The sequence below is a fragment of the Paragemmobacter amnigenus genome, from assembly GCF_009908265.2.
GTDB classification, from domain to species: Bacteria; Pseudomonadota; Alphaproteobacteria; order Rhodobacterales; family Rhodobacteraceae; genus Paragemmobacter; species Paragemmobacter amnigenus.
This window is the reverse complement of sequence record NZ_JAAATX020000009.1, coordinates 112,162-220,396: the sequence shown is the minus strand read 5'-3', so window position 1 is coordinate 220,396 and position 108,235 is coordinate 112,162. Positions and strand designations below refer to the sequence as shown.

The window sequence follows — 108,235 nt, the reverse complement described above, 5'->3', positions numbered from 1 at the left end:
CCGCGCCAAGCCCGCACCCTCCAGGTGATCCATGAAACGCGCCCCTCGCAGCCGTCAACGCCATGATTTATATGCGAAATATCACGATTACGACAGCGAAATCAGCGACTTACTTGGAGAATGTGGGTTGACGTCCTTACCTCCCGTTGAGTGTCTTATCGATCATCCTAATTCGTCGCGTTTCCGGGCGGTGCCTTTCTGCGCAGAGGCATGGATATTGGCCCCCATTTACTCTGCGGCATGCATTTGCGCTCTGCCGTCCGGGTCGGTGCGTCGCGCCACGTTGCAGAATGCGGCGCGACGGATTCGATTTCACTATTGACATCACCTCCATGCCAGTATTGCATACAGTGATTGCATCCAGTAAAGGGGGCGCGGCGTGCCTGTGTCAAGTGAGAAATCGGGTCGTTCAGCATCACAGTCCGAGGGACTGGTGGCTGCAGTCCACGGGACGATCCTGGATGCCATCTGCAGCGGCATGCTGCCGCCTGGTACCCGTCTGGGTCAGGAGTGGCTGGCGGAACGGTTTGGCGTCTCGCGCCAGCCCGTGGCGCAGGCGCTCGCCCTGATGAAGGCGCAAGGATTTGTGGTCGACGTCGGTCGGCGCGGGCTGATGGTCAATTCGCTCACCTCCGACTACGTCACCTCGATGTACGAGGTGCGCGGTGCGCTTGACGCGCTGGCAGCGAAACTGGCCGCTGCAAACTGCCAGACAACCAAACTAAAGGCGGCCGCGCGCGCGGAGTTTGATCGGCTTCTTGGTGCCGGCGAAGCGGCAATAGGCTCGAAATCCGTGACCGAGCTGATTGCAGCGGATGTGGCCTTTCACAGCTATATCTACACGCTTTCGAAGAACTCCGTAATCGGCGAGACGATGGAACTTTTGTGGAGTCGGATGCGCTGGGTGATGTCGGCCTATCTGCGCGAGCATGACTGGGCGAAAAGCACCTGGGGCGAGCATCGTCGAATCGTCGAGGCCATCCTCGCAGCCGACCCGCAGGCCGCCGCAACGGCAATGGACGCGCATCTCGTCCTCGCCATCGACCTGATCGAAGGGTCGATCGGCGACGGGATCGCGAAACCGGGTGCCACGCAATTTCACGCGCCGATCAGCCTGAAAAGCGGGCGCGAGATGTCGAGACAGAACGGGAATTAGGAGAAACACGATGAAAAATGCTGCAGCCCCGATCCGGGTAATGATGACGAAACTTGGGCTAGACGGCCATGACCGCGGCGTGAAGATCGTCGCTCGCGTCCTGCGGGATGCGGGTATCGACGTGATTTATGCTGGTCTACATCGGTCGCCCGAAGAGGTCGTCACCGCCGCCATTCAGGAAGATGTCGATGTCCTCGGGGTCAGCCTGCTTTCGGGCGCGCATATGCCGTTGTTCGGGAGGGTTCTGGACCTGCTGAAGGAAAGGAATGCGCTTCACATCACCGTCGTTGGCGGAGGACTGATGCCCGACGAGGATGTCGCGAAGCTGAAGGAGATGGGGGTTGCCGACATTATGCGTCAGGATTCGACCCCCGAGCAGATCGTGGCAACCATCCGCCGTGTCGTCGCTGAACGCAGTGACGCGTAAGCGACCGAACAACGCGCCTTTGTAAGGATTAGAAAAATGGAAGACTGGTCTTTCCCGCCTGCCTACAATTCCAGCTACCTGCCGGACCCAAGCCAGCGTTTCTGGTATCCGAAACGTGAGACCATGGATCCCGGCGCGCGCGAGAAGGCCATTCTGGAGCGCATCCGCGAAGTGATGGCCTATGCCTATGCCAAAGCGCCATTCTACAAGAACAAGTGGGATGAGGCCGGCATACACCCGTCGCACATCCGGTCGCTCGAGGATTTCGAGAAGGTTCCGGTCGTCACCAAGCAGGAATTGCGCGCAGCACAGGAACGCGCCGAACCGTTCGGGGACTATCTGTGCATACCCGAGAACGAGGTGCACCGTGTCCACGGCACATCAGGCACCACCGGACGTCCGGTCATCTTCTCGATCGGCAAGAACGACTGGGACGCAATCGGCAATGCTCATGCGCGCATCATGTGGAGTTTCGGCATTCGCCCCGGCGACATGGTGTTTATCGGCGCGCTCTTTTCGCTTTACATCGGCTCTTGGGGCATTCTTGCGGGGTCCGAACGGATGCGCGCCAAGTCTTTCCCGTTCGGCGCGGGTGCTGCGGGCCAAACCGCGATCGCCGCGCGCTGGCTGAAACTTGCCAAGCCCAAGGCCATCTACAACACGCCGTCCTATGCGCTGCATCTTGCCGAAGTCGCCCGCGAGGAAAAGATCGATCCGCGCGAGTTTGGCATCAAGATCATGATGTGCTCGGGCGAACCGGGTGGATCAATCCCGGCGATCCGCAACAAGCTTGAGGAAATCTACGGTGCGAAGGTGATCGATTGCGGCACCATGGCGGAAATGACGCCGTGGATGTCCTCGGCGGGCAACAGCGAAACCGATCTCGGCATGGTGCTGTGGCAGGACATCGTCTATCACGAGGTCTGCGATCCGAAGACCTTCATGCGGGTGCCCTACGGCAGCCAAGGGACGCCGGTCTACACCCATCTGGAACGTACGTCGCAGCCGATGATCCGGCTTGCTTCGGGCGATCTGACGATGTGGGAATCGGGGCCTGCCCCCTGTGGCCGGACCTATCCATATCTGCCAAAGGGGCTTTATGGCCGGATCGACGACATGTTCCAGATCCGCGCAGAGAATGTCTATCCCAGTGACATTGAGGCGATTGTAGCAGGCATGCCCGAATACGGTGGTGAACACCGGGTGATCATCACTCGCGCCGGGCAGATGGATGAACTCTTCGTGCAGATCGAGGCCTCGCCAGGGATCTATCAGGCGGGCGACGCTGCGATCGCGGACTTGCGTGCGAAAGCGGCGACGCTGCTGCAACGCGGCATCGGTGTTCGCGCCAAGGTCGAGGTGCTGGCGCCCAATACCCTTGAGCGAGCGCAGCACAAGGCGCGCCGGGTCATCGATGACCGCAATCTCTTTGCCTCACTCCAGCAAGACAGGACCTGAACCAACCATGTCCAGAGTTTCACCAATGGATCTGGTTCCCGGCGTTCTAAGGGGCGAGACGGTTCCGATCGCACGGCTGCTCTCCTGCGCCGAGGCCGCTGATGATGCAAGCCGACCGGCACTGGCGCGCATCTTCGAACACACTGGCAAGGCCCATGTTGTCGGCATTACCGGGGTTCCGGGCAGTGGAAAATCGACCCTGACCGCAGTTCTCGCCGAGGAGTTTGCCAACAGCGGGCGCAAGGTAGGGATCATCGCGGTCGATCCATCAAGCCCATTTTCAGGCGGCTCGATTCTGGGCGACCGAATCCGGATGGCTGATATCGCCATGAATCCGAATGTCTTCATCCGTTCGATGGCGACGCGTGGCGCGATGGGCGGGCTGTCGCGCGGCTGTCTCGACGCGGTCGATATCCTGGACGCCGCTGGTTTCGACATCATCCTGATCGAGACGGTCGGCGTCGGGCAGGACGAGATCGAGATCGTACAGGCCGCGCATACTGTGATCGTGGCGTCCGCGCCCGGTCTTGGCGACGAGATCCAGGCGATTAAGGCCGGAATTCTGGAAATTGCCGATATCCACATCGTGACCAAATGCGACCGGTCGGATTCCAACCGGACCATCCTCGAGCTCAAAGGCATGCTCAAGATGGGCGATCTCACCAAGTTCGTGGAAGGCTGGGAACCCAAAGTGATCGGCACAAGCTCGTTGCGCCGTGAGGGCTTCGAGGAGCTTGCCGCCACGATTGACAGGCATCGCAGCTATCTCGAGACCTCGGGCGAGATCGTCAAGCGGCGCCGCAAGATTTCCGAGACGCGGATGCTCAAGATCGCGGAATCGCTCGTTCGGAAGCGATTCTACGAGGAGCGCCTCGGCTCCATTTCCGAACTTTGCGGTCAGATGGAACGCAAGAAGATCGCCCCGGATGCCGCCGCACGCCAACTGCTGGCCAGAATAAACGGAGAATGACTCAATGACGAAGCATGACATCTTTCAGCCAGCCACACTGAAAAAGCTCGAGAAGCAGTTCGCCGACTGGGAAGCCAATGAACTTGCCGAGTCGCTTGGACGCCGCGGGGAAAGCAAGGACGAGTTCCGGACCGAGGCGGGCATCGAGATCAAGCGCGTCTACACCCAGCTCGACATTGCGGACATTCCGCCCGAGGACATCGGGCTTCCTGGGCAATACCCCTTCACCCGTGGCCCCTACCCGACCATGTATCGCGCGCGGCCCTGGACGATCCGGCAGGTGTCCGGCTACGGCAATGCCGAGGACACCAACGCGCGCTACAAATATCTGATCGCGGCGGGTCAGACCGGAACGTCGACGGACTTCGACATGCCGACGCTCATGGGCTATGATTCCGACCATCCGATGGCCTTCGGCGAGGTCGGCCGCGAGGGCGTGGCGATCGACACGCTCGACGACATGGAGGCATTGTTCGACGGCATCGACCTGAACGTGATCTCAGCCTCGCTGACGATCAACCCCACGGCGTTCATCATCTATGCGATGTGGGTGGCTGCGGCAAAGAAGCGCGGTTACGACCCGCAGCGCCTGATGGGCACGATCCAGGCCGACATCCTCAAGGAATATGTCGCGCAAAAGGAATGGATCTTTCCGGTGCGCCCCTCGGTCCGGTTGGTGCGCGATACCATTCTTTACAGCGCAGAGCACACCAAGCGGTTCAACCCGATCAGCATCTCGGGATACCATGTGTCCGAGGTCGGCGGGAACGCGGTTCACGAGGTGGCATTCACCATCTCCTTCGCGATCTCCTATATCGAAGAATGCAGAAAGCTCGGCATGTCGGTGGACGAATTCGCGCCGCGCCTTTCGTTCTTCTACGTCTGCCAGGCGGATTTCTTCGAGGAGATCGCAAAATTCCGCGCCGCACGCCGGGTCTATGCAAAGGTGATCAAGGAGCGCTTCGGTGCGGAACTGGCCGAGTCGATGCGCATGCGCATGCATGTCCAGACGGCGGCGATGACTCTTACCAAGCCGCAATACCGGATCAACCTGATGCGTACTGCGGTTCAGGCGCTGGCTGCCGTGCTTGGTGGTGCGCAGAGCATGCACACCAATGGTTTCGACGAAGCTTTCACCATTCCGACTGCGGAGGCGATGAAGCTTGCGATCCGGACCCAGCAGATCCTTGCCGAAGAGACCAACGTTACGTCGATCGTAGATCCGCTCGGCGGTTCCTATGCTGTAGAGGCGCTGACTTCGGAGTTCGAAGCCAAAGTCTTCGATATGCTGAAACAGATCGACGATCTGGGCGGCGCGATCAAGGCGGTCGAAGCCGGGTGGATGCAGCGCATCTGTGCTGACACTGCCTATGAATACGAACTTCGCAAGGCGCGCGGAGAGCGCACCGTGATCGGTGTCAACAAATACGTCGAAGAGGACGAGGAACCGGCCGACTTCGCGCCCCATCCCTATGACGAGGGCACGCTGGAACGCCAGTTGGCGCGACTGAACCGCGTCCGCGCCGAGCGGGACACGGCCAAGGTACATGCGATTCTGGAGCGGATGAAGGTCATCGCGACCGACGAGAAGCAGAACCTTCTGCCGGTGACCATGGAGGCCGTGGAAGCCAAGGCAACACTCGGGGAAATCTGCGATGCGCTGCGCTCTGTTTGGGGTGTCTACCGCGAAGAACCAATCTTCTGATAAATATCTTAGCAGGGAAAGAAAGACCAAATGGTAGATAACATACTTATCGAAAGCCTGGACGGCGGCATCCGGCGCGTCACCTTCAACCGTCCGCATTGCCTGAATGCAGTAAACTTGGCGCTGATGGACGATCTGATGAAAGTGATCGCCGACCTACAGAAGGATGACGATGCGCGCGTTGTCATCCTGCGCGGTGCAGGAAGGGCTTTCAGCACTGGTGACGATCTGAAGGATTTCGAGAACCAGATCGAGACCGAGGCGCAGATACGCCGTTTCATCGGCCAGTATCAGATCGTCAGCAAGGCCATCGTCGACTCGCCGAAGATCTTTATCGCCGAAGTGCATGGCTGGGCGGTCGGCGGGGCGCTGGAATGGGTGATCAACTGTGACTTCAGCGTGTTCTCAAGCGAAACGCGCTGCTTCTTTCCGGAGGTCACGTTCGGGCTTTTCGTCACCGGCGGGATCGCTTCGCTGCTAACCAAGCAACTCGGGCCGCAGCGCACCAAGGAACTGATCCTCTTCGGCGAAAAATTTGACGCGCAGCGCGCGCTTGAACTCGGAATCGCCGGCCGTGTGGTCGCGCCCGAGAAACTGGAGGAAACGACACTAGACATGGCGCGGCGCATCTGCGAGCGGCCCCGCAAGGCGGTGATCGATCTCAAGCGAGTGATCAACGCAGGCTATCACCTTGATGTTGCCGCGGCGATGGAGCTGGAAACCGAGGCCGCCGTGCGCGGATTCCTCGATCCGGATACCGCCGCACGTGTGGGCAAGGCCGCCGGCTGAGTGAGCGGGGGATGAGATGACTGGAATAACACGACGCGATTTGGGGGATGAGGACATGAGGTTCACGGATACTGTCACGGTGATCACCGGCGCTGGCGCCGGCATGGGGCGGGCGACGGCGCTGAGACTTGCTGCAGAAGGCGGCAAGATCATGTGTCTCGACCTGTCTGCCGAGAGCGCTGCGGAAACAGCCGAACTGGTGCGTGCTGCCGGCGGAGCTGCGGAATCGTTCAGGTGCGACGTGCGCGACCGCGCCGCCATCGAAGCGGCCCGCGACTATGCGATCAAAAGCTTCGGCGCCGTGCACAATCTGGTCAACAGCGCCGGTGCGCTGACCATGCAGGGCCTCGCCGATACCGATGATGCTGGCTGGAATCTGGTGATGGATGTCAACGTCAAGGGCGTCTTCCTGATGCTGCAAGCGTTTGTTCCCGAAATCGAACGCGCGGGAGGTGGTTCCATCGTCAACATCACCTCGATCGAGGCCGAGGTCGTGGTGGCGAGCGGTGAAAACACACAGCCGCATTACGCCTGCTCCAAAGGTGCCGTAAAGACGATGACGCGCACACTCGCGCATGATCTCGGGCGCAAGAACATCCGCATCAATGCGATCGCGCCGGGCCTGATCGCCACCGGTTTCGGGGGGTCAAACCCCGGATCCGAGCGCTATCAGCAGTACGTCCACGAGCACAGCGCGCTCAGGCGGGCGGGTCAGGCCGACGAAATTGCTGGTGCAATCGCCTTCCTTTTGTCGAAAGACGCAAGCTACGTCACCGGCGCGCAACTGCCCGTGGATGGCGGCTGGCTCATTTATTGATGCGCGGGCCGCTGATCGCCGGAGACACCGCCGAATTCGACGCCCTTCGGGAGCCAAGGTTCGTCGGGGCCGCCGACGAGGCAATTCCGTGCGGCACCCATGAAGGGAGGCAGAATGATGGAAGACATCTTTGACGTAGTGATCGTCGGCGCCGGTCCGGTGGGACTTTATGCTGCGTACTATGCCGGATACCGATCACTCAAGGTGGCGGTCATCGACGCCCTGCCGCAGATCGGCGGCCAAGTCTCGGCCATGTATCCCGAAAAGGAGATCCGCGATATCGCCGGTTTTCCCACGATCCTCGGCAAGGATCTGATCCATAACCTGCACGAGCAGGCCAGTCGCTACCCCTTTGAACTCGTGCTGGGGGAAACGGTCAATGCGGTCAGGGCGGGTTCGGATGATCGGCTCGTGCTAACGACCGAGACGGGGCGTCAAATCGAGACGCGGTCACTTCTGATCGCCGCAGGTCTGGGTCGGTTCACACCCAAGTCGTTGCCGAGCCTTCAGCCGCCCTATCCCGGCGGAGTCTTGCATTTCGTCCCCGACGTGTCGGAGCTTGACGGACGGCGCGTGGTGATCGTGGGCGGTGGCGACAGCGCGGTCGACTGGACCCTGGCGGCCTTGCCTCGCGCGAAATCGGTGACGGTGATCCATCGGCGCGCGCGTTTCCGCGCCCATGAAGCCAGCGTCGAGGAAATCCGTGCCGGAGGGGCACGCATTATCGCGCCCGGCGAGATTGGCGAATTGCGCGGCACGTCCACCATCGAGGGGGTCGTGGTCCAGCAGCCCGGAGCCGAGGCCGAGATGATCGTCTGTGACCGGCTGATCATGGCGCTTGGTTTCACCTCCGATCTGGGCGCCTTCGCGGATTGGGGATTGGAATCGGCAGGCATCCATTTCAAGGTCGGCGCGGACATGCAGACCTCGCGCAAGCGGATCTTCGCAATCGGCGACGTCAGCGAATATCCGGGCAAGGTGCGGTTGATCGCGGTCGGGTTCGGAGAGGCCGCCATCGCCGTCAATCACATCGCCGCGACGCTCAACCCCGATCAGCAAATCTTTCCCGGCCACAGCACACACGCAGAGTAAGACCAATGCCCTATGTTATTTCTGATCCATGCATCACCAGCCGTGACCGCGCTTGTGTTGATGTTTGCCCGGTGGACTGCATTTACGAAGGATCGGGTCGACTGTGGATTCACCCGACCGAATGTATCGATTGCGGTGCCTGCGAAGCCGTCTGTCCGGTCAGCGCGATCTACTACGTCGATGCGGATCACCCGACGGACGATCTCACCGAAGCGCATGAATTCTTTGACACCGTGCTGCCCGGACGCGAGGCCCCACTGGGCTCACCGCGCGGTGCCGCGAAGGTTGGTCCTCTGGCAACCGATCTGCCGCGCCTGCTGGCGGCAGGGGCGGCAGCCGCGAGAGAGGATTAGTTTGACCAGGAAAACGCGCAGTTGACTTGGCTCTGATCTACAAAAGGGAGAATGAGAATGAAAAGTATCAAGGACATCGAGCGCACCATGGATTTCCATGGCGAGGCGCTGGACAACATCTTCGAGACCTATCGGCTGATGCGGGAAAACTGCCCGGTCGGCAGGAGCGAGAAATACGGCGGCTTCTGGTTCCTCAGCAAGAGCGAAGATATCTTCAAGGTTGAGCAAGATGCGGACACCTATTCGGTCAAGCCGACCATGCTGGTGCCGCCGGTGGCCGATTTTCCGATGATCCCGATCGATACGGATCTGCCTGAATTGATGGATTACCGGCGCATCCTGCTGCCGCTCTTTACACCGCAGGCCCTTGCCAAGATGGAAAAGCCGGTGCGCGACATCGCTCAGGATCTGGCGCGAGAATTCGCCGATTCCGGAACGACTGACGCCACCGCAGGCTTCGCCCGGGCCCTGCCGACGATCTTCTTCAGCCGCCTCGCCGGTTTTCCCGAAAAGGACTGGCCGAAGTTCGATGCCTGGGTCGATGATATCCTTTATGAGCGCACCTTGGATCCGGAGCGGGCCAAGAAGGCACAGGATGCCGTCATGGCCTATTTCGATGACCTGATCGAAAAATATCGCGGCCGCACCATCGACGAGGCCGATACCGGCACGATCATGGACTACCTGCTCGAGGCAAAGATCAAGGGCGAACCGCTGAGCCGCCAGGAACTGCTGTCCTATTGCTACCTGATGTTTCTCGGCGGGCTGGACACCACCGCATGGGCCATTCGCGCCAGCCTGTGGCACCTTGCACAGGACCTCGACGCGCAGCGCAAGCTTCGCGAGAACCCCGACCTGATCCCGATGGCAGCAGAAGAGATCCTTCGGACCCTGTCGCCTGTGCAGGCCATGGGGCGCACATGCAAGAAAGATACCGTGATCCGCGGACAGGAAATCAAGGCCGGCGACCGGGTGGTGCTGCTGTTCGGCGCGGGCAACCGCGATCCGGATATCTACGACGAACCCGAGAAGATCAAGATTGACCGCGAGGACAATCGTCACCTTGCCTTCGGCGCCGGGCATCACCGCTGCCTCGGTTCTAACCTCGGGCGGCGCGAACTGGTCATCGGTCTTGAGGAGTTCCTCAAGGTCGTCCCCGAGTTCACCCTCGGGGACCCGTCGGAGAAATGGTATGGTGTCGGTCGCCTGACGCTCAACTTCAAGAAGTGAGGGGAGACACAAGTTGAAAGTCCTGCTTGATTCCCATCGCTGTCAGGGTCACGCCAGATGCGCGGCCTTTGCCCCCGAAACCTTCGTTTTCGACGATGACGGCTTCTCGCGTGTGCGCGAAGGCATGGAAGACGTCAAACCCGAGAACGCTCCCGGGGTCAGGAAGGCCTGCGCCAACTGTCCCGAACTCGCCATTTCCATCATCGAAGACTGAACCTTGGACCGGGAAATGATGACAAAGGACAATTCCGAGGATCAGCGCGGCACTCGCAGTGTCGTGATCATCGGCGCATCCCTTGCCGGAGGCGCGTGCGTAGCGCGCCTCCGTGCTCTTGGTTACGACGGGCAGATCACCGTGATCGACCCGGACCCATTGGCACCCTATGATCGACCGCCACTGTCCAAAGGGGTTCTGACCAGAGCAGCACCCATCGAGAAGCCGCGCTGGTGGTGCGACGACTGCACGCTCTTGCGCGGCCGGGCGGTCGCACTCGATCCTCGGGCGCGCCGTATCGAGATCCGCGGGTCCGACGGCCATCGCCGGTTCGTTTCTGCCGACGCCATCGTGATTGCCACCGGGGCCAGGCCGCGCAGGTTGCCTACGGAGCCTGCGGGCGTGCTGGCACTGCGCACTGCGGCGGATGCGAAGGCCCTGAGCGATGCCATTGATCGCGGGGCGAAGAGTGCGACCATCATCGGCGCCGGGGTTCTTGGCTGCGAGCTTGCCTCTTCCCTGCGCGAACGCGGCGTCGAGGTTGCAATGGCAGACCTAGCGCCGCTGCCGCTCGTGCGGATCTTCGGCGCGGAAATCGGCAAGATGGCGGTTGGCTGGATGACAGAGGCCGGCGTCACTCTGCACCTCGGCGTGGGGATCGCCGCAATCCGCGCCGAGCCCGCCGGATTTTCGGTGGACCTGTCCGGCGGCACGGAATTGCATAGCGATCTCGTGATCATTGCCATCGGCGCAGAACCCGAAACAGAGTGGCTGACCGGCAGCGGGATCGGGATCGCCAATGGCGTGCTTTGCGACGGGTCCGGCGCCGTGCTTGATCTCGAGGGGGCGATCTTGCCGAATGTCTTTGCCGCCGGGGATGTCGCGGCTTTGCGCGACCAGAATGGCAGCCATCGGCGCCACGAGGCATGGACCGCCGCCCGTCGGCAGGGCACCGAGGTCGCGGAGCGGATCTTGACTGGATCGCAGGCGTCGGCGCCCGATGCAGAAGACTATTTCTGGACCGACCAGTTCAGCCGCAAGATCCAGGTCCTCGGAAGCGTGCCTGCCAATGGCACGCTGAACTGCGTCAGAACGACTGCCCGGCGGCACGGCACTCTGTTCGAGGTTCGTGACGGCGAAAGGCATGCTGGCTGGATCGCCATGAACTGCCCAGAGCTTCTTGCGCAGGTTCAGGCCGGATTGCTCGCGGCAGAATGATGAAAGGATCGTCGACCAGCCCGCGGCAAAATCGAACGACCGGCACCCGCCGACAATCGGTCGTGCTGCAGCGATCAGGAATATCAACCTCGATAACTCCGGGATGATCCATGGGACAGTTGCGCAAACAGGCCAAGGCATTGTCACTGCAGGCCCGGCGAGGCGATGTATCGGCCGCGCGACAACTTCTGTCGCACAGCGTCCGGATGGGGCACCGGAATCTGGCCGTGCGGCGCCTGTTTCTTGCGCTTGCCATGGGGGCGAGGAACGTGGAGCATGAAGCACGCTACTGCGCCGAGATCATCTCAGTGCTACCCGACGAGACCATCCGGAAAATGATGGCCGAAGCTCGGTGCAACGCAGACATCTACACAGCGAGGGGAAACCATGATGACTGAGCCATTCGGCGCTGTTTCCGCCCCCTACATGGGCATTTCCCCGAGTTTTCTGGGGACTCCCATCTTTGTCGGCGCTGGCGCTTCGGTTTTGGGCCGGGCAACGATAGGACGGCGCGCGTGGCTGGGCAGCTATTCCGTAATCCGAGCAGACGGTCACCATGTCACGATCGGCGATGAATTTCAACTGGGCGAACACGCCACGGTTCATATCGCCCATGAGGTCTATCCGACCGTGATTGGAAGCCGAGTGGTCGCGGGTAGGCATGCCGTGGTTCACGCCTGCGAAATTGGTGATGACTGCATCATCGAAGCAGGGGCAGTCGTCCTCGACGGCTCAAAGGTTGGTGCCGGTGCCGTGATTTCGGCGGGGTCCATCGTTTTCCCCCGATCCGATCTTGCGGGCGGCTGGCTCTATTCAGGCAGCCCGGCACGACCGGTCATGCCCATCACGCAGCAAGACCTTGACGCGCGCCGCCAGGCGCTCGGCAATGATGCGACCGGGAAGGTCGACGGGCCGATCACGTCCCATGCGACAAGCCCGGCACAGTTCGACTGCTTCGTGGCACCGACTGCGCGCCTTGCCGGTGATATCCGCCTCGGACCATCGGTCGGCATCTGGTATGGATGCGTTCTGGACGGCGGCAGCCATGGCATCACGATCGGTGTCGGCACGAACGTTCAGGACAACACCCGGATCCTGTGCCAGCACGACGCCGTTGAAATCGCGGCAGATGTCACGATCGGTCACAACGTGACGCTCTTCGATTGCCGCGTCGACAGCGACAGTCTGGTCGGCATAGGTTCGGTCATTTCTCGCGGGACCGTGGTGGAACGCGACGTTCTCGTTGCCGCCGGAACCGAAACGACGATCGGGCAACGTCTGAAAAGCGGACAGGTATGGGCCGGAAGGCCAGCCCGGCCCATCGGCAAGATGGATGACCGCAGGCGCGCAATGCTGGCCGGAACGCTGCCGACCTATCAAGGTTACGCCGAACAATTCCGGCAAACTCAACACAAAGCGCTGTTAGCGGAAGGAGGATGATGAATGGGAAATGTGCCGTCGAAATCCGCTAATCTAATTGGGAATGTCGGCTCGACTTTCCTGCCGGATGGGTCGGTCGTGGACAAAGACATCCCGCGGCTGGAGGCTACCGGAACGATTGAAGAACTGAATAGCGTTATTGGGTTTGCCCGTAGCCAGATATTAATTCATGAACCTCTCAGTGGACTGATTGAGGCCCTTAGGCTAATCCAGCAGGATTTGCTCGAACTCGGCGGAGCATTGTCAAATCCCGGCGAGGATTTACTTTCGCAAACGAAGGTATCAAGACTCAAAGCAACGATCGAGGAATGGAGCCCTCATCTTCTGGCGCACAGTATTTCGAGCAATAAGGAAGATCCTCCCGCTGTCGGTGCGCTTCTTATTGCGCGCAGTATCTGTCGGCGGTCCGAGCGGCGCCTTGTCACGGCGCTGGTTGTGGATCCTCAGCCGGGGAAATTTGGACTCGCTTACCTGAACCTTCTTTCCGACTTCTTGCTCTTGGCGTCCAGATTGATGAAAAAGGAGTGAATAGCCCCTTTAGATTCATAGCCGCCCTGCTCGGTAGCTTTGGACGCAACGAGAGACGCAAGATGAGCAAGCAAGATCGACTTTAGGACGAGTTCAAGCAAGTGGCTGTGGTGCAGATTGCCGAGCGGCTGGAGATCAATGCCAAGTCGCCTCTTTGCATGGAAGGAGCGTTGTTGCACAACTCTGATCACAGACGATTCACATAGTGAATCCATTTGGTTAGAAGCACTGTATGAACAAGCCGTCACCTGCCCGCTACTGCATCACGAACTGGTCCAGATATCGAGCCATTGAGGTGCCACTGATGGGGTTGATGAGGTGTCCCGCAAGGTTCTATGATCGCCTTATTGAAAAGCCGGTCTGTTTTTTCGAGGCATGAACGTTTAAAGGCGAAATCCATGACACTATTAATGATTCTCATATTTTGGTTCCGACAGGAGGTGTATACCTCTCCCGAAAATACTCTATGGATTAACGCAACTGAATGGGCGAGGCAGTAAATGGCAATAACTTCGGTCGGAATTGTGGGCGCAGGCCAGATGGGCAACGGTATCGCCCATGTCTTTGCGCTCGCGGGGTTTGACGTCCTGATGACCGATATCTCACAGGACGCCCTTGCCAAGACGGTTAGACTTGTCGATCAAAACCTCGACCGTCAGGTATCGCGCGGCAAGATCACCGACGAGGACAGGAAGGCTGCACTGGGCCGCATCCGGACGACGCCGAAGTTAACCGATCTCGGCCGCTGCGACCTTATAATTGAGGCGGCGACCGAGCGTGAATCGGTGAAACAGGCGATCTTCGACGAACTTTTGCCGCATCTGAGGCCTGAGACAATCCTGACTTCTAACACATCTTCGATCTCGATCACCCGGCTTGCCTCGCGAACCGACCGGCCTGAGAAGTTCATGGGTTTTCACTTCATGAACCCGGTGCCGGTGATGCAGCTTGTCGAACTGATCCGCGGCATCGCCACGGACGACGCCACCTATCAGACTTTGCTTAAAGTGGTCGACAAGCTTGGCAAGACCGCGGCGAGCGCGGAGGACTTTCCCGCCTTTATCGTCAACCGGATACTGATGCCGATGATCAACGAGGCGGTCTATACGCTCTACGAGGGTGTCGGCAACGTGACGTCGATCGACGAGTCGCTGAAACTCGGCGCCAATCATCCGATGGGGCCGCTGGAACTGGCGGATTTCATCGGGCTCGATACCTGCCTCGCAATCATGAACGTGCTGCATGAAGGGTTGGCAGACACCAAATACAGGCCCTGCCCGCTGCTGACGAAATATGTCGAGGCCGGCTGGCTCGGTCGCAAAACGCGGCGCGGCTTTTACGACTATCGTGGCGCAAAGCCGGTGCCGACGCGCTGAACCGGTTCGATCACCCAGACCAGGCGTTGTTTCCATGGGCCAAGCCAGCATCCCGCCCGGCCGCGAGCACCGTCTTGGCCGCTCGAATCGGTCGGTGTCGTATTGCCCTTAAGTCCGAAGCGCGGCGCCTGGGGCCTCCTTCCGCCGCGATCAGCCGGTTGTATCCGGCCCATCCATCGACTTGCAGGGTGCCGTGGCATGGGATTCGTCCCTGAGCAGCTTCTTGACCGCTTTGGATTGGCCATCAGCGCACAATAGGCGAACCGGAGTTCGAAGGCCGCGCGGTCGACCCAATCGGCCAAGGTGGACCGGTCAAGACCGGCTCCTTGGGGCTGTAGATCTCGGCCCGCCAATACAACGAAAGGTGATCTGCATACTTGCCGGCAAGAGCATGGGCAACCATCGCTTCGGTCGGCAGACCGTCCAGGATCATTCGCGCCAGAGCGGGAGCTTGCGACATGCCATCGGAGCAGGACCGGCAGGCGTATTTGGGCCGACGGCTGACGAGGAACTGGACGGGGATAATGTCCAGATGTCACGGCACGTCTTCCCCAATGCAATGCAGGCGCAGGCTAGGCCCTTGCGTTCACTCACCCTTCGATGCACGGCAGGTGTTCTGGCAGAGACCCGCAATTGGCGGCGCGCGGTTTGGAGGGGCGTTTAGCGGCCCAATCCTTGGCATCCTCTTCGTCATGGATTGGTGCAATGGCGGTTTCCAGATTTTCCAGCGCAAGTTCGAACTGCCCCGGATCGCTCTTCTCCGACCGACGCCCGAAGGCCGTCTGCCTGAGCTTGGCTGGATCCATTAAGGCACGTGCATAACGACGTCGTTAATGACGTGTCTTATGCGGGGCTGGCGATGCGGGGCGATACACTGGGATTGGAGCGGCGGCGGGGCGACGAGGAGAAGCGCGAGATTGTCTTGTCGGTCGGCATGGGCAGCGCGACAGTGACGCAGGTTGCGCAGCAACATGATGTGACGCGGCAGCAAATCTATGCCTGGCGGCACGAGCAGAAGAAGAAGGGGCTGCTTTCGGCCTTTCCGGAGGCGTTGTTTTTGCCGGCGGAGTCAGACCGGCAGGCGGCATTGTCGGTGCATGCGCCAATCACCGACACCGATATGCAGCGCCCTGCCGGGCGGAAACCGGCCAGTCTTGCGCCGGGCCAACCTGACTTCGGTGTGGCACCCACCTATCCAGTGTAACAGCTGAACAAATTCGTTCGTCTTCGCATCGATATCGGCACGACTTCTTCGATCAGCAGCCTGACCAGCCGTTGTCTGGCGCGGGCATCGGCGCCCGTCTTGTAGAACACCCGCATCATCCGGCCACAACGCGCGCTGCGGGCCATGCCTGACAGCAACGCCCGGATTTGCGGGCAGTCCGCTTCTGCATATGCGCGGTCTCCTCAAGCATACGGCTGTTCTCATCGTAGGCGCGCCAGTCGATATATCCCTCGTGGCTATCCTTGATGAGCACGTTCCAGCCCTCAATCGCCCTGTGGTGACTGCTGGCCTTGCGGGCCTGCCCATCCACCACCCGTGTCCGGTTCCCGGTTGGTCCAAAGGCATAGGCACCTGCATAGATCGGGCTGTGCAGCACCTGCACACGCTGTGATAGGCTGGCTTGCACCATGTCATCTTCCGCAATGCGCCGTTGCGCTGCACCACCGGAAGATGAATATCTGCTGCCCGCGGCCACAGAAAGACCGACCGCCCACTGCCGAGTTTGCCTAACTTGGCGAAGATCAGGTGGATAACCCGCTGAACACGCTGATCGGGGTCCATCTCGATCCGGGCATCCTCGCTCCAACAGTAGCCTGGCGGCAGGGTGAAGCGGAGTTCTCCCCGGCCTGCCTTGGCATCGCGGGCGGCCAGACCCCGCTGGCGCAAGAGGTTGAGCGCGTACTTCGACATTGTCCCCTTCAGCCCCAAGAGCAGCCGATCATTCATCAGGTGGGGGTCGTAAACGCCTTCGGGGTCAACCACCAAGGTCCCGGTCAGGGCGCAAAGATCGATCAGATAATGCCAATCACGGCCATTGCGGGCCAGTCGGGAAGCCTCAATGCGGTAGACAGCCCCTACTGATCCGGCACAGACTTCTGCAACCAGGCGCTGGAACCCTGGCTGGGCCACCTGGCCTGATCCGGAGCGGCCCAAGTCCTCATCAATCACCTCGGCGGTCGAAAAGCCCGTGTCGCGGGCGACTTCAGCCATCTGTATTGTCGTTTCTGGCTCTCTAGGTTGCCGAGGACCTGGCTCATTGTCGACTGCCGGACGTAGACGATGGCGCTGCGGGCAAAGAGTTCAGCGGTGATCTTCGCGTGCAGCATTCTCCCAGCCCTCCGTCTTCTGCGCCGCCATCAGTTGAAGCTCGGCCAGCGCCTCCAGAAGTGCCGGTGTTGATGGTGCCGCCGGAGGGCGGTTGCGGGGATCGTCCAGTGACAGGCAGAATTGATCCTGCTGCAGGTGGGTTGGGGCTCGATGGGGACATGCATGTCCTCCTCTGGAATCACTGTTCCAGAGGATGGCGCAACCTCAGCATAACGCATCAGCTCCAAGGTCAGGGCCAAAGTCTCAAGGGCAGCGAGCGCTACAGGCGGTAGTCCGCTGTCCAGCCGCTCACAATAGGTGGGATCGCCCATCCAGGGCGGCAAGGTTCGGAAGAAACCGGGCCGGTCCTCGACCAAGATCGAGCCAGCTCCTTACCGCCGACCACCATCGCGGGCGCGCAGCACCCGGCCAAAAAGCGGATGCCAGGATACTCGATCCGCAATTCCCGTACTTTGTATGCGGCATGGTTGTCGATTTGGCGACAGGGTGAAGCTTTTGCGCTCGGATGGGCAAGGCTTCTGCCTCTATTACAAGGTGCTGGGAGGTGGCCACTTTCCTTGGCTTGCGCGTGGCGATGGCGCTGTGCGTCTGACCTTGGCGCAGCTGACGATGCTGTGGGAGGGGATCGATTGGCGCAGGCCGGACTGGGGCGCACCACCGGCCCGGGTGGGCTGATTTATCCTGCTGAAACGTCTTGTTTTTATGGCAATTCCGCCTGCCTTGTGGTGGTCGGGCGCATGTCGAGCGTGACCGAAAACCTTCCCGATGATCCTGCGCTTTTGAAGGTGTTGATCGCGGCGTTGCAGGCAGAAAACGCGAAGATCTCGGCCACCTTGCGTGCCCATGATCAGCTGATCCAGACCCTGCGGCTGCGCATCGCCAAGCTGAAGAAGCAGGTCTTCGGGCAGTCCTCGGAAAAGATCGAGCACGAGATCGAACATCTCGAACTGGCGCTGGAGGACCTGCTGATTGCCTCGACCGAAAGCGAGACGGCGGTCCCGGACGGCGATCCGGAGGTAGCTGAGGCTGCCGAGGATACCGCCGCCCGCCCGTCTCGCCGTCGGCCGCAGGTCTCGGACGGCACGCTACGCGAGCGTCAGGAACTCGACCCCGGCAGTTGCTGCCCCGATTGCGGCGGCGATCTGCCCGTGGTGGGCGAGGATTTCAGCGAGATGCTGGATCTGATCGCTGCCCAGTTGAAAGTGGTCCAGATCGCCCGGCCCAAGAAATCCTGCCGCCGCAGCGAACGCATGATGCAGGTGCCCGCGCCCAGCCGCCCGATCCCGGGCAGCATGGCCGGGGCGAGCCTGCTGGCGCATATCCTCGCCTCGAAGTACGACGATCACCTTCCGCTTCTGTGATCGGGCGGGTCTGGTCAAGCATCCATCGAGCAGGCCCTTACTTCTGTCCGTGGTCGGCATGCTGAGCTATCGAACACGCTGGAAGCCGACTTCTGCGTCGAAGCGCTGAACGAGGCGATCCATCGGTTCGGCGCGCCCGAGATCATGAACACCGTCCAGAGCAGCCAGTTCACGTCCTTCGACTGGACCGATCGGCTGAAGCGGCCCAAGACCAATATCTCGATGGATGGCAAAGCCAGGTATCTGGACAACATCTTCACCGAACGCCTCTGGCGGTCCCTTAAGTATGAATGCGTCTACCTGCACGCCTGGGAATCCGGATCGCAGGCCAAAGCCGGAGTCGGGCGCTGGATCACCTTCTACAACCACCATCGCCCGCACACTGCCCATGGCGGACAGCCGCCCGCCGTGGTCTCCTTCAACCACATCGAAACCGATCAGCAGGTGCAGGCTGTAGTAAATCAGCCCAAAATCTGTCCAAAGATCGGGGAATAGCTCAACCTTGGCCCTACCCACCAAATGCCGTGACTGAACAGTTAGAAGAATAGGCCTCGTTTGACGGCCGATGAAGTCTTAACCTTTCGGGAAATCACTTTGGCGGGATTTGCGGCGCATCAGATAGATGTCCATGACCCAGCCATGCTCTGACCTGATCCTTGCCCGGGTTTCGCTGATTTGCCCTGCTACGGCCTCTAGCGGTCCCGAAACCAGCACTTGCCGATCCATTCCGACATAGGCCCCCCACCAGATGCTGACACCTTCGGGATCAATCGCGCCAAAGGCCCCGCCGTTGTCCAACATGACAACGACGGTTTCTGCCCCCGGTGGCCAGCCACTTTCGCGCAACTGGCGACCGGTGGTGATGGTGACCGGGGCCGCAAGGTCATTCAGCGGGATGGCGTGGGCGGCGCAAAGCGCCTGAATGGCGGTAATGCCGGGGATGACATGCAGGTGAAGTGCGCGCTGGCCAGAAAGCCTTTCGGCAATGCGCAACGTGCTGTCGTAAAGCGAGGGGTCGCCCCAGACCAGAAAGGCCACCTTCGGCCCACCGCCCTGCGCCAGATGGCGTTCAATCGCCGTATGCCAGACCGCCGCAATCTGGTCATGCCAGTCATTCACCCGCCGCAGGTAATCCGGCGTGCCCGGGTCACGCTCTGGCAGATCAAAGCTGTCAATGCGGGTGGCAGGATTGGTCACGCAGGTGCGGAAAATCTGTTGCCGCAGCCCCGCAAGATCGGATTTATCCTCGCCTTTCAAGGGGATCAGGATCAGATCGGCGGTATTCATCGCCTTGATGGCCTGCAGGGTGACATGATCGAGGTTGCCGGTTCCGATGCCGATCAGCGTAAGGTCGATCATGAGTCACTCTTCCGTCAGGGGGCCATAAAGGATCAGCGCTGGCGCGTTGCCCGCCTGGGCAGAGATGACATCGCCTAGCGCCGCAAGGGTTGACCGGGTGATCTGCTGTTCGGGGTGGCCGACGGCCTCGGCCATCATGGCCGGGGTGCCCGGTGGCAGCCCATGGGCCATCAACCCGGCGGCAAGCGTCGGGAAGGTGCGCTTGCCCATGAAAACCACCGTCGTCGCCTTGGGGTCTGCTAAAGCCGCCCAGTTCAGCCCCTCGGGCAGATCGCCCGTCATGTCGGCACCTGTGACGAATTGAACCCGCCGCGAGCTCAGTCGCCGTGTCAGCGGTATACCTGCCGCCGCCGCCGCCGCACAGGCCGAAGGCACGCCGGGCACAATCTCAAACCCGATGCCGGCGGCGCGCAGTGCTGCGATTTCCTCTTCCAGACGACCAAAGATGCCGCTGTCGCCCGACTTCAGCCGCACCACCTTTGCCCCGGTCAGCGCGTGATCGACCAGAAGACGACTGACATGGTCTTGCTTGGGCGAAGGGCGGCCTGCCCGCTTGCCCACGGCCACCAGATCGGCACCCGCCGCACAATGCGACAGGATCGGGCCCGCCGACAGGTCATCGAACAGCACCACCTCGGCCTCGGCCAGCAGGCGGGCTGCCTTCAGGGTCAGCAACTCGGGGTCGCCGGGACCGGAGGAGACGAAAGAGACAAATCCGCTCATGGCAAAGCCCCTTGGCTGGCTGGTGCGATCAGGTGAAAGAAGGTGCCGCTGACCTGCCCGCCGTCGGGGCATAGGCGGAACGATCCGGTTTCGGCAACGGCCTCGCCCGTGGCATCGGTGACCCTGGCCAGCGGCGCATCGGGTTGCGACAGGATGGTGGCATAGTGAAATTCGTGCCCGCGCAGGGCGGTGCCCGCGTCAAAGCCGGCAACCGGACGGGCGCTGCGGGCAAGGCGGTATCCCAGATGCATGCGCCGTTTGGCAAAGCTGGTCTCCAGCCCCAGAAGCCCCGCCATCCGGTGCCGGGTGCCATCAGCCGAAACCAGCCCCTGCCCCAGCGCCATGTAGCCACCGCATTCGCCATGCACGGGCCGGGTTCTGGCAAAATCCGTCAGCGCCGCGCGAAAACCGTCACAACCCGCCAGCCGGGCGGCGTGCAGTTCCGGGTAGCCGCCGGGCAGCCAGCAGACCGTGGCAGAAGCGTCCGGCCCCTGATCGGCCAAGGGCGAGAACGGCAGGATCGTTGCCCCCTGCGCCCGCCAATCGGCCAGCAGATGCGGGTAGACGAAGGAAAACGCCGCATCCCGTGCCATCGCGATTCGCTCGCCCGGAGGCGGAACCGGGAGGGTCGCGCCTTGCGGCACTGGTCCGGTGCGGGCCAGTGCGCGCAGGGCGGCAAGGTCGCAATGCGCGGCCACGAACGCGGCGGCTTGGGTCAGGATCTGCTGCAGGCGCGGCAGTTCCTCAGCCTGCACCAGCCCCAGATGCCGCTCGGGCAAAGCGATGGAGGCGCGGCGCGGCAAGGCCCCCAGCACCGGAAGACCGGCGGCCTCCATCCCGGCGCGCACCAGCGCCTCATGCCGGGGCGAGGCGACCTTGTTCAGAATCACCCCGCCAACCTTCACCCCCGGCCGGAACCCGGCCAGCCCGGCGGCCACCGCCGCCGCGGTCTGCGCCTGACCCGAGACATCCAGCACCAGAACCACCGGCCAGCCCATCAGCGCCGCCAGATCGGCACTGGCGCCCGAGCCGGTTTCCCCGGCGCGGGCGACGCCGTCGAAAAGTCCCATCGAGCCTTCGGCAAGGATCAGATCGGCGCCCCGCGCCTCGGCAGCCTGCGCCGCGAGGCGGGAGGGGGTCATCGCCCAGCTGTCGAGATTGACCGAAACCCGCCCCGCCGCCGCCGCATGAAACGCCGGGTCGATGTAATCCGGCCCGCTCTTGAACGGCTGGACGGCAAGGCCGGCGGCCCGGAACGCCGCCAGAAGCCCCAACGTCACCGTGGTCTTGCCGGTGCCCGAGGCCGGGGCGGAAATCATCAGGCCGGGCGGCAGGGTCATAGCACCTCCGGAAAGCGCGGAGCGGTGCCGAGCGGGCGATAGCGTCGGTCATAATCCCCGGCGTAAAGGCAGCTTTCGTCGAACTCGGTCGCGCCCAACGCCGGGCCGACAAGGATCAGCGCCGTGCGCTCGCCCGTGCCAATGCTGGCGTCCAGCGTGGCCAGCGTGGCGCGCACCACCTTCTGATCGGGCCACGAGGCGCGGAACACCACCGCCACCGGGCAGTCGGCGCCGTAATGGGGTGCCAGGCGCGCCTGCACATCGGCCAGCACATGCACCGACAGGTGAATGGCCAGCGTCGCGCCGGTGCGGGCGAAGTTCTCCAGCGTCTCGCCCTCGGGCATGCTGGAGGCGCGGCCCGAGGTCCGGGTCAGGATCAGCGATTGTGCCACGCCGGGCAGGGTCAACTCGGCCCCCAATGCCGCCGCAGCGGCGGCAAAGGCCGGCACGCCGGGGGTCACGTCATAGGGAATATCCAGCGCCCGCAGGCGGCGGAGTTGCTCGCCCATCGCCGACCAGACCGACAGATCGCCCGAATGCAGACGTGCAACGTCATGACCAGCGGCATGGGCGGCGGCGATTTCGGCGATGATCTCATCCAGACTGAGCGGCGCGGTGTTCACAATCCGCGCGCCGGGCGGGCAATGCGCCAAAAGCGCCTCGGGCACCAGCGATCCGGCGTAAAGGCAGACCGGCGCGGCGGCGATCAGGTCGCGCCCGCGCAGCGTGATGAGGTCGGCAGCGCCCGGTCCGGCGCCAATGAAATGGACGGTCATGGTTGGGTTCCTTTGTGTGTCGCCATGGCGCAGGTCGCCATGCCATCGGGCGCGGATATCCGCGCCACGGTCAGAATTGCGCCCGGTCCGGCAGCGGCCAGCGCGGCGGCCTCGGCCATCGAACCGGTGCCATGCAGCGCCATGACGCGGGCCGAATGGGTGGGGGTGGCGATGCCCCGCACCGGAACCGCCAGCACGGCAAGGCCGCGCTCCTCGGCCAGTTGCCGCAAGACGGCGACCTCGGCCTTGGCGGGCAGGGTGGCAAGGGCGGTGGCGGGGCCACCTGCGGCCTCGACCAGCCCCAGAGCAGCGCGCAGCGAAGGCAGCGTCGCGCTATCACGAAATCCCAGACCGGCGATTCTCATCGCGTCACGCTCCATTGCACGACGGGGCGGCTCGACTGCCAGCCGCGAAAGCCGCCCAAGGGGCTGGCCTCGGCAAGGTCGATGCGCAGCAGGCTGCCGCCGTGGCGGCCATGGCAGGCGGCCAGCACCACCTCGCCCTCCAGCGTCACGGCATTGGCGACAAGGCGGGTGCCGGGGGCGAGCCGCGCCCAAAGATCGGCATGCAGCGCCGCATCACCACCGCCGCCAACAAAGACCGCCTCCGGGGCGGGCAGATCGGCCAGCGCGGCGGGGGCCGCACCTTCGACCACCCGCAGCCGATGGGCGATGCCGAAATCTTCGGCGTTCCGGCGGATATTGGCGGCGCGTTCGGGCTTTGCTTCGATCGTGACCGCGCTGCCCCCCGCCAGACACCACTCGACCGAGATCGAGCCGGAGCCGCCGCCGATATCCCACAGCATTTCGCCGAGGCGCGGGGCAAGGGTGGAGAGCGTGATGGCGCGGACCGGGCGCTTTGTGATCTGGCCGTCATGGGCAAAACACCCATCCGGCAGACCCGAGGCGCGCGGAAGACCGGCGCCGGCGGGCAGGTCAATGCCGTCCAGCGCCACCGCAACGGGGGCGGTGATGTCGGGCCAGTCAGCGCCGTCGCGCAGCCGCTCCCGCGGCCCGCCCATGGCCTCGCAGACCGTCAGTTTGCAGGCGGCAAAGCCGTTTGCTTCCAGCCAGATGGCAAGCTCGCCAACCGCCGCCGCGTCGCGCAGGGTGCAGATCACCCGCACCCCGGCGGTCAGCACCGGGCGCAAGCGGGAGAAGGGGGCGGCATGCAGCCCAAGGCAGGTCACGCCCTCCAGCCGCCAGCCCAGACGGGCGGCGACAAGGGCGAAGGTGCCCGCCGCCGGATAGGCGCGAAACTCGGCCGGGGGCAGATGCGCGGCCACGGTGCCGCCCGCGCCGAACCAGAATGGGTCACCCGAAACCAACATGGCCACCTTTTGCCCGCGCAGCGCCAAAAGCGGCGAGAGGTCGAAAGGCACGGGCCAGTCCTGCCCCCTTGCGCCGATACCCGCCAAGGCCAGATGGCGCGGCGCACCGAACACCACTTCGGCACTGGCCAGCGCGGCGCGGCTTGCCTCGGACAGGCCCGCTGGTCCATCTTCGCCCAGACCGATGATCGACAGCCAAGGCTCAGCCATGACACGCATCCTTCTTCTGGGCGGCACCACCGAGGCCAGCCTGCTGGCCCGCGCCCTTGCCGGCTCGGGGATGGAAGCGGTCTATTCCTATGCAGGCCGTACCGCCGCGCCGGTGGCGCAGCCGCTGCCGGTCCGGATCGGCGGCTTTGGCGGGGTGGCGGGGCTGGTGGCCTATCTCAAGGCGGAAGGCATCAGCCATGTCGTTGACGCCACCCACCCTTTCGCCGCGCAGATGAGCCGCAATGCCGTTGCGGCCTGCGCCGAGGCGGATGTGCCGCTGGCGGTGCTGCAACGCTCTGCGTGGCAGGCTGAGGCCGGTGACAGCTGGACCCACGTTCCCGACATCGCGCCCGCGGTCGCCGCCCTGCCCGACAGCCCGGCGCGGGTGTTTCTGGCCATCGGCAAACAGACGCTTGCGCCCTTTGCCGCCAAGCCACAGCACCATTACCTGCTGCGCCTGGTTGATCCGCCCGAAGGCACCCTGCCCCTGCCCGATGCCGCCGCCGTCATCGCCCGTGGCCCCTTTGATCTGGCCAGCGATCTTGCCTTGCTGCGCGAACATCGCATCAGCCATATCGTCGCCAAGAACGCCGGTGGCGCAGGCGCCTCCGCCAAACTGGAAGCCGCGCGCATTTTGGGCCTGCCGGTCATCCTGATCGACCGGCCCGCCCTGCCGCCGCGCCGGATCTTTGCGGAGGTCGCCGATGTGATGGCCTGGCTTGGTCATGCCGGCACCGAGCGCGGGGTGTAAAGCCAAGGGCCGACCTGCCGGGTGGCCTCATTGCCGACGATCACCACCGTGCGCATGTCGGCCATGTCCGGCGTGGCGTCCGACAGGCTGACGGTGCACAGCCGCTCCTCCGGCGTTGACACCGCGCGGGCGAACAGCACCAGCCGCGCCGGTTCGCATTCCTCGCGCAGGATCTCCAGCACGCGGGCGAACTGGTGCGGGCGCAATTTCGAGCGGGGGTTGTAGAAGGCCATGGCAAAGCCGCCCCGCGCGGCGTGGCGCAGGCGGCGCTCCACCTCGGCAAAGGGTTTGAGATTGTCGGAAAGGTTGATGGCGCAGAAATCATGACCCAAGGGCGCCCCGGCCCGCGCGGCGGCGGCCAGCATGGCGGTGATGCCGGGCAGAATGCGGATATTGGCGCCATGGTCGGCAGGCCGTGCCTCCAACGCCTCGAACAGCGCCGAGGCCATGGCAAACACCCCCGGATCGCCCGATGAGACAATCACCACCCGCCGCCCCGTCGCAGCCATGTCCAAAGCCAGCGCGGCACGGTCCAGCTCGACCCGGTTGTCGGACGGGTGCAGTGTCAGGCCGCGGCGGGGCGCGACGCGGGCGACATAGGGAATATAGCCCACCACATCGGTGGCTTCGGCCAAGGCCGCTGTGACTTCGGGTGTCACCAGCGCGGCAGCTCCGGGGCCAAGCCCGACAACGGCAATCCAGCCTGTCATTCCTCGCCCCCCATCACCGGACGGCGGCCATGGCCATGAACAAGGACGATGGCGAAATACGGGCAATCCTCGGCCTCCACCTCGGCCAGCTTGACGATGCGCTGACCCGGCATGGTGCCGCGTTCGACCAGCCAGGCCTGATCCAGCCGCCCCGCAACCTCCAGCGCGCGGCGCACGCGCGGCAGATTGCGCCCGGTTTTCATGATCGCCAGGGCATCGGCGCCTTGCATGTGGCGGACCAGTTCGGCCTCGGGCAAGGTGCCCATCAGCACGGTCAGCACATCATCGCCCCAGGTCATCGGCACACCGCTGGCATTCCAGCAGCCCACCATGCCCGGAATGCCGGGGATCACCTCGACCGGGACATGATCCTTCAGCCGCAGATACAGGTGCATGAACGAGCCATAAAGGAAGGGGTCGCCTTCACAAAGCACCACAACCTCGGCCCCGGTGGCGACCAGCGCTTTCAGCCGGTCGGCCCAGTCGTCGTAGAATTGCGCCAGACAGTGAATGTAATCCGGGCTGTCAAACGGGAGTTCCGTCGTCACCGGATATTCCATCGCATGTTCCCGCACGCCTGCGGCCAGCATGCCGTCAACGATGCGCCGCGCCTGTCCCTGCCGCCCGGCCTTGCGGAAATAGGCGACATGCGACGCCTGGCGAATGGCCCGATCCGAGCGGATCGAGATCAGGTCGGGGTCGCCCGGCCCAAGGCCGGTGCAGATGATGCGTCCCATGGTCATTCCTTGCGGCTGGCGAGTGCGTTGACGGCGGCGACGGTGATGGCAGAGCCGCCAAGACGGCCCTTGATGATGACCGACGGCGCGGGCGGCGCGGCGATCAGCGCGTCTTTCGATTCCGCCGCGCCAATGAAACCCACCGGGCAGCCGATGATGGCGGCGGGGCGCGGGCAGGACGGGTCTTCCAGCATATTCAGAAGGTGAAAGAGCGCGGTCGGCGCATTGCCGATGGCCACCACGGCCCCGGCCAGATGCGGCCGCCACAGCTCCACCGCCGCCGCTGACCGGGTGTTGCCAATCTGGGCGGCCAAGGCGGGAACCGAAGGGTCGTGCAGGGTGCAGATCACCTCATTCGCCGCCGGAAGCCGGCCGCGGGTAATGCCCTCGCTGACCATGCGGGCATCACAGAGGATCGGGGCCCCCGCCTCCAGCGCGGCGCGGGCGGCAATCGCCATGCCGGGGGTGAAGCGGACAAATTCCTCCAGCCCGACCATCCCGGCGGCGTGGATCATGCGCACCACGACGATTTCTTCTTCGGGCGTAAAGCGGGCAAGGTCGGCCTCGGCGCGGATGGTGGCAAAGGATTGCAGATAAATCGCGGCGCCATCGGTCTGATAGGCATGGGGCATCAGAACAGTCCTTTCAGGTCGATGTCCGGGTCGGCAAGATTTGCGGTCAGCGGGGTGCCTTGGGCAGAGGCCTGACGGATCAGGTCAAAGCCCTGCGGCGTGGCGACAAGCGTGATGTCGGCGGGGCCGGGCCGCGCGCAGCCCTTGGCACAGCCCGAAACATGCAGCAGCTTTCCCGAAGGAACCTGCGCAGCAAGACGACGGGCCAGCGGGCGCACCGGCTGGTGAGCTTGCAAGCAGCCCGGCGCGCCGGTACAGGCCGCCACCCGCAGCAGCGGGTCGGTGGGATCAAGGATCAGGCCGGGAACCGAAGGAAGATGATCCAGCCCTTCGATCAGCAACATCCGCCACGGCGTGACGCGCAGATTGCCAAGCCCCGCCAATGCGGCAAGGGTTTCCGCCGTCATCTGGCCAAACTCGAACCCGACCAGTGCACCTTGCGGACACAGGCCCGGCCCCGGTGCCGGGGCGGAGGGGGCCGGAGTTATGCGGGGTGCAAGCCGGCCCTTTGGCCGCGCGCCCCTTGCAATCAGCGCCGCCATGCGGCCCCGACCCGCGGTGATCCCACCGGCATCAACGAACCACTGCGCCAAGGCAACTGCCGCCGGGGCAGCGTCCGCCGCCGTCACCGGCGCACCTGCCGCAAGCCCGTCGCAGCGCAGGATCAACCCGCCCGTAGCGTCGCGCTCCAGCCGGATGTCGGCGGCAATGCCCTGCAAGATCGGGGCAGGCCCGCAGTCGATGGCAAAACCGAACTTGCCCGGAAGCTCCGGGGCCGCGCAAAGGGCGGCGGCCAGCGCCTGCGCCAGCGCATCAGTGGCAGCATCGGCAAAGGGCGTGACCAGAATGTTGCGCCGTGCCTCATCGCGCGCGGTGGCGTCGATCAGCCCCAGCGAGCTGAGGTCCGCGATCAGGGCCGGGTGGCTGGCCCCGGTCGCGCCGCGCAGTTGCACATTGCCGCGCGCCGAAAGGTCGATCAGCCCGTTGCCATGGGTACGGGCCGCGGCCGCGATGCCCTGCGCCTGCACGGCGCTCAGCCGTCCGGCGTCGGGGCGCACCCGCACCACCAACCCATCGCCCGACAGCATCGGCCGCAAGGCGCCGGGACACCAGCCTTGCACGGCAAAGCCGGTCATGGCCGCTCTCCCAGCGTTGCGGCGATGGAGTTGCGCCGGGTGGTCCACAGCCCCGCCTCATGCAAGCGGCGGAACAGGTCGCGCACCGCGTCTAGGGCCGCAGGGTTCTCTGCGGCCATGAACTCCACCACATCGGCGCGGCCCAGCGTTGCCTGATGGTAAAGGTCAAAAAGATGCGGTGGCACAACGCCCGCGAGATGGGCAAAGGCCGCCATATGGTCGAGCGTCGCCGCAATTTCCGCCGCGCCACGAAAGCCATGCGCCATCATGCCATCGGCCCAAGCCGGGTTGGCGGCCCGGGCGCGCACGACACGGGCGATTTCCTCGGCCAAGGTTCGGGCGCGGGGGCGATCTGGTTGCGTGGCGTCCAGATGATAAAGCGCGGGCTGCGCTACGCCCAGTCGGGTCAGCGCGGCGGCAAAACCAGCCTCATGGGCCGCATAATCGGCGGCCAAGAGCACATCGCTTTCCGGCAGATCTTGCGCGTGGACAAAGGCGTTGGCTTGCCGCAGTCGCGACTCAAGCCCGGCGCGGTCGTCACGGCTGATGCCATCGGCCCCGAGCGCCCAGGCCGAAGCGGCCAGCCAGGCCTCCCCCGCCGCCGCCCGCGCCTCGGGCGTGAAATCATCCATCGCTTGACCCATGCCAAGGCCGTAATGCCCCGGCCTTGGCCCAAAGACCCGCGCGGCGCGCTGCAGATAGGGATTATCCTCCGCCGCCTCGTTCCGGGCAGCCAGCGCCGTGGCCCCGGTTTCAAAGAGCGTGGCAAGGCCCGGGAACACATCGCGGAACAGACCCGAGACGCGCAGCGTCACGTCGATGCGCGGGCGGCCCAGCAGGGTCAGCGGCAGCACCTCGACCCCGGTCACCCGGCTTGACGCGGCATCCCAGACCGGGGCAAGCCCGGCCAGATGCAGCGCCATGGCAAAGTCTTCGCCCGCCGTGCGCATCGTGGCGCTGCCCCAAAGATCCACCACCAGCCCGCGCGGCCAGTCGCCATGGTCTTGCAGATGCTTGCGCAAAAGCTCCTCGGCCAGCTTCACCCCTTGGGCATGGGCCGACCGGCTAGGCACCGAACGCGGATCGACCGAGTAAAGGTTCCGCCCCGTCGGCAGCACATCGCCCCTGCCCCGCGCGGGCGAGCCAGAGGGACCGGGCGCCACGCGGCGGCCCGATAGCGCGCGCAAGATGCCTTCCCGCTCCGCGTCTGCGCATTGCCCACGGCCAAAGACGTGAAGCCCCGCGCCGAACTGGCTTTCCTTGATGTCGCAGACAAAGCGGTCAATCCGGGTGATCGCCTCGGCCATGCTGGCCCCCACGGGCAGCCCCAGATCTTCCTCAACCCCGGTGGCGCGGGCCTCGGCGCGGATGTCGCCAATCAGCCGGCCGCGGCGAAAGGGGTCCAGCCCGTCGGCGGTGGAGTATTCGTCCAACAGCCGCTCCAGCCGCTGCATCGCCTCGGGAACCGAGGAGGCGACCAAGGGCGGCGGCAGGTGGCCAAGGGTCAGCGCCCCGATGCGCCGCTTGGCCTGCGCTGCCTCGCCGGGGTCATTGACGATGAAGGGGTAGATCACAGGAAGATCGGCGGTCAGCGCCTCGGGCCAGCAGGTGGCCGACAGCGCCACCGATTTGCCCGGCAGCCATTCCAGCGTGCCATGCGCACCCATATGAACCAGCGCCTGCAAGCCCCGCGCCTGAAGCCAGAGGTAGAAGGCCACATAGCCATGGCGCGGCGTGCGGCTCAGATCGTGGTATTCGGCATCGCGGGTCGCCCCGTCGCCCCGTTCGGGTTGCAGCGCAATCAGGGCGTTGCCCCGGATCACGACGGCAAAGCGAAACGCGCCGTTCTGGCAGGCCGGGTCATCCTGCGGCGCGCCCCATACCCGGGTCAGATCGTCCCGCAGCGATGCAGGCAGGCGGCTCAGCGCGGCGAGATAGTCCGCCAGCGGCCAGCTTTGACGGGTTTCGGTCAGGGCCTGACCCAAGCTTTCTCCGGGCTGGGTGGCATAGCCTTCGGCCTGAAGATCGGCCAGCAACGCCTCAGTCGAGGTAAGCGCATCAAGGCCGACCGCATGGGCAAGCTGATGCGCGCGGCCCGGATAGGTCGACAGGACAACCGCCAGCCGCCGATCCGCTGCCGTCGTCACCGCCAGCCGATGCCAGCCCAGAACCCGCGCCACGATGCGGCCCACCTGCGCCGGGTCCGCCCGATGCGCAAAGCGCGAGAATTGCAGATCGGCGTCGCGCTGGCCCGGTGATTTGAACGAGGTGACACCGGCAAAGAGGCGGCCATCAACCTCGGGCAGCACCACATGCATCGCCAGATCGGCGGGCGACAGCCCGCGATCCGACTGCGCCCAGTCCCGCCTGCGCGCGGTGGAAAGCGCCACTTGAAACACCGGACAGTCGCAGACGTCAAACGGCGTAGCGCCCGCGTCATCGCGCGCCGAAAAGGCCGTGGCGTTGACAATGGCGACGGGCGGGCGGGCGGCCAGATGCGGGCGCAGCCAATCGCCAAACCCGGGCGCTTTCAGCGAGGGCGCAAAGACGCCGCAGGCGGCCAGACCGGCAGCGCGGAAACCACGGATCAGCGCGTCAATCGGTGCGGTATCAGCGGCGGTCAGGTAGCTGCGATAGAAGCTGACCAAGACCAGCGGGGCATCCGGCACCGCCGCGATCACACCTTGATCGGGATCGTAGAAACCAAACTCCGGCACATGCTTGTCGCCGCCAACCGGGCCGGCATAAAGCCCGGCGGCAAGGCAAAGCTGCGCCAGTGCCGCCTGTGCCGCCACCACGCCCCCGGCATCGCACAGCGCTTGCAAGCGCCGCAGCGTTGACAGCGGCAGGGTCGAGGCCGCGTCCAGCGCCGGGTCAACCCGGCCATCGGCGGGCAGAACCGCCAGCGCAATGCCCTTGCGCCGCGCCAGATCCTGTACTGATGCAAGGCCATAGGGCCAATAGGCCGCGCCACCGATCAGGCGGATCAGAATGGCCTTGGCCCCGGCAAGCGTGCGCTCGACATAGGTATCGACCGACACCGGATGCTTCAGCGCCACGAGGTTTTGCAGCCGCAGCGACGGCAGCTTGCGACCACTGCGATGCCAGCCCGCCGCGAAAGCCCCAAGGTCACTGTCGGAGAACGACAGCACCACCAGATCGGCCGGGTCTTGCCCGGGATCGAACGGCAGCTCGGCCTCCTCCAGACCATGGGATTCGCGGAACACGACATGCATGGCGCGCTCAGCCCCCCAGCACGGTGCGGATCGCGGCGGGGTCGATGTCGTGATACTCGGCAATCACCACCAGCCGCGACTGGCGCGGCATCGCGGCCCAAGGCCGGTCAAACTGATGGCGCACCCGCTCGCCCACCGCCTGCACCAGAAGGCGCATCGGCTTGCCCTGAACGGCGACATAGCCCTTGACGCGCAGGATGTGCCGGTCACGCGCGAGGCGCTGGATGCGGGCCACAAGCTCCTCGACGTCGACCACTTCGGGCAGGTCGATCACGACCGAGGCAAAGTCGTCATGCTCGTGGTCGTCATGGCCATCATGGTGGCTCGGGCGCGCCGCCAGATCGTCTTCGGCGGCGGCTTGCAGGCCAAGGATCACCCGCGGGTCGATCACCCCGTCAGTCATGGCCAGAATGGGCACCCGGCGCGGCATTTCGGCCTCGATCGCCGCGCGGGCGGCGGCAAGACCGGCGTCCCCGGCCAGATCGGCCTTGGACAAAAGCACTATATCGGCGCAGGAAATCTGGTCCTCGAAGACCTCGGACAGCGGCGTTTCGTGATCGATCGAGGCATCGGCAGCCCGCTGGGCATCCACCGCCGCCACATCGGGGGCAAAGCGACCCGCCGCCACCGCCTCGGCATCGGCCAGCGCCACCACACCATCAACCGTGATCTTCGAGCGGATCGCGGGCCAGTCGAAGGCTTTCAGCAAAGGCTTGGGCAAGGCCAGACCCGAAGTTTCGATCAGAATGTGATCGGGCCGCTGTGGCAGGGCCATCAGCGCTTCGATGGTGGGGATGAAATCATCTGCCACCGTGCAGCAGATGCAGCCGTTCGCCAGTTCGACGATGTTTTCCGCCGGGCAGCTCTCGTCAGCACAAGATTTCAGGATGTCGCCATCCACCCCCATGGTGCCAAACTCGTTGACCAGAATCGCCAGCCGCTTGCCCTGCGGGTTCTGCATCAGATGGCGGATCAGCGTGGTCTTGCCGGCACCCAGAAAGCCCGTGATCACGGTAACGGGAATTTTGGTCAGGTCGGTCATGTCAGATCTCCATCGGGGGCATAATCGGGGGAATACGGGCCAGGCTTTGCTTGCGGAAAATCACCGGGCGGTCACGCCAGGGCACCAGGCCGTCGGCATTGGCGGCATAAAGCGCGGCCCCGCGCAGGATTTCGGGCGCATCGGCGGTCGTCATGCGGCCATAGACATAGGACCAGCCGCCGGGGCGGGTCAGCGCCACCGTGCAGCCATGATCGCAGGCCGAAAGGCATTCCACGGCGCGGAGCGTCACGCCCTGCGGCAGGGCTTCGGCCGCAAGCACCTTGTGCAGCGTGGTTCCGGGACAATCCTGTCCCTCGGGCACCGGCTGACCGGCGCGGCAGGTGGTGCAAACGTGAAGAACAGCGGCCATGGCCCCTCCCATAAGTGCAAACGGGAATGGCCGACGGATTGGGTTGTGAAATCCCAACACCCGAAGGTCACGGAACACCCCGTCCGCGCGATTCAGATCAGGATCTGGCAGGTCTCCCGGCTTGCGGATATCGGGACGCGGCAAAGCCTTGCCCCAGCGCTCTGCCCGCCTTCCCGAACCTTGCGGCCAGTGGCATTGAGCAGACCTTTCCGGTCACGGTCGCGGGGGCGGCTGCGCTTCGGCGAGGCGACGAAAGACGTCACAAAACCTGTCGCATTCCCTTTTGGCCTGCCCTAAGACAGGCACCAGCGCCTATGTCTCCCTCCTGAGACAGATTGGCCGCGCTGTCAAGCAAAAGGAACGCCGCCAATGCCAGAGACTGATGAAAGCGCCGCCGTGGACCAAGGCGAAGACCTTGCCCGCCATGCCACCAAAATGGCCAAGAAGAAGGCCGCCCGTGACAAGATCATGGCAGGAAAATCCGGAGAAAAAGGGCTGGTGATTGTCCATACGGGCGCAGGCAAGGGCAAATCCTCTTCAGGATTCGGCATGATCCTGCGCTGCATCGCCCATGACATGCCCTGCGCCGTGGTGCAGTTCATCAAGGGCGCCTGGGACACCGGCGAACGCCGCCTGATCGAAGGCAACTTTGCCAACCTCTGCCAGTTTCACGCCATGGGCGAAGGCTTTACCTGGGAAACCCAGGACAAGGCCCGCGATATCGCCGCCGCCCGCAAGGGCTGGGAAAGGGCCAAGGAGCTGATCCGCAACCCCGAGATCCGCTTTGTCTTGCTCGACGAAATCAACATCGCCCTGCGCTATGATTATCTTGACCTCGACGAAGTTCTTACCTTCCTGCGCGACGAAAAGCCCCTATTGACCCATGTCTGCCTGACCGGGCGCAACGCGAAAGAGGCGCTGATCGAGGCGGCCGATCTGGTCACCGAGATGGCCCTGATCAAGCATCCTTTCCGCGCGGGAATCAAGGGCCAGCCCGGGGTTGAATTCTGATGCGGCGACGCGGGCGCATTTACAGGGGTCTTCGTTGTGCTGGGGGCCGTCCATGAAGGCGGTGATGCTTCAGGGGTGCGGGTCAAACGTCGGCAAGTCGATGTTGGTGGCAGGGCTTTGTCGGGCGGCGCGGCGGCGGGGGCTTTCGGTGGCACCTTTCAAGCCGCAGAATATGTCGAACAACGCCGCAGTGACGGCCGATGGCGGCGAGATCGGGCGGGCGCAGGCCCTGCAGGCTTTGGCTTGCGGGTTGGAGCCTTTGATTGACATGAACCCGGTTCTTCTGAAGCCCGAATCCGAAACTGGCGCGCAGGTCATCGTGCAGGGCAAGCGTCTGGTCACGGCACGCGCGTGGGAATATGCGGCACTGAAGCCGCAGTTGATGGAGGCGGTTCTTGAAAGTTTCAGACGGCTCAAATCCGCGCATGACCTTGTCATCGTCGAGGGCGCAGGCAGCCCGGCAGAGGTGAACCTGCGGGCGGGCGACATTGCTAACATGGGATTTGCCCGGGCCGCCAATGTGCCTGTGGTTCTGGCCGGTGACATTGACCGGGGAGGCGTGATTGCTCAGATTGTCGGGACCAAAGCAGTTCTTGACCCAGCCGATGCCGAGATGGTGGCTGGGTTTCTCATCAACAAATTTCGCGGCGATCCGCGGCTTTTCGACGATGGCTATCGGCTGATTGCGGCGCACACTGGCTGGCGCGGATTTGGCGTGGTGCCGTGGTTTTCGCAGGCGCATCTCTTGCCTGCCGAGGATGCGCTGGACATTGCCTCGGCCCCAAGGCGCGAAGGCATCACGATCGCCTGCCTTACTTTCTCGCGCATTGCCAATTTCGATGATCTTGATCCGTTGAAGGCCGAACCCTGTGTCAACCTTGTCATGGTGCGCGCGGGCGAAGCCATTCCGGGGGATGCGCGGTTGGTGATTCTGCCGGGATCCAAATCCACGCGCTGCGATCTGGCTTATCTGCGGGCGCAAGGCTGGGACATTGATCTTGCCGCCCATATCCGGCGCGGCGGGCATGTTTTGGGCATTTGTGGGGGGTACCAGATGCTGGGCCGGAAGGTTTGTGATCCAGATGGCATTGAAGGACCGGCGGGCGAGACGGCGGGCCTGGGTCTTCTTGACGTCGAAACCGTGATGACGCCGGACAAGCGGCTGTCGCGGGTCAAGGCCAGTCATGCCGGCACCGGCCTGCCGGTTGAGGGCTATGAAATCCACATTGGTCGAAGCCATGGTCCCGATTGCGCCCGCCCCTTTGCACGGATCAAGGGCCGCGATGAGGGGGCCATCAGCGCAGGTGGGCGTATTTGCGGCAGCTATCTGCATGGGCTGTTTCACGAAGATGCCTTCCGCAGGGCCTATCTTGGCCAACTGGGGATCCACGCCGCGGCGCGCAACCACGCGGCCGGAGTCGAGACGGTTCTGGACGCCCTGGCCGACCATGTCGAGGCCCATCTGGATGTGCCGGGCCTGTTGGCGCTGGCTCGCTAACAGCCTGAAAGCGCCGTTTGCAGGCGGTCCCATTCCGGCTCTGGCCCCGGCAGGCCAAGGCGCAGCAGGGTTTCGGACCATGGGAAAATACGACTCCAGATTTGATGCTTGGCCAGCCGGTCCTGGGCCAGTGCGGCATTTGCGGTGTCATAGAGCCGGAACAGCGTCGAACCGCCAGCGACCTGCCAACCTGCCATAAGGGCAAGGGCATCGGCCCATGCAGCATCTGTGGCAAGCTGGGCGCGCATCGCCGATGCCCAGGCCGAGTCGGCCAAGGCACGCCCTCCGATTTCGATCGCGGGGCCAGAGACGGGCCAAGGCCCGCTCATCCGGGTCAGCGCGGCAATCTCGGCCCCGGCACCGAAAGCAAAGCCAAGGCGCAGCCCCGCCAGCCCGTAGAACTTGCCAAAAGAGCGCAGCACCAAGAGGTTGCGCTGCCCGAGCCGGGGCAGAAGCGACAGCTCTGGCGTCACATCGCCGAAGCTTTCATCCACGACGAGCAGGCCGATGCTTTCGGCCAGCGCCAGAAGCGTTTCAGGTCGGAAGCTGCGGCCATCGGGGTTGTTGGGGTTGACGATGACCGCCAGATCGGCCCCGCGCAAATCATCGGGATGGGTGCAGTTGCGCACCTGCCATCCCTCGGCCAGAAGGCAAGCGGCGTGTTCGTTGTAGGTCGGGCCAAGAACGGCAGCCTTGCCCGCAGGGCGCAAGCGCGGCACCAACTGGATCGCAGCTTGCGCACCGCCAAGGGCCACGCCCTCCGCCGCCGCAGACAAGCCCCAGCTTGCCACAGCCTGAGCAATCAACCCGGCTTGCGCCGCCCGTGTCGGCAGATTGCGCCAAGCGGCGGCGGGCACATCGGGCAGCGGCCAAGGGCGGCGATTGATGCCGGTGGACAGGTCAATCCAGTCGCCGGCACCATAGGCTGCCATCGCCTGATCGAGATTGCCCCCATGGTCATTTCCGTGATCGCGCATCCTGATGTCTCCCGTTCAGCCGCCGCAGGTAACCAGCTGATGCACGCCACGCAACCCCGCTTCGCGCAGGGCCGAAATGCCGTGGGGCGGAAGGTGACCAGGCGCAAAGATCAACGCCCGCGCCGCGCCGGAATGTGAGATTGTCCAGCCAAGCGCGCCAAGATCGCGAGCAAGACTTTCCGTCGGGTCGCCCAAGGGGCCGCGCCGGGCGATGCAGCGCCGGGCGCTTTCACTGGCAAGCGCGGCGCGGGTCGCCAAAGGGCCGCCAGCCTGCCAGCGCGCCACCAGATCAGAGACGTCGTCATAGTTCTGATCCGCCGCTTGCGTGGGACGTGGCGGCCCCCAGAAACCGGCCAGCAAATGCGCGCGGGGTTGCGGTGGAAGCGCGGCCAGCTCGCGACCCAGACGCGGGGCCCACAACAACCGCCCCGGGTTCCTGAACATCAGCGGGTCACTGGCCCCCTCCGCCGCGACACATGCGCGGGCAAGAGCCAAAGGGCTTTGCGCCCCCGCAGTCAGGCGGGCTATCGCCAAAAGCCCTGCTGTGGACATGCCGGTGCCAAGACCCGGCGGGTAGGGCAGGCGCAACTGAACCCTGCCGCCCAAACTGCGCCCAAGCGCGTGGGCAAAGCGGGCCAGCACGGCAGGAGGCAAGTTGCCATGGCCGATGGTGTGACAGAAAAGGCCCCGGTCGAGACGTCGCCAAGCGGCAACGCTAACCCCTTTCGGGGTAAGCGTCACCAAGGCCAGCGGACCATCCGCCCCAAGCCTACCCTGCAACCATTCGCCAAAATGGCACGGCAGGTGAACTGGTCCCGAAGCGGGGCCGTCAGCTGCCATGCTGCCCCCAACCTTCGTGATAAATCAGATCCTCCAGTGGCAGGCGGGTGGCCCAGCCTTTGGCCTGCAACTCTGGTTCGGCGTAAAGCGTATCAACATGGCCCAGACACAGCCAGGCGACCGGCGAGACGTGATCGGGCAACCCCAGGATCCCGCGCAGATCATCCTTGTGAAAGATGCTGACCCAGCCCACGCCAATGCCCTCGGCCCTTGCCGCCAGCCAAAGATTCTGCACGGCGCAGACGGTTGAGAAAAGGTCCATTTCAGGCTGATGCGTGCGGCCCAGCACAACAGGTCCGCCCCGGCTGTGGTCACAGGTGATGCACAGATTGACCGGGGCTTGCAGGATGCCCTCCAGCTTCAGCGCCGAATAAAGCGGGCGCTGATGATCGGGAAACATCGCGCAGGCCTCGGCATTGGCGCGGACAAACGCGGCCTGTGCCTGGGCTTTCACCCCGGTCGAGCGGATGACAATGAAGTTCCATGGCTGCGATAATCCGACCGAAGGCGCGTGATGCGCGGCCAGCAACAGGCGGCGCAGCGTTACCTCGTCGATCTCGCGCGCCGTGAACTGGCTGCGCACATCGCGGCGGGTGTGGATCGCACGGTAAACTGCCGCCAGTTCGGCGGGCGCAAATGGCCCGGACGGCAAAAGCGCGTTCTCAGCGGGTGCAAGATCAGACATGGTATTCCCCTTGGCGAAAAACAGGGGTGCCGCTGGCCTTCGGCATCTCTGGTCCTGTCTGGCCGGTCTTCTGACTTGGCTTCATCCAGGACCGCGCCTTCCCGAGCCTTGCGGCCAGTGGCATCTGCGACCCCATCCACCTTACAGCGTTGGGCACGTTGTGGAGTTGCACCACATTCCCGATTCTCCCCGCTTGCGCAGGGCACCAGACACCTATTTGATACCCCAAGCGGGTGATGCGGGCAAGGATCTTCACGACGACCTGGAGATCATCCGGCGACGCTCAACGGAGCAGCGGACAGCAGCGCCAACAGGTCGTCTGCTGACTGCGGCGTCCGCGTACCGGGCGGGCAAAGTCCACGTTTCGTGGCACCCAGCCAGAGTTCGATCAGAACCGGAGGGCGCAGGCCTGCCGTGGCCAGCAATTCTGGGTCGGACAAAAGCGCCCCGGCCTCACCTTGCACCAGCACCGTGCCGTTCTGGAACAAAGCCACGTCATCGGCCAGAGCAAGCGCGAGTTCGATGTCATGGGTCGAGAATACCAGTGTCATGCCGCGCTGACCAAGTCGGCGCAAAAGCGCAATCAGTTGATCTGCACCTTCCCGGTCAAGACCTGCGGTCGGCTCATCAAGCAGCAAAATCTCTGGCTCCATCGCCACTGCTCCGGCAATGGCCACACGCTTTTTCTGCCCACCCGACAGCATATGTGTCGAACGTGTCGCCAGATCTTCGATCCCCAAAGCCACCAGCGCCGCCTGCACCCGCAAGGCAGCGGCGGCCTCGGACAGACCCTGATTGAGCGGACCGAAGGACACATCCTCGGCCACGGTAGCGGCGAAGATCTGGTCGTCCGGGTCCTGCAATACCAAAGCCACCCGGCTGCGCCAGTGGACCAACCCCCGGCGGGAATACACGCCCGGCTGGCCCGCCAGGCGAACCTCGCCCCGATCCGGCCGGAGTGAGCCGTTCAGATGCAAGAGCAGCGTTGATTTGCCCGCCCCGTTTGGCCCCAGAATGGCCATCTTGCGCCCTGGTGCAATGTCAAGCGACAGCTGTCGCAAGGCCGACACCTCGCCCGGATAGGCGTAATGCAGGTCATGGGCCGACAAAACCGCGGTCATAGAAGCGTCCCCGCCAGAAGGATTGCTGCCTGCAAGATCAATACCAGCGCCACCATGCCGAGTGATACCGGGTTGCGCTGTGACAGAACCCGCAACTCACCCTGCCAGCCCCGCGCCGCCAGCCCGGTTTCCATCCGCCGCGCCCGCGCCATTGCCCGCGGCAATAGGTTGGCGATCACCATCGCCGTCGAGCGCAGCCAGCCGCTGCGGGTAGAGTGGCCTTGCCGTGCACGTTGGGCCGCCGTCATTGCCATGGCCTCATCGGCAATGATGAAGACGAATCGATAGGTCAAGAGCGCCAGTTCCACGATCTCGGCCGGAACCCACAGCCGCCGAAGACCGCCGATCAACTCCGCGGCCGGAGTGGTGAAGGCAAGGAACATCAGGCAAAACGTCGCCGCCATCGCCCGCAGGCACAGCAGGGCCGCCCGCTCGGTCCCGCCAAGGGCCAGCCCGATGCCGTCGCCGCCTACCTGCACCAAGAGCAAAACGGCGCCCGCGGCGAGAAACCCCAAGGGCAGCGCCACGGTTGCCAGCCAAAGCCTCCATGGAACCCGCGCCCCAGGGAAAGTGAAACCCAACATGGCTAGGCTGACCAAAGCCGCCCCCGGCCAAGGCGGCAGCGTCACGGCAAGGGCCAGAAAACCCAAACCGATCAGGGCTTTTTCACCCAAGGCCCGATGCCGCCAGCGATTCAGGCTGGCGGCGCGGTCAAGCGTTCCAACTGACATCTCAGGACTGGCCGTCCTTGTTCGCTGCGCCGTCCTTGCGCCCATGGGATCGCCCTATGACATAGCCGATCACCAAGGCGCCCAAGGCAGCCTGCAATGAGAAGAACAAGCTCGCGACCTCGCTACTCGGTGGTTCCCAGATCGGGCGGAACCATGGGGTGAACCCCTTTTTCGTCTCGATCAGCGCGGCAGCCTCGCCATCGGCACCGCCAAACTCACCGCCAATGAAAAGTGGGATGATGACGATCAACGCCACGCCGAGCAGCATCCAGACAGAGCGGGTCGATATCATTTGAACTTTCCTGCCAGCGCGGCAATCCGGTCCTGATCGCGTGTCTTGCCAGAAAGCGCTTCGATCACAACGACTGTGAGCAGACCTTCGGCAATCGCCAGCGGCACTTGGGTAAGGGCGAAGATGCCACCAAATTTCAGCGCGGCACCGGTGAACCCGGAAACCGGATCTGGATAGGCCAGCGCCAGCTGCAGAGAAGTGAAAACATAAGTGACAAGGTCACCTAAAGCGGCGGCCAGAAACACTGATGCGGAAAAGGACAGGCCCGCGCGACCGGCCAGTTTCCAGACCCCATAAGCCACCCAAGGCCCGACAATCGCCATGGAAAAAGCATTGGCTCCCAGCGTGGTCAACCCGCCATGCGCCAAAAGAAGGGCCTGAAACAATAGAACGATGACACCCAGCACCGCCATCACCGAAGGACCAAAGACAATCGCCCCCAGCCCGGTGCCGGTAGGGTGCGAACAAGACCCAGTGACCGACGGGATTTTCAGTGCCGACAGCACAAAGGCAAACGCCCCCGCGGCAGCCAAAGTCAGCCGCACCTCGGGCTTTTCGCGAACTATTCTGCGGATGCGCGCGGCCCCTGCCAAGACAAAGGGTGCCGAAACGGCATACCATCCCAACGCATGGGATGCGGGCAAGAAGCCCTCCATGATGTGCATGTACAATCCTTCCACATCGGACGCGCTGCTATCGAAAGACCCAAGGACACCCCGCCCCGGACGGCTTGCAGCAATAGAGCGATGGCAGGTCTCCTGACTTGCGGGTCGTTGCGCCCCGGTCGCCTTCCCGGCTCTTGTCCCCGTGGAAAGGGGGGAGCCAGTGGCATTCGACCGGGACCTCGCCGCTTACAGTTGCGGGGGCAGTCACGGGTTCGGCCCCTGATGGGTAATCCTCACCGTGTTCCCTTTTGATCCCATGGCACTGGGAACCATCCCAGCCAGCTAACCGTCTGGGGCGGGTCTTGTCAATCGTTGGATACATCCTCCGGCGCTCTTGAACTCGCAGCAATAGGAGGGCCTCGTCTTCCGGTATGTAGTTTCGGCATAATATCCAAGATCAAGAATATGTCATGCTCGTCGGCCAAGGCCGCACAGGAATAGACCCGAGTAGTGCGTGGTCGATGTGCAGCAGATTTCCTCCTCCATATTCAGGATAGAATCCCGCTTAAGCCACTGCGGCAGGCCACATTCAGCCGCAGCCGGTCATTTCGTCCGGGGAATCTTATTGCTGCTCGGTCGTCATCGGGGTTCAGATCAGACCGGGCGACACTCAGTTCCCCCAGATACGCGGTTCCAGATCCTGCGCGGCGGCGCGCGTCAGAGCAAGGATTCCTCCTTTTAAGGCGCCGTAGTGCGAAAAGCCGATGGTGCCACCCTTTTGCGCCGCAACCGATGCCTGGGTGACAGCAGACCCCCGTCGCGCAGCGCCTTTGCCGCGCTGCGGATCAGGTCGAAGGCGACATCAAGGTTGGTCGAAATCGTTCAACGCCGTTGTTTGTCGGTTATCTCTGGCCACGGTGCCTGCTGATTGATGCCTGCGCAAGCGCCAGATGGTCCAGCCCACCAAAGCGGTCCACACCGGTCGTCGCGCGCTCGACGCCGCTTGCCGCGCCGGCGATGAGCGCTGTTTTTCACCAGAGTCGAACATGGCCGTATTCCTTGCGATTTTCCAATTTTGCGCAACTTGCAGCGGTGGGTTGCACGCTTGGACATCCAGCCACTGCCGCGCCTGCGCCGTCCGCTCCATCGCGTCGTTTACGCGATGGAGCGGACGACGTTATCGAAAGTTGGCGCGCTCAGGGTGCCGTTGCGAATCTCGTCGCCCATCCGGACATAGAGCCGCGCCACTTTCGACGATAGATGTGATCGGGCCAATCGCCTACCGTGCATTCGGGCGGTACTTGGCTCCGCTCAATCAGATCAACCACTCCACGCGCGCCCTCGATCGTCAATTGAACTTGATGCGTGCCGCCATGCAGCCCTGTCACGCGTAGATCTCGCCCAGCGTTCCGTTGATCTGCCATTCAAAGTCGCTGCCGCCGCGCGGCATGCCACCCTGGTTATGCATGACGATGGGACATCCCGCCTGATCCGCCCCCAGACCGCGATATGGTCGGGCGTATCGAATAGCACGATGCGGCCGGTCTCGGGCAGAAGGATTTCCATGCGACGGCTCTCCATGAACGCCGTCCAGCGCAAAGCCAACCTGCAAGAACCGCAGCACCGGGAACACGGTATCGCCAACCGACACATGCAGCTTTGACTGCTTTCGCCGTTCGCGTTTGCGCGCGGCCTCCAGCCCTTCACGCACTTCGGGCGGCAGAAATTCCAACCTGGCCGCGCCCTCCTGACCTTCAGTCTCGGTTGGAAATGGCCAAAATCACGGTAAGTCCTTGATGGCGCAGGCCTGTTGCAAAATTATGAGGGTAGCATGACGGTTTTGCCGGAGCGCGCAACAGGCAGTGGCTAAACAGGACAGACGGCACCCCTTGCACTTGCCCCCCGAACCGGGATGTCTCGTAGCCATGACAGCCCCGATTCTCGTCCTCGCCCTTCTCCTCGATGCCCTAATGGGAGAGCCGGACTGGCTCTGGCACCGCCTGCCGCATCCGGCGACGTTGATGGGCCGCCTGATCGCCGCACTTGACCGGTGGCTCAACCGGCCGCCTGTTGCCAAGCTGGCCGGGATTGTGATGGCAGTGGCGCTGGTCGGGTTTGCTGCGACACTGGGCTGGCTGATCCACCTGATCCCGGATTGGGGCGTTCTGGAATGCCTTACTGTGGCGATCCTGCTGGCGCAACGCAGCCTTGTTGATCACGTCCGCGCCGTTGCCGACGGTCTGCGCAGCAGCCTTGACCATGGCAAGCAGGCCGTCGCGATGATCGTCGGCCGCGACATCGTCTCGATGCACGAACCCGACGTGGCCCGTGGCGCCATCGAATCCGCGGCCGAGAATCTGTCGGATGGCGCCATCGCCCCGGCATTCTGGTATCTGATCGGCGGTTTGCCCGGCCTTCTGGTCTACAAGATGGCCAACACCGCCGATAGCGTGGTGGGCCACATGACGCCCCGGCACCGCGACTTCGGCTGGGCCTCGGCCCGTTGGGACGACCTTCTGAACCTGATCCCTGCGCGGCTGACTGCGCTGCTGATCGCGCTCACCAGCGGCTGGACCGACCCGCGCCCGGTGCTGCGCGACGCGCCGAGACACCGCAGCCCCAATGCGGGCTGGCCCGAGTCGGCGCTGGCACCGGTGCTGAACGTCTCGCTTGCCGGGCCGCGCAGCTATGGCGGTGTGATGACCGACTATCCCTGGGTCTGGCCCGAAGGGCGGCGCGACCCCGGTCCGGACGACATCGACGCGGCTTGCCGCGCGTTGTGGCGGGCCTGGGCCGGGATGCTTGCTCTGGTGGCCCTGATCGCCCTAACTTGACGCTAGAGATGCCGTAATGGGCGAGTCGGTCTCCAACGGTGAAGTTTGGTGTCGTTGCCCTCGTCACATATCGTGACACGGGGCCTTGCTGGATGGCGTGCCCCTGGCTTTTGCAAAGGAGGACAACGACATGGAATACTTTATCGGCATCGACGTTTCGTTGGAAGCATCGTCGGTTTGCGTGATGGATCAGGGCGGCGCGGTTGTGAAGGAAACGAAGGTTCTCAGCGAACCCGATGCCTTGATCACCTTCGTGCATGGATTGGACCATGAGGTGAGCTGCATCGGCATGGAGGCCGGTCCATTGTCGCAATGGCTGTACAAGCATCTGACCGAGGCTGGCCTGACGATCGTTCTGATGGAAACGCGGCAGGTGAAGGGGGCCTTGAAGGCAATGCCGATCAAGACAGACCGTCGCGACGCACTTGGCATAGCACAGCTCCTGCGCATGGGGTGGTTCCGCCCGGTGCATTGCAAATCGGTGTCTTCCCAGGAGATCCGGGCTTTGCTGGCAACGCGCAAGACGCTGCAGGGCGGTGCCATTGCCATCGAACTTTCGATGCGCGGCCTTTTGCGCGGTTTTGGTCTGAAGGTCGGTCTGGTCAGCAAGGGTCTGCTGGACGCGCGTGCCCGGGAACTTGCTGAGGGCAACAGCACTCTCAAGGCCTCGGTCACATCGATGTTGCGGGGTCGGGCCGCTTTGCGTGCCGAGTTGATTCGCATCGACAAGCGGCTTCGCGATGTTGCGCGCACCGACGATGTTTGCCGCTTGATGATGACCGTGCCGGGTGTCGGACCGCTTGTCGCACTGACCGTGAAAGCCGGAATTGATGATCCGGGGCGGTTTCGGTCGTCGAAGATGGTCGGGCCGCATTTCGGTCTGACACCGCGGCGTGATCAATCCGGTGAACGCGATGTGGTCGGTGGCATCAGCCGGGCGGGCGATGCGGGGGGCCGAACGGCACTGTATCAGGCGGCCACCTCTATGCTCTACCACAGTGCAAAGAACTCCTGGTTGCGCGCCTGGGGCATGCGGGTTGCGCAACGGCGCGGAATGAAGCGCGCCGTCGTTGCGGTCGCCCGCAGGCTTGGCGTCGTGCTGCACCGGATGTGGGCGGACAGTACGGTGTTCCGCTTCAGTCTGACTGACCATCCCGCCAAGAGTGTCTGAATAACAAAAAACCCCAGAACAGAACGGGAGCACAAGATCGGGTCAAGCATAGACGCAGAGAACTCCGATGTCCCTTCGCCGGGACGTGGATTCCGATGACGCCGCAGAATCGCTCGTACCTGCCGCAAGGCAAGAGCACGCCAAAGAGATCGGCGCGCGGGATCCATCTGACAAGGCATATAGTGGCGGCCAAGCGCCGACTACGGACGGAAGCATGAATCCGGCGAAGCGACCAGGTTCGGACGGACGGAGCGGAAAGCCTGCACGCCGAAGAGACGACGAATACGATAGTCCGTCACTGGTTCGGTTCCAGTGGCCATCGCGTTGCATCCCACGGCAAGCGCCGTTTATTCTCATGTTTTCAAGATACTTGACTTCACTTCGCCCATTACGGAAGCGATTCTCTTCCAATCAGGTTCACGTGATTTGAGGAGATACGCAACATAACCAACAGCTTGCCGGTCTTGGATTGGGTTCAATCTGAACCAGCTTGAACCCAATCCACTCCAAGCGCAACCTTGCCCTGATCGTCCTGCTTGCCCGTGGATGCGGTGAAAAGCCTTTTGACCGGCGCGCGGGTGGACCAGAAAGTGCTGAAAGCACACTACAGCCAGGGTATCTTCCGCAAGACATTTCTCGATTTCTCGCAATAGCTGATCTCGAAAAGCCGTCTTTCCACCGCCCTCGTCGAGGCCGGCTACTCACCCCGCGTGGCTTCCTACTTGCCTTCTGGGCCTTCGAGACCGACTTCGGCCAGACCCAGGGCGATTTCAAGACCCGCAACGCCCTTCCGACCCTTGCCCAAGATTGCCGCTGGTCCGGGGTGCTCCGGCCGCAGATCTTTACCTCCATCGCGCTGCAGGCCGCTGTTGAGCTCCCTCTGGACACCACCGTCGTCTGGGCGAGCGAGATCGGGATGGTCTAGGCGCTGCACGCCGACATTCTGGCGCGCGGCGTCGATTGCGAAAGTGACGGGCATGTAACGTTGAATATCTCGGTTCCCGACGCCATCCTGTCGCGCGTCAACCTTCTGCGCCACAACAGCCGACGTGACGGAGAGCCCTGACTGACCGAAGTCACCGTGCCCGAGAGGTTTGAATGGTCGCTTTCGGATCTGCACACCAAACAGCCTGCCGAGGCTTGGTCGTCCTAGGCATTGCCCCGCGCAAAGACAGCTTGCCGCAGGGCCGCAAGGGCCCGGCTTTCCTGATCTACCAGAACTTCCGAGCCCTGTTCTACTGGAGCCAGAGCTTAGCTATGTCCTGCCCACAGCCAATTTAGCCACGCAGATTCAAGATGCCCTGCCCTATGCCGCAGGCACTCCCGATCCAGCGCTGACGCCAGAACAGATGACAGCCCAGAAGCAGAAACTGAGGGCTTTGGGCCATGATGCCGGCTAGATCAACGGCATCCTTGGCGCGGGCACCCACGATGCGGAGCAGAAGGAACAGCATCGCCTTGCTCTGCCCGCCGACGCCTGGCCGACGGTCGATCTGCTGAACACACTCTGACAGCAGACTGGGGCCTCGTTTCCATCGTCAAGGCACCGCAGGAAAAGGTGGCTGCCTTCACAGCCCACCAGCTTTCGCTTGGTCGTGCCCGCATCTGGCAGTACTTCGACGACCCCGAAGACGCCGCCTTTGACTCACTGTCCCGCGTCCCGCAGGTCACCGCCGCCCGCTGCGACGACACCCGCTGGGCCATCGCAGGCACCCGCCCCGAGCGGCACCAGAACCGCCTATCGAGCCTGCCGCCTGCCTGGACAGAGCCATATCGACGTTGATGAATTCCTCCACCCATCTCGGAAATCCTCGGCGCCCTCCCCCCCGACCAGCTGGAGCCGTTCGAGGCGATGCGCGACCCCGCCCTGCCCGACGACACCTTCACCGCCCGCGCCATTCGCTGCTCGCTGCAACCCCGCTTTGCCCATCTGCGCGGCCATGTGCTGGGCGCCAATGCCAGCATCCTGCCAAAATCCATCTGCCGCACACCAATGGCAAGAGTTTCGTCCACACCGGAGTCCCCGGCCTGTCACCCGCCTGCACAGCGTCTTCCTGAACAAGCAACGCCTACCCGGCCTCCCTTTGGACCGCCACCTGTCTCTGCAGCGTTTCCATGCCCAGGACCGCGACGCCAATCAGCTTCACCCCGAATTGCAAGCCTACCTAAAGACCGGGTAGCCCTAGGAAATCTCGCTCTTCTAAGACCGCACTCAGTACCTGACGCCCGACATCAGGGCACTGTTGCATAACGAAGGCCGCCTGATCGAGGCCGACCTGAGCCTGCGCCAGAAGTTTGCCCTCCACTCCTGCTGACCCCAGCGAAGAGCGCCCGCACAGCGATGGGAATCAAGCTCCTAGGCCAAACCATTGCCAAGCCGCCATTCGCAATAGACATGCTTGCCCGCATCGTCCGCACTCTTGAACACGCCGGACAGTTTGCGCAAGGCATGAATATGCGCGCGCGGTCCAGCTTATTTCAGCCTTCAAACCGACGATCCCGACCTTGATCTTGTCGGCAATCACTTTACCCGTTCCAAAATGGAGACATAGTTTGCCACGGCCACCCCTCCCATGTTGAAGATGCCGCCGAATTGCGCGTCTTTCGCTTGGATCGCGCCCGCCTCATCGCAAAGCTGCATGGCGGTCAACACATGCATCGACACACCAGTTGCCCCGACAGGATGGCCCTTGGCCTTTAGCCCGCCTGACAGGTTCACCGGCAGTCTGCCATCAGGCTGGGTCCAACCTTCCTTGATCGCCCGGGCGCCCTGCCCCGCCGGTGTCAGGCCCATCGCCTCATACTCGATCAACTCGGCGATGGTAAAGCAATCGTGGGTTTCAACAAAGGACAGATCACCCAATGTCAGCTCCGCCCGGCTCAGCGCTTGCCGCCAGGCCTCGGTGCAGCCTTCGAAACGGATGATGTCGCGTTTGGAAATTGGCAGGAAATCCTGCACATGCGCGGTCGCACGAAAGCGGACAGCACGGCGCATCTCGGTGGCGGCGTCACCGTCCATCAGCACGACAGCCGCTGCACCATCAGATACCAACGAGCAATCGGTGCGCTTCAACGGCCCGGCAACAAGGGGGTTCTTGTCGCTTTCCGTGCGGCAGAAGTCATAGCCCAGATCCTTGCGGATCTGGGCATAAGGGTTGCCCACACCGTTCTTGTGGTTCTTGGCCGCGATCAGGGCCAGTGCTTCGGACTGGTCACCATGACGCTGATAGTAGGAATCGGCGATCCGCCCGAACACCCCGGCAAAGCCACCGGGAGTATCGCCATCCTCGGGCAGGTAGGACGCTTTCAGCAGATTCTGACCGATCTCGAAAGCGGGGGTCGTGGTCATCTGCTCGACCCCCACAACCAGCACGCTGCGCGCCCGTTTTGCCTCGATCGACTTGATGCCCTGATGCACGGCGGCCGATCCCGTGGCGCAGGCGTTTTCCACCCGCGTCGCCGGCTTGAAGCGGAAGCCGTCGCTGGCCTGAAACACCAGTGAGGCGGTAAAGTCCTGCTTTGAGAACCCGGCGTTGAAATGGCCCAGATAAACTTCGTCAATGTCCTCGGCGGCCAGCCCGGCATGGTCTAGCGCCTCGCGCACGACGCGAACCACCAGGCTCTCCACAGTTTCTTCGGAATGTTTCCCAAATGGCGTGTGCGCCCAACCAACGATGCTGACACTCATGGCTTTCCTGTCCTAACTATATGCAACGGCCCTGCGGCCGTCGACATCGACCTTGTCGCCGCCCTTAAGCGCGAACATCTCACGTTCCCCGTCCGTAGTGGCGACGTCAAGCCCTGGTCTTTCGATGATCGGGCGTGTTAGCCGAACCTGTTAGGCACTGGTCTCGGCTAGCACGCCCCACCCGGCCATTGCCGCCCATGTATTGGCCTATATGGACCCCGCCTGATAGCAACGGTCTGGTAGGTACTGGTTCGGCAATCACCATTGCTGGCGAATATCCGGCTTGCTTGAGCGGCCCTATCTGTCATCGCAGCGAGCCACAATGGATTTCCGCGCGTGTCTTCCTCAATGCCCCGGGAGGCACAGGCGTTTGCCTTGCCGGTCCACACTTCAGGTTCAAGAAGCAATTGGAGTGACCCTTTCACCATCTCGTGCCTGTTGTCGCAATGTTTCGGGGAGCGCACTTCCATAGGTTCGGATTTAGGTTGGTCCCATATCCCGACAGCGGTATGTGCCGGACGATATTCCTCGTTTCGCGCAAGAATCGACTAGGTGTCTGATCCCACCGTTTAATGGTGCGATCCTTTCTAAGGAATGGAAGGAAGCAACATGGGACAGGTTCGTCGCGGGAGAGCCACGACCACGTTCGCCGTCAGAGCTGCAATACAGCGATCGCAAGCTTCGCTCACGCGGCTGAGCCGTGAGTCGGGCATCAATCCGAAGGCGGTTGCAAAGTGGCGGAAGCGCGCGACGGTGGAGGACCTCAAGACAGTGCCGAAGGAGCCACGCTCCTCCCGGATCAGCGCGGGCAGGTCGGAGGTCTCATCGTTCACAAGCGACGCCATGCGATCAAGATAGCGCAGTCCTATGGGAAATACGTAACCGTGCTCATACAGCAGTCCCGTGCGGCGGTGTTCCCCGGCCGTGTGACTGAATCATGTCTTGTAGACTCTCCCCGTGAGCTTCAGCGTTCGGGCGAGGGTCGTCAGATCGTGATACAGGGCGGCTGAGCCGGGGCGCCACTGAGCGAGTACGGCCTCCTCCTGACGGATCACCTCTTCCTCGTTCCGCGCGGCCGGACCAGTGAGCGCCACTTGGGGGCCATCCCGCACCACATTTGCGGCCGTGCCAGTCAAAAGCGCTGCCGAAAGCTGGGTCGCCACTTCCTCGGACACACCCGCCTCTTTCCACGCCGCAAGGGCGATCGCCTGAAGCACGACGGTGAAATTGCTGCTAAAGACAGCCGCCGCGTGGTAAAGTGCCTTTCGGTCAGGCTCGATCGAGAAGCCTTTGCCGCCGAGCGATTCGACCAAAAGGGAAATCTCGTCCGGCGCATCGCCTTCGATGCCACACAACGTGCCAGGGAACCGGGCGGCGGCGGCTTCGGGGTCAGAGAAACTCATCACGGGATGGAAACTCGCTGTCCGCCACCCCCGCGATTTGAGTGGGGAGAGGACATCGAGTGAATGAAACCCGCTGCAATGACAGACGACTGGACAGCCCCATGACGGAAGACGCGGACTTTGGGCCAGAGCGAGGGCGACAGCATAGATATCACGGTCGGGGACGGCTAGGATCCAGATTTCGGCCGACTCCATCCTGTCAAGCGCAGCCACGGCAATGCCGACACCGGTCGAGACTACGGCCCGGACGGCGCTCTCTACATGCCCGCTTGCCACTTCTCCAACCGTGCAACCGCGGCTCAGCTTGATGCGCCGCATCAGCGTCTCTCCAACTTTCCCCGTCCCGATGAAGTTGATGCGCTGGACCTGACCTGCACTCATATCTACCTCCTGCGTGATTCTGACCGGCAACATATCTTCTTCCCGGCATCGGCGATCAGCGCAAGCTCGATGGGCATTCTTGAATGCCTGCGAGCGCCGTGCATAGCATTCCGAAATGAGCGCATTCGCAGAACGATTGCGCAGCGCCAGCTATGTCCAAACGCGACATCATCAGTTTTGAGGGCTGCACAGTGGCATGGCGGCAGGCCCTGGATCGGGCAGGGCTGACGCTGGGCGATCTGTCCTTTGTTGAAACGCACGATTGTTTCACCATCGCCGAGCTGATCGAGTATGAGGCCATGGGTCTGACCCCGGCAGGTCAGGGTGCCCGCGCCATCAAGGAAGGCTGGACCCAGCCTGACGGCAGGCTGCCGGTGAACCTGTCGGGCGGGCTGAAGGCCAAGGGCCATCCGATCGGGGCGACAGGTGTGTCGATGCATGTGCTGACCACCATGCAGCTGTGCGATGAGGCGGGCGCAATCCAAGCGAAAGACCCACAATTCGGCGGCATCTTCAACATGGGCGGGGCGGCTGTGGCAAACTATGTCTCCATCTTGGAACGGGTGAAGTGATGGCCGAAAAGATCAGGTGCGGGGTCGTCGGCTTGAAGCCCGAAATCACACTTAGGTGTTTGATCCCATGGTTGGGCGAGCGTGTCACGTTTGGGGCATGAGACGCGATGACATCTGCCTTTACCTGTCCCCCGCCGCATGACCTGCGCGCCGACCGAGCGCTTGATGCCGACTGGCTGCGGTCCGCTCTCGATGACCGGAGAATTACCCCTGTCATCCCTTCGAAATCGAACCGGCGTTTCCCCGCGACATTCGACAAAGAGACCTACAAATGGCGGCACCTGATCGAGAACTTCTTCCGAAAGCTCAAGGAAAACACAGGTATCGCAATGCGGTCATTCAAAACAATTCAGAGCTTCGCCTCCTTCATCTCTCTCGCAGCAACCCTCATTCAAATCAGGTGAATGTCAACAGACCTTAAATTTAGCGCTTAAAATCTTCACTTTACATTTACGTCTGCCCTCCCTGACTGGTTACGGAACCACGGCCGTCGCCTCGATTTCGACCTTGGCACGGTCCTCGACCAGCGTCACCACCTGCACCAACGCCATCGCCGGGAAATGCCGCCCGATGATCTGGCGATAGGCTAGGCCGATGTCTTTCAGCGCGCCCAGATATTCCCGCTTGTCGGTGACATACCAGGTTAGCCGCACCAGATGCTCGGGCCGCGCGCCCGCTTCGGCCAGCACCTCGACGATGCTGCGCAGGGTCTGCGCCACCTGGCCAACGAAATCGTCGGTCTCGAATTCGCGTTGCGCGTTCCAGCCGATGATGCCGCCGGTGAATACCATCCGTCCCTCGGCCGCCATGCCGCTGGCATAGCCGCTGGCCGGTTTCCAATTCGAAGGGTGCAGGGTCTGATGTGGGCTGTCGTCGGTCATGTGGCCTCCTGATGGTCGGCTAGGCGGGGTCGGATACTGTCGGGCCAGGGCGCGGACCTGCCTTCCGGCGTCAGCCTGACCAGAATCGGGCAGGCCGTCATCCGCTGCTGAGCGCCGCTATGCGCGGTGATGCTAAAGGTGACGGAACTGAGCCCCAGGCGGACGAAGGAATAGTCCAGCGCCTCGCGGAAGAAATTCTCGATGACCGAATTCATCATCTCGAAATAGCGCGGATAGAACACGATCCCCGCTGGGTCGCAGCGGTTGAATTCCATAGGGATAGAATGGGCAAGCTCATGCCAGAAGGCTCCGGGCGAGGATCACGCGCTGTACGTCGATGGCGCCATCATAGATGCGCAGGGCACGAATGTCGCGGGAAAGCGTCTCGACCGCAAAGCCATGGCGCACGCCGTTGCCGCCATGCAACTGCACCGCCAGGCTGATCACCCGCTGCGCCACCTCGGTGGCTTACAACTTGGCCATCGCCGCCTCTCGCGCGATGCGGGAGGCGGCGCGGTCCTTAGCCCAGGCGGCTCGATAGATCAACAGCGCCGCAGCGTCGATTTCCAGCGCCATGTCCGCCAGATTGTCCTGCACCATTTGCAGCGAAGACAGCGGCTCGGCTCCGACCGGCATCTGCCGGAGGCGGTTCGTCGCTTGCTGCTCGACCATACGGCGATCTGCCCTGAAGAGATCGACGGTCTTTGTCTGGCCAACAGTCCACTCTCGACCCTGCGCTTGCTGCTGCGGACCCGGCCGCAACATGCAGGGGCATCGACGGCGCAGTCTACATGGCTGCAATACTGTCCTACGTGCCTGCGGGAAGACGAGGTGCCCTATTTCCGGCGCAGCTGGACCTTGGCAACCCGCGTGTCCTGCTTTCGCCATGGCTGCCGATTGCGTGACCGCTGCCCGTCTTGTGGTCAGCGCCTTGCGCCATTTCGCCAGGCTCGCCTCGTGCCACAGCAGAACTGCGCCTTCTGCGACACCCCTCTCGCGAAACCGACCGGCCCGGCAAACATAGGCGCCCGACGCCTCGAGCGCCTGATCGACGATGTGCTGCGCCTTGATTCCACTGGGCGCGCGCAGGACGACCGAAAGCCTCTCGCTGCGCGGCTTTCGAGATACTCAGTACCTGTTGGTCCGGGGACATCAAAGCTCCCGCATCTGTCGCAACGGGTTCGCTACAATTTTTTCCGGCGGCTTTCGGAAGGGCCAAGCGGAACAGCTGGCCTCAAAGGCGATGGCCCACCGATCCTGTGGGTCCAACTTGCTAATGCCGCTGGAAATCACAATGGGCTGGTCAATGCACTGACGGGACGGCTTGCCGAAACCGCCGGGTTACAGCGGGCTACTTTAACCAGAATGCCCAATCTTGCCGACTTGCTGGAAGCAAAGTCACGTCTCTCGCGAAAGCAGCAAGAGACGCCGTTACAGTCGGTCAGGGAAGATTGAAACCACTTCACCACCGTTTTCGCTCTCGCGCCAGCGAACGCCATAAACAAAACCGGAGCGTCCATAAATCGACTGTGTCACCAGGATGAACCGCTCGTCGCCGGTTGCCATGATCAGGTCGAAATCCACGGACTGCTCGGGTGGATTTTTCCCATCAAGCAGAGACAGCCGGCATCTTTCCTGATCGGTGCAGGTGATTTCGCCGTCTGTGAAAGTGACCAACGTCTGGGACCAGTCTTCATCCTCAGCCGCAAGCATTTCAGCATTTGCCATGATTCCTTGGATCAGCTCCGTCGTTATCTCGGCGCCAAGCCCAGGGGCCGATACTTGCGCGGCGGGGTCAGTTTGCGCAATCGCCCAGCACCAAACACGGATCGACTGGATAATGGTCGACGTGTCGCGCAGCGGATCGCGTGGCTTTCCCGCGTCCAACGGCCCTTCGACGATTGCCGGACAGCCTGAGAAGCCAGTTACGAACTGCTGCATGTCCGCATTCAACTGATCCTGAATCTCCGACACCGAGCGAAGACTTTGGTATCGATGCTCGGATGTGGGGAAAAAATGCGCACCTATGCGCACGGTCCCGGTTTCGGCCAGGGCAAACGACGTCAAGCAGGCGGCGGCAGCAAAGGTGCCAATCAACCAGTCACGGTTCTTCCGCCGCATCGATAAATAGATCGAAGACATACTGGTTTCTCGCCTCACTTGGCCCGTTCCGATTCGACTGCTCTGCTGCTTCCTCCCAATCCCCGTCCAAGATAGCTTGCCGCAGCATCCGGAACTGCGCCAGTCCCCTCGGACCAAGATTGTAAATCATGTCCCATAGCGCAATCTGCGCCGACAGGGGCAGGGTTCCGAAACCCGGATACTGTCGGAGCAAGGCTTCAAAATCCTGCCGCACGTGATTTTGTACGAGTTCATCAATGTCGGCCTGCGGCAGGTAGAGGGAAGTGAACTGTTCATAGAACGCCGCGCCGCGCGTCTGCGAAGCCTCCATCCCGGCGATCAGATCATACTCCGCACGGATGTCATTATCAGATGCAAGTGCATCCGTTGCGCGCACACGAAACGGCAGCGCAGAAGCGCTTGCCGAATCCGGCAGCAACTTGCCCTTTCCAACGGTCACAAATCCGCGGGTGTCCAATTACATATGGTCGACATTGCCTTCCCACTCCTCAATGTCTGCCACGAACCCTTCGACGGACGGTTGAACACGCGCCCAATAGCCTTCGATGCCCAACGCCCGAGCATAACACCTGCATCCGAAATCCTCCGTCGGATGACCACCTTCGGGTGGTGTGTCCCATCGGAAGATCATGTCATCCCGCTCAGCATGACCCTCACGAACGCGACTGTCCTGTCGTGTTGACCAGACATAGAATTCGATCTGCATTGCCAATTGCTGGGCTTGGTTCAGAAATCCTGACAGTACCGCCAGAGCCCGCTGCTCCCCGTCTGCGCTGACTATATCAAGACCCTCGCTTTCGATGGCCGCCTGAACCGTCAACAGCGCATCAGCACGCAGCGATTCAATGTCGAGGTCGGACAGACCAGCCGACGAAAACTCGAATGGCTTGGTCTTCAGGATCGCCTGCGCCGTTGCTCCGAAAGTCTGGCTCCACACTTCATCCAGCCATTGGCGGACGACGTCCTGTTGGGAAGGACCATCCTGCTTCAGTTCCAGAACAGGGCTGCTGGCAAGGTTCAGAACGAACGTCTTCGTTCCGCCAAACCTGATGAAGCTCTCAAAGCATGTCCGGCACATGATACCCCCTTTTGCTCCAAGAAGCCCAAAAATCGTTACAGAAGGTGAAAGGCGGCGTGCGCTGGACAACGGCGCAAGACGACGTGGCCTGACCACAATCAAGGCACGGACAAACCCGCATCGTCCAGTTGCTCGGGGTCCGGCAGATCGCGCAGGGAGGCCAGCCCGAAGGCGGCAAGGAAGGTTCCGGTCGTGACGAAGGTATAAGGCGCGCCACGGCGGGGTTCGCGAGGGCCGGTGCCGATCAGGTCCCGCTCGGCAAGTCGGCCGATCAGGTCACGGCTGATCTCTTTCCCGAAGATGTCCTTTAACCCGTCGCGGCTGATCGGCTGGTGAAACGCAATCGCCGCCAGCACGGCCAGATCGAACTCCGCCAGGTTCAGGGCCTGCCCCCCCACATCCGCCGCCGCCCGGATCGCCGGGGCATAGGCGGGCCTCGTGCGCAGCATCCATCCCGCGCCCGCCTGTGCCACCTCATAGGGTCGGCCTTCCAGATCGACGGTGAGATCCTCGATCAACAGATCGACCGAGGCCCCCTGCCCCACGATCCGCGCCAGATCATCCCGCGCCACAGGGGTCGCACTGGCAAACAGCACCGCCTCGATCCGGCGCATCCATTCCCGCCAGCGCAGCTCAGGGGGAAGAGCGGCCAGTTCGCGGTCAAGTTCTGTGTCATCGCGCCGCCCCATGCTCAGACCCCGTACAGGCGGAACGTGTCCCGCCCAGTCAGTTCGCGCACGGCGCCGAGCGCAACCAGTCGGTCGCAGAGCCGTCGCGCGGCCCGATCCGACATGAAGGCCAATGCCCCTGGCGCCAGTACATCGCGCGACAGGAACAGATCGACCGCCCGGCCCGCCGCCTTGGCTCGCAGCTTCGGGGCCACTGCCCGAAGGCGGGCCGCCGCTCGGGCCAGATCGCCGGCCAGCGGCAGCGCCTGCCCGACGGCCGAGACCACAGCGCGGTGACAGGCCAGCCGCAGATGATCGCCCCGCAGGCGCAGATCACGGGGCTTGAGCGTCAGCGCCAGAAGTGGAAGCACATGCGTTGCCCCCAGCGACCTTGCCAACGCCGCATCGGCCAGGATCAGGGCGGCGACCTCCATCTGCGGATGATCGGTCAAAACCGCCTCGACGACCTGCGCCGCGCGGTCCACCGGCGTCGGTCCGGTGGCATCAAGGCAAAGTGCGATCCGCTCTGCTGCTATCCCTTCCAACGCATTGACCAGATGCGCGACCGAAATCGGCCGCGCCACTGCCCGCGACCACTGCCGCAGGACCCGCCCCGCCGGACCGGGATCATCACCAGCCTTGGTCAGATGCAGGGCATCGCGCAGGGCCCCGGCCCCCTCACGACGCCCTGCAAGGCCCACGCAGACCTCGGCCGCTTCCAGCGCCAGTCGGTCGCGCCAAAGGGCAAATGGCATATCCGGTGCGGCGGTTACCAAAGAGAGGTGCGCCAGTGCAGCCCCGGACCGGAACGCTGCGGCCTCAAGGGTCTCAGTAGGTGCCGCGCTGATCCAACCCGGCAGCGGGGGCAGCATCGGCAGGAGTTCAAAGGGCCTTGCCTGCGGTTTTCTCATGCACGCAGGATATTCCGTCGCGGCGGTTTTGGCTAGTCTAATGCGCAAATAGCGCCGCATCTTTCAGATCGCCACTGTGTCCAATAAGATTGCATTATCGGACGTAAAGGAGATATGCTCATCGGCATGACCGAAACGCCCGAGAAATCGCTTTCAGAATCCCCGGAGCGTCCCAATCGCCATGAAGGGGACGACAGCGCAGATATGGAGCGCGACACGATCGCCCTGCCCTCCCATGTCGCCGGCTCGGGCACGCTCGACCGCCTGGTCGAGACAGCGCGGGACTATGCGCGCCAAGCTGCGTCAGAGAACACGTTGAAGGCCTACGCCAAGGATTGGGCACAGTTCGCCCGCTGGTGCCGGATGCGCGGCGTGCACCCTCTCCCGTCGTCGTCCCAGCTGATCGGGCTCTACATCGCCGATCTGGCAGCGCCGGGCGGCAAGGCCCCGTCGCAGTCGGCGTCCCGACCCCTCTCGGTCTCCTCAATTGAACGGCGGCTGTCCGGCCTGGCCTGGGGCTATGCGCAACGCGGCGACAGGCTGGACCGCAAGGACCGCCACATCGCCTCTGTGCTGGCCGGCATCCGCCGCAAACACGCGCGGCCGCCGGTGCAGAAGGAGGCGATCCTGCCGGAAGACCTGCGCGACATGCTGGCCACCCTGCCCCATGATCTGCGGGGCCTGCGCGATCGGGCGATGCTGCTGATCGGCTTTGCCGGTGGCCTGCGCCGGTCAGAGATCGTGTCTTTGGATCACGGCAAAGACGACACGCCCGATAGCGGCGGATGGGCCGAGATCCTGGACGACGGCGCCCTTCTCACTCTTCGCGGCAAGACCGGGTGGCGGGAGGTGGAGATCGCCCGTGGCTCATCCGATCAGACCTGTCCGGTCCATGCCCTGACCCAGTGGCTGCACTATGCCCGCATCGATTTCGGCCCGATCTTCGTGGCGGTCAGTCGCAACGGGTTGAAGGCCACCGGAGCGCGGCTCTCCGACAAACACGTCGCCCGACTGATCAAGCAGACCGTCGAAGACGCCGGTCTGCGCCCCGAGCTGTCAAAGGCAGAGCGGCTGGCCCTCTTCTCCGGCCATTCCTTGCGCGCAGGCCTTGCCAGCAGCGCCGAGGTCGATGAGCGCTATGTTCAGAAGCAGCTTGGCCACGCCTCAGCCGAGATGACGCGGCGCTATCAGCGTCGCCGGGACAGGTTCCGGGTGAACCTGACCAAGGCGGCAGGGCTGTAGCCCCCTGCCCTATCCAAATCTGTAGGACGTCTAGAACGGGTTCTCGATCGCAGCCCCGGTCGGTGCGAAGTCACTGACGTTCCCGGTCACGACGACAGCGCCATGGCGTAGCGCTGATGCCGCGATCATCAGATCAGCGCCGTCATGGCCGATCTCGGCCGACAGCCGCCCCCAGATGCGCGCATCCTCGGCCTCAAAAGCGAGAAGACGGTCCGAAAACAATAAGACGGTCCTATCAAGCCAGTTGCGAAGGTCGTTTGCAAACGCGGGGTCTCGTATCTCCTGCTGCCGAATGCCGCGCTCGACTTCGCCCAAGGTGATGACACTCAAGAAAAGGTCCTGTTCAGCCTTGCCACGTAGCCAGGCTGCCACTTGGGGCGCGCGGTCTGGACGACGCACGGCTGAGATGACGTTGGTGTCGAGAATGTACATCAGAAGCTTACGTCACGCGGGACGGCCGTGGCGCGCGGGACGTCCCCGCCGGGAAAGGACATCAGATGCTCTGCAAAGCTCTCTCGCGCCCTTACGGCACCTTCAACCAGCCTGCGATACTCATCCGCAGACAGGATGACCACTGCAGGCTTGCCACGTCGCGTGACCGCTTGCGGCGTTCCCGCCAACGCCGCGTCGACGACTGCGCTAAACTTGTTTTTTGCATCCTGAACAGTCCACATGGCATATCACCTAGCTAGCTATCTGGCTAGATAAATGGCGCCTTGGGTTGAACATGTCAAGGCGCACCTATGTCGCAAGATTCAGATGGTTAAGTTCGGATGAGAAAACTCATCCGCAGCCACTGTCTTCGCCAATCGGTCGTTTACTCCTGACATCCGTAATTGCAAAAAGACCCCCTGCCCCGTGCCACTCATCGGATACGCGCGTATTTCCACCGAAGATCAAACCGCCCTGCCCCAAGTTCAGGAGCTGCGCTCCGCAGGCTGCGTGGAAATCGTGGAGGAACAAGCATCTGGCGGCAGTCGCACGCGGCCAGTTCTGGCGCGCGTGCTGGATCAGCTGCGCATCGGCGATACGCTCGTCGTGGTTCGGATCGACCGCCTTGCCCGTTCACTTTCTCACCTCTTGGAAATCATCGAGCGGCTGGAGGCGAAAGGTGCCCATTTCCGGTCGCTGCAAGATCCGATCGACACTGCGTCGCCGCAGGGCAAGTTTACCCTGCAGGTTCTGGGCGCAGCCGCGGAGTTTGAACGGGCCTTGATACGCGAGCGCACCAAGGCCGGGCTGCGATCTGCAAAGGCAGAAGGGCGGATTGGTGGCAATCCGGGGCTAAAGGCGGGCGATCCCGTGGCAATCCGCAAGGCAAGGGCCGCGCGAGTGGAAAGCCATTTCCAGAAACTGAACGCCAATGCCGACCAATGGGTGCCCGAGGTCCGCCGTCTGAGACCGGGCCTGCCTTGGGAAGACGTGCTGCGCATCGTCAATTCAGGTCTGCCAAGCGAGGCGCAGCCTTGGTCCCTGCCCCGCCTGATCCGTGCTACCAAAACCTTCGTCCGCGAAGGCCTTCTGCCGGACACCATCCTTTCCCGCGCCACCGCATCCGACAAGGATGACCGCCTGCCCGCCATCGTCGCGGGCATCAAAGGCGCAGATCCCAAGATGACTCTTCAAGGCATCTGCGACCGGCTAGAGACCATGCGCGAACGGACACCTAGGGGCCGCAGCAAGTGGGAGCCGTCATCGGTCAAGATGATCTTGGAGCGGGCGAAGAAGTTGGGACTGTTGTAGTAGGTAACGCTTTTCGGTGCCCATGAGGCCAAAAGGCATTCTACCGACGGGCTCAGACGAAGAATCGTTTGCGATGCTCACGCGAACACGATTGCCGTGGTCAGGTCTGCTACAGCGTTACTGAGCCTGGTCAGAGATTTTCCAAGCATCACGCGTGGGTTCAAGGGCGTCGGGTCCTGTGGATAAGTCTCGCAACATTTTCTGTAATCTTTACAATATCCTACACTCAACCTTTAACAGGTTACTTTAGCCTTTTCGCATCATATGGTGCCATGGTCGGCAGAAAGCACAAGATAGCTGCGCAAGATTTGCCTTGAGTTTCTTCCCGACGGGCGTCATATCTGTAACGCGAAAACTAAGAAAACGACGTCCACTGCGTTCCTGCTGGCACCGATCGACTGTAGATCACGGGTAACGCTTAAGAGATGTCTCGAGACAGGCGAATGATGATGCACCAAGTGTTGCATGACAAGCTTAAGGCAGACGCAGAGCGGCTTTCTGAAGCCCTTGAACATATGTCGAAGCTTTTTCTGGCACCGAAGGAAGAAAAGACACTCCGCGCCTTCACAAGCGCAGAGGTCGGAGAGTTGTTGCGGGTGAGCGACGGCTATCTGCGCAAGGCGCATTTCGACGGCAGAATTCCAGAAGTCGAACAGGGACCGGGTAACAAGCGCCTTTATTCCGCCGAGAACATCCTCCAGATCCGCAACATTCTGGCTCAGAATGCAAAGGATCCGTTTCAGTTCCTTCCCGGTCGGCGACAAGGTGACAAGCTTCAAATCTGGTCAACCGTCAACTTCAAGGGCGGATCCAGCAAAACTACGACCACCGTGACTCTCGGGATGCGGCTCGCCCTGCGTGGATACCGTGTGTGTTTGGTGGATGCAGACCCTCAGGCCTCACTGACGACCTTCTTTGGATACCAGCCAGAGATCGACTTCCGCCACGGCGGCACGCTGTATGATGCAATTCGCTACAACGATGGCGAAACGTCCCGGGTGCCAATCGTGGACGTTTTGCGCAAGACCTACTTCCCGAACCTGGATCTAGTGCCCGGTGGGATCATGCTCTCGGAATTCGAAACCGAAACTCCAACCGCGCTGAGCCGTGGCGAACAACCCGTCTTCTTCAATCGGATCCGCGACTCGCTACGACAGGTTGAAGACGATTATGACATCGTTTTAATCGACTGCCCGCCTCAGCTTGGCTATCTGACGATGGCAGCGGTCTGTGCATCGACGTCGCTTCTCATGACCATCATCCCTGAGCGTGTCGACCTGGCCTCGGCCAGCCAGTTCCTGACGATGGCGTCGGGCGTGTTGGAAGTCCTGTACTCGAACGGTGGCATCGGCGCGTATGACAATTTCGCCTACCTCCTGACGCGCTTCGACACCGCTATCAGCACGCAGCAGGACTTGTCTGAATGGCTCAGGCAATTGCTAGGCGAGAGTGTGATCAAGACGCCCTTCGTGAAGTCTTCGGCGGTTAGCGAGGCCGGCCTTTCGCAGAAGACAATCTTCGAAGTGGACCTCGCTACGACCAAGAACCGAAAGACTTATGAGCGAGCCCTAGAGTCGGTGATGAGCTTTTCAAATGACATTGAGAAGATGATCCAGTCAGCATGGGGTCGAGGGGGCACAAATGAAGCGTGATCTTCTTGCCAAGAGCCTAGCACAAATGGGCTCAAAGCCTTTGATTGCTGCCGAGGCCGGGTCGAAGGTGGACGAAAGCTCGCCTCGTTCCCTGAAGAGCATGTCAGACGTCCTTTCTCAGGTCTCGGCACAGGCGGCCCAGGACGTGGATGTCAATGAGATCGGCGATTCTGAAATCGCGGATCGTTTTGACGTATCAGAAGGGCTCGATGATCTGATCGAGTCCATCAGGACATCAGGACAACAGCTCCCTGCTCTGCTCCGCTATCGCCGCGGCCCTGGCCCTCGCTATGAGGTGGTTTACGGACGCCGCAGAATTGCCGCGTGCCGAGTGCTTGGGATCAAGGTCAAGGCTTATGTCAAGGAAATGGACCACCGCGAGGCTCTTGTCTCGCAGGCCCTGGAAAACTCTGCGCGCCTAGAGCGCAGCTTCATCGAACAAGCCATTTTTGCCACCAAGCTGGAGGACCAGGGCTTCACCCGGGCCGAGATCGGCGATGTGCTAGCTGTCGACAAGGGAACGCTAAGCAAGCTGATTGGCGTTGCCCGAGACGTGCCCGACGCAGTGATCTACAAAATTGGCGCCGCGCATGAAGCAGGCCGTCGCCCATGGCTGGAACTGCGTCGTCTGGTCAAAACGGAACACGCACCTTCCGACAGTTCTGTCCTCTTGCTTGTTCCTGAAGAAGGCACTGCGGCCGAGAAGCTCAGCGCTGTCATCGATGCGCTGCAGAAGGTCGCGGATGCAGAGCAGAACGCAGCGGAGTCTGCCGCTAAGGGCCCCTCTCCTGCCCCGCTCAACAAGATGCCCGCAACTTCGGTGGCTTTCAGGTCCAAAGGCCAGCGTCTTTTGATCGAGGTTTCCGACAAAAAGGAGCGCGGGTTCATCAACTTCGTGGAGGCACAGCTTGAGCGCCTCTACAAGGAGTGGAAAGAAAAATCATGAAGCCGAAACGGTTAAGTGATTGATCTTTATAGGGTTGGCCATGGTCAACCCTGATCAAACAGACAAGAAACAATCAAAAAGGAGGCAGACGTAGCGCAAAAAGAAACCCCCCGAAGGCGGTGAAGCACTCCAGAGGGTCCCGATTTACTCGCAATCTATTGGTACCCAAAAAATCGAATCACTGCAACACCGATTTCGGTGACCGGTATCCTTTTGCTGTCTGAAAACAGATGGAACAAGAAGCAGTCACGACCATCGAGGTCGAGGCACAGCTGAGTTGTGCGCCTTCAATCTTCGATTCTTTCGCCGGTATTGGCACGATCGAACAGCAGCCAAACTTCGCACCTGTAACGCGGCGCGCGCTCATGGCGGCCGTCAACACCACAAGTCGCGCACTCGGCTTGCGACCGTCTTCAGTCGTTGTGCTTGACGCACTCTTGAGCTGCCTTCCCTGCAACGACCCGAAAACCGGGAATGACAGCCCAATCACGCCACTCACCCTGCTGACCGTGTTCGCTTGCAACGACACTTTATGTTTTCGCGCGAAAGGCATAACGGACAGACAACTTCGGCGGCACCTTGAGAAACTTGAAACTGCAAATCTGATCCAACGGCGTGACAGCTCCAACGGCAAACGATTCCCAATTATGCGCAACGGTAAAGTCATCGGCGCGTTTGGCATCGACCTGTCGCCCCTGCTCGTACGGTCTGGCGAAATCCTTGCACTGTCTCAGAAACATCGTCAGGAAGCCGACGAACTTCGAGGCATGAAAGCCTACATCCAAAAACTGCGCGGTGAATGCCTCTCCCTTTGCCTGCAAGGCGAGGCCTTAGAGTTCGTCGAAGCTGCCCGCAACTTTATGCGTCGAACCGGAGTAACTGTACTTCAAGCAAGCAGCGTCATCAGCAGACTTAAATGCATCCTGCAGAGTAAGGTAGTCGCTCCAAGCGTACCGCATTTTGAAGAGTTGGCCACGGCCAACGATCCGGAACACGAACAACGCCAAGAACAAGCACCGTCTTCTAACTCGAACAAAACGACCGCCTCAGACGGACAAAATGTCCGGCACAAAGAGACTCAAAAATCATATACAAAAAAAGCCTTACCGCGCTCGATGACAGAGCTGTGGGCTTGCTTGACCGAAATCCCGGCCTTTTATCCAGACCACCCCACCACAGAACACGGCCTCCTACAGCTGCTATTTGAATTTGGTAAGATGCTGAGAATAGACAGCGCTCTGCTGGGTAGGGCGGTGTCTTTGCTTGGCCTGGCAGAGGCGATTCAGGTGGCAGATCAAATGGCCTGCAAGATCGGCCAAGTCAAAAACCCTGATAGCTACCTTTCGAGGATCCTAGCCGGTTGCACCAAGACAAGAGTTGGCCATGGCCAACTTCGCGTTGGTACATAGATTGCCAACCTAAAACGCGCCGCTCTGCCGGTCTGGCGCGCTGTCATTGCCACCTATGTCCAGTAGGAAAGTGAGAGAATGGTTGGTTTGAGGGTGACGGGAAGTGAGATCGGGAGAGTGGCTCCCGGCGCCCGTCGTGGAGAAGACCTGATGGCCCAAGCTGCCCAGAAGATCACCCTGTCGTCCTCGCGGGACATCCCCTTTGATAAGCTGGTGCTAAGCCAGTCCAATGTCCGGCGCATCAAGGCCGGTGTGTCGGTTGAAGAGTTGGCCGAGGACATCGCCCGCCGTGGGTTGTTGCAAGGCCTTAGCGTGCGGCCTTTGTTGAGCGCAGATGGCGTCGAGACCGGCAAGTTCGAGATCCCGGCCGGTGGACGCCGCTTTCAGGCGCTGTCGTTGCTGGTAAAGCAGAGGCGATTGGCAAAGACAGCGCCTGTGCCTTGTGTGTTGCGTGATGTGACATCAGATATTCTGGCCGAGGACGACTCCTTGGCTGAGAACATGCAGCGCGTCGCCCTTCACCCACTCGATCAGTTCCGCGCCTTCGTTGCCTTGCGGGAGAAGGGCCAGGGTGAGGAAGCCATTGCGGCGGCCTTCTTTGTCACACCGCAGATCGTGAAGCAGCGGTTGAAACTTGCGTCCGTTGCCCCTGCCCTTCTGGACGTCTATGCCGAGGATGGCATGACGCTGGAACAGCTCATGGCCTTCACGGTGAACCCCGATCACGTGCGTCAGGTGCAGGTTTGGGAAGCGGTGAAGAATTCTTGGAACAAGGAGCCCTACTCGATCCGGCGCATGTTGACTGAGACCTCTGTGCGGGCCTCGGATCGGCGCGCGGTGTTCGTTGGTGTTGATGTATATGAGGCGGCAGGCGGCGTTATCCTGCGCGATCTCTTCCAGGGCGATGAAGGCGGTTGGTTGGAGGACCCTGCCCTGCTTGACCGTTTGGTCGCGGACAAGCTGCAAGCCGAGGCGCAGGCAATCGCCAATGAGGGTTGGAAGTGGATCGAGGTTTCAACCGACCTGCCCTATGGCTACAGCCACGGTCTGCGGCGTCTGATTGGCGATCCCTCACCGCTGAGTGCTGATGAAATCGCGGAGCACGCCAAGCTGCTCACGGAGTATCGCGCACTGGAAGAGGAATATTCTGGTCAGGACGAATACACCGAAGAGATCGACACTCGGCTCGGCGAGCTGGAAACTGCGATGGAAGCCTTTGAGCAGCGTCCGCTGATCTTTGATGCAGCCGAGATTGGTCGCGCCGGCGTGTTCGTGACGTTGGACCGGGACGGCGGGCTCGCTGTTTATCGCGGCTATGTGCGGCCGGAAGATGAGCCTCGGGAAGAGACCGTGGCCAACTTCGGCGACGAGCTGGGTGCGGAAGGGCAGGGGGCTGATGCTGACGTCTCGGCCCATCAGCTGTCCGCTGGTCCGTCTGCGGCCACCGTCATCACTTCCGGGGGCCAGCCGTTCAGTGCCGGTCTTCCAGACGACGAAGATGATGGCGCATTGAAGCCTTTGCCGGAGCGTCTGGTCATGGAGTTGACCGCGCATCGCACCCTTGCGTTGCGCGAGGCGATTGGGCGTTCGCCCGACGTCGCCCTGACGCTTTTGCTGATGAAGCTGGTCAATGACACCTTCCGCAGTTCCGGCGCTTCGGGCAGTTGCTTGGAAGCCTCCGTGCGCCCCGTCTACATGTCGGCTCAGGCCCCCGATCTTAAGGACAGTCCGGTGGCCAAGGCCGTGGACGATCGTCATGCTGCCTGGGAGGCCGATCTGCCGCTTGGCGACGATGCCGTGCTTTGGGACTATCTCTCGGCCCTCGATCAGGCCAGCCGATTGGCTCTGCTCGCGCACTGCATTAGCTTCGGGATCAACGCGCTCCATGAGAAGGTGAACCCTTATGGCGCGGGCATCTCGGCAAGCGGGCTGACCCGCCGTATGGCGCAGTCCGAGATCGTGGCTGAAGCCGTCGATCTCGACATGGTCGCTGCTGGTTGGGAGCCGACTGCGGACAACTTCCTGAACCGGGTGCCCAAGGCGCGTATCCTTGAAGCCGTGCGTGAGGCGAAGGGAGAAGGCACCGCCCAGCTGCTCGATCATCTGAAGAAGGGTGAGATGGCGACGGAAGCCGAGCGCTTGCTCAAGGGCAGCGGTTGGTTGCCGGAGGTTTTGCGGCGCAGTGATCTTGCCGCTCTGGACGGCGATGCCGCTGCAGAAGGGCAGGGGGCTTTGAGCGAAGAAGTCTTGGGCGCAGCTGGCATCGTCGAGGAAACCGACTTGCCCGCGTTCCTGATGGCCGATTTGCCCGTGGAAAGCACAGCAATGATGGCTGCGGAGTGATCTGAGCCCCCGAGGGCGGGGAAACCCGCCCTTAATCACAGCAAAATACAACAATATCAATATGATGATTGCGAATGCTCGCATTCAGGATGAGGAATCATGTCCGCAAACACCATAATCGACACAGCGCCCTTGGGCGCGCTCATTCGCTACACTGATGGCAGTCCCAAACCGCCCGCGCGCTTCACCAAAAAGTTGGCGGCCTGGGAAAGGTCCAACGGTGTTGGCCGTCTGGTGAAGAAGGAACCGCCGCGGCCTTATCCAACCTGGACGGCTCCGGCGTCCTTCACGCTGCATGAGGGGAACTTCTCCTCGGACGGGGTGATCCTCGTCACCATCATGCGCAGCCATTCGGCCGACAGCCGGCTCAGCTTTGAGGTGGTCGAGGAGCCCAAGGTGGGGCAGATCCGCGTGCTTCTGGATTTCGGGGGCAGCACCGAGCTTTTGCATCTGGCGGCGTCCGCCACAGCGGCAGAGCTTTGGATTGCCAAGGAGGGCTATCGCAACGCACGGCTGCAGGTCGTCGGCGCCGAAGGCGATAGGGCAGGGGAGGCGGGTATTGCCGCCTGAGCCTTCTCAGTGACCAAGGGGGCCCGCCGCACGCGGGCCTCTCATCCAGCACCACCCTGTCCCGCGCATCGGCGCGGGGCACCAAAAGCTCCATCCCCAATAAGGCCTCGGTCAACTAAGAGCATGTCTGCAAGGCTGGCAGGGTGAGCATCAGCGGGACAATTCGGCACCTGTCGTCAGAGCACTATCCCCCGCTTGCCAGTCCCTTCCTTGGCCCAAAGCCGGTCTTCGAGATCAACCCGCAAGGGGTCGGACTACGGGGCGAGCCCGTGCCGCCGGCCGGATTCGGGGCAAGCCCGAACGCACCCGGTGATGTCAGACCGTCTTTGGGCCTGCGGGTTCCTGTCAGCGCGGGGGATGGTCCCTCGCCTCCCAGCAGGAGCCAAAACAAATGTCCCGCAAAGATGCACACGCCTTCGCCGCCAGCCTTGCCGCCACGCTCATGGTTTCGATCGTCGTCTTTCAGGCAGGGGATGGAACCTTTGGTGCCGTCCCCGCCGATGAAATCGACGGTGACGAGGTTCAGGTGGTCGCTGAGGTCGACCCGTGGGCATAATGCCCACGGTCTTTGCCGAGGGCTCGGTATCGGGGCAGGAGCCCCGATCTGGGCCGTTCGGCTTTCGGACGTCTCGGTGGCCCGGAAATCTGAGCCGACACGGAGGTCGGCACGTCCGCCTAAGGAGCCGAACGCCCGGTGTCGAGCTTACGGTCCGCCCGACACGTCGAGGAAGAGTTTCACCAGGGCGACGTTGATGAAGTAGTTGTGCTTTCCAGAGCGGTGCTTTTCGACAAAGCCGTGCTCGGCCAACGTGTCGAGATACTTCGCGGCCGTTTGGCGACTGACATCCAGATCGTTCTGCAGATATTCAATCCGGGTGTAGGGATGGCGAAACAGGTTGTTCAGAAGTTCCTGGCTATACATCTTCGGCAAGTCATCCCGTAGCCGATGCTTAACGTCCGCCATTTGCTGTCGGATGCCGGTGACGATCTCGACGGTTGTGGCAGAAGTCTCTGCAACGGCCTCCAGCATGTAGATGACCCAGGATTCCCAATCGCCCGTGTCGCGCACCGCCTGAAGGTGCCTGTAGTAGTCCGCTTTGTTACGGGTGATAAACCGTGACAGGTAGAGTACTGGGATGTCGAGCAACCCCGTTCTGGTCAGATAAAGTACGTTCAGGATGCGCCCGATCCGTCCGTTCCCATCCGGAAACGGGTGGATGCTTTCGAACTGATGATGGATCAAAGCCATCTTGATGAGCGGATCGAGATCGCTGAGTTCATCGTCGTTGATGAACCGTTCGAGCGCCGTCATGTGGCGGACAATTTCGTGCATATCCTGGGGGGGAACGAAGACGATCTCCCCTGTTTGCTCGTTCTTCAGGGCCGTTCCCGGGGTCGCACGAAACCCGTCGCTACGGCCCTTCAGCAAGCGGAACATGTCGATCAGGGCCGAATTTGGGATGAGGCCGCCGGTTTCGCCCAAGCGTGCGTATCCAAGACGCAAGGCGTCGCGATAAAGAGCCACTTCTTTTGCCGCAGGGGACTGCGGATCGTCAGGAAAAACGTCCGCCTGAAACAGTTCGTCCTGGGTCGTGACGATGTTTTCGACTTCCGAAGAAGCCTTGGCTTCCTGAAGAGCCAGCGTGTCGATCAGGATCCCTTGGTTCGGAATGGTCTTGGCCTGACCCTTCAGGTCTGCAAGCGCGCGGCTGGCTCGAGCGAGCGCCTTCAGTACCGGAACGGTTTCGATCTCGGCCTCTGGAGGCAGGGCGGGAATGGCATAGGTCGGCTTTAACATGTTCCCTGCGTCGTGTTAAGAAAAACACGTTCTTCTAACATGATCAGGCAGTCATGTCAGCAGAAACCGGTTTCCTTAACTTGACGATGCTTCGCCCGGGCGGTTCACCCAAGTCCGTCAGACCGCCAGATCGTCGGCGGACTTGCCAGCGGCCAGCGCTTCCACGAACCACTGCGGTTTCCGGCCACGGCCCGACCAGGTGAGAGCGGCGTTCTCCGGGTGTCGGTATTTCGCCACGGCTGGCGCACGGGTGGTTTTCACTTCGACTCCGATCAGGTCGGCAAGGGAGTAGCCCATCTCTTTGGCGATGACCTCCAACTTGGCACGGGCATCTGCCTTGTGCCGGTCCTCGTAAGTGGAAATCGCCTTGGCGAGGTCCTTCTGCATTTGCCGCAGTTCCTTGAGCGACATCGCCTCGAGATTGAAATCAGCCATTGGGCCCTCGTGTCCTGAATGATGCATACGGGATAGCCGTCAGATCGCAACATCGCAACTCACACGGAGGTCACCGCGATAGGGCAGGGGGATGAGGTTAGCTTGAGCCGCATGGTCAATTCTTTCGCAAGAGCTTCAACCCCGTTGCCTTGGCCAGGAAGGCCGAGTTCTGCAAGAGCCCCACGTCGCTCCTATCCCAGGCGCCATCCCTTCGACTGACAATCCCCTAAGCCTGTTCGGCCTCCGGCGCGCAACCCCGCGTCAGTCCGGGCCGTGTTGCCCTTTCAGGGCTACCCGCTCCACCCCGGCCCTCTGGAGGTTTCCGTCTGGTCTGATGGCCCAGCCGTGCACGCCTCTCCCGACAGGCTTCTTTCGGGTCTTGTCGAAGGGACGGTCCCAGGGACAGGAAACACAGGAGCTTACCATGCAGAACATCGTCATCCTCGCCGGCAATATCGGTCAGAACCCCGAAGTGCGCTCGACCCAAAGCGGCACCAAGATCACCAACTTCACGCTCGCCACCTCGCGGCCGCGCCTCTCGGAAGGTCGCGTGATGCGCAACGAGAACGGCTACCGGGTCATGGACACCGAATGGCACCGCATCACCTGCTTCAACGGTCTCGGCAAGACGGTCGCCGAGCACTGCGAAAAAGGCATGAAGGTCCTCGTCCACGGCCGTATCCACTACACCAAGTGGACCGACGCAACCGGCACCGACCGCTACGGCTGCGAGATTATCGCTGAGAAGGTCGACTTCCTCAGCCGCCCGAAGGCGACCGAGAATGAAAACCCCGAGTTTGTCGACCGCGACGATGAGATCCCGTTCTGAAAAGAACGGGGTCTCCCCAGGGCCCGGCGGGGAAACCCGCCGGGCTAAAGCTTCGGACGGAAAACGGCCGCCGATCCAATCGCCAAACGGCCTTTTTGAATTTTCTGGCCCTGACCATGGCAGCGCGATAGCCTTCGCATATGAAGCAAGAGGACAAAGAGCGCATTGCTGCCAGTCTGGCCAAGCTTATGGCCATGATGTGCGTGCGCAATACAGGGTTGGAATCGCTGCATGCAGGTCTGGTTCCGGTCACTCGGACGGGCGATTATTCTGATGTCTTTGTCCTTGATGCTGATGGCCGGAAGTTCCCTTGGGCTGAGGTATCACGCTTCGACGATGATCAGATGCGCGCGCTCATGCGCGAAATCGTCAATCGGCTCTACACGTTTCACGTCAGCTGCGATGATCCGGATTTTCTTGCACAGACGGAGAAATGGATGGCCGTTGTAGGGAAGTGGGATGAGCCGGAACTTGATCGCAACTTTCTAGCGGCGATCAAATACGACCCCTGACTGACACAGCAGTATGTTGGTGCGGACAGGCTCACCGTTAGCCCTCGATCCTGTGGCCTTCGTACTTTCTCTGATCTTAACTGGACCTTTGCCGCCGGTTTGGCACAGGGTTAGCTGCTAAACGGCATGCCTGAAGGCAGCCATTCGAAAGCAACGCAGCGAGATTCCATCGACGCCGTTGGTGCGCTGTCCATGGTTGGCTGGCAATAGCGCAAAAGCGTCAATGTCAGCCTTCAGTGAGATTATGTTGACAATGTCAGATATCTTGTGCCATCCTCCTGACATGGAGGAAGCATGAGCGACGGACCCCACAAAAGCTTGCCACTGCCACGTCGATGGCAGGACCTTGCCGAACGCGCCGCAAACCGCGCTTTCTCGGATGCAGAAGTCTCCGAAGCCATGCTTGTGGCCATTCGCAAGGAGTTCGGCGGTTTGCCAATCGAAAAGCTGCGGGACGCCATGCGAGCCGGTGATGAGGCTGGCCTGTTCCATGATGCAGTTGAAGGCGATCTTGACGCCCTGCGTATTGCCCGTCCAGGCGATGCGAGCTGGAACGCCCTGATAGATTGCAGCATCGATGAAATCCGGCATGGTGGCAGTGGCGCAGAGGCAATGAGTGCAGCTTGCGAGGCAGCTGTGGACATTAAGCTCAGGGCCGCGTCCAGGCAGATCGAGGAGCACTACCTGCGCAAGCAGGGTGACCGTTCGGCAATTTCGATGCGCCAGCGCCTCTCCGGTTCCCGAAAGGCAGTCGATACCGCAACCATAGCCTGTGAAATCTGCAACACCGCAAGCCGCAGTCCGTCAAACGCCCGAATTCGCAAGCAGGACGGTCTTGATGACGGGGTTTCCTTGTGATGGCGCGGAACGCTTCCCCCAGTCAAACCCGTATCGAGGTGCTCGCCACCGGCGAAACCGCTTCCATTCCCGACTCTGTTCCCCTGAGACTTGACCACGAGCTTAAGTTCTCGATTGATGCTTTGAACTCTTATGCGGTTGCCGACTTTGATCCGCTCGTGTTCGACGCCATGGTACTGGCTGGCGGCATCGAGTTTGCGGACAGGTTCCGGAAGCGTTCATCGGAATCCTGGGCGCGCAATCTTGCGGTTTCGATACCAGTGCATGATCTCGCCCGCTGGGAGAAACCGGACGTTCGGTCCACGCTGGTAAGCGCGCTCAATTTCCTGACCGGAGACGACTGGCACATTTCATTTCGGCAACGTCGCACCCGCGAGACGCTGCCCCGCCAACAGCAACTTGATCTTCACCCCGGAGTGCGGGCGACGCTGGCTTACAGCGACGGCATGGATTCGCGGGCGGTAAACGGGCTAGTTAGGGCAACCTACAAAAGCAGCCTTGTCCTCGTGAGGCTGGGCTCAAAGAAGAAAGGGCGCCCTCAGCGCGGACAGCCCTTTACCGCGTTGCCCTACCGTTTTTCTCGACGAATCCACAGTGCCGAGACGAGTGCACGCAACCGGGGCTTCAAGTTCTCGCTGGTCAGCGGCCTTGCGGCGTACATTTGCGGCGCTGGTGAATGCATCGTTCCGGAAAGCGGTCAGGGTGCTCTGGGTCCCGTGCTTGCTTCGGTTGGTCAAATCTATCCTGACTACCGGAACCATCCCGCCTTCCTTCTGCGGATGTCAGACTTTCTGGAAGCCCTTCTAGGGAGAAGGATCGAATACGTGTTCCCCCGTCTGTGGAACACGAAGGCAGAAACTCTAGCGAGCTATATCTCACTCGGACCGGCGTCAGTTGACTGGAAAAATACGATCTCGTGCTGGAAAGGCTCGCAATGGAGCTCCATTGACGGAAAGTTCCGGCAATGCGGGGCATGTGCCGCATGCCTACTTCGGCGCATGAGCGTACATGCCGCCGGTCAGGCCGAACCGCCAGACACCTATATTGCATTTGATCTCGGTGCAGCCACGCTTGCCGATGCAGTTAATCCTCGTTTCGGCAAACTGAACAGAGCTTTCAGAGAGTACCTGATCGCTGCCGTCCTGCACATGGAACACCTTGCGGAATTGGCGCTCCCGGAGAATACACCCCACCTGCGGCGTCAGGCGAGAATCCTGTCGGGCGCGGTCGGGCTGCCGCCCGGGGAAGTGGAAACCAGGCTTGCAAGAATGCTGGGGAAGCATGCAGACGAATGGAATTCGTATGTGGACTCGCTCGGCGACCGCTCGCTCGTAAGACAGTGGGCACGGAGGAACTGATGAGTGAAAACAGCGAAATACTTGGTGACCGGGAAATTGGCGAAAGGTTGAGGATTGCGCGGGAGGGCGCACGTATCACTCAAGCGGCGGCGGCCCAAGCGATCAGCGCCGCCAGAACGACGATCGTCGCCCTGGAGCAGGGGCAGCGGCGGGTCCGCACCGATGAGCTTCAGAAACTTGCTGCGCTGTTTGGCACGTCTGCAAACGCACTGCTCCGGCGGGAGAGCGTTCACGTTGACATGATACCACGGTTTCGGAAGCTGACCATGACGGCCGACGAGGCCGCGCTCGATGCAGTTAGGCTCCTGAATGATCTCGTGCGCGCCGAAGTCGAACTGGAGAACGCACTCGGCGTCTCGCGCTCTCGAAACTATCCACCCGAAAGACCCGTTCTGCCTGGCAATATACGTCAGCAGGCTGAGCTGGATGCACAGGAATTACGCACCTGGCTTGGCCTTGGTTCGGGCCCGTGCCTCGACATCATTTCACTGCTTGAGTTGCAGCTTGGCATCAGGGTTTTCCTTCGCCCGCTACACGGTTCGATATCAGGTCTATTTGCCTTCGACGAGATTTCGGGCGCGAGTATTTTGCTCAACTCCAATCACCCACCATCACGATTGATCCAGACGGCTCTTCATGAGCTGGCGCATTTCATATCAGCGCGCCATCAGCCTGACGTAATGGCGGAAGGGGATCACCGCCAATCGCGCGAGGAAATTTACGCCGACGCTTTCGCCAGGTGTTTTCTGATGCCCGCAAGGCCGGTCCGGGAAAGATTCCTAGAGATTACGGCAGGACAATCCCATTTCACCCGCCGCCACATTATTCTCCTGGCCCATGCTTTTGGCGTTTCACGAGAGGCGCTGACCAGGCGGCTTGAAGAGCTTGAACTTGCTAAGAAAGGGACGTGGAACTGGTTTGTCTCTAATGGTGGAATTTCCGATGATCAGGTGCGTGCAGTATTGGGAGACACGGCCGATCTGACCGCATTCCGGAACGAGGCACGGCGCAAGGTGCCACTCAGGGTATCGTTGCTGGCGCGTGAAGCATGGAAGCGGGACATATACAGTGAAGGCCAGCTGGCAAGATTGCTCAGGCTGGACCGGTACGAGTTGCGCGCCCTTCTTGATGGCACGGACAACGAGGAAAGAGAGGCAAATGACCTTGTCAAGATTTCCTACTAGTCCGAGACACATCATCGTCGCTGACGCTAGTGTCCTGATCAACCTGAATGCAACCGGGCATTTCGAGGCGATAGTTAAGGCGTCAGTCTGCGCCATTCATGTCACCCAGAACGCGTTTGACGAGCTGCAAAGGGGTACCAAAAACGGACACCAGGATTCATCCGTGGTGGACGCATTGGCAGGACGGGGCCTTATTGCAATCGTTGATTTGGCTGAAAATGCCGAGCCTGTCTACCGCTCGCTAATCGAGGGTCCTGCTTCCGAAACCCTTGATGACGGAGAGGCAGCAACGATTGCGCAGGCTCATGCGATGGGAGCCATAGCGCTAATTGACGAGAAAAAGGCCAGCCGCATATGCAGTAGCCGGTTTCCTAATCTGTGCGTAGCATCTACGGCAGAGCTTTTGCTGGATGTACGAATTTCGCGGGCACTTGGCGCTTGTCATGCCGACGCCGTGTTGTCGGCACTGACCCTAGCTCGAATGAACGTACCCCCTGACCACCTTGATGCTATCAGGCGCCTAATAGGCGAAGACAATGCATCCCGTTGCAGGAGCCTTCCGCAGCGCCGTGGCCGCTCTGCGTGAGTGCTTTCGGAGCGGATAAGTTGTTGTGATTCAAGAAGCATTGCAGTTTTGGTAACGGTCGAACAGCACCTGACGATCCGTTCTCTTGCGAGTTTGTATGTCAACGTGAGAGGGTGTTACTTGGAAGATGCAGATTTCCGCGCCTGTGACGCGGCGCTGCCGCCAGCCAGTTCCCGCCAAAGCCAATTGAGAGTCAGAGCTGCGCTGGTTGCTTTCGCGACGGGTTTAGGCTCGGGAGAGTGGCTCCCGGCGCCTGTCGCGGGAGACTACCGATGGGTGTTGTGGAAGTTTTGGACCCGATGCAGACGACGCGGGCGGGTGGCTGGAAAGTGGATGTCAGCCGGGGCGAGCGGAACGGGCGGGTGTCGTCAGAATGGTTCAACCGGCCCGATGATGAGAGGTATTTGTCGCTCGACGATCTCTGGGCATCGGTGAAGGGTCGGTCTGAGCGTAGCCGTAGCCGGGTGGTGCAGACGGCGGACATTCGCGTCGAGGCATCGCGCGACAACCCCGAACGGCTGCACCTGGTCCTGCCGAAAGCGCATGAGCCGGTCACGCCCACGCATTGGGCCTTTGGCCAGCTTGCCAGCATCGTCGGCGCTCCGGCCTCCTATCTGCGACAGCTGCCTGCGCCGCTGGCGGGGATCAACCTGCAATACGGCCTGACCAACCACCGGGCCGAGCAGGTGAAGACCTTCGAGACCGAAGATGGCGGCACTGAACTGCGTGCGGTGACCGGCCCCGACTATGGCCGCATCCATGACCATGAGCTGGTCGAGGCCGTGCAGCGCATCGCGGGCAATGGGACGGGCGACACGCGCTGGAAGGTGCCGGGCGTGCTCGACTGGTCGACCGGGGTCTACAACCCCGATGTCGAGATCAGCCGCGACACGACCACGCTCTATGCCTCGGACCGCGATGTCTTCCTTTTCCTGGTCGACGATCACAACCCGATCGAGGCGGGCCGTCTGCCAGACGGCTCCCCCGATCTCTACTTCCGGGGCTTCTATTGCTGGAACTCCGAGGTCGGTGCCAAGACCCTCGGCATGGCGAGCTTCTACCTGCGGGCCGTGTGCCAGAACCGCAACCTCTGGGGCGTCGAGGATTTTCAGGAGATCACCATCCGCCACTCGAAATACGCGGCCTCGCGCTTTGCCCAAGAGGCGGCTCCGGCGCTGACACGGTTTGCCAATTCCTCGCCGCAGGGCTTCGTGAACGGCATCAAGGCCGCGCGCCAGCAGATCGTGGCGCGGACGGACGAGGACCGGGATGACTTCCTGAGAAAGCGCGGCTTCTCGAAGACCGAGTCCGGCAAGATCATCGAGAAGGTGCTGATGGAAGAGGGCCGCCCGCCCGAAAGCATCTTCGACTTCGTGCAGGGCATCACGCGACTTGCGCGCGACAAGACCCAGCAGGATGCCCGCCTAGACATGGAAGGGCGCGCCAAGAAGCTCCTCGACCGGGTTGGCTGACATATGGTGGGGCGCCTCGCTGGCGCCCCACCGAATTCGTCGAGAAGAGCCCAAAGGAGACGCTCTTTCAACTGGGCCAGGTGAAAGACTCTTCACGGTCTCAGCAACCCACCTAGGTCCAAAGCGGCCGGAAGGCCTCGGCCCACGCCGCTTGGCAGCATTTCTCATCAGCGACACTCGTACGTCTCGCAGCGAGGCCCGTCCGCTTGCGTTTGCTGCAAAGTGATCGGCCCTGAACAGACCATCACCACATCGTTGCGCGCTGTGGTGTGGCTTCATCCAAGCGGCCACACTTCTGCCGGGATTTCCGATCACATACGATGATTGCGAAACACGCAAGACCGATGCCTTTTGATCGGGATCCGGAGTAGAGTTCTAAATGCTCAGATTTCTTGACCCTCTTTTTGGCATTGGCCTCATCGCACTATCTCTGTCCGGGCTTCTGGCGATCCCATCGGATACTCCGGCAAGTGGCATTGCGCGTATCGCGTTCGCGGTCCTGGCACCTGTGACGATTGTTCTATTTGTGGTGCGCCGTCGTGAACGGGCCAAAGTCGGAATGGGGTTGATGAAGCCCGGCACCCCGGGCCTGGGCAAGAGGCAGCACACCGCGATGACCGCGGTGGTAGTCAATAACATGATGATGGTGAAGTCGCACCCGCATGCAAAGGGCACCGACCGATATGTGGTCGCAATGGAAATCAGTCGCCTGTCGGCGGAATGGTCAGCAAAACGCAAAGCCGGCAGGCAGACAGATGCGGAACTTCATAGCTTGTATCTCTTGCAAAGTTACGCCTTGGACACCGGACCGGAGGAGCGGCGCCAGTCGCTCTTGAACGATGTCGCTGACACCGCCCCCTTTCTCGCACTGCGCAAGAAGGTTGAGGACATTCGTGGCAAGGGCGCCTCAGACCGGCAAGCCCATGACGAATGGAAAGCGGCAGTGGGCAACACAAAGATGGGCCATCTGCTGAAAGACGGCTGGATTGCCTTTCTGCAAAGCCTGCCGCACCCGGACCCGTATTTGTGGCACGGCGTTGCAACCGACTTTCACGAAATCAATCATCGGGGGCGTCTTGATGCTGCTTTCTGGATCTTGGAACAGCCGGAATGCGATCGGGCCACCGCATCGGATTTCATTCGTGGCTTCGTTGCAACCGAGTTGTTCGAGATCGCAGCCAAAAGCAATGACGCACCGCGTCTGACGAAGTTTCACGAGGTCATCAAGCGATATAACTCCGGCTATTATGTCTGGTTCGGCATTGCGCCAGACGGAGGTGACATCACGCCGATCGCGGAGAGAATTGACGGGCCATTCGACGATAAAGCCGTTGCGGCGATGCTGAACAGGATTTCCCATGCGACGGGAATCTCCGCCCCCACCGCCCCGATTGGACTGCTGGCTATAGATGATACGCCAAACAAGCCAATGCCGGGCCTGGTGCGGTCACCCTATGACTTCTGGGATGATGCCGGATTGCATCTTAGATATCCGGGCCGAGTTTGGCGCAAGACTTCTGCGCTTCAGTAGGACGAATGGCCGCTTTCGCCATTGTCACTTCTTAGCTGCCGCGCCGCCCTGGGCAGCTTTTTCGCCCTTAACATCGGTATTGGCGCGACTGCCAGCGGAAACCCAGGACCTGCATCGAACGTCCGGAAGGTTCACATTGCTGAAGTAAGCTTCGATTATCCGCCACCCCTTCGAGGAAGAGGGCGGCGGTTTTGGTCTTTGACGCTTGAGGCGGGGAGAGAGGCTTCCTGCAACGTCGGAGATATTTCCCATGTTCGACCTTCCCTTTCCGGCCCTATCGACCCCGTTTCCGGCTGGCGTCGTGCCAGACATCGCGCAAGCCACTGCTGACCCTACGCTGCCCTTTGCCCTGACGACGCCTAATCGCAACACGCCGGCTGCGATGTCAGGAGAGGCCCATCCCTGGCTCATCAGCCATTTTGCGACGCTGGCCAAGGCCATGCGGGGCGCGATAAAAATGGCCGAAGAACTGGAGCCTGAGGACGCGCCGCGTATGGTGGCGATCCTTGACCGCGATGAGCGTCTTGTCCTTGCCGGCGCTGCAGCGAACGGCGCTGTCGCTTGGTGCGTTCCTGTCATGACCGCAACCGAGGCCCGGGCTGTGGTTATGGAAGCGAGCCAGCTTCGGGCGCAGGCAAGCCGCGCGGCGGACTGGCAAGAAAGCGATCTCGCAACCCGCCTGCGGCAGCGTGCCGATCTCTTGGAAGCCCGCCTCGTCGATCCACTCTGGCGCGCCTTTGCTGCACGCGCCCTGCAGATCGCGGCATGACCCCAGAGAGGCAGAGGAGGGGGGGGGCTTTTGTGAGCTTCTCCGGGGCTAGAGAGTGCCCGGCGGGCTCCGACCCTTCCCCCTTCTTCGGAGACCCCCATGACCCACGTTGAACCCACCCTCCCGGCGCCGATGCCGCCGTCCACGATCGACTTCGCCGCAGTGTTCGCGGTGCAGGCCGAACAAGCCGTCCGCGAGGCCGAACTGCGTCCGGCCAACAAAGATCGGCTGTTTGACGCCCTGACGGCCGCCGGCATTTCCCATGTCACTGTCACCTTCGATGGCGAGGGCGACAGCGGCCAGATCGAAAGCATTGCCGCATGGTCCGGGGAGACCGCCGTCGATTTCCCTGCCGTGGAAATTCCCTATGCCGCCATCACCTGGGACAGCCCCGAAGTCGAGATGCGGCAGCTTTCGCTCGAGGATGTCGTCGAACAGTTCGCCTATGATTTCCTCAGCGATACCCACGGCGGTTGGGAAAACAACGACGGGGCCTATGGCGAGTTCTGTTTCGACGCCAGCGCGCGCTGCATCCATCTCGAGTTCAACGAACGGTTCACATCGTCCGAACTCTTCACCCATGAATTCTGAGAGGGCGGCGATGGCACATCCGTATCACCATGCGCTTTCCTCGGTGAAAAAATGGGGCGGCACGGTCGACGACTTCATGGCAGTGCATTCGTGGTTTGACGCCAGCAAAATGCTGCATGCGGACTTTCGGCATCGGGCGCTGCGCCACCATGCCGAGGGAATATTCATGGCTGTTACATGGACAGGCAAGTGTAAAGGTGCAGGGGTATTGGGTAGGAACAGGCCGACCGCCGCGCTCCCCAAAAAGCTGGCGGTGGTCGGCCTGTTCCGTGTCCGGGGGCGTATTTCATTCCAATTCCTCGCCGAGGTCGGTCAAGAGTTGTTCGACTCTTCTTGCGACGGCGCAATGACGTTCGACTTCGCGCGACCAAGAGCGGGCGCGCGCGTCTTCGGCGAGAGACAGTTCCAATCGACGGCGTTCGCGCAGCCGCGGCGCGTAGCACGGCGTCGTTACAAAGCGAGAACAGCTCAGGTAAAGGTCGCATTCGCAAGGACCTTCCGAGGGCAACCTCAGACAATGTCCCAGTTCCAGCGCAGTCTTGAAGAAGTTGCTGCGAAGCCAGTCGACCGCGCTTTCGCCAAGATTTCCGGATCGGATCACTTCCGCTCCTGCACCCGCAATCATGGCGCCTGGTTCCAGAACGGACTGGTAGTCGCGCAGCACCTCTGCGTCGCCGATCCGCGCATATACCATAGTCATCTGAGGGCTTTCGTGGCCGAGGACGCTCATGATGGTGTGAAGCTTTGCACCGCGTTCTGCGAGTTCGGTTCCGAGCGTGTGGCGGAATCGGTGCATGGTCACGGTTGGCCTGCCTCGGGCGTCGACCAAGCCCGTGGCGGCACACACCCGCTTCAATGGCGCACCAAACAGATGGCGTCCGCTCATCAGTTTTCCGCGCCAGACGAACACGAACCGGACGAGATCGCCTGTCCGTTCGTCGGGCAGCATTCGGTCTGCGACCTTAGCGCGGAGACCCAGCACAACCCGAAGGGCCTCTGCGGCCTCATCATGCAGTGGGATTTGGCGCTCACGGGCGGTCTTACCGACAGGCAGCCGAAGGCGCGCCGTGCCATCGGCGTATTGGTCGAGGCAGTCCACAGATAGGCGCTGAATTTCGCTGCGGCGCGCACCTGACCACCTAGCGAGGAGCATAGCTGCGCGCTGGAACGGATCGGAAAGCGCCCGGATTTCCTCCATCAGCCGTTCGAGCTCAGCACGAGGGATGTATCGGGGAATTCGGTCGGGCACGCGCGGCAGATCGCGTTTTGCCACGAGCGGCCATCGCGGCACTTCAGTCCACGCCCAGTCCTCGGCATCCTTGAAGAATTGTGCCAGCCGGACAACGCGTCCCCTCTGAGAATTCGCAGTGAGTGGTCGCCCGGTCTTTGGCGACAACTCGGTCTTCATCGCGTTCATCCAGCTGACGATGTGCTCATGCTTTACCTGCCCAAAGGTGCGCACTTCTGGTGCCGTTTTGGCCAAATGCTGCAGAAATCGGCGGGCGGTAAGCGCGTGGTGGTACACGGTGACCGGTCGCAAGCTTGGTGCACGGCGTACAAGCCATTCATCGATCAATGCGCCCATTTCAGGCTGTGCCGCCTTCAAATCCGCCGATGGCATGATCTTTCGCGGCGGGTCGTCGACTTGCCCGCGGTGATAGAGTGCCAAGCGCAGCTGGCCGATCATCGTAATCCAAGCTTTGGAGACCAGACGATACCGGTCGCTCGAGGTCCAGTAGGCACCAAGATCTGATCTATCGCCGAACATCCGAACGGCGACGAGGAGCTCATTGATGTCGTTCTGACGCAAAGCGCTGACCAGTTGGGGTCCCTGGTGAAGGGCGAGACGCCCGAGCGTCCACCGCATTGCTCGATCAGCACCCGCATAGACGAGACCTAGGTCTGTCGCCTCGCGCGCAAGTCTCTCGACACCGAGATCGATATCCAACAGCCGTGCCACGTCGTGAACGCAAAGGTCGCCGACGGCGAGCAGCCACGGATAATCCAATCGTAGATGCCCTTTCAGCGCCAGATAGTAGAGATAGGCGCGCGCGAAATAGGAGGGTCGATCCTGAAGGGTAGCTCTGGTTTGCCCGTTGATCCGACCGACACGGACTGCGAGCGGCGCGGCCAGCCATTCTTCAATGTGTGGCCAGGCCTCGACGAATTGCTTGCGCTGACTTCGGCGTTGTTGGACGAACTGCTTCGTCGGATAGCAGCGTTGTAGAAACGCGTCGTATTCATCGGCCGAACAGTGGCTGCTGCGAAAGAGAGATGGGGCATTGATCGAACGTGCCTGCATCGCTGCCGCGGAGACTGGGCCCCGCATCACTTTGCGCCTTCCGCAGGGTCCTGCACCTTCTCGTCTGGAAGGCCGAGGGCACGGCGATATTCGGCGACAACAATCGGATCGGAAACCCGGGTGTAAACGCGGGTTGCTTCTGGCGATGCATGACCAAGCCTTCGCTGAAGCGTCAGCTCGCGCATCCCGGCCTCCCACATCTTTGTTGCATGTGTATGGCGCAGGGCATGTGGGGTCACCCATGGTTTACGTATGTTCGCACGATCGCACGCCCTCGCAAAAAGCTTGGCCAGCGCGGCGTAGGAAAGTGGCTCATGCCTGCGTGGGCCACTGCCACCGACTAGAAACAGGAAGGGACTGTCTGTATCCTGTGGTCGTTCGGTCATGACATATCCGCTGACTGACTGCAGCGTTGCAGTTTCATGCAAATCGACGACGCGCTCAGATCGTGACTTGCTCCGAACGCCGCGCGGGTGATCGAAACGCACCCTGACGGTCACCCGTCGCCTGCCATATGCGATGTCGGCGAGGTGCAAGCCAAGCACCTCACCTGGTCGCAGACCGCCGTCGAGCATCAAGCGAATGATTGCCAGATCGCGGCGCGTTCGCAGCTGCGCGATCAGCGCGTCGACCTGCTCATCCGCCATCGGGCGGGGCAAACGATGGATCTGCCGCAACCGCACCGGGCTCCGTAAGGCCGACTGCGAGGTGACGCCAGTCAGGAACGGTCGATGGCGTTCAGCGACATGTGCGGCAGCGCGATCATGAATTCGGGTGATCGGGTTTGGGCCAGCAAAACGATCAGTGAACCGCGCCCATTCGAAGAATGAAGAAACCGCTGCAAGCACCCGGTTGATCGTCGCCGTGCTGAGCCGAGCAGATCGTTCTCCATCGGTCGCGGCCAACGACGGGTACGGCCCGGTGCCGCGGCGACGGCTCGGCTTGCTGCGCAGATGGATCAGCAAGTCAACCGCGCGCGCCGGTGTCAGCGCACGCCAATCCCACCCCTGTTCATCAAGAAAGGAAAGAAGATGCGAAAGATCGTGCTGATAAGCGCGCGCGGTGTTGGGAGAACATCCCGACCCATTCAGGTACGTCACGAACGCGGCGATGGTTGCAGCGAACGAAGATGGATCAGGGCCGGCGCCTTCAAGCTTTGCATCCACCATGGCGCATCTCCGACTGAGTCTAAATCGCCTGCCACGATACGCCCGAAGTCGGTTTTGACCGACTCTGTCTATATAATGGCTGAGACGATCTTCGGGCCGACCCTCACCCTTTCGACCGGGCGCATCATCCCGATCCGATGGGTCGGCGAGCAGCATGTGAAGGAGGACCTCGGCTTCATCCCGAGTTTTGCTGACTGGGTGAAGGCGATCCGTCCCGAGCCCTGGATGGGCCGGACGGAACGGATCGAGGCTCTGGTCGATCCGCATCTCGCCTCGCCCGTGGTCGAGGTCACCTGACATGACCGATCCGGCCTATCAGGGCCTCGGCCTGCTCCCGACGGCCTCGCCCTACGCTGTCCTGCGGGCAGCGGTTCGGGCACCCCACCCCGACACGCGCGCCGTTCGCGGCTTCCGGGCAGCGCGCAAGCGCTTCTACCGGCAGATGCTCTGCGTACATGCCACGCGACAGGCGGCGGGCGACGATCCGACCAGCTGATCGCTCCCGACCACCCCCTCATCCCGACATAGCTCCCGGCCATTTGGCCGGGTCTTCCCCATTCAGGAGGTCCCCATGGCGGATTACTTCACCCATTTCTCGTGCCTGCTCGACGTCGGCACCCCCGAAAAGGCGGCCCGAGCACTCGCGCTGTTCCAAGAACTTCGCGCCGCAGATCAGGACGCCGATGACCCGGAGGTCGCAGGCTTCGACCTCGTGCGCCAGGACGCGCCCAATGGCAGCGCCCTCTGGATCCATGACGACGACCACGGCGATGTCGAGGCCGTCATCCGCTTCGTGCTGCGCCTTGCCGAAGAGCTCGACCTCACCGGCCTCTGGGGGTTCCAGTATGCCCAGACCTGCTCCCGGCCGCGCCTCGACGCCTTGGGCGGCGGCGCGCATGTCATCGATCTTGGCGCCCGCAAATCCATCGGCTGGACGAGCAGTCAGGAATGGCTGGCCGCCGCGCTGAACGGGGAGGACGCACATGCCTGAGGTCATCTGCACCACCGTCTACCAGTTCCCCGAACTCTCGGATGCCGCCAAGGAAAAGGCGCGCAGCTGGTATCGCGAGCTCGGCCCCCACGACGATTGGTGGGACGCGGTCTATGAGGATTTCGAGCGGGTCTGCGAGGTCCTCGGTATCCGCCTGAAGACCACGCCCGTGCGGCTGATGGGCGGCGGGACGCGGGCCAAGCGCTGTATCTGGTTCTCCGGGTTCTGGAGCCAGGGCGACGGGGCCTGCTTCGAGGGTTACTGGTCCCACGCCAAGGGCGCCGCCGCGCGCATCCGGGACTATGCGCCCCTTGATGCCACGCTGCACGGCATTGCCGACCGGCTGCAGGCCATCCAGCGGCGGAACTTCTATCAACTCGCTGCCGAGGTCAGCCATCGTGGCCGCTACTACCACGAGTACACCATGTCGGTCGATGTCAGGAGGGATAGCCCGAGGTGGCAACCGCCGACCGAGGACGCGGAGGAGATCGTGACCGAGGCGCTGCGCGATCTGGCCCGCTGGCTCTACCGCCAGCTTGAGGCGGAATACGACCACCTGACCTCGGACGAGGCCATCGAGGAGGGGATCTTTGTCAACGAGTACACGTTCACGGAAGCCGGGCGGCGGTTCGGGTGAGGCGCACCCTTCGAAGAACTTTCCCGACCGCACGCTTGAAACGTACGTCGATCTGGCGTACATGTCGACAAGACATTTCAGGAGGCGACCATGCTCGGTTTCCACGATACCACGCGCGCAATCGATGAGCGTAACGAGGCCCGGATGAATTTCCGGACGAAGCCGCGCATTAAGACTGCAATCCAGCAGGCCGCGGCACTGTCCGGCGTCGACGACTCCGTCTTCACGATGAACGCCGCCTATCAGGCCGCGCTGGCAACGATCGCGGCGCATGAACGCACCGTGCTGCAGCCGGTCGATCATGAGGCGTTTTTCGCGGCGCTCGATGCACCAGCTGCGCCGACCGATGCCCTGCGCGCGGCCTTCCGTCGACACAGCGACACGGTTGTGTCGAAGTAAATGGCCACGTCACAACCGGCCGCCTACACCATCGAGCCGTTCGATCCTTCGAAGCATGATCGGGCGGCTTTTTCTTGCGGGGTCGAGCAAGTCGACAACTATTTCCAGAAGACCGCGAACAAGCTCGCCAAGGCGGACAATGTCCGCCTCTATGTGATGGTCGACCCTGACGGGACGGTTATCGGCTTCTATGCCCTGAATGCGCACGCCGTTCAGTTCACGGATCTGCCTGCGAAGTTCGCGAGGACCCGGCCTTCGCATGGCAACATTCCTGCCGCCTATATCTCGATGATCGGGCGGGATCGGAAGTTCAGCGGTGCCGGGTTTGGCGGCGATCTTTTGGTCGACGCCCTACGGCGCATTGCCGTTGCGGCCGACGCCATTGGCGTCGCCGTCGTCATGCTCGATGTGCTCGACTGCGGCGATCCAGACCGCGTTGCGCGCCGCAAGGCGCTTTACGAGAGCTACGGGTTTGAGCCGTTGCCTTCGAACCCGCTCAAAATGTTCCTGTCCGTCAGCACGGTTCGCAAGCTGATCGCTGAAGAGGACGACTTGCAGAAAAAGGACGCAGCACTCGCGGATCTGGCGCGGCTCGGACAGGAGTTTGACCGAGGTTGAAGTCCTGAAGGTCGCACCTGCCAACCTATAGGTTGGCAATTGAGTTTCGGTTGCCAAGCCACGGTATGGCAGAAGCTCCGCAAGGCCGGAGCCAGCCGGTGTCGGGATCACTTGTTCCCGTCGATCCACTTCGACATGAGCCCCTTGTCGCGGAAACATTCCTCGGGCACGGCGCGGCGCTTGATCCGAGCGAGTTTCTCCGCGAAGGCCACCTGCTTGGACGTGGGCAGCCGATCCATGTCGGATACCGGCTTCAGCTGGGCCTGCGCATCGATCCAGGCACTCAACGACCGGCGATCCTGCTGAACCTCCCAGGGCAGGAGGGTCTGGTTGCGCAGGGCGAGCGACCGCGCATAGGCGATCTGCTTGGGCGTCGCGGGCAAGGCGTATGTGGTGCTGTCCATGGGGAAACTCCCTTGCTGGCTTGGCTATCAATATAGAACATAACAGGAACAAAATCAAGCTGAGCCTCTGGGACGCGTCGGTTCGAGAGGGAGAGGGGGGCTGGGAAAGATCAGGCCTGAGGGTGCCCAAGAGAGGGTGTCCGGGCCTGATCCTGTCCTTCATTCCGGAGTTTCCCGATGACCTATCTCGCGCCAGTTGCGCCTCCCGTTTCCATTTCATCTCGCGATCCTGCGCCCGCGACCCTCGCCGTGGCCGAGGCGCTGCAGCCCGATCTCGCCCAAGGCGTCCAGATCGACGCGCTGCGTCTGCGGCTAGAGATGGAGCGCGCCTTTGGCGGCCCCGATGCCGATGGCGCCTGGGATTGGAAGCTCGCCTATGAGGCGGGCGAGGCTGCGCTGGTCCTCTTCCTGCGGAAATTCGGCCGTGCGCTGCTGACCCGGGCGGGCTCGCCTGCCGCGCTGCTGCCGATCCTCGCCAAGGTGGCCGGCCTCTTGCCGACGCATACCCGGCGCTCCGAGGAGATGGAGCGGTTCCAGCAATTCTCGACTCCGCTGCCCATGGGGCTCGCGGCCTCGGCGGCTGCGCAGATCACCCCGCGTGACCTCGTCCTCGAGCCTTCCGCCGGGACCGGGCTTCTCGCGATCCTCGCCGAGATCGCTGGCGGCAGTCTCGCGCTGAACGAGCTGGCCGACACCCGCGCCGACCTCCTGCGCCTCCTCTTTCCGGAGCGACCCGTCACCAGTTTTGACGCCGCGCAAATCGACGACCATCTGGACGCGGGCGTTCGTCCGAGCGTCATCCTGATGAACCCGCCCTTCTCTGCCGTGGCCCATGTCGATGGCCGGACGACCGAGGCGACAGCCCGTCATCTGCGCTCTTCCCTTGCCCGCCTCGCGCCCGGCGGGCGTCTGGTGGCCATCACTGGCGCCGGTTTCGCGCCGGATGCGCCCGCCTGGGCGGAAACCTTCGGCCGATTGACCGAGACGGCGCATCTTGTCTTCACCGGCGCCGTCTCCGGTGCCGCATTCGCCAAACACGGCACCAGCTTTGAGACCCGGATCTCGGTCTTCGACAAATGCCGGGGCGGTGAGCGCGGTGGCATAACGGCGGATCTGGCCCGGCCGATGTCCGTCGATGCGCCGCAGCTCCTCGGCCGGATCGTAGCAGAGGTCCCGCCACGCCTCGAGATGGATGCGGGCGTGGGCGCTCAATCGCAGCCCGCTTCCCCTTTCCGGGGACTTCCTCCCCGTGCGTCCGGCCCTGCCGCTCGACCCTTGCGTTCGACGGCAGCGGCCAATGTGGACGTGCATGTCGCCACGCCGGATACGGAGGATCTGGCCTATACCTTGCGCAAGGCCGCGGACGATCTCGGCGCTGCGCGCCTGTCGGACGCGATCTACGAGACCTTCCGCCTGCAGGCGATCGACATCCCCGGCGCGGCCCCGCATCCGACCAAGCTGGTGCAGTCGGCGGCCATGGCCTCAGTTGCCCCCCCAAAACCTTCCCACCACCCGAAACTCCCCGTGGCCGTCCTGCGCGACGGCCTACTATCCGACGCGCAACTCGAGACCGTGATCTACGCGGGCGAAGCGCATGGCGCGTATCTCGCGGGATCGTGGTGCGTCGATGAGACCGGCGACATGGTCTCGGCCGCGCCCGACGATGCCGCGGACGTCGTCCGCTTTCGCCGCGGCTTCTTCCTTGGCGATGGCACCGGCGCGGGCAAGGGCCGCCAGTCGGCTGGGATCCTGCTCGACAACTGGTGCTGGGGCCGCCGCAAGGCGCTCTGGATTTCAAAGAGCGACAAGCTCCTCGAGGACGCGCAGCGCGACTGGTCGGCGCTCGGCCAGGAGCGGCTGTTGGTGACGCCGCTCTCGCGCTTTGCGCAAGGTCGCGACATCCCGCTCTCCGAGGGCATTCTGTTCACCACCTATGCGACGCTGCGCTCGGAGGAACGCGGAGCCAAGAAGTCCCGGGTCGACCAGATCGTCGATTGGCTGGGTGCGGATTTCGACGGGGTGATCGTGTTTGACGAAAGCCATGCCATGGCGAATGCCGCAGGGTCCAAGGGCGAGCGTGGCGATACGGAAGCCTCGCAGCAGGGCAGGGCGGGCCTGCGCCTGCAACACAAGCTGCCAAACGCCCGCGTGGTCTATGTCTCGGCCACAGGGGCAACAACCGTCCACAACCTCGCCTATGCGCAGCGTCTCGGGCTCTGGGGCGGCGAAGATTTCCCCTTCGCAACCCGTGCCGAGTTTGTGCAGGCCATTGAGGCCGGAGGCGTCGCCGCGATGGAGGTCCTCGCCCGCGATTTGCGGTCGCTCGGCCTCTACACCGCCCGGTCGCTTTCCTACGACGGCGTCGAATACGAAATGCTGGAACATGCGCTGACGCCCGAGCAGCGCGGCATCTACGATGCCTATGCCGGGGCCTTCGCCATCATCCACAACAACCTTGCCGCCGCGATGGAGGCGGCGAACATCACCGGAGATTCTGGCACGCTAAACCGCCAGGCCAAGTCCGCCGCACGCTCGGCCTTCGAGTCCGCCAAGCAGCGCTTCTTCGGCCATCTGCTGACGTCGATGAAAACCCCCACCCTGATCGCAAGCATCGAGGCCGATCTCGCCGCAGGCCATGCGGCCGTCATCCAGATCGTCTCGACTGGCGAGGCGCTGATGGAACGCCGCCTGTCAGAGATCCCGACCGAGGAGTGGAACGACATCCGCGTCGACATCACTCCCAGGGAGTATGTTCTCGATTACCTCGCCCATTCCTTCCCGGTGCAGCTCTATGAGCCCTTCACCGACAGCGAGGGCAATCTATCGTCGCGCCCCGTGGTGCGCGACGGCCAGCCCGTCGAATGCCGCGAGGCCGCCCGCAGGCGCGATGCGCTGATCGAGAGGCTCGCCTCGCTGCCACCCGTGCCGGGCGCGCTCGACCAGATCGTCCAGCGCTTCGGCACCGATCTTGTGGCCGAGGTAACGGGCCGCTCGCGCCGCATCGTGAGGAAAGGCGAGGGCCCTGCCGCGCGCCTCGTCGTCGAAAGCCGGGCTGGCTCGGCCAACCTCGCGGAAACTGCCGCCTTCATGGATGACCAGAAACGCATCCTGATCTTCTCCGATGCCGGTGGCACGGGGCGCAGCTATCACGCCGATCTTGGCGCGAAGAACCAGCGCCTGCGGGTCCACTACCTGCTGGAACCCGGCTGGAAGGCCGATGCGGCCATCCAGGGTCTGGGGCGCACCAACCGCACCAATCAGGCACAGCCGCCGCTGTTCCGCCCCGTCGCCACCGATGTAAAGGCGGAGAAGCGGTTCCTCTCCACCATCGCCCGCCGCCTCGACACGCTCGGGGCCATTACGCGCGGCCAGCGCCAGACGGGCGGGCAGGGACTGTTCCGCCCCGAGGATAACCTCGAGTCCCCCTATGCCCGCGACGCCCTGCGCCAACTCTACCGCCGCATCTATCGCGGCGACGTGGCAGGCTGCTCGCTCGGGGACTTCGAGGATGCGACGGGGCTTAGTCTGACCGATGACAACGGTCTGAAGGATGACCTGCCGCCGATCACGACCTTTCTCAATCGCCTGCTCGCGCTGACGATCGACATGCAGGCCGTGCTGTTCTCTGCCTTCGAGGATTTGCTCGATCAGCGTATCGAGGGGGCTATTGCAGCCGGGGTCTACGACCTCGGGCTCGAGACACTGCGCGCCGAGAGCTTCCGCGTCACGGATGCGCGGGTGATCTACACCCATCCCGGCTCCGGCGCGGAAACCAAACTCCTCACCATCTCGGAGAAGCGGCGCAACACGCCGACCTCGCTGGCGGATGCGCTCGACTGGCTCGACGACCCAAAAGCACGCCTGCTGGTCAACAGCCGCTCGGGCCGTGCCGCGGTGCAGGTGCCCGCCACCAGCTTGATGCTAGACGACGGCACGATCGAGTCGCGTCTGAGGCTGGTCCGTCCGACCGAGGCGAGCACGGTTCCGGCCAAGATCATGGAGGATACAAACTGGCTCGAGGCCGACCGCGCAGCCTTCGCTTCCGCGTGGACCGCGGAACTCGCCGAGGTGCCCGAGTTCTCCGAGGCCACGCTCCACATCGTAGCGGGTCTCTTGCTGCCGATCTGGAAGCAGCTTCCCCAGGATGAAACCCGCGTCTACCGGCTGCAGACCGATGACGGCCAGCGCATCATCGGCCGCCGGGTTTCGCCCGCATGGGTCGCGACCACGCTGGCAGACGATGCGCCGAAGCTTGCAGCCGCTGAGGTCCATGCCCTCGTTCTGGAGGGCAAGACCGTCGTGCGACTGGCCGAGGGGATGGAGTTGCACCGGTCCCGCGTCATGGGGGTGAACCGGATCGAACTCTCGGGGTTCACCGAAGCCCAGAAGGATCGCCTAAAGGCGGATGGCTTCTTTTCAGAGATCATCGCCTGGAAGCTCAGGCTATTCTGCCCGACCGATCCCTCCGGGGTCGCGGTCTTCGAGCGGCTGCTTGCGCGGTTTGCGGTCTCCGGTCTACATGCACGCAATGGTTGAATTGTGTGATCATGTCATTGGAAACAGAAGACCTCTTGCGTGAGCTTTCGTCCCGTGCCGAAAGTGTTTGTCGTCATTACCTTCCCGCCGGGCGGCGGGAAGGGTCCTACTGGATCGTGGGCGATCTGCAGAACAATCCCGGTCGGTCGCTGTTTGTGCGTCTGACCGGCCCTTCATCCGGGCCAGGGGCAGCCGGCAAGTTCACTGACGGTGCCACCGGCGAACATGGTGATCTCCTCGATATCATCCGCGAACGGATGGGGATCAGTCGCTTTCCCGACCTTCTCGCCGAGGCGCGTGCGCATCTCGGTCGTCCGGCGCCGGTTCTCCCGGAAGGCCCCGCACCGAGAAGATCAAAGTCCCATGGGGGCACGCCAGAAGCAGCGGCGCGCTTGTTTGCGGCCTCGATGCCGGTCGCAGGCACGCTTGCGGAAACCTATCTCCGCTCCCGGGGCATCACCCTTGGCGGCAAGACGAGCGTCCTTCGCTTTCACCCAAAGTGCTGGCATCGGGATGAGGGCCAGACCAAGAGCATTCCCCGACCGGCGCTGATCGGTGCGGTCACCGATGGGGAAGGGGCCTTGCAGGGTGTGCATCGCACCTGGCTTGCGCCTGACGGACAGGGCAAAGCGGCTGTCGAGACGCAGCGGCGTGCCATGGGTCACCTCCTCGGCAATGCCGTCAGGTTGACCCAGTGTGATGACATCCTCGTCATCGGCGAGGGCATCGAGACCATGCTCTCCGTTCGTGAAGCTGCCCCTGGTCTTCCCGTCTGGGCCGCTCTCTCATCGGGCCACCTCGGAGCCGTCCTGCTGCCCGAGGGGTTGCGGCGCCTCTACATCGCCATCGACCGCGATCCGGCGGGGCAACGCGCAGCGGAGAGGTTGACCGCCAGAGCCGCCGAGGTCGGAATTGCAGTGTGGGTGCTCGAGCCACGGCTCGGGGACTTCAATGACGATCTTCGGGCAGACGGGCCGGCGGTGCTGCGTCAGCATCTGGCAAGACAGATCGGTCCCAAGGATCAGCAGCGCCTGGAAATCTGAGCGTCTCCGCGCAAGGGGCGTTTCAGGACAGTGGGGCAGGGGGGATGGACCATCGCAGGTCTGAAACGTCACCTCCTGCCTCTTCTCGGGACAGCTCATCCACCCGTCCCCCGAGCGGCCTTCAAGAGATGGGCAGGCGGCCGTCAAAGGGGACGACCCTTCAAGGACGGGGGTCAAATGATTTCCGCCGCGGGGGACGAGCCCCCGCTTTGCATCGCGAAGCAAATCAGCCGCCCCCCGTCCTCCTCCACATGCGTTCCGGCCCCCGAAGGCGGGGGTGAAGGGTCCTCCCCCGTGACGGCTTTCGCAGCCCATGAAGGCCGCGCGGGATGACGCGCGGACCAGCCAGGCCCGGAGGCAAGAAGACGATGACGTTCCAAACCCGCGACGGCGCTTACGAACCCGCCCACACCGCATCCCAGACCGCCCATGCGCTGGAAGAGCTTCAGCTCTACGGCTACCGCCCCTTCGAAGACGAGCCCGATCCGCGCCCGATGCCCGACGCAGACCGCCTCCGGGGGGCCGTCGCTGACATCTTCGATGCCCTCGTCGCGAGCCTGGCCGACACCCGCATGGAACCCGACCTCGAAGAAGTACTCTGGAGCCAGGTCAACCTCTTCCACCGTGCCACCGCCCGGATCGAACGGTCGCTTGACGACAACGAGCAGGCGCAGCGCCGCCTCCAGCGGGAACAGGACGGCTCTGAGGTGAAATCGACCGAACTCGAGCGCCTGACGGCCGAGGGCCTGACCCTCACCGAACGGCGGAACTGCATGGACATGATGCGCGATCACGCCGCCTCCGAGTTCTGGCATCATACGGGCTCGACCTGGCGGCCGCGCACCGGCTCAAAGGTGAACCACCAGCACCTGACCGCCGCCCTGATCGACAGCCGCGACTTCCTGGCCGCCAAGCGCCGCGCGGAAACCGAAGTGATGCTGCCCGCAGGCCCCAAAGTCGCCCTCACTGGCGGGACCGACTTCAACGATCACCGCTTGATCTGGGGCAAGCTCGATCAGGTCCGGACCAAATATCCCGACATGGTCCTTCTCCACGGTGGCAGCGCAAAAGGCGCCGAACTCATCGCCGCCAAATGGGCTGAAGCCCGGGGTATCACCCAAGTCGCCTTCAAGCCCGACTGGACCAAGCACGCCAAGGCCGCACCCTTCAAGCGCAACGATGCCATGCTGGATGTGCTCCCCGTCGGCGTCCTCGTCTTCCCGGGCAATGGCATCCAGGAAAACCTCGCGGACAAGGCCAAGAAGCTCGGCATCCCAGTGGTGAAGTTCGAGAAGGGGGCGTGAGCCCCCTTCCACTATCGACCTAGCCTATCGCGCACAAAATCTAGCAGCAGACGCCACAATGACGCCGTTGGCTTTCGCGCTTCATAGTATGCAGTACGCTTGGCATGTTCCTTCTGTCGCCCGGCATGGATTTGTTTTTCGGTCCACTGATTGGACCATTGAACATTCCCGTTCGTGATCAAGTAATGCGATCTGCAGGGCAGTTGCCAGTTTCCAACAGAAGGACGCAGGGTTGGCCCTCGCACGTCTGCCCGAACGGTCCATTCAGTCGGACCAAGGGGCGTTCGAATCTTTTGCCCGCACCCACATGCACAAAGGTGAGCGGCGGTATGGAACTCCTCGGACACGTAAAGAATTCCTGCTTCCAGCACTTTGGGCATGTAATGCACAGATTGCAGCGCAAAATGTTCAGTCTTCACGGGTCGTTACTCCGACGCTCTTCAGGTCAGTCGTGTCAAACAGGAGGTTTTCCCAATCGGACACATCCTTATAGAACCCGCGCAGCTGCTTGTAGCGCGTCACGGCGAGAGCAGCGTTCAAGGCGTTCAGTTCGCCGATCTGAACCTTCGCACGGTACAAGTCTTCCGGATCATCTTGCAGCGGCGCGTGGGACTTGCGCATCACCTCTTCGCTATGTTCGGATGGAAAATATGTGACGCGGACCATGCCGCCCAAACCTTGGTCCTTCCTCTTCAGCCCCATCCCCACGTCAATGAACGGGATCTTCCGCTCCATTAGCGTTCGGAATATCTCTGCACGGGCCGCGCCGTTATCGACGCAAACGAAAGCAAATGTGACACCGCTAAGTTCGTCGTCCGACGAGCCGTCAATGTAAGTGGCTTTGGCCGAGAGCCCATGGCGGAAGTTGCCGTATCGGGCCAGGTAGACTTCGGCCTTCGTCTTGTCGAACTCCGAAGGGTCCAGATGTCCTGGTGATCGAAAGGCGTTATGAACATGGAATCGATCAGCATCGAACGCACGAACTTCTGCAACGGGAGTTTTCACCATGAAATCCAAGACGTAGCTGCCCGTTCCACCGAGGCCGATCACAGCAACAATCTCGCCGTCGAAACAGGTGGTCAGGTCGGCAATTTGCCCCCGGCTTGTCAGCGTGTCCCGAAACTTGAAGATTGGATCCTCTGCAACTTCGTCTGCAACCCGAAAAGTATAAGGTGACGCACCGTAGCGCTCCATCGCGGGACCAGCGATGATATTGGTGTAACTCTCAATCTTCTCGAAGAAGTCAGCAAACCGTTGGGCTACCAATGGTTTGTTCGAAAATCGGCGCTGCACGACAACATCAGAGGCGGCGGTGCTTAGGTGGAGAGAGCAGGGTCCACCGCCGAGGTTCGGGATCGGTGTGCCATCAAGTCCGTGAGGAACCCCGCCAGCAAACCAGACCTGGTGGTCATCCTGCTGAACTCTTAGTTCATCGACGGCGACCAGCGTTGCAACGAAGGCACCGGTCGCAAGTTCAAGATTTGCATCAAGGTATGGAATATCGCGGACAACCAGATAGTTGCTATCTTCGCTGACCGCGAACCCTTTCTCGATTAGGCGCCGGATATCGTCGTTATGACTGGCCAGTAGACGAGACATTGAAAATCATCCCCTCTTTGACTTTCACCGAGCCGCCAGCAACCAAGACACCCTCCGGTTTGTTGCCGTGCCCTTTGGTATACTTGATAGAGTAGGTCGTCTCTGGGTGTTGCGCGAAATCGGGAAACTCCAGCGCGACAACTTGGGTGTAGGTGATCTCGCTGTTCTTCGGCCACTCATGAGGAGTGCCTTCAACGACGATGGTGACCGTCTTAGTGTCCTTCATGGTATTCATCTCCTACTCCTAGCCTTTGGGGGGATACGGGTCATTCCCGTAGGAATTGGCATCCCGGATTTGCCCGTTGGGGCGATGGATGATCACCTCGCCGCGTTCGCGGATCGCGATGTTGCGTGCCTGCTGGGTTGCAGCGGTCTGCGTGGTGTGGACCGAGCTTACACGACCCGCCCCTTCGCGTCTGGTGGCCCAGCCCTGGCTGTGAGGCACGACGTGGATTCTCTTCGACATGTTGACTCCTTCGGGTTGTTTCCACGGGCCGACTTCTCAGATGTGCGAGCCTGTGTTAGAAGCACGATAGGGGAGGATCGCGCGCCGTGTCAAGGTGTGCGAAACGCACGGCCAGAACATGAAGACAGACAAAGCAGCGCTTGTCGCTGCACTCAAGAAAAAGCGGGAAACAGAAGGGCTTAGCATCCGGGCGCTCGCAGAGCGCATCGGCGTCAGTTTTTCATCCCTGGCGCGGATCGAACGCGGTGAGGGTGAACCCGACAATAACTCGTCGATTCGAATTATCGAGTGGTTGGGTGACGATGCTCGGGAAGCGGGCCTAAGTTTTGAGAATGTCGCGCTGGTCCATTTTCGTGCTGGAAAGAACGTACGGGCGAAAACGATCCATTGTCTCCTCAATGCCGCTAGCTGCATCAAAGCCAGCCATCGTACAAACGCTTCGGAACTTTTGAGTAGCCCGCCCTCTGACGCTGAGTTGGCGCCGTCGATTGCTCTTTCGAAACCTGAAATGGAGGAGATGGCCCAGCAACTGCGAAAGGACTTAGGAGTTGAGCCGGACGAGAGGATTGAATCGCTCGATATCAACATCGCCGGTGTCGACGTCTTCCGAGTCTCTGACGTTGAAGGGCTCACCAGGGAATGCGCCGAGTTTCTCTTGGGCGAGGGTGCCCAAGAGTGGTCGGCGATGAGCGTGCCGATGGACCTGTCCGAGGATACGTGGGCCATTCTTCGCAACGATAAACATACGGTGGAGCGCCAGCGTGTGACGTACCTTGAAGAATGCTGGCACATTCTGCTCGGGCATCGTTTGACCCGCATCGCCAAGATCGCCGACGCATATGGCCGGACCTACGATAGTTCTGAAGAACATGATGCCTTTTACCTCGCTGCGGCAACACTCCTTCCAGAAACTGCCGTTCGAACGGCAGTTGAAGCAGGTGAAAGTGCGGCCCAGATTGCAGAGCATTTTGGAGCGTCGGTCGAGTTGGTTGAGTATCGCATCAAACGTCTCGGCTTGTGGCGCGCCTACAAGGACAAAACGGTGAGCCTTAACAGCTGAAAACCGTTTATCTCGGGACTATTTTACATAATCAAAATTATGCGACTCAATTCAGGGCCTCGGCCCGAACGCGCATCTTCGCCGATCACAGCGCCGCGCGTTGTCCTTTCGTTTCGCTTCTGGTCCAGTCGTGCGGCACGAAGTTGATCTGAGGCGGCACCAAGATGAAGACCCCAAATGGCGACCTCGACCGTTGGCCGGATCCGGCCGGCGCTAACGCCCTCCGCAGCGTTTTCGCGCAGGACCTTGTCGTCGAAGGCGATGCCACCTCCAGTGGACCGATCGAGGTCCAAGGCAACGTAGTTGGCTCACTGCGGGCTCCAGAGATCACCGTGGCTGCTTCAGGTCGTGTTGAAGGTTCCATCTTCGCGCACGACCTCGTCGTGCTTGGGGCGGTTTCCGGCACGGTCTCAGCGCGCAACGTTCAGCTCGCGCCGAGTGCAGTCGTGCAGGCCGATGTCATCCATGAGCGGATCGCCATCGAGGCCGGAGCCGAGCTTGAAGGCAGGCTTCAGCGCAGGGCCTAACAGATCTCACTCTGCAAGGTCTGGCGGCAGCATCTGACCGGCCGGCAGATAGCCCCGCCGCATCTTCTGTCGGAGTGTGTGGGATGCCGCCCTCTCCGCTTCTTCAACGGAAGCACAGGTCTCGATGCTCGTCCGGCCGTGGGTCCCGATCCGGCCCCAGGTCCGCAAGACGGATACGTCCCCAAACAGCGTCGCCGCAACATCGATGCAGTAGAAGCGCGACATGTTGGCCTCAGGGTCGATGCGGTGCAGATGTGCCAGAGGCATGGCGGTCCTCCCCCGCTCAGACTCTGCTTTGCGGCTCGCCAAGTCCAATTGCTTTTCTGAATCGATCTGGGCGGTCCGATTCAGAAAGCTGATGGGTCATGGCGACGGATCTCCGGGTGTTTCATCGACAACCTCAACCCAGAGAACGCCGCGCAGGGTTTCTTCCGAGACCAGCCACACGGTCCTGAACCGACCGCTCACGGTGCGATGGCGCTCTGCGACAAGCTCCCGGTTCCCGCAGTCGATCCGCCACAGCCGACGATCGATGATCGACGGCTTGGTCCTGCTTTGGACGACGTCATCCATTCCTGCCCCCGATGAACCGTTGTCGCGCCGCAGTCATGGACATGCGGGCCGTCAGAACATATCTAACGCCATCAGAAGTGGTGCTTTGCTGTCGCCACGCGAACCACGAAAGGTGTTTCTGTCGATGCATGTTCTGTCCCCCGTTCTGGCTATTTCCGCGTTTGCGGCGATGTCTGTTCCCGTCCACGCGCTTGACGACTGGACGGTCGGTGTCGAGCGTGGCCTGCCGACCTACGCGCTCACCAGCGAGGCGGGTGAGGTGCGGCTTGTCTGCGATCCGGATCGCGTCTTCGGGCCGACGCCCAACGGCGCGCTCGTGGTCCGCTTCGACAAAGACGCCGGGCCAGACATGGTTGTCGTTCTCGCAAAGTCGGGCGAACAGGCACGCCTTCCGGTCAAGAACGGCATCTCTGCCCAAGCGACAGCTGACGCTGCGGAATGGGCGAAGATGGTTGCGACCTTCCGGACGGGTGGTGAGTTCGCCCTGGTCACGAGTGCTGACAGCCTGACCTTCGAGACAGCGCCGCTGCCCGAGCTTGCCTGCGAGTGACCTCAGGCAGTTCATCGAATTCTGTTGCATGGTCCGGGTCTATCTGACGCGTCGCGCCTCGATGAGCCGCGACGCTATGGCGGCGAGGAAGGCACCAACGATCGTCGCACGAGGCTCGATCTGCCAGGGATCACCAAGGGCTGCATGCATAGCCCGGATCGCAGAGCCTTGGGCGTAGACGGTCATCGCTTCGCCGACCGCCAGGTCTGTTGCCGCCATGGCGAAGATGCGCCTCGCCTCATCTGCATGCGGCATGATCTCTTCTTCCGCCAAGAGCCGCCGCAGTTCCGCGCGGGCTTCCTTGGCAAAGGCGCGTAGCATGTAGGCCGAGGTCACCTCACCTGCGCCCGGGATCTGCTCCAGACGCCTCTCGGTCGCCAGTGGAAGTCGAAACAGGACCACCAGCTTCTCTTTCCGGGGCTTCGCCAGCTCAGTTGCAGGACCGTCGGGCGACGAAGCGGAGGAATACGGTTGATCCCTCTCCCCTTCCCTCTTTCCGGCTATTCCCGCTTCCGCCAGGGGCGAAGTTGGCAAGTCAGGGAGTTGGGCCTCGATGTTCTCCGCTGGCAGTCCCGCCTCCGGCGCTCGCCGTTCGGCAAGAATGCGCGATTGAACTTCGCGCGAAGACCGCAGCCGCGCGGCGGAGTTCTGCAAGCCCGGCTCTTCGGCCGCCGGGGAGGGGGCGACACGTGCGGGAAGGCGGAAGCGGCTCATGCAGGGATCACCTCGTCGATCCCCGTCAGGACGAGTTCCGCAACTTCGAGCTGGCGGGTGATGGCGTCCGCCAGCAAGCGTCCGCCGGGGGCCTTGGCGTTGGCGCGGGCTGCCGGTCCGAGCGGACCGTGGTAGCCTAGCTGTTCGAGGATCCGCGAATGCGGGACGATCACGTCGAGATGGTCGAGACGCAGGATTTCCTGCAGCACGTCCTGGTCGCGTTTCGGCAGTTGAGCCATTCCCCCTTCCCGGGTTGCGGCGTCGATGATCTTCGGCCCCGCATCCATGACGAGGACGCGCACCGCCGGGAACCGCTCACCTTCGGCAATCGAAGCCCGGAGGTCGTCCATCCAGAGGACGGCGCGATGGGTCATTTCCCATTCGGCGTAGACGGGTCGGGCTGGGATCAGCACCAGATCGGAGATCAGGCAGAAATCCTCTGTGTCGGTATGGGTGCCCGGGCGCGTATCGATCACCACGAGATCAACACCCCGCGCTTCCTCGGCTTCGAGGAGCGACAGTAGCCCCTCCACGCTCTCGGGAGGTGAAAGGATGGCCAGGCTCTCCGGCCACTCGGGCTTTTGCGTGCCCTCCCAGGCGGCCAGTTCGAAACTGTCGCGCCAACGGCCGAGTTGGGCGTTGACGTCGCCATCGATCAGGGTGACGCGACGTCCGAGGTTCAGTGCTGCAGACGCGAGAAGCATGGCGGTCGTGGTCTTGCCCGAGCCGCCCTTGGTCTGCACGATGGTAATGACTTGCATGAAATGACGCCTCCACAAACGGTACTCACTACCCCTGGCACCGACGCCCGGCGCTCTTTCATGACGCTGCGGAGGCCGATGCACCGCAGGCAGGTCAAGACCGCGCGAAGCCTTTGTAAAGGCGTCACTAATCCGACCGGCATCCGGTGCGCCGTTTAGGCACAAGGTTGCAGAAACGTCAAATCGCATGTGCTGGAAGTTGTAACACGACCCGCGCGCCTTCATGTTTCTTAAGGATTCCCACAGCCGTAATGCTGCGGCGCGGCGCCCGAGCGGTTCTGAGGCCTGCCCGTAGTCGTGGCTATCTGCCTTCCGGCCCGTATGACGGTTTGCATGTCTGCATGCTTGCATAGGCGACAGGCTGCGCATCTGCCCTTGAACTCGTCCGCATGGCTGGTCCGAAGGCAAGGCGACAGCAGGCCTTCGTCGGGGAACGATCCCGAACTTGACCCGCCAACCGCCTGCACGCCGGACAATCTGCCTGCTTGCCTGTCGACATGCTTGCCGGTTTGCCCAGTGACGGGTTGACCATGCGCCGAGCCAGCCTGTGGCTTCACGCCCAAAGCAATCCATAGTCTACCATGGGCAGGCCTTGAACCATCGAGCGACCCATTCCCCGACCCCCCTTCCCTTCCCGGGCACCCTTTCCTTCGGATCGTCGAGCCTTTCCTGGCAGTTCCTCCTTTAGGGAACGCAAACCCTCGCAAAACCAAAGGTTACAAGGCGCTCGACCACTTTGGTCTCGCGTCAAACGGAGGCCTTACGGCCGGGGCGCAGGGATGCAGTCGGCGGGCCAGCCGCCGACCCCTGACGCCATAATGAGTCCTCACCGGCTGTCCGGTTTCCGCACGCGGGCTCCTCTTCGGAGGAGCGGAAACCGGCCGGTGAGGACGGTTGGCAGGAACGGTGGTGTGTGGTACATGATGCGCAACGACTTCAAAACACATGTAATGATGCAATGCCACGCTCACGCCTGACCTCTGCCGAGACTGCCGCCGTCAAGGCGCGGCTCCTCGCTGGCGAGAGCGTCGCGGCCGTGGCGAGGTCGATGGGCCGTTCCCGCCAGGCGCTGTCTCGGATCAAGGGCAGCTTTGATCGGAAGGAGGTGCGGCGGCTTTCGGTCAAGCTGAACATCCGCATCACGGAAGACGAGCATGCAGCCTTTCAGGCAGTTGCCGAGGCAAGCGGTCTGACGGTTTCCGAGGCAATCCGGCATCTGGTCAGACAGGCAAGCGATCGTCTGGCCATCCAGGCAGACGAGCTTGATGCCATCGCTGCAGCCAGGCGCGAATTGTCAGCCGTCGGCAACAACCTCAACCAGATCGCCCGTCTGGGGGCAGTCGGACGCCTGACCTGGAATGCCCGCGATGCCGCCCTCGTACGCAAGGTTGGCGCGCGGGTCGATGATCTGGTTGAAGACGTTGTCCACCTCCTGTCGGCGCTGAGGGCCAAGCAGGGACTTGGTGATCAAGCCTCCGCATTTGCCCATGCCGCCGACGCTTCTGCCGTGGCGCCCAAATGACCCGCTCGCCTTCCGTCGAAGATCTGGTTCTCGGTCATGTTCTCGACGATCGGCGTCGTGGGCGCGGCGGAGGAGGCGGCGCGTCGTCTCGGCTCGGCACGCGCAAGGAACGCCAGACCCGGGCACTTCTGCGCAACGCGAGCGGGCCGCGCGGCTGGCAGTCGGTTGTCAAACGTATTGCGGGCGGCAGCGCCCGAACGCCGCAGGAGTTGAATCGCCTTCTCGACTATGTGGCTCGGGAAGAGGGGGTGCAGAGCACCTGGTGTAATTTGGCGGGCTATGAGCGTGACTTCGATCCCGCGCGAACGGAACGAACGGCGGACATCTGGTCTTCGACTTGGACCGGCGCGCCGCGTCGGGGACACGCGGATCATATCGTATTGAGTTTTCCCCGAGGGGTGGACACCGAACGCGCCGAGGTCATCGCCCGGGAATGGGGTCAGGCAGTGTTCGGGTCCGGTGAATATGGGGATGTCTGGCGCTATGTCGCGGCGCTTCACAAGGACACTGACCATCTGCATGCGCATTTCGTGGTCGACAAGCATGGCATCGAGGATGGTCGGTTCCTTTCGATCTGCCGTCATGCCGCGCTGAACTTCGATGTGATGCGCGAACTTCACGCCGAGATCAGCCAGGCGCATGGGCTGAACATTCTCGCCTCGTCGCGCCTTTCCCGCGGCATCATCGAGAACCCGCCGCGCCAGTCCGAGCTGCGTGCATCGCAAGAGGGTGGGAAGTCCACGCCCCCTGCCCCGCCGCCGCTGTCCGATGGGGAGCGGAGCCGACGGCTTGCCGCGATGAAGGGCTTTGCCCGTGAGTACGAAGCCTTAGGCGATCTCGCCGGCCTTGCCGCCGCAACTGGCACTGAGGCGAACGCCTCTTCCTACCTTTCCCGGCTGGCCCGGGCGCTTGGCGCCTCTGCCGCCGCTCTCAGACAAGGAGTTCCCCTGATGCCCGATCACTCGCTTCATGCCGAAGGCGACCCCGCCGCGCGGGTTGAGGCTGCGCGCAGCGAGATGATCGCTTCTGCCACAGAGGCCTGGGAGGCGATCCGCGCCATGGAACCCTCGGCCGAGCGGGTTGACCTTGAACGGAGCTTTGCCGAGCAGGCGCGCGTCTCGCTGAAACTCGCGCCCGACAGTGTCCTCCTGGCAGAGCATGCTCAGGTCGCCGACCGGAATACGGATCCCTACTTCAACCCGACTCTCGCATCACTGGCGCGACTGGAGCAGGGCCAGACCGAGGGTGTTTCTCTCGATGAAGGTCTACGCGCGACCCTTGCACATGTTCGCGACGAGATCGGCGAACGGCTGACGGCGCTGTTCTCGATCCGGGAAGATGAGCTTCGCATAGCCGGCACGTCCGTCGAAGAAATGGTCGCCCGCTTCAGTTTGGCCGAGCGCAGTGAGAGCCAGCGAGCGAGCTGGATCACTGAGCAGCCGAACACAATGCAAAAGGTGTTCTGGATGGAAACGGAGCGCGCGCTTGGCCAAGAAGTTCGGGCAGAAGTCGCTGCTTTCAATTTAGCGCCGGAACTGACCGAGGCCGTCGCGCGCGACCAGTTGCTGAGCGCAGATCGCCATATGAAGCTCTCCGAGGTGCCGGCGCTGGAAGCCATCGTCGACCGCCTGCACGACACCCTGAAACCCGAGGATCTCGACCGCGTCCGGTCCGGAGATCTGGCCCCGCTCAACGAGCAGGTCAGAGATCCAGCACTCCGGGCCGCCGTCGCGCATGAGTTGAAAAACGAGGGCGACCTCGGTCAGTCGAGCGAGGTCGGACCCTGGGCCGACCTCGCACGGGCGCAGCATCGCGCTGCCGAACTGGGTCAGCGCGACCGCGCCGTCGAACGCGACACCGGGCACGAACTCTGAGGACAGACCCATGCTTTCGAATCTCGACACCGCCTGGCGGTATCCGCTGGCGCTGCTCCTTGGCCTGCTGACCGGTCTCTACATCGGCGGCATGCTGGCGACGATCTACGTGATTACTGCTTTCCGGGAGAGCCTCGATACGCTTAGCCCGATGGGCCCCTGGTTCCTTCGCTACGCCTGGGCCGACCTCGCTGCGCGGCCTTCGGTCCTGCAGGGCGCGCTGATCATCACGGGTGCTGTGACCGTCGCCTTGACGCTGGTCGGTCTTGCGGGGGTACATCGCGGCCGCCTCAACCAGTACGACGACGCACATTTCCAGTCGCGCCGTGAGTTGAAGCGCAACCACATGGTCGGAACCCTCGATCAGAACGGGTTCATCTTCGGCAAGCTCGGCCTCCCGAAATCCGACGCGCCCTTCGTGATGGCGCCACCCGACCGCTTCCCCCATGCGATGATGATCGCGCCCACGGGCCGGGGGAAGGGCGTCGGTTTCGTCATTCCGAACCTCCTCCACTTCTCAGGCTCGGCGATCATCCTCGACGTGAAGGGCGAGAACTTCGCCAAGACCTCCATCCACCGCAAGCACGGCCTGAAAAACAGTATCTGGTACTTCTCGCCCTTCGATGAGGACCGGGGCTCTCACCGCTTCAACCCGCTCGCCCGGATCGCCGCCCTGCCCTCGGCCGAGCGTCAGTACACCGCGCTGAACTCGATGGCCGATCTCTTCCTCATCCCGGAAGGCGAAAGCGCACAGAGCTTCTTCAATGCAGGCAAGCGGCTCTTCATCGCCTCCTGCCTCTACGCCATCGAACAGCGCCGCCCAACCTTGGGTTTTGCCGGCGAAATCATGGCTGGGGGTGGCGACAAGAAGAAGAGCTACACGGCCATCGCCGAGACCACAAACATCCCGATCGTCTCCCGCACCTTCCTCGAGATGGCCGACGTTCCGGAAAAGACCCTCGGGGCTTATGTGTCCGTCATCCAGGGATCCGGCCTCGAGCTTTGGAACGACCCGGCGGTCGACCGGGTGACTTCCGCCAGCGACTTCGACTTCTCGACGTTCCGCCGCGATCCCCAGAGCCTCTACATCGTCGTCCAGCCGGAACACCTGAAAACTCTCGCCCCGCTCGTCCGTCTTCTCTTCGCGGATGCCATCGCCTCTTTGCAGCGCCGTGAGCCTGGTCCGGACGAACCCCATGCGGTCATGTTCCTGATGGACGAGTTTGACCAGCTCGGCCGCCAGCCGCTTGTCCTCTCTTCCATCAAGACCATCCGCAGTTTCGGCGGCCGTTTCTTCATCATTTCCCAGACCATTCCCGGCCTCGATGACATCTATGGCGAAACCGGGCGGCGCTCACTGCAGGGTGGCGCAGGCGTGCAGATCTACATGACGCCGCAGGATGATCGTACCGCCGAGGTCCTGTCGAATGCCTTGGGGCGCTCCACAATCACCGCCGTGACCGAGAGTCAGTCGCGGGTGCGTGCGCTGGAGGACAGCGCGAATGTCAGCAGGCGGTCGGAGGAGCGGCCACTGATTTCTGCAAACGAGGTACTGCGGTTTCCGCTGGATGAGGTGCTGGTCCTGCCCGAGGGGCAATATCCCATCCGGGCGCGTCACATCCGGTACTACGAGGATCGGCACTTCGGGCCGATTGATCGGGCGCGGAAAGGGAAGGTGTTACCGACCACACGAGGAAGCGGAGCGGATGGCAGGCATGTTGCTGTTGGGAAGCTGTCGGGGTTGACTGCGTCCGATGGTCCTGCGGGCACCGAGGTCTTCGGAGAAGCGGCACGGGTGTTTCGGGAAATCGCGGAGAGTGCCAAACGGACACGGAAAGTACCGGCTAGGGTCTAACCGGCTCTTGGTCGCTCAACCTCACCGCATACTCCTACGGGCAGATACGGCCCTAAGCGAACGATGGCAGGATTCCCTGCTACCGCAGGTCAGCGTTACATCATGATGGAGAACCAAAAGTTCCGATGGGTTTGCTGTTGCTGATCCGCTTGCGTTCGATTGCTGGATTTAGACGCAATTGACCTTGGCCGTCCCCTTCCTCGAAAGAAGTAGACCTCTTTGCCCCGAAGTGCAGCCAGCCAAAATCGATGATGATCCGGCTAGTGACCCTGGTAAGCTCTGGCAGGATTAACAACCCTACCGGGACCTAGCTAGCAGTTTGGACATGCGTGCTGAGGTCGTGCGCGGCGCAGCGTCCAGTTAACCTGCAGAAAGCTTCAAACTGCGACACGAAGACCTTGCCGGCGAGATGGGTCAGGAACTCCGTTTTGTGCAATCGATCCATGACCGGCCCCTTCACTTCGGAAAAGTGGAGCGTCACACCCATATCGCGCAGGCGGTGATCAAGGGACTCCAGCGTTTCCAGTGCGCTCAGGTCGATTTCGTTCACGGCCGAACACATCAGGATCACATGCCGCAGCGCGCTGTCACCCGTGACGCGTTTCAGGATGACGTCTTCGAGATAGCGCGTATTGGCGAAATAGAGGCTTTCGTCGATGCGGAGGGTCAAGACCGTCGGGTCCGTTTCGACTTTGAACCGATGGATATTGCGGAAATGCTCGGTCCCGGGAACAAGCCCCACTTCAGCCACATGAGGCCGTGAGGTGCGGTACAGGTGGAGGACCAGCGACAGAAGGACCCCCGCGGATACGCCCGCCTCGACACCGACGACCAGCGTGACGGCCATGGTTGCTGCAACGGCCGAAAAATCGGCTTTGGAATACCCCCAACTGCGCTTCAGGATCGACAGGTCCACAAGGCTTAGCACCGCAACGACGATGGTGGCTGCCAGGGTTGCTTTTGGCAGAAAGTGAATGAGCGGCGTCAGGAACAGCGCGGCAAGGGCAAGGCCGATGGCGGTGAAGGCACCCGCTGCAGGCGTTGCGGCACCGGCGTCGTAATTCACGACCGATCGCGCAAAGCCGCCGGTGACGGGAAAGCCACCTGTCAGGGATGCGCCGATGTTTGCCGCGCCGAGCGCGACCAGTTCCTGGTCGGGATCGATCCGCTGGCGGCGCTTGGCAGCAAGGGTCTGACCCACCGAAACCGACTCCACGAAGCCGATCAGGGAAATCAGCGCTGCAGGGAGGAGAAGCGCTTGTATCAGCGACAAGTCAAAGGATGGCAGCGTGAACGGAGGTAGGCTTTGCGGGACGGCACCCACGACCGCCACACCCGAGTTGTCAAGACCAAGCCACCAGACTGCAAACGTGGATGCTGCGATTGCGACCACGGGCCCGGCTTTCGCCAGCATGTCGGCGGGGCGCGCCGAAAGGCCGATCCGGCGCAAGAGGGGCTTCAGACCGCGACGAACCCAGAACAGGAAACCAAGGCTAAAGGCTCCGATGACCAAGGTCGCTAGACTGACTTTGCCCAACTGCGCCAAGAGTGACGCAAGCTGCGGGAAGAGTGCATGACCGTCTGCCTTCAGTCCGGTCAGCGGGCCGATCTGGCTGGCCGCAATCAGGATGCCCGAGGCCGAAATGAAGCCTGAGATAACAGGGTGCGATAGGAAATTCGCCAGGAACCCCAGACGAAGCAAACCCATCACCAGCAGCATCCCGCCAGACAGGAAGGCAAGCGTCAGGGCAGCTACAGCATAACCGGCGGTCCCCGCCTCAGCCACTTGTCCGATCGTGGCGGCTGTCATCAACGACACCACGGCAACCGGTCCGACAGCAAGGACACGGGATGTGCCGAACACCGTGTAAAGCAGGATCGGCACGATCGAGGCATAAAGCCCAGCCTCGGGCGGCAGCCCCGCCAGAAGCGCATAGGCCAACGACTGAGGGATCAGCATGATCGTGACGATCACCGCTGCCAGCAGGTCGTTCGTCAAGACATGGCGGTCATAACTACGGCCCCATTGCAGGATCGGAAGGTAACGTGCGGAGGAGCTCGTGGGCATGGGACAGGTCTTTTTTCTTCGTGAACGCGTTCAGGGACGGAACATTCGTCGGGGGATCAGTCGACGCCCTCAGCGAGGCCGTGCAGCATAAAGGCTCTGCGCACGTGCGCCGGACCGGCAATAGGCCAGAACCTTGCCTTTGGCCGTCGTCACAGCGGTATCAAAGGCTGCGACATCGGCCTCCGTTGCCTGACCCGGACGTATCGGGATGTGGTGGGCGTCAAGACCGGCTGCTTCGGCCGCCGCCTTGATTTCGGCAAATGTCGGTTGGCCACCTTCTTCATGGTCCGGTCGATTGCAGATGACAGTGGTGAACCCTGCCGCCTTGAGTTGCGCTAGTTGCGCGGTGGTGATCTGGGGGCTGATCGCGAAATCGGCCGAGATATGGGTGACATTCTGCATTTCTTGATCCTCTGGCAGAAGCTTGTGGGGTTGGTCCGGCGGCTGGTCGCAGCTGTCACAGACCGTTGAGGGGCACTTTCAGCATCGGGCGGCCGTCCTTGTCGGTCGGAACCTCACCCGCGCGCATGTTGACCTGAAGCGAAGGGATGATGAGCTTCGGCATCGCAAGTGTTGCGTCGCGCTCGGTGCGGAACTTCACGAACTGCTCTTTGGTCGCGCCTTTGCCGACATGGATGTTGTGTTCCTTTTCGGCAGCCACAGTGGTCTCCCACTGGATGTCGCGGCCGTTCGGGCCGTAGTCATGGCACATGAACAGGCGCGTCTCGTCCGGCAGGGCCAGAACCTTCTGAATGCTGTCGTAAAGCGTTGCTGCATCGCCGCCGGGGAAGTCGGCGCGCGCCGATCCGCCATCGGGCATGAACAGCGTGTCGCCGACAAAAGCGGCATCCCCCATCACATGCACCATGCAAGCTGGTGTGTGGCCGGGCGTGTAGATGGCCACAGCCTGCATGTTGCCCACGCTATAGGTGTCGCCATCCTTGAACAGGGCATCAAACTGGCTGCCATCGCGCTGGAATTCGGTCCCTTCGTTGAAGATTTTCCCGAAGGTTTCCTGCACGACCATGATCTTCTCACCGATCCCGATCTTGCCGCCCAAAGCCTGCTGGATGTAGGGCGCGGCCGACAGATGGTCCGCGTGGACATGGGTTTCGATGATCCACTCGAGCTTCAGCTCGTTCTTGCGAATGTAATCGATAATGGCATCAGCGTGGGCATAGGTGATCCGCCCCGCCGCGTAATCGATGTCCATCACCGAGTCGATGACGGCGCAGGCATTCGACGAAGGGTCCTTCACCACATAGCTGATGGTGTTTGTCGCGGGGTCGAAGAAAGCCTCAACCTCGGGCTTGACAGAGATGTCGATCGGATAAGCGTTCATATCGGTATCCTCGAAGTTTCAGGTTTCAGGGCGCAGGACGCGCGCGGCTCGGGCATGGGTCAGGGCCATCAGGCCCTTGGCGGCAAAGATTCCAGCGACCAGGGCCGCGACAAAAACGAAGACATCGATCTGTCCTGTGCCCAAGGCAGGCAGCGCCCCGCCCGGACAGAAGCCAGCAATGCCCCAACCAATCCCGAAGAGTGCCGATCCGCCCAGTAGGCGTGCGTCGATGCGCGGGTTGTCGGGCAAGTGAAACTTAGCATCCAAGACCGGGGTCGGTCTGCTCAACACGATCTTGTAGCCAAAGAAGGCCACAACAACGGCGCCCCCCATCACGAAGACAAGGCTTGGGTCCCAAGTGCCAGCTATGTCGAAGAAGTTCAGCACCTTGGCGGGGTTCGCCATGCCGGAGATGGAGATGCCTACGCCAAAGATCAGGCCGATAAGATAGGTCAAAACAAGGCGCATGGCTCAGGCTCCCAGAACGTGACGGATGATGTAGACGGTCAGGCCGGTGGTCAGCATGAAGGTCAGCGTCGCAGCAATCGACCTGCGCGACAGGCGCGCCATGCCGCAGACACCGTGCCCGGACGTGCAGCCGGAACCGTAGGTGACGCCAATCCCGACCAGAAAACCGCCAAGGACAAGCATGGGCATCGACACCGGTACTTCGACCGCGGGCATCGCTCCGGTCAGCACCAGCAGTGCAAGCGGGCCACTGACCATTCCAGCCAAAATCGCAAGGCGCCAGCCTTTGTCGGGATGGGCGGACGGCGTGAGAACGCCTGCAAGAATGCCAGTCGCCCCCATGATCCGGCCGAGCGATAGCATCAGCAGGACAGAGGCCAAGCCGATCAGGACGCCGCCAGCAAGCGATTGCCAAGGGGTGAAGGCCGTTTCGATGACGGAGAGTTCCAGCATCACTTCACCCCAGCCTTGATGGGGGCCGATCGCTCAGTGATGTTTCTTTTCGTGGCAAGCATGGGTCCAGACCTCCTCTAGAGATTGGAACCCATTTAGGACTCTCGGAATCACCTTTCAGTAACGATGTCACCAAACCCAAGAACTTTGTCAGACGACATCGTTGTAGGCAGCGAAATGCCGTGCGTGTGCTGGCAACCTTACTGGTTTGCCTGAGCAGCTACAGCCTCCACCTCAGGCCGCGTCCAGAGCCGCCAATCTCTCAAGCCCATCCGGCTCCACAAGTTCGACCGATCCGCGTGACTGCTTGATCCAGCCCCTGCGCTGGAACTCTCCCAACTGGCGCGAGATGACCTCTCGTGCCGTCCCGAGTTCGGCGGCCAACTGCTGGTGCGTGGCCTTGATCTGGCCCGTCCCTCGCTCAAGGTCCAGCAGCTTCTGCGCAAGGCGGATGTCGACACGCTGGAAGGCTATGTCTTCGATGATCTGGAACAAATCCGTGATGCGCTTGGAATAGGCCGTGAAGATGAACGTGCGGAAAGTGACGGACTGGGCGATGAGGTCATCGAAGACGGTCCGGGGGATGGCGACCGCACGGACGTCGGTCTCGGCGATCCCCTCGGCCGAATAACCTTCATGGGCCAGCAGACAGGCCGTGGTCAGCACGCAGCTTTGCCCCGCTTCGACCCTGTACAAAACGATTTCTCGACCGGCCTCCGACACCTGCTGCACCCTCACCCGACCCTCCAGCAGAAGAAGCAGGTTTTCCGGCGACTTTCCGGGACCAAAGATCACCGATCCTTCGCGCACCGTGACGACCGCACTTTTGCGGGTCAGCACATCTCTGATCGCTGGCTCCAACCGC

General features: G+C 62.2%; 112 protein-coding genes, 9 pseudogenes and 3 riboswitches (1 of these 124 cut by a window edge). Of the genes and pseudogenes, 64 read left to right on the top strand and 57 right to left on the bottom strand.

Translation table 11 applies throughout. From position 1 onward, the window contains the following. The first annotated feature begins 379 nt into the window (after window positions 1–379). The 16 genes from GU927_RS14150 to GU927_RS14075 all read left to right on the top strand — a co-directional run bounded on the left by GU927_RS14150 (window position 380) and on the right by GU927_RS14075 (window position 14,773). Window positions 380–1,156 (top strand): GntR family transcriptional regulator, encoded by a 777-nt coding sequence (locus tag GU927_RS14150; protein ID WP_332838504.1) that lies wholly within the window; start codon window positions 380–382, stop codon window positions 1,154–1,156. Window positions 1,157–1,166: 10 nt separating this feature from the next. Continuing rightward, the gene (locus GU927_RS14145) at window positions 1,167–1,583 is read left to right on the top strand and encodes a cobalamin B12-binding domain-containing protein (protein ID WP_161763085.1); all 417 of its coding nucleotides are present in this window, start codon (window positions 1,167–1,169) and stop codon (window positions 1,581–1,583) included. A 36-nt stretch (window positions 1,584–1,619) separates the two neighbouring features. Beyond that, window positions 1,620–3,041 carry a phenylacetate--CoA ligase family protein gene (locus GU927_RS14140; protein ID WP_161763084.1) on the top strand — a complete coding sequence of 474 codons (1,422 nt, stop codon included), beginning with the start codon at window positions 1,620–1,622 and terminating at the stop codon, window positions 3,039–3,041. Window positions 3,042–3,066: 25 nt separating this feature from the next. Continuing rightward, entirely contained in the window at window positions 3,067–4,011 is a 945-nt protein-coding gene (gene meaB, locus GU927_RS14135) for a methylmalonyl Co-A mutase-associated GTPase MeaB (RefSeq protein ID WP_217765661.1), read from the top strand. A 4-nt stretch (window positions 4,012–4,015) separates the two neighbouring features. After that, a complete protein-coding gene (locus GU927_RS14130) occupies window positions 4,016–5,716 on the top strand; it encodes a methylmalonyl-CoA mutase family protein (RefSeq protein ID WP_161763082.1) in 1,701 nt (566 codons plus the stop codon). Window positions 5,717–5,746: 30 nt separating this feature from the next. Beyond that, on the top strand, window positions 5,747–6,505 hold the full coding sequence (locus tag GU927_RS14125) for an enoyl-CoA hydratase/isomerase family protein (protein ID WP_161763081.1): 759 nt from the start codon (window positions 5,747–5,749) through the stop codon (window positions 6,503–6,505). Between the two features lie 55 nt (window positions 6,506–6,560). Continuing rightward, entirely contained in the window at window positions 6,561–7,322 is a 762-nt protein-coding gene (locus GU927_RS14120) for an SDR family NAD(P)-dependent oxidoreductase (RefSeq protein WP_161763080.1), read from the top strand. 114 nt (window positions 7,323–7,436) lie between these two features. Further along, entirely contained in the window at window positions 7,437–8,414 is a 978-nt protein-coding gene (locus GU927_RS14115; protein WP_161763079.1) for an NAD(P)/FAD-dependent oxidoreductase, read from the top strand. Between the two features lie 5 nt (window positions 8,415–8,419). After that, on the top strand, window positions 8,420–8,767 hold the full coding sequence (locus GU927_RS14110) for an indolepyruvate ferredoxin oxidoreductase subunit alpha (RefSeq protein ID WP_161763078.1): 348 nt from the start codon (window positions 8,420–8,422) through the stop codon (window positions 8,765–8,767). Window positions 8,768–8,824: 57 nt separating this feature from the next. Continuing rightward, window positions 8,825–9,997 (top strand): cytochrome P450, encoded by a 1,173-nt coding sequence (locus GU927_RS14105; RefSeq protein WP_161763077.1) that lies wholly within the window; start codon window positions 8,825–8,827, stop codon window positions 9,995–9,997. Window positions 9,998–10,010: 13 nt separating this feature from the next. After that, window positions 10,011–10,211 carry a ferredoxin gene (locus GU927_RS14100; protein ID WP_161763076.1) on the top strand — a complete coding sequence of 67 codons (201 nt, stop codon included), beginning with the start codon at window positions 10,011–10,013 and terminating at the stop codon, window positions 10,209–10,211. 15 nt (window positions 10,212–10,226) lie between these two features. Beyond that, complete coding sequence (locus GU927_RS14095) at window positions 10,227–11,429, top strand: NAD(P)/FAD-dependent oxidoreductase (RefSeq protein WP_161763075.1); 1,203 nt, start codon at window positions 10,227–10,229, stop codon at window positions 11,427–11,429. A gap of 110 nt (window positions 11,430–11,539) precedes the next feature. Then, on the top strand, window positions 11,540–11,827 hold the full coding sequence (locus tag GU927_RS14090; protein ID WP_161763074.1) for a hypothetical protein: 288 nt from the start codon (window positions 11,540–11,542) through the stop codon (window positions 11,825–11,827). Beyond that, complete coding sequence (locus tag GU927_RS14085; protein WP_161763073.1) at window positions 11,820–12,869, top strand: gamma carbonic anhydrase family protein; 1,050 nt, start codon at window positions 11,820–11,822, stop codon at window positions 12,867–12,869. Before GU927_RS14090 ends, GU927_RS14085 begins: the two co-directional genes overlap by 8 nt. 3 nt (window positions 12,870–12,872) lie before the next feature. After that, window positions 12,873–13,397: an ATP:cob(I)alamin adenosyltransferase gene (locus tag GU927_RS14080; RefSeq protein WP_161763072.1), complete on the top strand. Its 525-nt coding sequence runs from the start codon at window positions 12,873–12,875 to the stop codon at window positions 13,395–13,397. A gap of 500 nt (window positions 13,398–13,897) precedes the next feature. Further along, the gene (locus GU927_RS14075; RefSeq protein WP_161763071.1) at window positions 13,898–14,773 is read left to right on the top strand and encodes a 3-hydroxybutyryl-CoA dehydrogenase; all 876 of its coding nucleotides are present in this window, start codon (window positions 13,898–13,900) and stop codon (window positions 14,771–14,773) included. Window positions 14,774–14,985: 212 nt separating this feature from the next. On the opposite strand, the pseudogene GU927_RS14070 reads toward GU927_RS14075, so the two are convergent. After that, window positions 14,986–15,570, bottom strand: a pseudogene (locus GU927_RS14070) (transposase); the annotation flags it as partial. Window positions 15,571–15,587: 17 nt separating this feature from the next. Here GU927_RS14070 and GU927_RS14065 point away from each other — a divergent pair. Then, complete coding sequence (locus tag GU927_RS14065; protein ID WP_217765660.1) at window positions 15,588–15,977, top strand: transposase; 390 nt, start codon at window positions 15,588–15,590, stop codon at window positions 15,975–15,977. 115 nt (window positions 15,978–16,092) lie between these two features. On the opposite strand, the gene GU927_RS14060 is transcribed toward GU927_RS14065, so the two are convergent. Together GU927_RS14060 and GU927_RS20715 are read right to left on the bottom strand one after the other, a co-directional pair. Then, window positions 16,093–16,407, bottom strand: a complete 315-nt coding sequence (locus tag GU927_RS14060) for a recombinase family protein (protein ID WP_217765675.1) — start codon at window positions 16,405–16,407, stop codon at window positions 16,093–16,095. Between the two features lie 266 nt (window positions 16,408–16,673). Continuing rightward, window positions 16,674–16,988: pseudogene (locus tag GU927_RS20715) on the bottom strand (recombinase family protein); the annotation flags it as partial. Window positions 16,989–17,561: 573 nt separating this feature from the next. On the opposite strand from GU927_RS20715, the gene tnpB reads away from it, so the two are divergent. The 3 genes and pseudogenes from tnpB to GU927_RS14045 form a co-directional block, all read left to right on the top strand. Continuing rightward, window positions 17,562–17,780, top strand: a complete 219-nt coding sequence (gene tnpB / locus GU927_RS20710; protein ID WP_161763070.1) for an IS66 family insertion sequence element accessory protein TnpB — start codon at window positions 17,562–17,564, stop codon at window positions 17,778–17,780. Between the two features lie 62 nt (window positions 17,781–17,842). Then, window positions 17,843–18,460 (top strand): annotated as a pseudogene (locus GU927_RS14050) (IS66 family transposase zinc-finger binding domain-containing protein); the annotation flags it as partial. Between the two features lie 72 nt (window positions 18,461–18,532). Then, window positions 18,533–18,871 (top strand): annotated as a pseudogene (locus GU927_RS14045) (transposase); the annotation flags it as partial. Between the two features lie 168 nt (window positions 18,872–19,039). Here the strand turns inward: GU927_RS14045 and cobF are convergent. From cobF to cbiE, 6 genes are read right to left on the bottom strand one after another with little or no spacing between them, the layout of a single operon-like run. Continuing rightward, a complete protein-coding gene (gene cobF / locus GU927_RS14040; protein ID WP_161763068.1) occupies window positions 19,040–19,825 on the bottom strand; it encodes a precorrin-6A synthase (deacetylating) in 786 nt (261 codons plus the stop codon). A gap of 3 nt (window positions 19,826–19,828) precedes the next feature. Beyond that, a complete protein-coding gene (gene cobA, locus GU927_RS14035; protein ID WP_161763067.1) occupies window positions 19,829–20,548 on the bottom strand; it encodes a uroporphyrinogen-III C-methyltransferase in 720 nt (239 codons plus the stop codon). Then, the gene (locus GU927_RS14030; RefSeq protein ID WP_217765656.1) at window positions 20,545–21,888 is read right to left on the bottom strand and encodes a cobyrinate a,c-diamide synthase; all 1,344 of its coding nucleotides are present in this window, start codon (window positions 21,886–21,888) and stop codon (window positions 20,545–20,547) included. The genes cobA and GU927_RS14030 overlap by 4 nt, the downstream gene beginning before the upstream one ends. After that, window positions 21,885–22,664, bottom strand: a complete 780-nt coding sequence (gene cobM, locus GU927_RS14025) for a precorrin-4 C(11)-methyltransferase (RefSeq protein ID WP_161763066.1) — start codon at window positions 22,662–22,664, stop codon at window positions 21,885–21,887. The genes GU927_RS14030 and cobM overlap by 4 nt, the downstream gene beginning before the upstream one ends. After that, window positions 22,661–23,029, bottom strand: a complete 369-nt coding sequence (locus tag GU927_RS14020; protein WP_161763065.1) for a cobalamin biosynthesis protein — start codon at window positions 23,027–23,029, stop codon at window positions 22,661–22,663. Before GU927_RS14020 ends, cobM begins: the two co-directional genes overlap by 4 nt. Beyond that, window positions 23,026–24,204 (bottom strand): precorrin-6y C5,15-methyltransferase (decarboxylating) subunit CbiE, encoded by a 1,179-nt coding sequence (gene cbiE, locus GU927_RS14015; protein ID WP_161763064.1) that lies wholly within the window; start codon window positions 24,202–24,204, stop codon window positions 23,026–23,028. The genes GU927_RS14020 and cbiE overlap by 4 nt, the downstream gene beginning before the upstream one ends. Here cbiE and GU927_RS14010 point away from each other — a divergent pair. After that, entirely contained in the window at window positions 24,203–24,955 is a 753-nt protein-coding gene (locus tag GU927_RS14010) for a cobalt-precorrin-6A reductase (protein ID WP_161763063.1), read from the top strand. The genes cbiE and GU927_RS14010 overlap by 2 nt on opposite strands. Here GU927_RS14010 and cobJ read toward each other — a convergent pair. The 7 genes from cobJ to GU927_RS13975 are packed head-to-tail and all read right to left on the bottom strand — an operon-like array spanning window position 24,928 to window position 32,818. Beyond that, window positions 24,928–25,665, bottom strand: a complete 738-nt coding sequence (cobJ, locus tag GU927_RS14005) for a precorrin-3B C(17)-methyltransferase (protein ID WP_161763062.1) — start codon at window positions 25,663–25,665, stop codon at window positions 24,928–24,930. The two genes, GU927_RS14010 and cobJ, sit on opposite strands and share 28 nt — an antisense overlap. Continuing rightward, window positions 25,662–26,402 carry a precorrin-2 C(20)-methyltransferase gene (locus GU927_RS14000; RefSeq protein ID WP_161763061.1) on the bottom strand — a complete coding sequence of 247 codons (741 nt, stop codon included), beginning with the start codon at window positions 26,400–26,402 and terminating at the stop codon, window positions 25,662–25,664. The genes cobJ and GU927_RS14000 overlap by 4 nt, the downstream gene beginning before the upstream one ends. 2 nt (window positions 26,403–26,404) lie before the next feature. Next, window positions 26,405–27,034: a precorrin-8X methylmutase gene (locus tag GU927_RS13995; RefSeq protein ID WP_161763060.1), complete on the bottom strand. Its 630-nt coding sequence runs from the start codon at window positions 27,032–27,034 to the stop codon at window positions 26,405–26,407. Further along, on the bottom strand, window positions 27,034–28,170 hold the full coding sequence (gene cobG / locus GU927_RS13990) for a precorrin-3B synthase (RefSeq protein WP_161763059.1): 1,137 nt from the start codon (window positions 28,168–28,170) through the stop codon (window positions 27,034–27,036). Before cobG ends, GU927_RS13995 begins: the two co-directional genes overlap by 1 nt. After that, entirely contained in the window at window positions 28,167–31,406 is a 3,240-nt protein-coding gene (cobN, locus tag GU927_RS13985) for a cobaltochelatase subunit CobN (RefSeq protein ID WP_161763058.1), read from the bottom strand. The genes cobG and cobN overlap by 4 nt, the downstream gene beginning before the upstream one ends. A 7-nt stretch (window positions 31,407–31,413) precedes the next feature. Further along, entirely contained in the window at window positions 31,414–32,448 is a 1,035-nt protein-coding gene (gene cobW / locus GU927_RS13980; protein ID WP_161763057.1) for a cobalamin biosynthesis protein CobW, read from the bottom strand. A gap of 1 nt (window position 32,449) precedes the next feature. Next, window positions 32,450–32,818 carry a DUF1636 family protein gene (locus GU927_RS13975; RefSeq protein WP_161763056.1) on the bottom strand — a complete coding sequence of 123 codons (369 nt, stop codon included), beginning with the start codon at window positions 32,816–32,818 and terminating at the stop codon, window positions 32,450–32,452. An 89-nt stretch (window positions 32,819–32,907) separates the two neighbouring features. Continuing rightward, window positions 32,908–33,143, bottom strand: a riboswitch (cobalamin riboswitch). A gap of 44 nt (window positions 33,144–33,187) precedes the next feature. Here GU927_RS13975 and cobO point away from each other — a divergent pair. Both cobO and GU927_RS13965 read left to right on the top strand, forming a co-directional pair. After that, on the top strand, window positions 33,188–33,829 hold the full coding sequence (gene cobO / locus GU927_RS13970) for a cob(I)yrinic acid a,c-diamide adenosyltransferase (protein ID WP_161763055.1): 642 nt from the start codon (window positions 33,188–33,190) through the stop codon (window positions 33,827–33,829). A 52-nt stretch (window positions 33,830–33,881) separates the two neighbouring features. Continuing rightward, window positions 33,882–35,327 (top strand): cobyric acid synthase, encoded by a 1,446-nt coding sequence (locus GU927_RS13965; RefSeq protein WP_161763054.1) that lies wholly within the window; start codon window positions 33,882–33,884, stop codon window positions 35,325–35,327. Here GU927_RS13965 and cobD read toward each other — a convergent pair. The 9 genes from cobD to GU927_RS13920 form a co-directional block, all read right to left on the bottom strand. Further along, the gene (cobD, locus tag GU927_RS13960; protein WP_161763053.1) at window positions 35,324–36,304 is read right to left on the bottom strand and encodes a threonine-phosphate decarboxylase CobD; all 981 of its coding nucleotides are present in this window, start codon (window positions 36,302–36,304) and stop codon (window positions 35,324–35,326) included. The two genes, GU927_RS13965 and cobD, sit on opposite strands and share 4 nt — an antisense overlap. A gap of 15 nt (window positions 36,305–36,319) precedes the next feature. After that, complete coding sequence (locus GU927_RS13955) at window positions 36,320–37,045, bottom strand: propanediol utilization protein (protein ID WP_232489222.1); 726 nt, start codon at window positions 37,043–37,045, stop codon at window positions 36,320–36,322. Between the two features lie 88 nt (window positions 37,046–37,133). Then, window positions 37,134–37,829 carry a 5,6-dimethylbenzimidazole synthase gene (gene bluB / locus GU927_RS13950; protein ID WP_161763051.1) on the bottom strand — a complete coding sequence of 232 codons (696 nt, stop codon included), beginning with the start codon at window positions 37,827–37,829 and terminating at the stop codon, window positions 37,134–37,136. Between the two features lie 43 nt (window positions 37,830–37,872). Continuing rightward, window positions 37,873–38,054: riboswitch (cobalamin riboswitch) on the bottom strand. A 44-nt stretch (window positions 38,055–38,098) separates the two neighbouring features. Continuing rightward, on the bottom strand, window positions 38,099–38,950 hold the full coding sequence (locus tag GU927_RS13945; protein WP_161763050.1) for an energy-coupling factor ABC transporter ATP-binding protein: 852 nt from the start codon (window positions 38,948–38,950) through the stop codon (window positions 38,099–38,101). Further along, window positions 38,947–39,726, bottom strand: a complete 780-nt coding sequence (gene cbiQ / locus GU927_RS13940) for a cobalt ECF transporter T component CbiQ (protein WP_217765654.1) — start codon at window positions 39,724–39,726, stop codon at window positions 38,947–38,949. The genes GU927_RS13945 and cbiQ overlap by 4 nt, the downstream gene beginning before the upstream one ends. Continuing rightward, complete coding sequence (locus tag GU927_RS13935; protein WP_161763049.1) at window positions 39,683–39,973, bottom strand: energy-coupling factor ABC transporter substrate-binding protein; 291 nt, start codon at window positions 39,971–39,973, stop codon at window positions 39,683–39,685. The genes cbiQ and GU927_RS13935 overlap by 44 nt, the downstream gene beginning before the upstream one ends. After that, entirely contained in the window at window positions 39,970–40,638 is a 669-nt protein-coding gene (locus tag GU927_RS13930; protein WP_161763048.1) for an energy-coupling factor ABC transporter permease, read from the bottom strand. The genes GU927_RS13935 and GU927_RS13930 overlap by 4 nt, the downstream gene beginning before the upstream one ends. Window positions 40,639–40,704: 66 nt before the next feature. Continuing rightward, a riboswitch (cobalamin riboswitch) is annotated at window positions 40,705–40,927 on the bottom strand. A gap of 513 nt (window positions 40,928–41,440) precedes the next feature. After that, a complete protein-coding gene (locus GU927_RS13925) occupies window positions 41,441–41,626 on the bottom strand; it encodes a hypothetical protein (protein WP_161763047.1) in 186 nt (61 codons plus the stop codon). A 336-nt stretch (window positions 41,627–41,962) separates the two neighbouring features. Beyond that, on the bottom strand, window positions 41,963–42,310 hold the full coding sequence (locus GU927_RS13920; RefSeq protein WP_161763046.1) for a hypothetical protein: 348 nt from the start codon (window positions 42,308–42,310) through the stop codon (window positions 41,963–41,965). 193 nt (window positions 42,311–42,503) lie between these two features. Here GU927_RS13920 and cbiB point away from each other — a divergent pair, with 193 nt between their 5' ends. The 3 genes from cbiB to GU927_RS13905 all read left to right on the top strand — a co-directional run bounded on the left by cbiB (window position 42,504) and on the right by GU927_RS13905 (window position 45,508). After that, window positions 42,504–43,412, top strand: a complete 909-nt coding sequence (gene cbiB, locus GU927_RS13915; RefSeq protein WP_161763045.1) for an adenosylcobinamide-phosphate synthase CbiB — start codon at window positions 42,504–42,506, stop codon at window positions 43,410–43,412. 130 nt (window positions 43,413–43,542) lie between these two features. Beyond that, window positions 43,543–44,583, top strand: coding sequence for an IS110 family transposase (locus tag GU927_RS13910; protein ID WP_161763044.1), 1,041 nt, complete (start codon window positions 43,543–43,545; stop codon window positions 44,581–44,583). 490 nt (window positions 44,584–45,073) lie between these two features. Further along, entirely contained in the window at window positions 45,074–45,508 is a 435-nt protein-coding gene (locus GU927_RS13905) for a lytic murein transglycosylase (RefSeq protein WP_161763043.1), read from the top strand. A gap of 352 nt (window positions 45,509–45,860) precedes the next feature. Here GU927_RS13905 and GU927_RS13900 read toward each other — a convergent pair whose 3' ends face one another. Beyond that, entirely contained in the window at window positions 45,861–46,037 is a 177-nt protein-coding gene (locus GU927_RS13900; protein WP_161763042.1) for a hypothetical protein, read from the bottom strand. Window positions 46,038–46,141: 104 nt separating this feature from the next. Here GU927_RS13900 and GU927_RS13895 point away from each other — a divergent pair, with 104 nt between their 5' ends. Continuing rightward, complete coding sequence (locus tag GU927_RS13895; RefSeq protein ID WP_161763041.1) at window positions 46,142–46,366, top strand: hypothetical protein; 225 nt, start codon at window positions 46,142–46,144, stop codon at window positions 46,364–46,366. A gap of 738 nt (window positions 46,367–47,104) precedes the next feature. Here the strand turns inward: GU927_RS13895 and GU927_RS13890 are convergent. Next, window positions 47,105–48,271, bottom strand: a complete 1,167-nt coding sequence (locus GU927_RS13890; RefSeq protein WP_161763040.1) for an acetyl-CoA acetyltransferase — start codon at window positions 48,269–48,271, stop codon at window positions 47,105–47,107. A gap of 609 nt (window positions 48,272–48,880) precedes the next feature. On the opposite strand from GU927_RS13890, the pseudogene GU927_RS20750 reads away from it, so the two are divergent. Then, window positions 48,881–49,066: pseudogene (locus GU927_RS20750) on the top strand (IS481 family transposase); the annotation flags it as partial. Window positions 49,067–49,206: 140 nt separating this feature from the next. Here GU927_RS20750 and GU927_RS13885 read toward each other — a convergent pair. Further along, window positions 49,207–50,055 (bottom strand): Rossmann-like and DUF2520 domain-containing protein, encoded by an 849-nt coding sequence (locus GU927_RS13885; protein ID WP_161763039.1) that lies wholly within the window; start codon window positions 50,053–50,055, stop codon window positions 49,207–49,209. A 149-nt stretch (window positions 50,056–50,204) separates the two neighbouring features. Between GU927_RS13885 and GU927_RS13880 the strand changes: the two are divergent. Both GU927_RS13880 and GU927_RS13875 read left to right on the top strand, forming a co-directional pair. Then, window positions 50,205–50,627: pseudogene (locus tag GU927_RS13880) on the top strand (thiolase C-terminal domain-containing protein); the annotation flags it as partial. Between the two features lie 107 nt (window positions 50,628–50,734). Beyond that, entirely contained in the window at window positions 50,735–51,031 is a 297-nt protein-coding gene (locus GU927_RS13875; protein ID WP_161763037.1) for a transposase, read from the top strand. A gap of 69 nt (window positions 51,032–51,100) precedes the next feature. On the opposite strand, the gene GU927_RS13870 is transcribed toward GU927_RS13875, so the two are convergent. From GU927_RS13870 to GU927_RS13860, 3 genes and pseudogenes are all read right to left on the bottom strand, one after another. Continuing rightward, on the bottom strand, window positions 51,101–51,508 hold the full coding sequence (locus GU927_RS13870) for a RidA family protein (RefSeq protein WP_161763036.1): 408 nt from the start codon (window positions 51,506–51,508) through the stop codon (window positions 51,101–51,103). Beyond that, a complete protein-coding gene (locus GU927_RS13865) occupies window positions 51,505–51,783 on the bottom strand; it encodes a hypothetical protein (RefSeq protein ID WP_161763035.1) in 279 nt (92 codons plus the stop codon). The genes GU927_RS13870 and GU927_RS13865 overlap by 4 nt, the downstream gene beginning before the upstream one ends. Before the next feature lie 19 nt (window positions 51,784–51,802). Next, window positions 51,803–52,180: pseudogene (locus tag GU927_RS13860) on the bottom strand (acyl-CoA dehydrogenase family protein). Here GU927_RS13860 and GU927_RS13855 point away from each other — a divergent pair. After that, window positions 52,109–52,963 carry a TniQ family protein gene (locus tag GU927_RS13855; protein ID WP_394357679.1) on the top strand — a complete coding sequence of 285 codons (855 nt, stop codon included), beginning with the start codon at window positions 52,109–52,111 and terminating at the stop codon, window positions 52,961–52,963. The pseudogene GU927_RS13860 and the gene GU927_RS13855 overlap by 72 nt on opposite strands. Here GU927_RS13855 and GU927_RS13850 read toward each other — a convergent pair. From GU927_RS13850 to GU927_RS13830, 5 genes are read right to left on the bottom strand one after another with little or no spacing between them, the layout of a single operon-like run. Then, window positions 52,940–53,650, bottom strand: a complete 711-nt coding sequence (locus GU927_RS13850) for a hypothetical protein (RefSeq protein WP_161763034.1) — start codon at window positions 53,648–53,650, stop codon at window positions 52,940–52,942. The two genes, GU927_RS13855 and GU927_RS13850, sit on opposite strands and share 24 nt — an antisense overlap. Then, window positions 53,610–54,089: a hypothetical protein gene (locus tag GU927_RS13845; protein WP_217765653.1), complete on the bottom strand. Its 480-nt coding sequence runs from the start codon at window positions 54,087–54,089 to the stop codon at window positions 53,610–53,612. The genes GU927_RS13850 and GU927_RS13845 overlap by 41 nt, the downstream gene beginning before the upstream one ends. A gap of 18 nt (window positions 54,090–54,107) precedes the next feature. Continuing rightward, on the bottom strand, window positions 54,108–54,797 hold the full coding sequence (locus GU927_RS13840) for a phage minor head protein (protein ID WP_217765652.1): 690 nt from the start codon (window positions 54,795–54,797) through the stop codon (window positions 54,108–54,110). Between the two features lie 29 nt (window positions 54,798–54,826). Beyond that, entirely contained in the window at window positions 54,827–55,417 is a 591-nt protein-coding gene (scpB, locus tag GU927_RS13835; RefSeq protein ID WP_161763031.1) for an SMC-Scp complex subunit ScpB, read from the bottom strand. A gap of 2 nt (window positions 55,418–55,419) precedes the next feature. Continuing rightward, window positions 55,420–56,307: a DUF1403 family protein gene (locus tag GU927_RS13830; RefSeq protein WP_161763030.1), complete on the bottom strand. Its 888-nt coding sequence runs from the start codon at window positions 56,305–56,307 to the stop codon at window positions 55,420–55,422. A gap of 114 nt (window positions 56,308–56,421) precedes the next feature. Here GU927_RS13830 and GU927_RS13825 point away from each other — a divergent pair, with 114 nt between their 5' ends. After that, on the top strand, window positions 56,422–57,549 hold the full coding sequence (locus GU927_RS13825; protein ID WP_161763029.1) for a tyrosine-type recombinase/integrase: 1,128 nt from the start codon (window positions 56,422–56,424) through the stop codon (window positions 57,547–57,549). A gap of 30 nt (window positions 57,550–57,579) precedes the next feature. Here GU927_RS13825 and GU927_RS13820 read toward each other — a convergent pair whose 3' ends face one another. Further along, window positions 57,580–57,981, bottom strand: a complete 402-nt coding sequence (locus tag GU927_RS13820) for a type II toxin-antitoxin system VapC family toxin (protein WP_161763028.1) — start codon at window positions 57,979–57,981, stop codon at window positions 57,580–57,582. Continuing rightward, window positions 57,981–58,223 (bottom strand): type II toxin-antitoxin system Phd/YefM family antitoxin, encoded by a 243-nt coding sequence (locus GU927_RS13815; protein ID WP_161763027.1) that lies wholly within the window; start codon window positions 58,221–58,223, stop codon window positions 57,981–57,983. Before GU927_RS13815 ends, GU927_RS13820 begins: the two co-directional genes overlap by 1 nt. A 184-nt stretch (window positions 58,224–58,407) precedes the next feature. On the opposite strand from GU927_RS13815, the gene GU927_RS13810 reads away from it, so the two are divergent. The 7 genes from GU927_RS13810 (at window position 58,408) to GU927_RS13780 (ending at window position 66,768) form a co-directional block, all read left to right on the top strand. Further along, entirely contained in the window at window positions 58,408–59,292 is an 885-nt protein-coding gene (locus GU927_RS13810; RefSeq protein WP_161763026.1) for a recombinase family protein, read from the top strand. A gap of 443 nt (window positions 59,293–59,735) precedes the next feature. Continuing rightward, the gene (repA, locus tag GU927_RS13805; RefSeq protein WP_127045243.1) at window positions 59,736–60,944 is read left to right on the top strand and encodes a plasmid partitioning protein RepA; all 1,209 of its coding nucleotides are present in this window, start codon (window positions 59,736–59,738) and stop codon (window positions 60,942–60,944) included. Continuing rightward, a complete protein-coding gene (repB, locus tag GU927_RS13800; RefSeq protein WP_161763025.1) occupies window positions 60,934–61,890 on the top strand; it encodes a plasmid partitioning protein RepB in 957 nt (318 codons plus the stop codon). The genes repA and repB overlap by 11 nt, the downstream gene beginning before the upstream one ends. 230 nt (window positions 61,891–62,120) lie before the next feature. After that, complete coding sequence (locus GU927_RS13795; RefSeq protein ID WP_232489218.1) at window positions 62,121–63,299, top strand: helix-turn-helix domain-containing protein; 1,179 nt, start codon at window positions 62,121–62,123, stop codon at window positions 63,297–63,299. A gap of 150 nt (window positions 63,300–63,449) precedes the next feature. After that, complete coding sequence (locus GU927_RS13790; protein ID WP_161763024.1) at window positions 63,450–65,642, top strand: ParB/RepB/Spo0J family partition protein; 2,193 nt, start codon at window positions 63,450–63,452, stop codon at window positions 65,640–65,642. A 99-nt stretch (window positions 65,643–65,741) separates the two neighbouring features. After that, window positions 65,742–66,212, top strand: coding sequence for a hypothetical protein (locus GU927_RS13785; RefSeq protein WP_161763023.1), 471 nt, complete (start codon window positions 65,742–65,744; stop codon window positions 66,210–66,212). A 391-nt stretch (window positions 66,213–66,603) separates the two neighbouring features. Continuing rightward, window positions 66,604–66,768, top strand: coding sequence for a hypothetical protein (locus GU927_RS13780; RefSeq protein ID WP_018001789.1), 165 nt, complete (start codon window positions 66,604–66,606; stop codon window positions 66,766–66,768). Window positions 66,769–66,915: 147 nt separating this feature from the next. Here GU927_RS13780 and GU927_RS13775 read toward each other — a convergent pair whose 3' ends face one another. Continuing rightward, on the bottom strand, window positions 66,916–68,010 hold the full coding sequence (locus GU927_RS13775) for a Fic family protein (RefSeq protein WP_161763022.1): 1,095 nt from the start codon (window positions 68,008–68,010) through the stop codon (window positions 66,916–66,918). A gap of 117 nt (window positions 68,011–68,127) precedes the next feature. Then, window positions 68,128–68,445, bottom strand: a complete 318-nt coding sequence (locus tag GU927_RS13770) for an H-NS histone family protein (protein ID WP_161763021.1) — start codon at window positions 68,443–68,445, stop codon at window positions 68,128–68,130. Between the two features lie 424 nt (window positions 68,446–68,869). On the opposite strand from GU927_RS13770, the gene GU927_RS13765 reads away from it, so the two are divergent. From GU927_RS13765 to GU927_RS20705, 10 genes and pseudogenes are all read left to right on the top strand, one after another. Beyond that, window positions 68,870–69,274 carry a single-stranded DNA-binding protein gene (locus GU927_RS13765; protein WP_161763020.1) on the top strand — a complete coding sequence of 135 codons (405 nt, stop codon included), beginning with the start codon at window positions 68,870–68,872 and terminating at the stop codon, window positions 69,272–69,274. A 140-nt stretch (window positions 69,275–69,414) separates the two neighbouring features. Continuing rightward, window positions 69,415–69,786 (top strand): hypothetical protein, encoded by a 372-nt coding sequence (locus GU927_RS13760; RefSeq protein ID WP_161763019.1) that lies wholly within the window; start codon window positions 69,415–69,417, stop codon window positions 69,784–69,786. Window positions 69,787–70,080: 294 nt separating this feature from the next. Further along, window positions 70,081–70,644, top strand: coding sequence for a DUF1028 domain-containing protein (locus GU927_RS13755; protein WP_161763018.1), 564 nt, complete (start codon window positions 70,081–70,083; stop codon window positions 70,642–70,644). After that, window positions 70,644–72,002, top strand: a complete 1,359-nt coding sequence (locus tag GU927_RS13750; RefSeq protein ID WP_161763017.1) for a 7-cyano-7-deazaguanine synthase — start codon at window positions 70,644–70,646, stop codon at window positions 72,000–72,002. Before GU927_RS13755 ends, GU927_RS13750 begins: the two co-directional genes overlap by 1 nt. Then, the gene (locus GU927_RS13745; RefSeq protein ID WP_161763016.1) at window positions 72,002–73,186 is read left to right on the top strand and encodes an ImmA/IrrE family metallo-endopeptidase; all 1,185 of its coding nucleotides are present in this window, start codon (window positions 72,002–72,004) and stop codon (window positions 73,184–73,186) included. Before GU927_RS13750 ends, GU927_RS13745 begins: the two co-directional genes overlap by 1 nt. Before the next feature lie 858 nt (window positions 73,187–74,044). Continuing rightward, window positions 74,045–75,244, top strand: coding sequence for a DUF932 domain-containing protein (locus GU927_RS13740; RefSeq protein ID WP_161763015.1), 1,200 nt, complete (start codon window positions 74,045–74,047; stop codon window positions 75,242–75,244). A gap of 379 nt (window positions 75,245–75,623) precedes the next feature. Further along, a complete protein-coding gene (locus tag GU927_RS13735) occupies window positions 75,624–76,775 on the top strand; it encodes a DUF4274 domain-containing protein (RefSeq protein WP_161763014.1) in 1,152 nt (383 codons plus the stop codon). A 250-nt stretch (window positions 76,776–77,025) separates the two neighbouring features. Continuing rightward, window positions 77,026–77,544, top strand: a complete 519-nt coding sequence (locus tag GU927_RS13730; RefSeq protein WP_161763013.1) for a DNA repair protein RadC — start codon at window positions 77,026–77,028, stop codon at window positions 77,542–77,544. A 99-nt stretch (window positions 77,545–77,643) separates the two neighbouring features. Then, window positions 77,644–78,135: a DUF6878 family protein gene (locus GU927_RS13725; RefSeq protein ID WP_161763012.1), complete on the top strand. Its 492-nt coding sequence runs from the start codon at window positions 77,644–77,646 to the stop codon at window positions 78,133–78,135. Window positions 78,136–78,145: 10 nt separating this feature from the next. Continuing rightward, a pseudogene (locus tag GU927_RS20705) lies at window positions 78,146–78,325 on the top strand (DUF6915 family protein); the annotation flags it as partial. 96 nt (window positions 78,326–78,421) lie between these two features. On the opposite strand, the gene GU927_RS13720 reads toward GU927_RS20705, so the two are convergent. Both GU927_RS13720 and GU927_RS13715 read right to left on the bottom strand, forming a co-directional pair. Continuing rightward, on the bottom strand, window positions 78,422–80,437 hold the full coding sequence (locus GU927_RS13720) for a tyrosine-type recombinase/integrase (RefSeq protein ID WP_217765637.1): 2,016 nt from the start codon (window positions 80,435–80,437) through the stop codon (window positions 78,422–78,424). A gap of 26 nt (window positions 80,438–80,463) precedes the next feature. After that, a complete protein-coding gene (locus GU927_RS13715; protein ID WP_045682654.1) occupies window positions 80,464–81,606 on the bottom strand; it encodes a tyrosine-type recombinase/integrase in 1,143 nt (380 codons plus the stop codon). A gap of 75 nt (window positions 81,607–81,681) precedes the next feature. On the opposite strand from GU927_RS13715, the pseudogene GU927_RS13710 reads away from it, so the two are divergent. The 6 genes and pseudogenes from GU927_RS13710 to GU927_RS13685 form a co-directional block, all read left to right on the top strand. Beyond that, window positions 81,682–81,903: pseudogene (locus tag GU927_RS13710) on the top strand (DUF6915 family protein); the annotation flags it as partial. Window position 81,904: 1 nt separating this feature from the next. After that, window positions 81,905–82,102, top strand: coding sequence for a hypothetical protein (locus GU927_RS13705; RefSeq protein ID WP_161763010.1), 198 nt, complete (start codon window positions 81,905–81,907; stop codon window positions 82,100–82,102). Window positions 82,103–82,177: 75 nt separating this feature from the next. Then, window positions 82,178–82,597, top strand: coding sequence for a hypothetical protein (locus GU927_RS13700; protein ID WP_161763009.1), 420 nt, complete (start codon window positions 82,178–82,180; stop codon window positions 82,595–82,597). Continuing rightward, complete coding sequence (locus GU927_RS13695) at window positions 82,590–83,234, top strand: antitoxin of toxin-antitoxin stability system (RefSeq protein ID WP_161763008.1); 645 nt, start codon at window positions 82,590–82,592, stop codon at window positions 83,232–83,234. The genes GU927_RS13700 and GU927_RS13695 overlap by 8 nt, the downstream gene beginning before the upstream one ends. A gap of 90 nt (window positions 83,235–83,324) precedes the next feature. Continuing rightward, entirely contained in the window at window positions 83,325–83,633 is a 309-nt protein-coding gene (locus tag GU927_RS13690) for a type II toxin-antitoxin system TacA family antitoxin (RefSeq protein WP_101923207.1), read from the top strand. After that, window positions 83,634–84,251, top strand: a complete 618-nt coding sequence (locus GU927_RS13685; protein ID WP_161763007.1) for a GNAT family N-acetyltransferase — start codon at window positions 83,634–83,636, stop codon at window positions 84,249–84,251. Window positions 84,252–84,358: 107 nt separating this feature from the next. Here the strand turns inward: GU927_RS13685 and GU927_RS13680 are convergent, their stop codons facing one another. Continuing rightward, a complete protein-coding gene (locus tag GU927_RS13680) occupies window positions 84,359–84,655 on the bottom strand; it encodes a hypothetical protein (protein ID WP_161763006.1) in 297 nt (98 codons plus the stop codon). Between the two features lie 177 nt (window positions 84,656–84,832). On the opposite strand from GU927_RS13680, the gene GU927_RS13675 reads away from it, so the two are divergent. From GU927_RS13675 to GU927_RS13665, 3 genes are all read left to right on the top strand, one after another. Then, entirely contained in the window at window positions 84,833–89,191 is a 4,359-nt protein-coding gene (locus tag GU927_RS13675; RefSeq protein ID WP_161763005.1) for a strawberry notch family protein, read from the top strand. Between the two features lie 11 nt (window positions 89,192–89,202). Then, window positions 89,203–90,234, top strand: a complete 1,032-nt coding sequence (locus GU927_RS13670; RefSeq protein WP_161763094.1) for a DUF7146 domain-containing protein — start codon at window positions 89,203–89,205, stop codon at window positions 90,232–90,234. A 368-nt stretch (window positions 90,235–90,602) separates the two neighbouring features. Continuing rightward, window positions 90,603–91,538, top strand: coding sequence for a DUF2493 domain-containing protein (locus GU927_RS13665; protein ID WP_161763004.1), 936 nt, complete (start codon window positions 90,603–90,605; stop codon window positions 91,536–91,538). 11 nt (window positions 91,539–91,549) lie between these two features. Here GU927_RS13665 and GU927_RS20700 read toward each other — a convergent pair whose 3' ends face one another. The 4 genes from GU927_RS20700 to GU927_RS13650 are packed head-to-tail and all read right to left on the bottom strand — an operon-like array spanning window position 91,550 to window position 93,603. Further along, window positions 91,550–91,918: a DUF6527 family protein gene (locus GU927_RS20700; protein ID WP_101923051.1), complete on the bottom strand. Its 369-nt coding sequence runs from the start codon at window positions 91,916–91,918 to the stop codon at window positions 91,550–91,552. A 28-nt stretch (window positions 91,919–91,946) separates the two neighbouring features. Continuing rightward, entirely contained in the window at window positions 91,947–93,137 is a 1,191-nt protein-coding gene (locus GU927_RS13660) for a ThiF family adenylyltransferase (RefSeq protein WP_101923050.1), read from the bottom strand. Beyond that, window positions 93,112–93,372: a multiubiquitin domain-containing protein gene (locus GU927_RS13655; RefSeq protein WP_101923049.1), complete on the bottom strand. Its 261-nt coding sequence runs from the start codon at window positions 93,370–93,372 to the stop codon at window positions 93,112–93,114. The genes GU927_RS13660 and GU927_RS13655 overlap by 26 nt, the downstream gene beginning before the upstream one ends. Window positions 93,373–93,381: 9 nt before the next feature. Beyond that, window positions 93,382–93,603 carry a DUF2188 domain-containing protein gene (locus GU927_RS13650; RefSeq protein WP_101923048.1) on the bottom strand — a complete coding sequence of 74 codons (222 nt, stop codon included), beginning with the start codon at window positions 93,601–93,603 and terminating at the stop codon, window positions 93,382–93,384. A 118-nt stretch (window positions 93,604–93,721) separates the two neighbouring features. Between GU927_RS13650 and GU927_RS13645 the strand changes: the two genes are divergently transcribed. Both GU927_RS13645 and GU927_RS13640 read left to right on the top strand, forming a co-directional pair. Beyond that, window positions 93,722–94,663 carry a helix-turn-helix domain-containing protein gene (locus tag GU927_RS13645; protein ID WP_161763003.1) on the top strand — a complete coding sequence of 314 codons (942 nt, stop codon included), beginning with the start codon at window positions 93,722–93,724 and terminating at the stop codon, window positions 94,661–94,663. Between the two features lie 164 nt (window positions 94,664–94,827). Beyond that, on the top strand, window positions 94,828–95,190 hold the full coding sequence (locus GU927_RS13640) for a bactofilin family protein (RefSeq protein ID WP_161763002.1): 363 nt from the start codon (window positions 94,828–94,830) through the stop codon (window positions 95,188–95,190). Window positions 95,191–95,196: 6 nt separating this feature from the next. Here the strand turns inward: GU927_RS13640 and GU927_RS13635 are convergent, their stop codons facing one another. Together GU927_RS13635 and GU927_RS13630 are read right to left on the bottom strand one after the other, a co-directional pair. Further along, complete coding sequence (locus GU927_RS13635; protein ID WP_161763001.1) at window positions 95,197–95,457, bottom strand: WGR domain-containing protein; 261 nt, start codon at window positions 95,455–95,457, stop codon at window positions 95,197–95,199. A 96-nt stretch (window positions 95,458–95,553) separates the two neighbouring features. Continuing rightward, complete coding sequence (locus GU927_RS13630) at window positions 95,554–95,763, bottom strand: hypothetical protein (protein WP_161763000.1); 210 nt, start codon at window positions 95,761–95,763, stop codon at window positions 95,554–95,556. Between the two features lie 124 nt (window positions 95,764–95,887). Here GU927_RS13630 and GU927_RS13625 point away from each other — a divergent pair, with 124 nt between their 5' ends. Next, entirely contained in the window at window positions 95,888–96,313 is a 426-nt protein-coding gene (locus GU927_RS13625) for a hypothetical protein (protein WP_161762999.1), read from the top strand. A gap of 39 nt (window positions 96,314–96,352) precedes the next feature. On the opposite strand, the gene GU927_RS13620 is transcribed toward GU927_RS13625, so the two are convergent. Both GU927_RS13620 and GU927_RS13615 read right to left on the bottom strand, forming a co-directional pair. After that, window positions 96,353–97,027, bottom strand: coding sequence for a hypothetical protein (locus GU927_RS13620; RefSeq protein WP_161762998.1), 675 nt, complete (start codon window positions 97,025–97,027; stop codon window positions 96,353–96,355). After that, window positions 97,024–97,788, bottom strand: coding sequence for a ParA family protein (locus GU927_RS13615; RefSeq protein WP_161762997.1), 765 nt, complete (start codon window positions 97,786–97,788; stop codon window positions 97,024–97,026). Before GU927_RS13615 ends, GU927_RS13620 begins: the two co-directional genes overlap by 4 nt. Window positions 97,789–98,836: 1,048 nt before the next feature. On the opposite strand from GU927_RS13615, the gene GU927_RS13610 reads away from it, so the two are divergent. The 3 genes from GU927_RS13610 to GU927_RS13600 are packed head-to-tail and all read left to right on the top strand — an operon-like array spanning window position 98,837 to window position 103,039. Continuing rightward, window positions 98,837–99,310 (top strand): plasmid mobilization protein, encoded by a 474-nt coding sequence (locus GU927_RS13610; protein WP_161762996.1) that lies wholly within the window; start codon window positions 98,837–98,839, stop codon window positions 99,308–99,310. Next, window positions 99,307–101,184 carry a relaxase/mobilization nuclease domain-containing protein gene (locus GU927_RS13605; protein ID WP_161762995.1) on the top strand — a complete coding sequence of 626 codons (1,878 nt, stop codon included), beginning with the start codon at window positions 99,307–99,309 and terminating at the stop codon, window positions 101,182–101,184. Before GU927_RS13610 ends, GU927_RS13605 begins: the two co-directional genes overlap by 4 nt. 10 nt (window positions 101,185–101,194) lie before the next feature. Beyond that, window positions 101,195–103,039, top strand: a complete 1,845-nt coding sequence (locus GU927_RS13600) for a type IV secretory system conjugative DNA transfer family protein (protein ID WP_161762994.1) — start codon at window positions 101,195–101,197, stop codon at window positions 103,037–103,039. Window positions 103,040–103,346: 307 nt separating this feature from the next. Here GU927_RS13600 and GU927_RS13595 read toward each other — a convergent pair whose 3' ends face one another. From GU927_RS13595 to GU927_RS13570, 6 genes are all read right to left on the bottom strand, one after another. Beyond that, entirely contained in the window at window positions 103,347–105,107 is a 1,761-nt protein-coding gene (locus tag GU927_RS13595; RefSeq protein ID WP_161762993.1) for a SulP family inorganic anion transporter, read from the bottom strand. Between the two features lie 69 nt (window positions 105,108–105,176). Next, window positions 105,177–105,509 carry a TIGR01244 family sulfur transferase gene (locus GU927_RS13590; protein ID WP_023666455.1) on the bottom strand — a complete coding sequence of 111 codons (333 nt, stop codon included), beginning with the start codon at window positions 105,507–105,509 and terminating at the stop codon, window positions 105,177–105,179. 55 nt (window positions 105,510–105,564) lie between these two features. Next, window positions 105,565–106,449 (bottom strand): MBL fold metallo-hydrolase, encoded by an 885-nt coding sequence (locus tag GU927_RS13585; protein ID WP_161762992.1) that lies wholly within the window; start codon window positions 106,447–106,449, stop codon window positions 105,565–105,567. A gap of 18 nt (window positions 106,450–106,467) precedes the next feature. Then, window positions 106,468–106,917: a DUF6691 family protein gene (locus GU927_RS13580; protein WP_161762991.1), complete on the bottom strand. Its 450-nt coding sequence runs from the start codon at window positions 106,915–106,917 to the stop codon at window positions 106,468–106,470. Window positions 106,918–106,920: 3 nt separating this feature from the next. After that, entirely contained in the window at window positions 106,921–107,370 is a 450-nt protein-coding gene (locus GU927_RS13575) for a YeeE/YedE family protein (RefSeq protein ID WP_161762990.1), read from the bottom strand. Between the two features lie 234 nt (window positions 107,371–107,604). After that, window positions 107,605–108,235, bottom strand: the 3' portion of a protein-coding gene (locus tag GU927_RS13570) for a Crp/Fnr family transcriptional regulator (protein WP_161762989.1). 38 nt of this gene lie beyond the right edge of the window; only the last 631 of its 669 coding nucleotides appear in the window; the start codon falls outside the window, past its right edge; the stop codon is at window positions 107,605–107,607.

Bases quoted from the DNA above. Each gene is read 5' to 3' on its own strand.
- GU927_RS13670 (WP_161763094.1), top strand. From the start codon at position 89,203: ATGTCATTGGAAACAGAAGACCTCTTGCGTGAGCTTTCGTCCCGTGCC.
- GU927_RS14105 (WP_161763077.1), top strand. From the start codon at position 8,825: ATGAAAAGTATCAAGGACATCGAGCGCACCATGGATTTCCATGGCGAG.
- GU927_RS13715 (WP_045682654.1), bottom strand. From the start codon at position 81,606: ATGGTGGATGCAAAGCTTGAAGGCGCCGGCCCTGATCCATCTTCGTTC.
- GU927_RS13925 (WP_161763047.1), bottom strand. From the start codon at position 41,626: ATGTTCGACTCTGGTGAAAAACAGCGCTCATCGCCGGCGCGGCAAGCG.
- GU927_RS14000 (WP_161763061.1), bottom strand. From the start codon at position 26,402: ATGGGACGCATCATCTGCACCGGCCTTGGGCCGGGCGACCCCGACCTG.
- GU927_RS13975 (WP_161763056.1), bottom strand. From the start codon at position 32,818: ATGGCCGCTGTTCTTCACGTTTGCACCACCTGCCGCGCCGGTCAGCCG.
- GU927_RS20700 (WP_101923051.1), bottom strand. From the start codon at position 91,918: ATGCCCAAAGTGCTGGAAGCAGGAATTCTTTACGTGTCCGAGGAGTTC.
- cbiB (WP_161763045.1), top strand. From the start codon at position 42,504: ATGACAGCCCCGATTCTCGTCCTCGCCCTTCTCCTCGATGCCCTAATG.
- GU927_RS13890 (WP_161763040.1), bottom strand. From the start codon at position 48,271: ATGAGTGTCAGCATCGTTGGTTGGGCGCACACGCCATTTGGGAAACAT.
- GU927_RS14120 (WP_161763080.1), top strand. From the start codon at position 6,561: ATGAGGTTCACGGATACTGTCACGGTGATCACCGGCGCTGGCGCCGGC.
- GU927_RS13935 (WP_161763049.1), bottom strand. From the start codon at position 39,973: ATGATATCGACCCGCTCTGTCTGGATGCTGCTCGGCGTGGCGTTGATC.
- GU927_RS13640 (WP_161763002.1), top strand. From the start codon at position 94,828: ATGAAGACCCCAAATGGCGACCTCGACCGTTGGCCGGATCCGGCCGGC.
- GU927_RS13580 (WP_161762991.1), bottom strand. From the start codon at position 106,917: ATGCGCCTTGTTTTGACCTATCTTATCGGCCTGATCTTTGGCGTAGGC.
- cobA (WP_161763067.1), bottom strand. From the start codon at position 20,548: ATGAGCGGATTTGTCTCTTTCGTCTCCTCCGGTCCCGGCGACCCCGAG.
- GU927_RS14115 (WP_161763079.1), top strand. From the start codon at position 7,437: ATGATGGAAGACATCTTTGACGTAGTGATCGTCGGCGCCGGTCCGGTG.
- GU927_RS14020 (WP_161763065.1), bottom strand. From the start codon at position 23,029: ATGAGAATCGCCGGTCTGGGATTTCGTGATAGCGCGACGCTGCCTTCG.
- GU927_RS13825 (WP_161763029.1), top strand. From the start codon at position 56,422: ATGCTCATCGGCATGACCGAAACGCCCGAGAAATCGCTTTCAGAATCC.
- GU927_RS13790 (WP_161763024.1), top strand. From the start codon at position 63,450: ATGGCCCAAGCTGCCCAGAAGATCACCCTGTCGTCCTCGCGGGACATC.
- GU927_RS14075 (WP_161763071.1), top strand. From the start codon at position 13,898: ATGGCAATAACTTCGGTCGGAATTGTGGGCGCAGGCCAGATGGGCAAC.
- cobW (WP_161763057.1), bottom strand. From the start codon at position 32,448: ATGACCGACCTGACCAAAATTCCCGTTACCGTGATCACGGGCTTTCTG.
- GU927_RS13775 (WP_161763022.1), bottom strand. From the start codon at position 68,010: ATGTTAAAGCCGACCTATGCCATTCCCGCCCTGCCTCCAGAGGCCGAG.
- GU927_RS13725 (WP_161763012.1), top strand. From the start codon at position 77,644: ATGACCCACGTTGAACCCACCCTCCCGGCGCCGATGCCGCCGTCCACG.
- GU927_RS13600 (WP_161762994.1), top strand. From the start codon at position 101,195: ATGCTTTCGAATCTCGACACCGCCTGGCGGTATCCGCTGGCGCTGCTC.
- GU927_RS13680 (WP_161763006.1), bottom strand. From the start codon at position 84,655: ATGGACAGCACCACATACGCCTTGCCCGCGACGCCCAAGCAGATCGCC.
- GU927_RS13815 (WP_161763027.1), bottom strand. From the start codon at position 58,223: ATGTGGACTGTTCAGGATGCAAAAAACAAGTTTAGCGCAGTCGTCGAC.
- GU927_RS14110 (WP_161763078.1), top strand. From the start codon at position 8,420: ATGCCCTATGTTATTTCTGATCCATGCATCACCAGCCGTGACCGCGCT.
- GU927_RS14130 (WP_161763082.1), top strand. From the start codon at position 4,016: ATGACGAAGCATGACATCTTTCAGCCAGCCACACTGAAAAAGCTCGAG.
- GU927_RS13685 (WP_161763007.1), top strand. From the start codon at position 83,634: ATGGCCACGTCACAACCGGCCGCCTACACCATCGAGCCGTTCGATCCT.
- GU927_RS14090 (WP_161763074.1), top strand. From the start codon at position 11,540: ATGGGACAGTTGCGCAAACAGGCCAAGGCATTGTCACTGCAGGCCCGG.
- repB (WP_161763025.1), top strand. From the start codon at position 60,934: ATGAAGCGTGATCTTCTTGCCAAGAGCCTAGCACAAATGGGCTCAAAG.
- GU927_RS13745 (WP_161763016.1), top strand. From the start codon at position 72,002: ATGAGTGAAAACAGCGAAATACTTGGTGACCGGGAAATTGGCGAAAGG.
- GU927_RS13605 (WP_161762995.1), top strand. From the start codon at position 99,307: ATGACCCGCTCGCCTTCCGTCGAAGATCTGGTTCTCGGTCATGTTCTC.
- cobJ (WP_161763062.1), bottom strand. From the start codon at position 25,665: ATGACAGGCTGGATTGCCGTTGTCGGGCTTGGCCCCGGAGCTGCCGCG.
- cobG (WP_161763059.1), bottom strand. From the start codon at position 28,170: ATGACCGGCTTTGCCGTGCAAGGCTGGTGTCCCGGCGCCTTGCGGCCG.
- GU927_RS13865 (WP_161763035.1), bottom strand. From the start codon at position 51,783: ATGGAATTCAACCGCTGCGACCCAGCGGGGATCGTGTTCTATCCGCGC.
- GU927_RS13965 (WP_161763054.1), top strand. From the start codon at position 33,882: ATGAAGGCGGTGATGCTTCAGGGGTGCGGGTCAAACGTCGGCAAGTCG.
- GU927_RS13720 (WP_217765637.1), bottom strand. From the start codon at position 80,437: ATGCAGGCACGTTCGATCAATGCCCCATCTCTCTTTCGCAGCAGCCAC.
- GU927_RS14030 (WP_217765656.1), bottom strand. From the start codon at position 21,888: ATGACCCTGCCGCCCGGCCTGATGATTTCCGCCCCGGCCTCGGGCACC.
- GU927_RS13590 (WP_023666455.1), bottom strand. From the start codon at position 105,509: ATGCAGAATGTCACCCATATCTCGGCCGATTTCGCGATCAGCCCCCAG.
- GU927_RS13900 (WP_161763042.1), bottom strand. From the start codon at position 46,037: ATGCTGTTCCTTCTGCTCCGCATCGTGGGTGCCCGCGCCAAGGATGCC.
- GU927_RS13830 (WP_161763030.1), bottom strand. From the start codon at position 56,307: ATGAGAAAACCGCAGGCAAGGCCCTTTGAACTCCTGCCGATGCTGCCC.
- GU927_RS14010 (WP_161763063.1), top strand. From the start codon at position 24,203: ATGACACGCATCCTTCTTCTGGGCGGCACCACCGAGGCCAGCCTGCTG.
- cobD (WP_161763053.1), bottom strand. From the start codon at position 36,304: ATGCGCGATCACGGAAATGACCATGGGGGCAATCTCGATCAGGCGATG.
- GU927_RS13615 (WP_161762997.1), bottom strand. From the start codon at position 97,788: ATGCAAGTCATTACCATCGTGCAGACCAAGGGCGGCTCGGGCAAGACC.
- GU927_RS13930 (WP_161763048.1), bottom strand. From the start codon at position 40,638: ATGCACATCATGGAGGGCTTCTTGCCCGCATCCCATGCGTTGGGATGG.
- GU927_RS13650 (WP_101923048.1), bottom strand. From the start codon at position 93,603: ATGTCGAAGAGAATCCACGTCGTGCCTCACAGCCAGGGCTGGGCCACC.
- GU927_RS13740 (WP_161763015.1), top strand. From the start codon at position 74,045: ATGGGTGTTGTGGAAGTTTTGGACCCGATGCAGACGACGCGGGCGGGT.
- cobF (WP_161763068.1), bottom strand. From the start codon at position 19,825: ATGATCGACCTTACGCTGATCGGCATCGGAACCGGCAACCTCGATCAT.
- GU927_RS13700 (WP_161763009.1), top strand. From the start codon at position 82,178: ATGGCGGATTACTTCACCCATTTCTCGTGCCTGCTCGACGTCGGCACC.
- GU927_RS13660 (WP_101923050.1), bottom strand. From the start codon at position 93,137: ATGTCTCGTCTACTGGCCAGTCATAACGACGATATCCGGCGCCTAATC.
- GU927_RS13750 (WP_161763017.1), top strand. From the start codon at position 70,644: ATGGCGCGGAACGCTTCCCCCAGTCAAACCCGTATCGAGGTGCTCGCC.
- GU927_RS13730 (WP_161763013.1), top strand. From the start codon at position 77,026: ATGTTCGACCTTCCCTTTCCGGCCCTATCGACCCCGTTTCCGGCTGGC.
- GU927_RS13735 (WP_161763014.1), top strand. From the start codon at position 75,624: ATGCTCAGATTTCTTGACCCTCTTTTTGGCATTGGCCTCATCGCACTA.
- GU927_RS13760 (WP_161763019.1), top strand. From the start codon at position 69,415: ATGAAGCAAGAGGACAAAGAGCGCATTGCTGCCAGTCTGGCCAAGCTT.
- GU927_RS13765 (WP_161763020.1), top strand. From the start codon at position 68,870: ATGCAGAACATCGTCATCCTCGCCGGCAATATCGGTCAGAACCCCGAA.
- tnpB (WP_161763070.1), top strand. From the start codon at position 17,562: ATGCGGCATGGTTGTCGATTTGGCGACAGGGTGAAGCTTTTGCGCTCG.
- GU927_RS13820 (WP_161763028.1), bottom strand. From the start codon at position 57,981: ATGTACATTCTCGACACCAACGTCATCTCAGCCGTGCGTCGTCCAGAC.
- GU927_RS13610 (WP_161762996.1), top strand. From the start codon at position 98,837: ATGGGCCGTTCCCGCCAGGCGCTGTCTCGGATCAAGGGCAGCTTTGAT.
- GU927_RS13870 (WP_161763036.1), bottom strand. From the start codon at position 51,508: ATGACCGACGACAGCCCACATCAGACCCTGCACCCTTCGAATTGGAAA.
- GU927_RS13675 (WP_161763005.1), top strand. From the start codon at position 84,833: ATGACCTATCTCGCGCCAGTTGCGCCTCCCGTTTCCATTTCATCTCGC.
- GU927_RS13695 (WP_161763008.1), top strand. From the start codon at position 82,590: ATGCCTGAGGTCATCTGCACCACCGTCTACCAGTTCCCCGAACTCTCG.
- GU927_RS13645 (WP_161763003.1), top strand. From the start codon at position 93,722: ATGAAGACAGACAAAGCAGCGCTTGTCGCTGCACTCAAGAAAAAGCGG.
- GU927_RS14060 (WP_217765675.1), bottom strand. From the start codon at position 16,407: ATGGTGCAAGCCAGCCTATCACAGCGTGTGCAGGTGCTGCACAGCCCG.
- GU927_RS14085 (WP_161763073.1), top strand. From the start codon at position 11,820: ATGACTGAGCCATTCGGCGCTGTTTCCGCCCCCTACATGGGCATTTCC.
- GU927_RS13620 (WP_161762998.1), bottom strand. From the start codon at position 97,027: ATGAGCCGCTTCCGCCTTCCCGCACGTGTCGCCCCCTCCCCGGCGGCC.
- GU927_RS14140 (WP_161763084.1), top strand. From the start codon at position 1,620: ATGGAAGACTGGTCTTTCCCGCCTGCCTACAATTCCAGCTACCTGCCG.
- GU927_RS13595 (WP_161762993.1), bottom strand. From the start codon at position 105,107: ATGCCCACGAGCTCCTCCGCACGTTACCTTCCGATCCTGCAATGGGGC.
- cobN (WP_161763058.1), bottom strand. From the start codon at position 31,406: ATGCATGTCGTGTTCCGCGAATCCCATGGTCTGGAGGAGGCCGAGCTG.
- GU927_RS13585 (WP_161762992.1), bottom strand. From the start codon at position 106,449: ATGAACGCTTATCCGATCGACATCTCTGTCAAGCCCGAGGTTGAGGCT.
- GU927_RS13625 (WP_161762999.1), top strand. From the start codon at position 95,888: ATGCATGTTCTGTCCCCCGTTCTGGCTATTTCCGCGTTTGCGGCGATG.
- GU927_RS13785 (WP_161763023.1), top strand. From the start codon at position 65,742: ATGTCCGCAAACACCATAATCGACACAGCGCCCTTGGGCGCGCTCATT.
- cbiE (WP_161763064.1), bottom strand. From the start codon at position 24,204: ATGGCTGAGCCTTGGCTGTCGATCATCGGTCTGGGCGAAGATGGACCA.
- GU927_RS13655 (WP_101923049.1), bottom strand. From the start codon at position 93,372: ATGAATACCATGAAGGACACTAAGACGGTCACCATCGTCGTTGAAGGC.
- GU927_RS13850 (WP_161763034.1), bottom strand. From the start codon at position 53,650: ATGTCTTCGATCTATTTATCGATGCGGCGGAAGAACCGTGACTGGTTG.
- GU927_RS13665 (WP_161763004.1), top strand. From the start codon at position 90,603: ATGACGTTCCAAACCCGCGACGGCGCTTACGAACCCGCCCACACCGCA.
- GU927_RS14080 (WP_161763072.1), top strand. From the start codon at position 12,873: ATGGGAAATGTGCCGTCGAAATCCGCTAATCTAATTGGGAATGTCGGC.
- GU927_RS13755 (WP_161763018.1), top strand. From the start codon at position 70,081: ATGAGCGACGGACCCCACAAAAGCTTGCCACTGCCACGTCGATGGCAG.
- GU927_RS13780 (WP_018001789.1), top strand. From the start codon at position 66,604: ATGTCCCGCAAAGATGCACACGCCTTCGCCGCCAGCCTTGCCGCCACG.
- scpB (WP_161763031.1), bottom strand. From the start codon at position 55,417: ATGGGGCGGCGCGATGACACAGAACTTGACCGCGAACTGGCCGCTCTT.
- GU927_RS13630 (WP_161763000.1), bottom strand. From the start codon at position 95,763: ATGGATGACGTCGTCCAAAGCAGGACCAAGCCGTCGATCATCGATCGT.
- GU927_RS13910 (WP_161763044.1), top strand. From the start codon at position 43,543: ATGGAATACTTTATCGGCATCGACGTTTCGTTGGAAGCATCGTCGGTT.
- GU927_RS13885 (WP_161763039.1), bottom strand. From the start codon at position 50,055: ATGAGTGCAGGTCAGGTCCAGCGCATCAACTTCATCGGGACGGGGAAA.
- GU927_RS14125 (WP_161763081.1), top strand. From the start codon at position 5,747: ATGGTAGATAACATACTTATCGAAAGCCTGGACGGCGGCATCCGGCGC.
- meaB (WP_217765661.1), top strand. From the start codon at position 3,067: ATGGATCTGGTTCCCGGCGTTCTAAGGGGCGAGACGGTTCCGATCGCA.
- bluB (WP_161763051.1), bottom strand. From the start codon at position 37,829: ATGTCTGATCTTGCACCCGCTGAGAACGCGCTTTTGCCGTCCGGGCCA.
- GU927_RS13770 (WP_161763021.1), bottom strand. From the start codon at position 68,445: ATGGCTGATTTCAATCTCGAGGCGATGTCGCTCAAGGAACTGCGGCAA.
- GU927_RS13575 (WP_161762990.1), bottom strand. From the start codon at position 107,370: ATGCTGGAACTCTCCGTCATCGAAACGGCCTTCACCCCTTGGCAATCG.
- GU927_RS13995 (WP_161763060.1), bottom strand. From the start codon at position 27,034: ATGCCCCATGCCTATCAGACCGATGGCGCCGCGATTTATCTGCAATCC.
- GU927_RS14095 (WP_161763075.1), top strand. From the start codon at position 10,227: ATGATGACAAAGGACAATTCCGAGGATCAGCGCGGCACTCGCAGTGTC.
- GU927_RS13795 (WP_232489218.1), top strand. From the start codon at position 62,121: ATGGAACAAGAAGCAGTCACGACCATCGAGGTCGAGGCACAGCTGAGT.
- GU927_RS14145 (WP_161763085.1), top strand. From the start codon at position 1,167: ATGAAAAATGCTGCAGCCCCGATCCGGGTAATGATGACGAAACTTGGG.
- cobO (WP_161763055.1), top strand. From the start codon at position 33,188: ATGCCAGAGACTGATGAAAGCGCCGCCGTGGACCAAGGCGAAGACCTT.
- GU927_RS13875 (WP_161763037.1), top strand. From the start codon at position 50,735: ATGACATCTGCCTTTACCTGTCCCCCGCCGCATGACCTGCGCGCCGAC.
- GU927_RS13690 (WP_101923207.1), top strand. From the start codon at position 83,325: ATGCTCGGTTTCCACGATACCACGCGCGCAATCGATGAGCGTAACGAG.
- cbiQ (WP_217765654.1), bottom strand. From the start codon at position 39,726: ATGGGCGCAAGGACGGCGCAGCGAACAAGGACGGCCAGTCCTGAGATG.
- repA (WP_127045243.1), top strand. From the start codon at position 59,736: ATGATGATGCACCAAGTGTTGCATGACAAGCTTAAGGCAGACGCAGAG.
- GU927_RS13635 (WP_161763001.1), bottom strand. From the start codon at position 95,457: ATGCCTCTGGCACATCTGCACCGCATCGACCCTGAGGCCAACATGTCG.
- cobM (WP_161763066.1), bottom strand. From the start codon at position 22,664: ATGACCGTCCATTTCATTGGCGCCGGACCGGGCGCTGCCGACCTCATC.
- GU927_RS13945 (WP_161763050.1), bottom strand. From the start codon at position 38,950: ATGACCGCGGTTTTGTCGGCCCATGACCTGCATTACGCCTATCCGGGC.
- GU927_RS13705 (WP_161763010.1), top strand. From the start codon at position 81,905: ATGACCGATCCGGCCTATCAGGGCCTCGGCCTGCTCCCGACGGCCTCG.